The sequence below is a fragment of the Streptomyces sp. WAC03905 genome, from assembly GCF_057371075.1.
The window spans coordinates 1-110,794 of sequence record NZ_JBXYDZ010000003.1 but is presented as its reverse complement, the minus strand read 5'-3'; the positions used below and the strand labels follow the sequence as shown (position 1 = coordinate 110,794).

The window sequence follows — 110,794 nt, the reverse complement described above, 5'->3', positions numbered from 1 at the left end:
CTTTACCCCAGACGCTCCGCCGACACGCTCATCTGTTCCGTTTGCCAAAAGTCCGCCCATCCGTGCGCACTTCCGCTACGAAGAATCCGCGGAGACACCTCACGGCCCCGCTCCACGTACGAGGACAAGGACAAGGACCACCATGCGATGGACACCCCGCACCCGGCAGGCCGGTACCGGCTGCCCCCTCGCCTCGTCACCGCAGCCGCGGCAGGAGTCGGAGCCGCAGCCGCAGCCGGAGCCCGGACCGTGAACCAACCACTCCCGTTCGGTCCAGGTCGCACCGGTCGTGCGAGTCACGCGGGCCGCAGCGACCTCTCCGAGGTCATGGACGAGGTCGCCCACGGTGACAAACGAGCCTTCTCCACCCTCTACGACGCGCTCGCGCCCATGGTCTTCGGGATCGTGGTCAGAGTCGTTCGCGACCGGGCCCAGTCGGAGGAGGTCGCGCAGGAGGTCATGATCGACCTGTGGCGGCAGGCCGCCCGCTACCGGCCCGACCAGGGCAGCGTCACCGCGTGGGCGGCGACCATCGCCCACCGGCGGGCCGTGGACCGGGTCCGCTCCGCCCAGGCCGCCGCCGACCGGGAACAGGCCCAGGCGGCGCGCGAGCACCAGACGGCGTTCGACGATGTCTCCGAGCAGGTCGAGACCCGCCTGGAGAGCGAACAGGTACGCCGCTGCATGCGCGGCCTGACCGAACTGCAGCGCCAGGCCGTGACCCTGGCCTACTACCGTGGCCTGACCTACCGTGAGGTCGCCGAAGCCCTTCGCACACCGCTGCCGACCATCAAGACACGCATGCGCGACGGGCTGATCCGGCTCCGCGACTGCATGGGGGTGACCACATGAAGCAACACCACTCCGACGTCCACACCCTCGCCGCCGCCTACGCCCTCAACGCACTGGACCCCGCCGAGCGCAAGGCGTTCACCGACCACCTGCCGCACTGCCAGGCGTGCCGTGAGGAGGTGGCCGAGTTCGAGGCCACTGCCGCGCGCCTGGCGGACGCCGCCGCCGAGTATCCGCCGAACGCGATGAAGCACCACGTCATGAACGCCGTCGACGGCGTACGCCAACTGCCGCCGCGCGTCCCCGACATCGTGCCCTCGGCCGGCGTCGGCAGCACGCTGCGCCGCCGGGCCGTACCCCTGGCGCTCGCCGCCAGCGTGGTCGCGGCCGCCTCGTTCGCCGGCCTGGCGGCCTGGCAGAACCAGCAGAGCGCCCAGTACCAGCAGCGTGCCGACCGGGCCGAGCAGCGGCTCGACGCCGTCAGCACGGTCCTGGCCGCCCCCGACGCCCGTACCGTCCACGGCCGTGCCAGCAACGGAGCGCTCACCACGGTCGTCTCCTCCCAGCGGCAGAACCGGGCCGTCTTCAGCGCGTCCGGACTGCCCGCGCCCGCCGACGGCACCACCTACCAGCTGTGGCTCGACCACGACGGCACCATGCGCCCGGCCGGATTCATCCACCAGGACGGCACGGTCCTCGTCGACGGGGACACCGCCGACGCCGGCGCCCTCGGACTCACCGTCGAACCGGCCGGAGGATCCCGTCGGCCCACCTCGGCGCCCCTGCTCCTGATGGCCCTGCCCACCTGACGACCGACCCCGCCACCGACCCCACCACCCGTCCGGCGGCGCCGCGTTCGTACCGGCCGGGCCCGCCGCCGGGCGATCCCCACCAATCCACCCGCCGCTCCGCCGCGAAGCACGGATGAGCGACCGCACCCGGCGGCGCGGTGAGTGGCGGGAGTGCTGAGGTGGAACACCGGAAAGCAGCGGTGATCGGCGCCGGGGTCGCGGGCCTGACGGCCGCCCACGTCCTGGCCCGTTCGTACGAGGTCACCCTCTACGAGGCCGAAGGACGCCTCGGCGGCCACGCCCACACCCATGAGGTCGCCGGCCCGGACGGGCGGCCCCTGGGCGTGGACTCGGGGTTCATCGTGCACAACGAGCGCACCTATCCGACCCTGCTACGGCTCTTCCGCGAGCTGGGGATCTCCACCCAGGACGCCGAGATGAGCATGTCGGTACGGTGCGAGGGCTGCGGTCTGGAGTACGCGGGCGCTCGCGGCCCGGCCGGTCTGCTCACCGGCCGGGCGGCGCTGCGCGGCCGCTACCTGCGGCTGCTCGCGCAGGTCCCCGTCTTCCACCGCCGGGCCCGCCGGCTGCTCGCCGACCCGCCCTCCCACCACGTCACCCTGGGCGACTTCCTCCGCGAAGGGCGCTTCTCCCCGTACTTCGTCAGCCACTTCGCCCTCCCCCTGGTCTCCGCGGTGTGGTCGTGCCCCGCACGTACGGCGCTGTCCTACCCCGCCGCCCACCTCTTCACCTTCCTCCGCCACCACGGCCTCCTGTCGGTCACCGGCTCCCTGCAGTGGAAGACCGTCACCGGCGGGTCCGCCTCCTACGTCGAGGCCGTGGCCAAGAGCGTCCACCGCGTCCGCACCTCCAGCCCCGTGCAGGCCGTCCACCGGGCCGCACGGGGCTCGGGCGCCTGGATAACCACCGAGAACGGCGCCACCGACGGCTACGACGCCGTCGTGATCGCCACCCACCCCGACCAGGCCCTGCGCCTCCTCGCCGACCCCACCCCGGACGAGCTGCGGCTCCTCGGCGCCTTCACGTACGAGGCCAACCCGACGCTCCTGCACACCGACACCGGCCTCCTGCCCCGCTCGCCCCGGGCCCGGGCCTCCTGGAACTACCACCTGCCCGCCTGCGAGCCCTCCGCCGAGTCCGTTCGCGTCAGCTACGACATGCGGCGCCTGCAGAACCTGCCCGACGGCGCCGACTACGTGGTCACCCTCGGCGCCGACGACCGCGTCGACGCCGGCCGGGTGGTGCGCCGGATGCTCTACGAACACCCCGTCCACACGCCCGCATCGGTAGCCGCGCAGAAGGAACTGCCGCGGCTGAACACCGGCGTGACCGCGTACGCCGGAGCGTGGCACGGCTGGGGCTTCCACGAGGACGGCTGCCGTTCCGGCGTGGAAGCCGCCCGCGCCCTGGGGGTGCGCTGGTGACCCGGGACGCGGCGCCCCCCGCCGCGCTGTACGAGTGCGTGGTCGTCCACACCCGGACCGCCCCCCTGCGGCACGACGTCCGGCACCGCACGTACCTGTGGTGCGTGGACCTCGACCGGCTGCCGGCCCTGCCCCGCCCGCTGCGCCCGCTCGCCCGGTTCGACCCGCGCGACCACTTCGCGGGCCGGGCCCCCACCATCCGGGCCGGCCTGGAGGAGTTCCTCGCCTCCCGCGACATCGACATAGCCGGCGGGCGCGTGGTCATGCTCGCCCACGCCCGCGTCTTCGGCTTCGTCTTCAACCCGCTCAGCGTCTACTGGTGCCACGACGCCTCCGGGTCACTGGTGTGCGTGGTCGCGGAGGTCCACAACACGTACGGGCAGCGCCACTGCTATCTGCTGCACCCGGACGCGGGCGGCCGGGCGAGGGCGGAGAAGCGGTTCTACGTCTCCCCGTTCTTCCCCGTCGAGGGCCACTACCGGATGCGGCTGCCGCTCCCCGAGGAACGCCTCGACCTGACCGTGCACCTCGACACCGAGGCCGGCCCGTTCACCGCCACCGTGCGCGGACGCGCCCGCCCCGCCACCGCCCGCGCCCTCCTGCGGGCCGCCGCCCGCCGCCCCTGGTCGACCGCCGCAGCGCGGGCGGGCATCCAGCTCCACGGCATCCGCCTCCTCCTGCGCGGCCTGCCCGTGCAGCCCCGTCCCCGGCACGCCCCGCAGAAGGGAATGGTCCCGTGACCCGCCCGGCCACCTCGCCCGACCACCCGGCACGCCCGTCCGCTCCGCGGCCCCGCCCGTCCGGCCCCGACGAGGCCGTCCCCCGGCAGACGGCCGCCGCACCCCGTCCGGACGTGGCCCGGCCGCCGGGCGCCCGGACGGCCCGCACCGCCATCGCCGCACATCTGGTCGGCCGGGCCCTGAAACGGCTCCCGGTGGACGTCAACGCGGGCCCCACCCGTGGCCCCGGCGCCTCCCACCGCCCGGACCTCACCCTCCACGACCCGGGCGCCTTCTTCTCGCGCGTCGGACGCGACGGCCTGATCGGCTTCGGCGAGTCCTACATGGCCGGGGAGTGGGACAGCGACGACCTGACCGGCCTGCTGACCGTCCTCGCCGCGCACGTCGACCACCTCGTCCCGGCGCCACTGCGCGCACTCCGCCCCCTCTGGGTGTCCGCCCGCCCCCGCCGCGACCGCAACACCCGCCACGGCGCGCGCGAGAACGCCCACCGTCACTACGACCTGTCCAACGACCTGTTCGCGTCCTTCCTCGATCCGACGCTCTCGTACTCCTCCGCCGTCTTCACCACCTTCCCCGCCCGGCACGAAGACCTTCCCGCCGCCCAGCACCGCAAGATCGACCGCCTGCTGGACCTCGCGCACGTCACGGACGGCACCGAACTGCTGGAGATCGGTACCGGCTGGGGAGAGCTCGCGCTGCGCGCCGCCGCCCGCGGTGCCCGCGTCACCACCCTCACCCTCTCCGCCGAACAGGCAGGACTCGCCCGCGCCCGCATCCACGCCGCGGGACTCGCTGACCGCGTCGACGTCCAGCTGCGCGACTACCGTGACGCCGAAGGCCGGTACGACGCCGTCGTCAGCGTCGAGATGATCGAGGCCGTCGGCGCCGAGTACTGGCCCGCGTACTTCGCCGCCCTGCGGCGTGCGCTCCGCCCCGACGGCCGCATCGCCCTCCAGTCGATCACCATGGGCCACCGTCGGATGCGCCACACGGCCGCCACCCACACCTGGATCAGCAAGTACGTCTTCCCCGGCGGACTGATCCCCTCCCGCCGCGCCATCACCGACCACGCGGCGGCGGCCGGCCTGCGCACCGTCTCCGACGAGGGGTTCGCCGAGCACTACGCGCAGACCCTGCGCCTGTGGCGGGAGCGGTTCACCGCGAACCGCCAGACCGTCACCGACCTCGGTTTCGACACCGTCTTCCAACGGCTCTGGGAGTTCTACCTGGCCTACTCGGAGGCCGGATTCCGCTCCCGCTACCTCGACGTCCGCCAGATCGTCCTCACGGCGAAGCCACCGGCCCGGGAGCGGTCGTGACCGGCGGTACGGCCTGGGGCGCCCTCGGGACCAACCTCGCGGCCGGCGCGGCCGTCGCGACGGCCGTCCTGCTCGCCGCGTTCGCCGTCGGCACGCGCCTGCGCCTGCACCGCGTCGTCGACATCGCCTGGGGTCTGGCCTTCAGTGCCGTGGCCACCGCCACCTACCTGCTGTCCGCCGGCCACGGGGACCCCGAGAGACGGCTCCTGGTCGCCGCCGCGACCGTCGTGTGGGGGCTGCGCCTGTCCGCGCACATCGCCCGGCGCTCCCGCGGCCACGGGGAGGACCCGCGCTACACGGCGCTCCTCGACAAGGCGCGCGGGAACCGCACCCGGTACGCGCTGCGCACCGTCTACCTCCTCCAGGCCGTGCTGGTCTGGCTGATCTCCCTGCCCGTCCAGGTGGCCTCGTACACGGCCGTCCCCGTGGGCGTCCTCGGGGTGCTCGGGCTGGTCGTGTGGGCCGCCGGCCTCGGCTTCGAAGCGGTGGGCGACCACCAGTTGGCCCGGTTCAAGGAGGATCCGGCCCACCGGGGCCGCATCATGGACCGGGGCCTGTGGGGCTGGACCCGCCATCCCAACTACTTCGGCGAAAGCCTCGTCTGGTGGGGCCTGTACCTGCTCGCCTGCACCGGCCCGCTCCCGGCGGCGCTGAGTCTGGTCTCGCCGCTCGTCATGACCTTGCTGCTGACCGTCGGCAGCGGGAAACGCCTGCTGGAGAAGCACATGGCGGACCGCCCCGGCTATGCCGAGTACGCCGCCCGCACGAGCGGGTTCCTGCCCCTGCCACCCCGCCGCAACCCGTCGGGGCGCCGGAGGTGATGCGGTGCACCCGGCACCGGTCACAGCCGGAGCCACCGCGGAGCTCCGTACGGCGACGCAGCCGCCGTGCGGGTGAATGACCCGGGGCACGGCTCCCGCGTGGCCTTTGATGGGCCCGTACAGGGAAGGACCGACCACCAGCTCCCGGAGACCGGTATGAGGAAGATCAAGGCTCAGCTGTTCATCTCGCTCGACGGCGTCGTCGAGGCACCCGACCAGTGGCACTTCCCCTACTTCAACGAGGAGATGGGCGCCGCCGTCGACGCCACCCTCGGCCGGGCCGACACCCTGCTGCTGGGGCGCAGGACCTACGACAGCTTCGCGGGCGCCTGGCCGGAGCGGGAAGCGGCGGGCGGGGAGGACGCACCGTTCGCCAAGGTGCTGGGCGACGCCCGCAAGATCGTGGTGTCGAACGGCCCGCTCGACTTCACATGGCGCAACTCCGAACAGCTCGCCGGCGATCTCACCCCGGCGGCCGCAGCCCTCAAGGACGAGCCCGGCGCGGGCACACCGATCTGGATCAGCGGCTCGGTCTCCGTCGTCCGGCAGCTGCTGGCCGCCGGGTTGCTCGACGAACTGAACCTCCTGCTGCACCCGATCGCCGTCCGTACCGGCATGCGCCTGTTCGAACAGGAAGCGCCCCCCGTCCCGCTGGACCTGGTGTCCGCCGAGACCTTCCGCACCGGAGTGCTGAACCTGTTCTACGCGCCGGCCGCCGCGCCCGGCGGCGCGACGTACGACGACGCCAAGTCCCACCTGCCCCAGCACTGACCGGTGACTGCCGGAGGCCGGGGGAGGGGTGGTCGCGCCTTCGTGGTCGCTGCCCTCGCGGGATGTCTGGTCGGGCTGGTCGGAGGCGGCTTCCGCTGGTGCCTGGAGCACGCGGACGTGCTGCGCGCGTCGCTGCTGGGAGCGACCGCCGGACCGGGCGGAGCGGGCCGGCTGCTTCCCGTCGCCCTCACCGCGGCGGGCGCCGCACTGGCGTGCGCCGTCGCCATGCGCGTCCCGCACGCGCCGGGCAGCGGGATCCAGCACGTGGAGGCGGTGTGGCGGCAGGAGGCGGCGGCCGGTCCGGCCCGGCTGCTGCCGGTGAAGTTCGTGGGCGGACTCATCGCGATCGGCTCGGGTCTGGTCCTGGGCAGGGAGGGACCGATCGTCCACATGGGCGCCTCGATCGGGTCCGGTGCGGGCCGCCGAGGCCGGCTGCCGGCCGAAGACGCCCGCATGCTGCACACCGCGCTCGGTGGGGCCGGCCTGGCGGTGGCGTTCACCGCCCCGCTGGGCGGGCTGGTCTTCGTCTGCGAGGAGATCACCGGCACGGTGCGCCCCCGGCTGGTGCTGCTGACGCTCGTCGGCACCCTCACCGCCGTCGCCGCCGCCCAGCCCCTCGTGGGTGACGGGCTCGTCCTCCCGATGGCCGGCGTCCCCTTCCCGCCGCTGTGGATGCTGCCGGTCTTCCTGCTGTGCGGGGTGACCGCCGGGGCGCTCGGCGCCGGGTACGGCGCGCTGGTCGTGGGAACCCTGGAGGCGTGCGACCGGCTCACCCGGGTACCGCTCGTCGCCCGGGCGGCCGTGATCGGAGCCGTGGTCGGCGCGCTGATGGCCTTCGATCCGCTCCTCACGGGCGGCGGCGACCAGCTGACCGAGCGCCTGCTGGCGGGCGGCGGCCTCTCGGCAGCGGCGCTGGCGGTCTGCCTTGCCGTACGGTTCCTGGCCGGCCCCCTCAGCTACGCCGCCGCGACGCCCGGCGGCCTGTTCGCGCCCCTGCTGGCCCTCGGCGCCCTGTGGGGGACGCTCACCCACACCCTCGTCTCCCCGCTGCTCCCGGCCGGCGCGGCGGGTCCGGCCGCGTTCGCGGTGGTGGGGATGGCCGCCGTGTTCACCGGGGTGGTGCGGGCACCGCTCACCGCCATTGTCCTGGTGACCGAGATGACGGGTGCCGGCGCGCTCCTGCTGCCCCTGCTGACCGCCTGTTTCGCCGCCGCCGTGACGGCAGACCGGCTGGGGAGCGAACCCGTCTACGACACGCTGCGCCGCCGGATGCTGGAAAGGAGCTGACGGCGGCCGGACCGGGCCGACCGGACCGGGCCGACCGGGCCGGGTCCGCGATGCCGGGGGCGCCGGTTCCGGGCGGGACGACGACCGCTACCGTCGTGCTCCGAGGAGGGAGCCACATGCCAGGGAGCCCCATGCCAGAGAGCCCCGTGCAAGGGAGTCAGATGCCCCGTACGTTCAGCGTCCGTGACTCCGTCATCGTCGGGGCCGACCCGTCCACGGTCTACCGGCACGTCTCCGACCCGACCCTCATGGGCCGTTGGAGCCCGGAGAACCTGGGCGCGACCCCGGCCGGGGGCCCGGGCACCGCGACCCGCGTCGGGATGGTCTTCGACGGCCACAACAAGCGCGGCCCGTTCCGCTGGACGACCCGCTGCACGGTCACGGCCGCCGACCCGGACGAGGTCTTCCGCTTCCGGGTCCACGCCATCGGCCTGCGCCGCCCGTGGCTGCGCGGCCCGATCGCCACCTGGGAGTATCGTTTCGCCGCCGTGCCCGGCGGCACCGAGGTGACGGAGACGTGGACCGACGACCGGCGCGGCTGGCCCGACCCGGTGGCCAACACCTTCGACAGGATCGCGACGAAGGGGCACACCTTCGCGGAGTTCCAGCGCAAGAACATCCGGGCGACCCTGCGCAAGCTGAAGTCGGAACTGGAGGCCCGCCCTTCAGGGTGAGGGGCGGCGCCGTCCGTCAACTGCCCAGGGCGGGGAGCAGCTTGTCGCGGGCGGCGGCGAAGAACGCCTCCTGGTCCGGTCCGATCTGCCCGATGTACACCTCGTCGAATCCGGCGTCGACATAGCCGCGGACGGCCTCCAGGTGCTCCTCGACGTCGTCTCCGCACGGCACTGCGGCGGACACCTCCTCGCGGGAGACGAGCCGGGCCGCCTGCTCGAAGTGGGCGGGAGTGGGGAGGATCTGCGCCAGCTCGCCGGGAAGGTGCTCGCTGGGCCACAGCCGGTGCGCGGTGTCGACCGCCCGGTCCCGGTCCTGGCCCCAGCACACCTTCAGGCCGCCGATCACGGGCTTTCCGCGGCCGCCCGCCTCGCGGAAGCGGGCGATGGCCTCCTCGTCCGGAGTCATGGTCACCAGGCCGTCGCCGATCCGGCCGGCGAGCTCCGCCGCCTTCGGCCCGAAGCCGGAGACGTACACGGGCAGCCGCCCGTGCGGCGCGGTGTAGAGACGGGCGTTGTCCACGGTGTAGTGCCTGCCCCGGTGGCTGACCTGGCGACCGGTGAACAGGGCGCGCATCACCTCCACGGCTTCCTCCAGCATGTCGGCGCGCTCGTCGAAGGAAGGCCACCGGTCCCCGAGGACGTGCTCGTTCAGCGCCTCACCCGTTCCCACACCCAGGGCGAACCGCCCGTCCAGCAGCCGGCTGGAGGTGGCCGCGGCCTGGGCGGTCACCGCGGGGTGCAGGCGTACGGTGGGGCAGGTGACCAAGGTGGTCACGGGCAGGTCGACGGTCTGCGACAGGGCGCCGATCATCGACCAGACCAGCGGGCTGTTGCCCTGCGCGTCGTTCCACGGGTGGAAGTGGTCGGAGATCGCCAGGCGGGTGAAGCCCGCGTCGGCGGCCCGGCGGGCCTGGTCCAGGAGCTGGGCAGGAGTGAATTCCTCGCAGGAGAGGAAGTATCCGAAGGACGTCATGGGTCTCGTGCCTCCAGGGGTGGCAGAGGTGGCGTTCAAGGCCGTCGGTTCGCGCGTGCCCGTACCCCCGAGGGGCAAACTTCCCCGGCCGGCACCACCCACCCGGGCCACCGGCTCACGAGCCCCCGGGCGGGTGGTAGGCGTGCCAGTCGGCGAGGCCACCGGCTCCCAGGACGGTGGCGTCGGCCGTCAGCTCGCCGCGCGCGGGGGTACGCAGCTCGCGCCGTGCGATGTGGGCGACGATCGGCGGGAAGAGCGGCCGCAGCGGCTGGCACCAGCGCAGCCAGGGCGGTGCGTAGACGGAGGGGGAGCGGCGCGTGATCCCCTGCGCGAGCCAGTCGGCGACCTGCTCCGGACTGCGGACCCGACGGGCGAACTTCGGCTGGTGGCGGCGCAGGGCGCGCAGTACGGGGGGCTCGTCGACACCGCTGATCATGTCCGTGCCGGTCCAGTGGACGTAGGCGATGCCGACGGCGACACCGTCGGGCTCCACCTCGCTGCGCAGCGCCAGGGCGAAGGACTCGACGCCGGCCTTGGAGGCGCAGTAGGCGCTCATCATGGGGGAGGAGCCCAGCGCGGCGGTCGAGGCGACTTGGAGGAAGTATCCGCGCGTGCGGGTCAGCTGGGGCAGGAAGGCCCTCGCGGTGTTGGCGGATCCGGTGAGGTTGACGTCGATGACCCGCTGCCACAGGTCGGCCGCCGTACGGTCGAAGGGTCCGCCGACGGCGATCCCGGCGTTCGCGGCGACCACACTGGCCGGCCCCAGCTCCGCCTCCACCTGCAGGGCGGCGGCCTGGAGGGCCGAGTTGTCGGTGACGTCGGCCTCGACGCAGACGCTCCGGTTCGGCAGGGTCCGAGCCGTCGCGCGCAACGACGCCTCCTCGCGGCCCAGCAGCGCGACGGACATCCCCGCTGCGGACAGGTTCCGTGCCAGGGCCGCCCCGATGCCGCGTGCGGCGCCGGTCACGACCGCGACCCTTCCCCGCAGCGGGGTTCCGGGGTGGCGGTGTCGGCCGTGCGTGGACATGTCGCTGTCGCGCATTTGCGCCCCTCGTTCCTCGTGCGGGCAGAGCCCGTTGGCCGGCCTCCGGCATCGCGCGGGCCGCACGGCCTCTTTAACAGCCCGTGGCTCCCCATCCGCCGCACCCCCGCGCCAGGACACCCGAGTCACTCCGGGTGGCGTACACGCGGCCCGGCGTCCGAGGCGTCGTACCGGCCGGCGCTCGGCCGGTGTCCGCACGGCGCAGGAGCCGAGCGAACCGGCCACGACGTCCAGGAGCGGGGGCAGTTGACCGGGTCTTGCCACCGCCCCTCCCCGAACGGCACGCCTGGTGGCGCACGTTCGGTGCGCCGCGCCGCGGCAGACGGGTCCTCCCCACCTTCGACGGGGAGCACATCCGTGCGGCGGCCCCCTTGTCCCACCGGTCGTCGCCCGTCCGCGAAGGTGCTGGGCGGGCGCGGCCAGCCGGGTGACTTCTGCCCGCAGCGCGGCCCGGTGCCGCCGCACCGCACAGGCGTGGGCACGAGGATGCACGGGCCGGTTCACCGTTCCTCCACGGCTGGAGTTGTCCAAGTGCTCGAACGCAAGAAGCTCAAGGGCCGCACGCAGGTCACGTTCGTCCTCCCCGCGGAAACCCCGGACGGCCCGGTCAGCGTCGTCGGGGACTTCAACCACTGGAACCCCGCCGCCCACCCGCTCGAGCCCCGCGGCGACGGCACCCGCGCCGCGACCGTCGCCCTGCCCGCCCACAGCGCCCACTCCTTCCGCTACCTCGCGGCCGGTGACTACTGGTTCGACGAGGAGCACGCCGACGCCCACGACGGCACCAACAGCCGCATCCACACCTGAGGGCGGCCGCTCGCTCCCGTTCACCTGCCGTCCGCCTGCCGCCCGCACCGACCAGCACCGAGGTGAGACCCAGTGAGCAGCCCGACCGGTCTGTCGGAAGGCAGCGTCGCTGCCGTCCAACACCTCAGGGAGCTGCGGGAGATCAACACCGTGGTCCTCCGGTACGCGGCGCCGCCGGAGGACCTGGTCCCGGAACTGGAAGCCAACCTCACCCACGATGAGCTGGTGCAGGGACTGCCGTCGGACCAGCCCCGGCTGGTCCTCCACGAGCTGTCCTTCGCCAGCCCCGAAGGCACGCGGCGCAACGAGCTCCTGCTGATCCTCTGGATGCCGCCGGCGGCAGCTGAGCAGGAGGAGACGTACACGGCCGGGTACTCCGCCCTGAAGGAGTACCTGGGCGATGTCCACGTCCACCTCACCGCCCGGCGGGCGGACCAATTGGCCTACCGGAGGCTGGTCGCCCTCGCCGGCTGATCCACCCGTACGGTGGGGACGCCCCGACCGAGACCAGTGGCTGGTGTTCCCGGTGGCGGCGACCTCGGCGGGCTACCTGGCGTGGGCGGTGCGCGAGACCACCCCGCGGTAGTGTCGTGGCTCGTGGCCGAACTCCGCGAACTCCCCGAACCCCGTGCGCACCTCCGCGTGACGTCCGACGCCTACGACGCCGTCGTCGTCCCCTACGCCGACCTCGCCCGGGACTACCTCGACGGCGTCCCGCTGGACCGCTCGGTCCTCGCCGCCTTCGCCGAGCTCGCGCGGACCGCCGACACCGGTCCCGTGGCCGAACTCGGGTGCGGCCCCGGGTACGTGACCGCCCATCTGCGCGGACTGGAACTGGACGTCTTCGGCGTCGACCTCTCACCCGCCATGATCGAATTCGCCCGCGCGGCCCACCCGGGTCTGCGGTTCGACCTCGGTTCGATGGACGCCCTGGACCTGGCCGACGGCGCGCTGGGGGGCATCGTGTCCTGGTATTCGGTGATCCACACCCCACCCCGGGAACTCCCCGCCCACTTCGCCGAGTTCCACCGCGTGCTCGCTCCGGGCGCACCCCTCCTGCTCGCCTTCTTCGAGGCCGGAGGCGGTCCGGTCGCGGCGTTCGACCACAAGGTGACGACCGCCTACCGGTGGCCGGTCGACGACCTGGCCGCGATGGCTCGCGAGGCCGGTTTCGTCGAGGTCGGGCGGATGCTGCGCGAGCCCGGCGCCGAGGAGCGCTTCCGCCGCGGCCACCTCCTCATGCGGGCGGAGGACCGTCGCGGTGACGAACCGCGGTGATCGTCATTGCGACGCGGGGGCGTGCGAAAACCCCGTGCCCGGCGGGCACGGGCGCGCTACCGTTGCCCGCATGAACGTCAACGGCCCCGGCACCACCGCGACCGCGCGAGCGACCAGCTCGCCGGTTGCCGCCGCCTGACCTTCCCCCTCTCCCCGGCGACCGGAAACGGTCCGCCGGCCATGCCGTGGCGTCCCCGCCACCGCGAAAGACCCCGGTCCGTTCTCCGGTGCCCCTCCCGCTGTGACGCGAAGGAGCCCCCCATGAACACCGAACGCCTGGTCGACACGTTCGTCGAGTACTTCGAGGAGCGCCGGCACCGCAGGATCGTCGGCTCGACGCTTCTGCCACCCCCCGGCGACCCCGTCCTCTTCACCACCTCCGGCATGCACCCCCTCACCCCGTACCTGGAGGGCCGCCCCCATCCCCGGGGCGGGCGGCTGGTCAACGTACAGCGCTGTCTGCGCACCACGGACCTGGAGGAGGTCGGTGACGACACGCACCTGACGGTCTTCCAGATGCTCGGCACCTGGTCGCTGGGCGACTACGACGGGCCGCAGAGCCTCGACTGGGGCCACGGGCTCCTCACCGAGGGACTCGGCGTGGATCCCCGCCTGCTGCACGCCACCGTCCACGCCGGCGACGAGCAGACCGGCCCCGACACCGCCTCCCTCCGGCTGTGGCAGGACCGGGGCGTCCCTGTCGAACTCACCACCGGAGAGAACTGGTGGTCCAACGGCCCCGTCGGTCCCTGCGGCCCCGACTCGGAGATCTTCCTGTGGAGCGGCGACGGTCCGCCCCGGTCGACACCCACCCGCGACGACCGCTGGGTGGAGGTGTGGAACCACGTCACGATGAGCCACCGCCGGCTCGACGACGGCTCCCTCGTCCCCCTGCCACGGCGCAACGTCGACACCGGACTCGGCCTGGAACGGCTGGCCTCCCTGCTGCAGGGCAAGTCGTCCGTGTTCGAGTGCGACGTCTTCGACCCGTGGCGCCGGCTCGTCCCGCCCCTGTGGCACCTGGACGACACGTCCCTCAGGGTGGTCTGCGACCACCTGCGTTCGGCCGTCGTGGTGCTCGGCGACGGCGTGCGCCCGGCCCACACCGGACGCGGATACGTGCTGCGGCGGCTGGTGCGACGGGTCCTCACCGTCCTGTGGCGGGAGGACCCCTCCCGCGGACTCGGGGACCTGCCGCAGGAACTGGTGCGCCACACCCTCGACCACTTCCGGCAGGACATGCCGCCGGGGGATGTGCTCCGGCTGCTCCGGGAGGAGGAACAGCGGTTCCGCAGCCTCCTGGAGCGCGGCAGGCGGGTGCTCGCCCGCCCTCGGTTCCACGGCCCGTTGGGCGAGGACGACTTCCGCTACCTCCACGACACCCACGGCCTGCCGCGGGACCTGGTCACGACCCTGCGGGAGGAATGACGGCACGCCGCAGCGAAGGAGGGGGCCGACGCGGCGGGTTCACTTCGGCGCGACGGCCCCCGAGTCGGGCGACCGCTGCAGTCCGGACGCGTCGACCGCCTCGAAGTCGGACCCCTTGAAGGCCTTGAGGCCGGCGAGCTGGGCGTCGTCCCAGCCGGAGTTCTCCTCACCGGAGATGAACCAGGCCGAGCCGTTGTCCGCGACGATGGCGCCGTACTTCTTCAGAGCCTCGGCGACCGCCTTGGCCTGCGGAGCCAGGTTCGAGGTGTCGACGGAATCCTTGAGCCGCAGCCTCAGCCCCATGGGCGGCAGCGCCGGGTCCGCGGCCGCGCCCGCCTGGTGCCGCGCGGGCCAGAGGTAGCTCCGGTCCGAGCGCGGCACCGTGATCCGGATCGCGTGATCGATATGCCCGGACGCCGCCTCGTCGTAGCGCACCAGACCGGGCAGGATGGCGAGGCCGGCGGCGTCGGCGGACGTCCAGCCGTCGGGCCGCAGCCGGTTGCTGCGCAGGTCGAAGACCGCGCCACCGCCGGCGTGCCAGGCGTTGCCGCCGAGCGGCCGGGCGTTCCAGAAGCTCGTAGGACTTGCACCGGTCACGGTCCCAGACGACGACGTGCCGGTCGCCGTCGCTCGCCGGACCGTTCTCGATCCTGGCGTTCTGCGGGATCCGGTACCCGGACGGGTCGCTCTCCTCGGCGATGTCGAAGGTGACCTTCGATTCCGGCACCGCCGCGTCCGAGACCGTGATGGGAATGCCGATCGGCTGCCCGTCGACGACACCCGAGCCGAAGTCCGGGTGCAGGGGCGCAGCGGCACCGATCGAGGAGACGTACCGGGCGGAGTCCGGGTGGACGGGAAGCGTGTCGACGGGCGCCCGCCAGAAGCTGTCCGGCGCCGCGGTCTCGCAGGCCGCCGCCCGGCCCGCGGCCGGGTGCCCGGACAGCGACACCAGAGCGGCGCCGGTCATGGTCACGGCCAATGCGGTGGCGACGGCCCGGATCCGGCGGGCCGCGCGCGGTGCCGCTGTGCGCTGCGCTGTCATGGCTTCACCCCGTCGCTTCACCCCGTCCGCCCGGGTCAGGTGCCCCGGGGCCCCGGCGCCTGGTGTCCTTCCAGCGTAGGCGCGCCACCGCCCCGGCGCCCTGCCGCGCGTACGGGCGCTGGTGCGGGTCCCGCCCGGCGGCAGGAGACTGGTGTCCGGGGCCCCGGGCCCCGACCCGTCCACGCCGAACGGCCCGCGGGAGGACGCATGAGCGCACTCGGTGACCGGATCCGGATCGACGCCAGGACCGTGCTGGTCGTCGGCCGGGAACTGGACCTGGAGCACGGTCGGCCGGACGTCGCCAACGCCCTGGTGCACCGGGCCGGCGACACCCTGGTCCTCGTCGACACCGGCGTCACCCGGCCCTTCCGCGCGGCGCTGCGGGCGGCGGCCGACGGGCTCGGGCGCTGGTCCCGGGTGCTGGTGCTCACCACCCACGGCCATCCCGACCACGTCGGCAACAACGACCTGGCCGACGAACTGGCCGACGGGCCGCCCGGCGCGCCGGGGGTGCCCGCCGAGCACTTCGTTCCCGCCCGCGACGTCGACCAGATGCGGGATCCCACGTCCTACTGGGTGCGGTCCTTCGAGCGCATCGCCGGAGCGCTACCGCTGCCCGCGGCCGCCCGGGCCGCCGAGGTGGTGTCGCTGTTCGCGCCGATGCGGCCCTTCGCCACCTCGACCCGCACCTACGAGGAGCGGCCCCTGGAGCGGATCCGGATCGGCCCGCACCGGTTCACCGGCTGGACCTTCGCCGACGGCGCGGTCCGGGTGCTGCGCAGCCAGGGCCATTGCGCCGGGCACGTGATCGTCCACCTCAGGGACAGCGGTGTCCTCCACCTCTCCGACGAGGGCAACGGTGCCTGCGGCGCGATGTACGACGCCGACCAGCTCAAGATCCAGACCGTGCTCGGTGCCATCGCCGGCCTCTTCGAGCAGGGGGAGGCGGAGACCCTCACCGACGGGCACACCTTCGCCGTGCGCCGCGGTGCGGAGGCGGTGTCCCACCTGGACGGCCTGCTGGAACGGGCCGTCGCCCTCCAGGCGGCGGCGCTGGAGCTGACCGGCGCAGACGCCCGGATCCGGCCGAGCACGTTCACCAGCCTGTACGGCCCCGCGATCGCCGGCCTCGGTGGGGGCGGCGCCAACCCCAACCCGATGTTCACGGCGATGACGGCGCTCAACCAACTCGCGGAACTCGGCTTCCGCCCGGACCCGGACGACGCCGACCCCGACGCGCCCTTGTCCCGGTCCCGGCTCCCGGACGGAGCCCGCCCCGATCCCCAAGACGGGCCTTAGGCGTGCCCGGACTGTCCGACCTTGATCCGCCGGACACCCCCTATCCCGCGCTGATCGCCGTCACGTGGGTGCTGCCGTCGCGGAGGGCGGTGATGCGGACCTGGCCGGCGGGGAAGGGGTCCCTGCCGTTCGGTCCGGGGACCCGGCCGAACGGCGTCCAGGAGCCGTCCGGCCTCCGGACGTTGTGCCAGACCCGCCCGTCGGGCCCGACCGCCACCACCTGGGCCGAGCCGTCCGGCGTGCCCGCGATGCCGATGGCGCTGGCCCCCATGGTGGGCGTGGAGACGCCCCGCGGGGGCCGGAAACCGGTCCAGGAGCCATCGGGCCGCCGCACTTGGTGGTACACGATCCCGTCCGTCCCGATGGCCAGGACCTGCGAGGACCCGTCGGGCATGCCCGCGATCGCCAGGGCGGGGCCGGAGAACGCCGGGGCGCCGCCCGATCCGGGCGGCCGGCCCCAGGGCGTCCAGGTACCCGTACGCCCGTGGACGCAGTGGTACAGGGCACCGTCGGTGCCGTAACTCAGCACCTGGGCCGACCCGTCGGGCAGGGCGGTGATCGCCACCTTCGTCGCACCCCACCGGCTCGTCGCGGTCGGACCCGGCACCGGGCGGAAGCCGGGCAGCCCGCCGTCGGCCCGCCGCAGCTGGTGGTACAAGGTGCCGTCCATGGCCGTCGCCACGATCCGGCAGGTGCCGTCGGGAAAAGCCGCGACGTCCGCCTCCCGGACGGTGAAGTCCGCCGAGCCGTCGGGGCCCGGTACCCGCTGCCAGGGCCGGAGCGTGGCCGCACCCCGTACGACGGTCAGCCACAGACCCGTTGTCGGGTGCGACGCCCAGGATCAGCACCGAGCCCTCCGCCACGCCCGCCACGGCGCTCTGCACCCCGGCGAACGAGGCGGCGTTGACGGCACCCGGCAGCGGACGCATGCCGCTCCACGACCCGTCCGGACGGCGCTCGGTGTGGAAGAGCACGCGCCGCTCGACGTCGTACGGCGGCAGTCGGGCGGCGGAGAACCACACCGGGTTGGTGAGGGCGACCAGTTGGTCCAGCGTGGTCGACGCGGGCTTGGGCCGGCGCACCTCCGCCCGGGCGAACATCGACGCCTTCCCCCAGCCGCGCCACCGCAGCTGCCCGCGGCCACTGCCGTCGATGCAGGTGGCGGCCATGATGCCCCACTCGGTGTACAGCGTGGCGATGCAGTCGGGGGCGCCCGTCACCTCCAGGGTCACGTCGACGGCGTCGAAGAACGACAGGGGCAGCTCCTCACCCGGCCCCGCGACCGCCCCGCCGGCGCGGGCCGTGAAATCCAGGGTCACGGCCGCGGATTCGACGGCGTACGAGCGTCCCCCGCGCAGCGCGTCCAGGACCGCGGCCGTCGAGAGGCTGTCGGCGCGGACCACGTTGTGCGGCCGGCCGACGGCGTCGGCCGGGCTGTGGGCGTCGCTGTTGCCGACGGCGGCGACCCGCTGGCCGAGGCAGAGCATGACGTGCCAGGCGGCGATGTTCGCGGCGTCGTCCAGCGTCCACGGTCCGTTCCACACCTCCAGCGCGTCCACGCGGTCGAGGCCGAACTCCCAGAAGGATCCCGGAGCCGGGGTGAGCGGATGGGCGGCGATCGCCAGGCCGCCCAGACTGTGCACGCGCCGCGCGTGACCGTCGAACGCCCCCTCGTCCGCGGGACCGTAGCGCCAGTCCACCCACTCGCCCTGCGGCAGGCCGACGGCCAGCCAGTGGCCGTGCCGGGTGGTGACCTCCTCGGCGTTGATCACCAGCAGGTCGGTCGGTACGTTCCCGTTCCACGTCACGCCGGTCGAGCTGGTGTTGTGGTCGGAGGTGGCGATGAAGTCGAGCCCCTCCTGGCGGGCGGCCGCCACGATCTCGTCCACCGTGCGCTGCCCGTCGGAGTGCACGCTGTGCAGGTGCAGATCGCCCCGGTACCAGCCCGGGCCCCGCCCGGGCACGACGGCGGGCAGGATGTCGTACGGGGCACCTGGCAGCGGGGGGCCCTGGTGGAGGGTGACGTCGACCTGCCAGGCCATGCCGCCGGGGCTGCGCACCATGGGACCCAGGATGACGGACCAGCGGCCCGCCTCCACGGGCCCGGGGACGTACCCGGGGGTGGCGTCCGACGCGGCGAGGGTGAAGCCGGAGCGCGCGCCGCCCGACCAGCCGCGGAAGCCGGTCGGGCCGAAGATCCCGAGGTCCAGGATGCCGGCTGCGCCGTCGTGGGTGCTGGAGACCGAGATCCGCTGCACTCCGGCGGGGACGTCGAAGGGGACGTACGCCCACTGGTCGTCGCCGTAGGGGGCGCGGCCGGTGTAGGTGGTGGTCACCTCACCCGTTCCCCGGCCCTTCGTCGCGGCGTGCGCGACCGGTGCCGGAACCAGTGCGGCGGCCCCGCCCGCGGCCAGCAGGGCCCCCAAGCGCAGCAGCGACCTGCGCTCGACCGTCGGGCCCGCACCGGGCCCGTCACTCGACAGGTGTTCACTCTGCACAGCCGTGCTCTCCGTTCACATGGGTGGCATGGAAGGTCTGCAGGTGCGAGGTGCGAGGTGCGAGGTGCGAGGCGAGGAGCGCGGGTGCGGAACGCCGTGGGTCGCGTCCGACACCGCCTAGCGGCGTGAGCGCTGGGCGTCGACGATCTGCCGCACCGAGCCGTCGACGTCCGTACGGGCCTGGATCCGCTCCGCGAAGCCGGGGAACTGCCCGGCGATGGCGCTGAGCAGCCGCAGCTCCAGCGGCGCGACGTTGACCTCGCACAGGTCGCGGTGCACGGCCCGTACGACGCCGTCGGCGACCTGGCCCGGGGTGACGGTCCGGATGCCGTTCGGGGTGGCGGCACCGGTGGCCGCGAACATCCCGGCGTCGCGCACGAAACCGGGCTGGACCAGGGACACCCCCACCCCCGTGCCCCGGAGCTCCTGGCGCAGGGCGAGGGCGAAACCGCGCAGCCCGAACTTCGTCGCGTTGTAGAGGGAGGTCGACTTGGTCGCCGCCTTGCCCGAGATGGAACCGACCAGCACGATGTGGCCGCGGCCGCGCGCCACCATGTGTTCCGCGAGCAGCCGCGACAACAGCACGGGCGCCCGCAGGTTGACGTCGAGGGCGCGGTCGAGCTGCTCCTCGGTGTAGTCGAGGAGGTCGCCGCTGGCGGGCAGGGCGGCGTTGGCGACGAGCACGTCCGTCTCGGCGCAGCTCTCGGCGAGGCGCACGACGTCCGACCGGACGGCGAGGTCGGCGAGCACGGTCCGGGCCCCGCAGGAGTCCGCGGCGGCCTTCAGCGCGGCCTCCTGCCGGCCGGTGACGGTGAGCCGGGCCCCTTCCACGGTCAGCCGCCCCGCCAGGGCGGCCCCGATGCCTCCGGTGGCCCCGGTGAGCAGAACGTTGGATCCGGACATCTTCACGGCGACTCCCGTACGGCGTTGCGGCGTTCTCCATTGTTCGTTCGAACGAACAGTATGGACCGCGTGGTTGCTTGTCCACACCCGCCCGACCCCGGCACCCCGGCCCCGCAGGGCCGTCACGTCGGCCGATGGGGCAGAATGCGGACATGCCCCACGCTTCCGCCACCCGCCAGAGCATCATCGACGCCGTACTGCGGATCATCGGGCAGGACGGCATCGCGGCCGTCACCAACCGGCGGATCGCCAAGGAGGCGGCGGTCTCCCTGGGTTCGGTCACCTATCACTTCGCCACCCAGCACGAGCTGCTGCGCGAGAGCCTGCTGCACTTCGTCGCCGAGGAGACCCGGCACTTCACCGCGCTCGCGGACGAATGCTCCGACGAGCACTTCGACATCGGCCGGGCGGCCGAGGTGGTGGCGCAGGTCGCGGGCGGCAACGCCTTCGACAGCCGCCACATCGCGCCCTTCGAGCTGTACGTCCAGGCCGGTCGTGACGAACGGCTGCGTGCCGCCGCGGCCGAGTGCTTCGCCGCCTACGACCTGCTGGCCGCGCGGATCCTGACCCAGCTCGGAGTGCCGGACCCCGAACGGCTGGCCGGCGCGGCCGTGGCCCTGGTGTTCGGGCAGCAGCTGCGCCGACTGGCCACGGGGGCCCCGGCCGAGGACCTGGTCGACACGCTGCTGATCCTCACGAACTTCGCCCCGGCACAGACCCCGTAGGGCGTGACGGGGCGTGCGTCAGTAGGCGAGCCCCACGTGGGCCAGGGCCTGCTTGAGCAGCACCGCGTGACCGCCGGGCATCTCACCCTGCAACGCCTGCGAGGCCGCCTCCTGGGGCGTGAACCAGACCAGGTCCAGGGCGTCCTGCCGGGGCCGGCAGTCGCCCGTCACCGGCACGACGTAGGCCAGGGACACCGCGTGCTGGCGCGGGTCGTGGAACGGGGTGATGCCGGCCGTGGGAAAGTACTCGGCCACCGTGAAGGGCTGCAGGGACGCCGGCACCAGGGGCAGGGCCACCGGGCCCAGATCCTTCTCCAGATGGCGCAGCAGCGCGTCACGGATCCGCTCGTGGTGCATGACACGGCCGGACACCAGCGTCCGGCTGATCGTTCCCTCCGCTCCGATCCGCAGGAGGAGTCCGATGCTGGTGACCTCGCCGGTGTCGTTCACGCGCACGGGAACGGCCTCGACGTACAGGATCGGCATCTGAGCCCTGGCCATGTCCAGCTCGTCACTGGTCAGCCAACCGGGCGTGGTTTCGGTCATGTCAGCCATTTCTTGATCATACTTTCCGCAGTGGGCCTTGGCCCAGATCACGCGTCACCGCAAATCGACCGACCGTCAGTTCGCCCCCGGCGGCGGCCGTTGACGGGCCGTCGTGACGCTTGCGACGGCTCGTCCGCCATGACCGAAAAGCTGCATTCATGGAGACTCGGGCGCATATCCTCACTTCCCATGGAGAGGGCGACCTATTCCGGGAGGCAGCATGAGTGAACAGCCGGTCCTACTTCCCTACGCCGACCAGGACTTCCTCGCCGACCCCTTCCCGCTCTACGGGAAACTGCGCGAGGACGGCCCCGTACGCCGCGTCGTCGCCGCGGGCGGCCTGGACGTCTATCTCGTCACGCGCTACGAGGACGGGCTCGAGGCCCTGTCCGACCCCCGCCTCAGCAGCGACGCCCGCGACGCCTCGGACCCCCGGCTCCTGGCCCAGCTGCCCGTGACCGAACGCGAGTCGATGCTGAGCAACATGCTCCGCAGCGACCCGCCCGACCACACCCGCCTGCGCCGCCTGGTCTCCAAGGCGTTCACCGCCCGCCGGGTCGCGGAGATGCGGCCCCGGATCCAGGCCGTCACCGACCGCCTGCTGGACGGGATCGTCCCGGCCGGCCGCGCCGACCTCGTCGCGGACTTCGCCCTGCCCCTCCCCGTCACCGTCATCGGCGAACTCCTCGGGGTACCGGACGACGACCAGCACGACTTCCAGCGGTGGACCGACCGCATGATCATGCGGGGTGCGGAGCCGCCGGACCCGGCCGTCGTGGACGAGGCCTGGCAGCACATGCGCGCCTACGTCACCGACCTCATCCGGGCCAAACGGGCCCGCCCCGGCGACGACCTGCTCAGCGGCCTGATCACCGCCCGGGACGAGGAACAGCGCCTCAGCGAGGACGAACTCATCGCCATGGTGTTCCTGCTGCTGGCCGCCGGCTACATCACCACCGTCAACCTGATCAGCGGCGGCATCGCGATGCTGCTCGCCCACCCCGGCCAGCTCGACCTCCTGCGCTCCGACCCCGAACTCCTGGGAAGCGCCGTCGAGGAGTTCCTCCGCTACGACGGCCCCGTCAGCCCCGGTATCGCCCGCTTCGCCCGCGAGGACATCGAGATCGCCGGCGTGACCGTCCCACGCGGCGCGACCGTCCTGATCGCCTCGGCCATCGCCGACCGCGACCCGGCGCGCTTCCCGGACCCCGACCGCCTCGACATCACGAGGCAGGACAACGCCCACCTCGCCTTCGGCCACGGCCTCCACTACTGTCTGGGCGCCCCGCTGGCCCGGCTGGAGGGCCGGATCGCGATCGGCACCGCCCTGCGCCGGCTCCCCGGACTCGCCCTCGCCGTGCCGCCCGAGGAGATCCGCTGGCGCCCCGGCGGCCTGCGCGGCCCCCTCGGCCTCCCGGTCACCTTCCGCACCGGTGGCTAGGGGGTGTCCGGCGGATCAAGGCCGGACGGTCCGGGCGGGCCGGGCCCGGCCTTGATCCGCCGGACACCCCCTGGCCACCCTGCCACGGCATACTGGAGGCTCCTGCCGCCAGCAGGTCGTGCCGAACGTCGGCGAGGGAGAGCCCGATGACCAACCTCTTCTTCGAGAGCGGGAACCTGGAGGACACCGAGGCGTTCCTGTCCGCCGCGTACACCCCCATGCAGATCGGCGGGCGTCCCGCGGACACCCGGGCGCGGATCTCCCGCACCGAGGTCGGCGGGCTGAGCGTCGACCGCCTCTCCTTCGGCTACACGATGGGCTACGACGCCGGTTGCCTGGGCAAGGTCTGCCTGGTCACCATGCACGACGGGACCATCGTGGACACCACCGGCGGCCGCGAAGAGGTCTTCGGCCCCGGCGAGACCTTCCTGCTGGCCCCCCACGACCGGCCGTACGCGGGCCTGGTGCGCGAAGCCCGGTACACCATCACGATGTTCGACCCCGGCCTGCTGAGCCGGATCGCCGCCGTGCCCGGCGGGGAAGAGGTCCGCATCACCGGTGCCCGGGCCGTCGGCCCCGCCGAGAACCGGCGGCTCGGCGCGGCCGTCGCCTACCTCCGCGACCACGTGCTCGACGACGACGCCGCGGGTGCCGAGCCCGACGGACTGCTCGTCTCGACCGCCGCCCAGCACCTCGCGGCCACGGTGCTGGGGTCCCTGCCGAACACCGCCCGCAGTGCCGGGGCCGCCCCGCGCGACACGCGCGACGCCCACAGCGACACCCTGCGCCGCGCCCTCGCGTTCATCGAGGCCAACGCCGACCGCGACATCACCCTCGCCGACATCGCCGCCTCGATCCCGGTCACCCCGCGCGCGGTGCAGTACGCCTTCACCCGCCACGCCGGCACGACACCGCTCGCTCACCTCCGCCGGGTCCGGCTGGCCCGCGCCCATGCCGAGCTGCAGTCGGCCGCCCCGGAGGGCTCCACCACCGTGGCCGGCGTCGCCGGACGGTGGGGCTTCGCGCACCAGGGCCGCTTCGCCGCCGCCTACCGCAGGGAGTACGGCGTGCCGCCCTCCGTCACGCTGCGGTCGGGCTGAGAGGCCGCGGGCCGCCCTGCGCTCAGCCGTTCGCGCCGGGCGAACCCTCCGGGGTCCCGGGGGAGGAGAGCTCGAACAGGGCGTCGGCGCCCGTGATGCGCAGCAGCCGGGAGAACTGCGGGCCGGGGTGGGTGAGGGTCAGGGTCCGCCGGTTCTCCTCGCACAGCAACCGGGCGTGGAGCAGGGCGTTGAGTCCGGCGGAGTCGCAGAAGTCGAGGTGCGAAAGGTCGACGACGACCCGCGCGGGAGCGGTCGGAGCCGCACAGGCCTCCTGGAGCGCCGTGTGCAGGGGGCCGACGTGGTCGAGGTCCATCTCGCCCGTGAGGGTGATGATGCTGCAGTCGGCGCGGGTGGCGAGCGTGACACTGTGTGGACCGCGGGCGGCCAGGGGGTTCATCTCGGTCCTGCCTTCGGGTGCGCGGGCGGGCCTCGGCAGCGGCCGCCCGCCCCGACGCTACCGGGGCGGGCGGGCACCTACAGCCCCTCAGGCGAAAGCCGGAAGGTCTTCGTTTGGTGGACAGGCCGTCCGTGCGCGACCCCTGCTCCGGCTGGTCGCCGACGGACTGAGTACCGAGAACTGCATCCGACGTCGAGTCGAGTCGAGTCGGGTCAGGGCGTGGGCGCCGGGTCAGGGCAGGAGGCCCGCCGGCAGGTACTCCCCGATCGTGGCGGGCGGGCGTCCGGTGGCCTGGCGCACCAGGTCCCACACCGGATCCGCCTCCGGGTCCGACAGGGGCGTGCCGAGGCGGGCGGCGACGTCCTTGCGGAGGTTCGGCAGCAGGGCGTACAGCCGATCGCCCGGGCAGGACGTGGCGTTGAAGTCCCGGTGCCCGTAGATCTCCGACGCGGGCAGGCCGTACTGGTCGCAGATGTGGGCGCACAGCTCGGCCAGCGCCGCGAACTGCGCGGCGGGCGGTGCTTCCGACGTGTAGGTGCCCTCGTTCTCGATCCCGATCGACACCGTGTTCTGCCCGACGCAGTGCGCCGCGCGCACCTGGCGCCTGCCGGTGCGCAGTTCCGCGAGGCTGTTGTGGCGGCCTTCCATCACGAACGCCCCGCGGCTGACGGTGAAGTGCTGACCGGTGTCGATCCAGCCCTGCGCGTCCATGTGGTACGTCTGGATCGCCTTGGCCAGCGCGAAGGCGCGCTGCTTGGAGTAGTCCGTCACGTTCGCCGTCGCCGTGTGGTGGACGACGATCCGCTCCGGACGGTTGGCGAGGACCACGACGGGCTCGGACGCCGCCCGCGCACCCCAGGTTGCGCAGGCGATGATGTCCGGCCCGGCGGCGGCGTACGCGCGCCCGGCCGCGCCGGCGGGCAGTGCCGCCGCCGTGGCCAGGGCGAACGCGCCCGTGAGGACGGACCGGCGGGTGAACCGGCCCGCGGCGGGTGCCGACTGGGGGAGTGGTGCGCGGAGGGTCATACGGTGCCCGTTTCCGTAGGAGGCTGCCCATTCAAGGCAGCCCCGCCGCACCGGTCGCGCAGACACACCGAGCGGCAACGGGAGTCGCCCCGACCGGCCGTGGCGCCGACACGGTGCACGGCGCGGAGCGCGTGCGGCGCGTGCGGGCCCGTACGACGGGGGTGCGGCGTGTCCGGCGCCGGCCGGCGGCAGGGTCGGGGTCAGGCTGTCTACCGTGCTCCCATGACTCCGATGAGCAGCCGTCCCGCCATGGCGTTGGCCGGGTACGGAATCCGGCACGCCCGGCCCTCCGAGGCCGGGGCGGTCGCCGCGCTCCTGGCCCGTGCCTTCGCCGACGACCCGGTCATGGCGTGGATGGTCCCCGCTCCCGGCCGGGAACACCGGGCCGCCCGCTACTTCCGCCTGTCGCAGCGCCTGCAGCGTCCGCGCGAGGGCGGCGTCCGGGTCGCCGCGACGGCCGACGGGAGGCTGCTGGGCGCCGCGCTGTGGTCGGGGCCCGGATGCTGGAAGACCTCCGCGACGGGAGAGTTGGCGGCGCTGCCCCACTACGTCAGGATCTTCGGATTCCGCGGGTTGCCACGGGCAGGGGAAGTCCAGAACGCCATGCACGAGGCCCATCCCGAGGAGCCGCACTGGTACCTGCCGTCGGTGGGGACGGACCGGGGACTCCAGGGGATGGGCGTCGGCTCGGCGCTGCTGCGCCAGCAGCTGGACCAGTGCGACCGGCTCGGGCAGCCCGTCTACCTGGAATCCAGCAACATCACCAACATCCCTTTCTACGAAGGGCTGGGCTTCCGCGTCACCGGCGAGATCCGGCTGCCGGACGGCGGGCCGACCCTGTGGCCGATGTGGCGCGACGCCGTCCGCGCGGACGCCCCGGGCGCCGGCTGACGCTCAGGTCTGGCACTGCCTCGTCGCGGCCGGGGACCAGCCGCTCCACGCGGCGCCGTCGGCCCGGGCGTGGACGCGGATCTCGACCTTCACGGGTCCGCACACCCGGGTGCTGCTCCCCACTTCGAGGGGGCCGACGGACTCACCCGCGCGCACGTGGGTGCGGCCACTGCCCAGCTTCTCCCAGTGGCCGCCGTCGACGACGCGGAAGAAGGCCTCGTAGGCGACGTTCACCCCCTTGCCCCCCGTGTTGCGCGCCTTGATGTACGCCGTGATCTCGCGGGTGGGGAACCGGCCGGCGGATCCCCGCTGGGCACTGATGCACCCGTTCACGGCCACCCGGCCGGTCGACGTCCCGCCGCCGCAGGCGACGGCGGCCGCCTCGGCGGTGGCCGGGACCGCCAGTACGGTCAGTGCCGTCGCGGTCAAGATCGTTCCGATGCGCCTCAGATGCAACGTTCCATGCCCTTCGTCGAGTCCGCCGGGTCCGCTGTCTCGGAACAGACGATGGCCCGGGTCGGGCCCGAGGGGCAGGGGCTCACTGGATCTTTCGCCCGAACGGAGTCGTAGGAGCCGCGCGGGCGACGCGCCGCAGCTCGACGCCCCCGTCCCGCCAGCCGGGCGAGCCGGTCCAGTGCGGGTGGGCGCACAGCAGGCCGGACAGTGCGATCAGCCGCCGCCGCAAGGGAGTCGTCCCGCCCCCGGCGGGCTCCAGCGCGAGCTCGTCGTAGGTGCGCAACCACGCCACCTGCAGCGCGACCAGATCATCGGGAAACCGGAATGATGCCGTCACCCCACCATTGCAACACATGTTCGATTGTGAGGGCGAGCGCCGCCTCCGGAGGTGCTACGGGGTTTCTACGCCTCGTCCGGCGCGGCGTCGCCAGGGGACGGGGCCGGAGCCCTTCTCCTGCGGTACAGGGCCACCCCGCACGCCGCCAGGAGCAGGGCGGCCACGGCGGACACGCCGATGGCCGGCTGGCGGGCGAAGAGCCGTCCCAGGACTTCGAGCACGCCGAGGCCCGCTGTCGCGTAGATCAGCGCCCAGGCCGCCCCGCCGACGAACAGGGCGGGGAGGTAGCGCGGCAGCGGCATGCGCATGCTGCCCGCGAGGAAGTTGGCGGCGGTCTGGAAGCCGACGGTGAGGAAGGAGACGGCCACCACGGGCGCTCCCCACCGCTGGATCGCCCGCTCCGCACGCTGGAACCGCGCCGTGCTGATGCGTCCGGCGAGCCTGCTGCGCCGGGCTCCGGCGCCGGCGAGCCACCCGACGGCGAACGTCCCTCCGGCGCGGAGCAGGACGATGACGTACAGGGCCCCGGCCGTCAGTGCGATCTTATCCACGGGGCACCGTCCCGATGGCGGCGCCGGCCCCCGGCACGCCCGTCACCCGCATGGCCGACCCGCCCCGGTGGGCGTACGACGCGCCCAAGCCCGGTCACCACCTCTCACCTGCGCCTGCCTCTGCGCGTTCCGCTCTACGGGCTGCCACCCGCGGCACCGGACCCTATCCGGTACGCCTGCACGTCAAACGAGGTTAGCCTAACCGAACACGCATACGGCATGCCGGGCTGCCGGCGGCCCCGGGGCGCGGCTCCCCGGGACGGCGGCGGGCGGTAGGTGTAGGGGGTGTCCGGCGGATCAAGGTCGGACAGTCCGGGCTGTCCGGTGCCGTGGATTGCAAGGCGGAGGAGGGAGTCGACGCGGAGCGTCGGCGACCGACGACAACGCGGCAAGGCGCGGCGCCGGGCGGGCTGGGCCCGGCCATGATCCGCCGGACACCCCCTAGTGGCTGAGGGACCTGAGCGCAGCCGCGTCGTAGGGCTTCAGCTCGTCGAAGCGGTGGGCGAGGACCTTCGCCGCCCACTGCGGGTCCTGGAGCAGGGCGCGGCCGACGGCGACCATGTCGAACTCCTCGCGCTCCATGCGGTCCAGCAGGTTGTCGATGTCGCCGAGCGCCGCGCCCTCGCCGGCGAAGGCGCGGAGGAAGTCGCCGTCGAGGCCGACCGAGCCGACGGTGATGGCCGGCAGGCCGGTGAGCTTCTTGGTCCAGCCCGCCAGGTTCAGGTCCGAGCCCTCGAATTCCGGGATCCAGTAGCGCCGGGTCGAGGCGTGGAACGCGTCGACGCCCGCCGCCGCCAGCGGGGTCAGGATCGCCTCCAGTTCCTCCGGGGTCTGCGCGAGCCGGGCGTCGTAGGCCTCCTGCTTCCACTGCGAGTAGCGGAAGATCACCGGGAAGTCGGCCGAGACGCGCTCGCGGACCGCCGCGACGATCTCCGCCGCGAACTTCGTACGGGACACCGCGTCGCCGCCGTAGGCGTCGGTGCGGCGGTTGGTCCGCTCCCACAGGAACTGGTCGAGCAGGTAGCCGTGTGCGCCGTGCAGCTCGATGCCGTCGAAGCCGATCCGCTCGGCGTCCGCGGCGGCGTCGGCGAACGCGCCGATGACGTCGTCGAGGTCGGCGCGGGTCATCGCCCTGCCGGTGCCCTCGGTGCCGTCGACACGGATCCCGGAGGGGCCGACGGCGGGCGCCTCGGCGTACGGTGCCTCGCCCTGCTTGCGCACCATGCCTATGTGCCACAGCTGCGGGACGATCGTGCCGCCCGCCTCGTGCACGGCGGCGGCGACCTCCGCCCACCCGGCCAGCTGCTCCTCGCCGTGGAACCGCGGCACCCGGTCGCTCTGCCCCGCGGAGTCGTGACCCACGTAGGTGCCCTCGGTGACGATGAGGCCCACACCTGCCGCGGCCCGGCTGGCGTAGTACGCCCGCACGTCCTCACCGGGCACGCCGCCGGGGGAGAACATCCGCGTCATCGGCGCCATCGCGATGCGGTTGGGGACGGTCAGGCCGTTCAGGGTGACGGGCCGGGAGAGGATCTCGGCCGCGCGGGAGGCGGTCGACGTGGTGACGGACATGCGGGTCCTCCGGTGTGAGGCGGTGACTCATCGGTTCACGACGAGAAGTGCATAGTACACACGCTATGTATCATGCATATTGCGCCCCTGCCGGGCCGCGGGCCGGGTCCGCGATAATGGAGCGCCGGAAAGGAGCGGGAGGCGCAGTGCTGGAAAAACTGGAGCGGGAACTGATGCTGCTCTCGCGGCACCAGGTACTGGCTCGGCGCGAGCGCGACGCCGAACGCCTGGAGCGGTCGGCCTACCTGCTGCTCAGCCGGATCGACACCCAAGGCCCCATGTCCATCGGGCAGTTGGCGGAGGCGTTCGGCCTCGACACCTCCACCGTGAACCGCCAGACGGCCGCACTGCTGCGCTGCGGACTGGCGGAGCGCGTGGCGGATCCGGACGGCGGCATGGCCCGCAAGCTGCGGATCACCGCCGAGGGCGGGCGCCGCCTGGAAGAGGACCGCGAGGTCAACCGGTCCTGCCTGGCCCGTGTGGTCGCCGACTGGTCGGCCGAGGAGGTGCGTGAGCTGGAGGACGTCCTGGTCCGGCTCAACCGCAGCGCGGAGGCCCTCGAAGGGCGGCACTGGCCGCGTACGGAGGAAGCCGCCGACGGGTCCCCGCGCCGACGGCCGGCCTCCCAGGAACGGTCGCCCGCGCCTCCCGCGCCGTAGACCGGGGCGCGGGCTGTCGGTCGCCGCGCTCGCGTCGGCCCGGCTCCGGTACGTCGCCCGGCACCTGCGCCCCACCCCGGCCGCTGCTCCCTGGGCGTGTCGTGTCAGGTGCCGAGGGTGGCCACCGGCTCCACGCCGTAGGTACGGGCGTAACCGTTCTCGGTGCCCACGAGCAGGTCCACGACGTGGAAGTAGCGGTCCCAGAAGGGCGTTTCGCGCAGTGCGTCGATCAGCAGCCGGTAGGCGTCATGGTCGTCCGCCTCCCACACCCAGACGTCGGTGACCCGTGCCGAGTAGAACTCGGTGTCGTAGAAGCGGGAGCGGACACCACGGGTGCGGGCCTCGATCACCGGGACGACATGGGTGGTGAAGGCCCGGACGCGTTCGCACACGCTCATCGCCAGCCACTCCGGTGTGGTTTTGACCAGCATGAACGCCGTCACCGCGGGCTCGGTCCGGTCAGCGGGCATCGGTGGCCTCCGCAGGGGCGAGGACGACCGGCCTGAGGGTCTGCGCGCACCACTGGGCGAAGCCGGTGGCCGGGCCCGCCTGCGGCGAGCGCGCCTCGCCCGCTGCCGCACCGGCGTGCGCACCCGCGTCCAGGCCCTCGTCCTTGGCGCGCTTCATCTCGACCATGGCCTCGACGAACGCCTCGCCCAGGCCGTGGCCCAACAGGTCGGACCGCAACCGGTCGAGGGTCTGGCGTTCGTAGCGGACCGGCCGGCCCAGCTCCGCGGTCATGATGCGGGCCATGTCGTCGGGCGACAGCTCCTGCGGACCCAGCACCGGAACGCTGCCGGCTCCGCTCCATGAGCGGTCCAGCAACAGCCCGGCCGCCGTCGCGGCGATGTCGGCCACGGCCACCATCGGAGCGGGCCGGTCCGCGGCGACGGTGTCGGTGAAGACGCCGTTCGCGCGGATCGAATCGGCCTCTTCCAGCAGGTTCTCGTAGAACGACGGGTTGGCGAGGGCGCGGTAGGACACGCCGGAGCCGGCGATCAGGTCGTCCATGGCCAGGGAGGCGGTGACCAGCCCGGCCCGGCCGGCCTGCGGGGTGCCACGGCCGAGCGCCGAGACACCGACGACATGGCCGACGCCGTGGGCGGCGAACGCCCGCGCGGCCGGGCGGGTGAAGCCGCTGTACGCCTCCTCCGGCGGGACCGCGACGTCCGGAGGCACCAGCCAGAAGACGGCGTCGGCCCCGGCGAAGGCCCGTTCGACGGTCGCGGCGTCGCCGTGCGAGCCGGTGACCACCTCGACCCGTTCCCGTACGGCCCCGGGGAGCCGGGCGGGATCGCGGACCACGACCCGCAACTCCTCCCCGTGGGTGGGCGCTGCCTCGATCAGAAGCGACAGCAGCCGGCTGCCGATGTTCCCGGTGGGGGCGGTGATGACGATCATGAAAAACCTCACGGTCTGAGCCAGTCGGATCGATGACGCCCTCGTCGGGCGCCCCCTCATCGTCCGAATCCGCACCGCGTTGCCACAATGGGAACTTGAGCAAGAAATCATTGCCCAGAGCGGAAAGACGCAGGTGAACAGGGTGAACGGTCCGACACCCCATCTCGACGCCAACCTCGCCGTCGCCCTCGACGCGCTCCTCGCCGAGCAGAGCGTCACCCGTGCCGCCGCGCGCCTGCGGACCTCGCCGGCGGCGATGAGCCGTACGCTGGCCCGCCTGCGCCGGGTACTCCAGGACCCCCTCCTGGTACGGGCGGGGCAGGCGATGGTCCCCACGCCCCGCGCCGAGGAACTGCGGGACGAGGCCGCCGCGGTGGTGCGCCGCCTGGAGGCGCTGCTCACCCCGAGCGGCGGGATCGATCCCGCAGCGCTGCGGCGCACCTTCACCGTGCAGGCCGCCGACCTGGTCGGCGCGGCCCTGGCGCCGGGACTGCTCGGGCTGGCCCGGCGCCGCGCCCCGGGCGTCTCGCTGCGGGTGCTGGCGGAGGAGTGGGAGGCGGGCCCCGCGCTGCGCGAGGGCCGTATCGACCTGGAGATCGGGTCCATCGACCACGTCGACCCGGAGACCCGCGTGGAGGAGCTGGCCACCCTGCGGATGGCGGCCGGCGTCAGGGCCGGTCACCCGCTGGCCGAACGCCCCCTGACCGCCGCCGCACTGGCCGCGGCGGAGCACGTGGCCGTCAGTCGCCGCGGCCGCTTCACCGGCCCGCTCGACACGGCCCTGGCCGCCCAGGGGCTCAGCAGGCAGGTCGGCGCGGTCCTGCCCGGTCACCTGGCGGCGATGGCGTTGGCCGCGGCGGGCGACGTCGTCTGCCTCGTGCCGACCGCCCTGCCGGGCGAGCCCCCATCGCCCCTCAGTGACGCCGCCCACGCGATGGGGCTGCGCCTGCTCGACATCCCGCTGCCCCTGCCGCCCGTGACGATCGGCATGGCCTGGCACCCGCGCCACACCGCCGACGGCGCCCACCAATGGCTGCGCGCCGCCGTCCGCCACGTCCTGCGCCCACCCCGGACGGCCTGACCCCCTCACCGTCCACGCGCTGGGAACCCGAAGCGGTCCTGAGTCGGGGAGGGGCGGCTTTCTATCTCCAATCCTTGTTGTTTCTAGAATGGCGGGGTGAAGGACATCGACGTGATCGCGGTGCTGCAGGACCCGGTGCGCCGCCGGCTGTACGAGTACGTGGCCGCCCAGGGGCGTGAGGTCGGACGGAACGAGGCGGCCGAAGCGACAGGGGTGGCGCGGACGCTCGCCGCCCACCATCTGGACCGGCTGACCGAGGCGGGACTGCTGGACAGCGGCAGTCGTCGCCTGACCGGGCGTTCGGGGCCGGGAGCCGGCCGTCCGGCCAAGGTGTACACGAGGGCGCGCGTCGAGCGGTCCGTGTCGTTGCCCGCCCGCGACTACCGCACCGCCGCCGAGCTGCTCGCCGAGGCCGCGGAGGAGGCCGGACTGGACGCCGGGCTCGCGGCGGCCGCGCGCCGGCGGGGCGAGGCCCTCCGGGGCGGGACGGAGCCCTGCGGCGACCTCGAAGAGGCCCTGGAGGCGCTGGCCGCCCGCGGCTACGAGCCGCACCTGGAGGGAGGTGGCGCGGGAGGGGGCGGCCCGGAGGTCGTCGTCCGCATGCGCAACTGCCCGTTCCACTCGGTTGCGGAACGCTTTCCCCCGCTCGTCTGCGGCATGAACCTCGCGCTGCTGGAAGGGCTGCTGGGCGCCGACGGTCCGCTCCGCGCCCGCATGGACGCCCGGCCGGGGGAGTGCTGCGTCGTGGTCGAAGCTTCTAAAAACAATGAACATTGACATAGAAATGTGCCGCGTGCTGGGATGAGGCCATGACCGAACCCGCGCACGGCTTCCACCTCGCCCAGCTCAACGTCGCCACGCTCCTCCACCCCATCGACGACCCGCGCATCGCCCCGTTCGTCGAACTCCTCGATCCGGTCAACTCGGCCGCCGACGGTGCGCCCGGCTTCGTATGGCGGCTCGTGGAGGAGGGCGAGGCCGACGCCACCGGACTGCGCCCGGCGGGTGAGGGCGTCATCGTCAACCTGTCGGTGTGGCAGACCCAGGACGCCCTGTGGGACTTCGCCTACCGCAGCGGGCACCTGGAGGCGATGCGGCGGCGCCGTGACTGGTTCGCGCGGCACGTCCAGGCGCACCTGGTGCTCTGGTGGGTCCCCGCCGGTCACCTGCCGACCGTCGGTGAGGCGCTGGAGCGGCTGGGCGACCTGCGGGCGCACGGCCCCTCGCCGCGCGCGTTCACCTTCGCCTCCTCCTACACCGCCGCCGAGGCGGCGGCGGAAGGGACGGGAAACGTGGCCGGGACGGCGGCGGTCCGAGGCGGCCACCCGCGCCCCCGAGCCACCCTGCCCTCACACCCCCCAGCCGGCCCGCTCCTCTCGGGTCGCCCCGCGCCCCACCGGAAAGCACGATGGGAAGGGTGATGACGGTGTTGGTGGTCGGCGTGCCCGAGGGCGAGCAATTGGAGCTGCTCCGCTCGGGCATCCAGCGCAACCCGCACTTTCAGGTCGTCTCGCACGCCCACGACCCCGCCGTCGCCCTCGCCCACGCCCGGGTCCTGCTGCCCGACATCACCGTCCTGTCCCTGCCGGCCGGGGTGGACAGCATCGACTCGGACCCCGAAGTGCTGCGGGTGTTCCGCGGAGTGCGCGGGCTGGACCCGCCCAGCGGGGTGGTGCTGCGGACGCCCACCGCGCGCGTGCCCCGTGCGGTGTCGGGCCTCGCGGTCGAGGGAGCCGTCCACGTCGTGCGCGAGGGGGACTCCGAGGCCCTGATGCGGGCCCTCCGCACGATCGGGCTGCGCCGGGCCAGCTGTGACCCCGACGAGATGCCCTGAACTGCGTCCCTCGGGCCCCCGGGCCCGCGGCCCCAGGCCCCCGGCCCCAGGCTCCCCGGCCCCCCGGCCGGAGGCGACGCGCGGGGGCCGGGCGCAAGCGGAGTAGCCCGTACCGATTGATTCGATGATCATCCTCTGCGTACTGTCCCGAGGAACCCGGCAGGAGCCGCGCCACCCGCGGCCCGCCGGCATCCCGGCGATTCCTCATGTCCGACAGAGAGTGGGCGATCAGACAGATGCAGCAGACCCCGACGTTCGTGCTGGTGCACGGCGCCTTCGCGAACTCCTTCTCCTTCGCCCCGCTCCAGGCCGAACTCGGCCTGCTCGGGCACCGGTCCGTGGCCGTCGACCTGCCCGGCCACGGCTTCGAGGCCGGCTACCTCCACGCCTACCAGGTGCCGCAGGACGCCGAAGGCCTCGCGACGGCGCCCGGCCCGATCCGGGGCGTCACCCTCGCCGACAACGCCAAGCACCTGATCGGCGTCCTGGAGCGGGCCCGGCAGAACGGCCCCGTCATCCTCGTCGCCCACAGCCGGGGCGGGGCGACCGCCACCGCCGCCGCGAACGCCCGGCCGGACCTCATCGACCGCATCGTCTACGTCGCCGCCTGGGCCCCCGTCGACCTGGAGGTCGGGGCCTACTACGCCGAACCGGAGATGGCCACGGTCGACGCGGCCTCCCTGAGCCTGGCGCTGGCCGGGAACCCCGCCGAACTCGGCCTGCTGCGCGTCAACTTCCGCACGGCCGATCCCGCGGCCCTCGCCGCGTTCAAGGCTGCCTTCCTCGCCGACGGCACCGACGGGGAGTTCCTGACCTTCCTGAACACCTTCCAGCCCGACGAGAACCTCGACGCCGGCACCGAGGCCGACCGCGCCCAGGCCGCGACCTGGGGCACGATCCCGAAGACGTACGTACGCCTGGCCGACGACGCGAGCCTGCCGCTCGCCATGCAGGACCGGCTGATCCGCGAGGGCGACACCCTTACGCCCGACAACCCCTACGACGTGCGCACGCTGCCAGGCAGCCACCTGAAGTGGCTGATCGACCCGGCTCCGGCGGCTCGCACCCTCGGGGAACTCGCCGCGCTCACGGTGCCGTCCGCCACCTGAGGCGGTGACGCCCGTGCGCCCGCCCGGACAGGGGATTCCCGTCCGGGCGGCCGCTCAGGCAGGCGATCGTGAGGCGGTGGGCCCGGGCGGTGGCTCAGGCGACGGGCCCCGACGGTGGGCTCAGGCGGCGGCCAGGGCCTCCAGTGCGGGGACGGTCTCGGCCGGGCTCGGCAGGGCGGCGTTCTCCGCGCGGAGCCGTTCGGCGGCCCCGCGCAGGGCCGGGTCGACGATGAGCCGCGTCAGGAGCTCCGCGTCCACCTCGTCGGAGGCGGAACGCAGGGCCGCGCCCGTCGCGGTGAGGGCGTCGGTGTTGGTGAAGTGGTCGGCGCCCTGGGGGAGCAGGAGCTGCGGCAGACCGGCCTGGAGGGCGGTCAGCAGGGTTCCCGAGCCGCCGTGGTGGATCAACGCGTCGGAGGAGGTCAGCAGCTCGGCCAGCGGAACCCACGGCAGCGGGCGGACGTTGTCCGGGAGGGTGCCCAGCGGCGCGAGGTCGGCGTCGCCCACCGCGAGCAGGAACTCCGCGTCCACCGACGCCGCGGCCTCGATCAGGCGGACGATGGCCCGTACGCCGTCCATCTCCGTGAGCACCGTGCCCAGGGTGACGGCCACGCGCGGACGGGTGCCCCGGCGGAGCAGTTCCAGGGGCACGAAACCGCCGCCGTTGTAGGGCAGGTAGCGCATCCGCAGGCCGTCCGGGTCGCCTCCGAGGGAGGCGGGGACGATGTCCAGCGCGGTGGACTCGGCCGGGCCGGACACCCCGTACGTCTCGTACGCCTCGGTGAAGTGGGCGGCGAGCCGGCGGACCATGTCCCGGCCGGAGGTGACGCCGAAGTTCTGGATCACCGACGGGATCTTGAGCTTGGCCGCGACCAGCGGGGCCGACGCCTGGAAGGAGTCGTAGACCAGCAGGTCGGCGCGCCAGCTCTCGGCGGCTTCGAGGAGACCGGCCACGGTGGAGCGCGAGATGAGCGCGAAGCCCCGGGCCGCCCGGTCGAGGATCTGGTCGGTGGTCAGGTCGGGTGCGACGTACCGCACCTCCTCGTCCGTGGACTGTTCGAACACCTCGCGGATGCTGCGGCCGTCGCCTATCTCGACGAGCGGGAATCCCGCCTGGCGCAACTGGTGCAGCGGCTGCGAGCCGGCGAACAGCACGTCGTGGCCGGCCGCGCGTAAGGCCTGAGCCGTCGGGATCATCGGAAAGAGGTGCCCGGCCGAGGCCGGGCCGGTGAAGAGGATGCGCACTGCTTCTCCTTGCCCATGGTGTGCCGGTCGGGGACGGGCCGTGCGGACCCGCCCCCGGTTCCACCTCCTTGAACTGCCGCGACGGCACACGGTGTTCCCCGGCGGAGATCGAAAACAAGACGTTCTGGGAGGACCTGGGCGGTCCTGGCGGCCGAGGGAGACCGAGGAGACCGTCCAGGTCCGCCGGCCGGCCCGGAAGACGAACCCGGCCGTGATCCGCAGGACCCCCTAGCATGTGGGCATGGAGGTCCGCGCGGGTCAGGTGCTGGTCCATTGCGTGGAGCACGGCACCGGCCGGCCCGTGCTGGTGCTCCACGGCGGCGGCGTCGACCACCACGAGGCGGAAGCGTGCTTCGAGCCGGCCCTCGAAGGGGCCGCGGGACTGCGGCGCATCTACCCCGACCTCCCCGCCATGGGCCGGACGGCCGCACCCGAGTCGCTGCGCAGCGCCGACGACGTCGTCGACACCCTGCTCCGCTTCGCCGACGAGGTCACGGGCGGTGCTCCGTACCTCCTGATCGGCCATTCCGCCGGTGCGTACTTCGCGCGGGCGATGGCCGACCGGCGGCCGGCGCGGGTCGCCGGTCTGGCGCTCGTGTGCCCGTTGCTGCCCGACGTGCGCGACGTTCCCGACCCCCGGGTCGTCGCGGGATCGGGCGAGATCGGGGACGAGGTCTTCCGGGGCTACTTCGTGATCCGGACGCCGGAGATGCTCGAACGGTACCGACGCCACGTCGAACCGGCCGCGGCTCTCGTCGACGAGGCGGCCCTCGAACGCATCGGCGAACGCTGGGCGCTCACCCCCGCCCCCGGGCCCGCCTACCCGGGCCCGACGCTGGTCGTGGCCGCTCGGCTGGACTCCACGGTCGGCTACGCCGCCGCGGCCGACCTCGTCCACCACTACCCCCGCGCCTCGCTCGCCGTGGTCGACGACGCGGGGCACGCCCTGCCGCACGAGCGGCCGGAACTGCTGCGCGCCCTCCTCACCGACTGGCTCACCCGCGTCGAGCGCTGAGTCGTCTCGTGCCGATCATGCCGGGGCCGCGGGCCGGGCGCCCTGATCCGGCCTGATCGACAAGACACCCCCGGGCGGTGTCGGACAGCGGCGTTTTCCGGACGTTCGCGGGGGAGGGGCCCCGCCGTGTGACAGCGGCCCCCGGTTCGGGGCATGCGCGGCAGTGGCTGCGATGCGCAGACCGCGTGCCACACCAGCGAACAGGAAGGAACGGCCATGCTGATCACGGTCACCCGCTCCGGAGGCTTCGCCGGCCAGGAGAAGCTCAGCGCACTCGACACCTCAGGCCGTACGGACGCCGCGGACCTCGAGGAGCTCGCCAAGCGGGCCGTCACGCCCGTCGCCGACGGCTACCGCTACCGGATCACCGTCGACGACGAGGTGCTCGACCTCCAGGACCCCTGCTTGTCCGACGCCCAGCGCACACTCATCCGTACCGTCCTCGGCGTCGGCGCCTGACCGGCCCGCGACGTGCCGGGCGCGCCGCCCCGCGCCGACCGGCGGGGCGCGCCCGGCACGGCTCCACCCGGACGGGTCGCCCGCCGTGCCGGGGCACGACCGCCGCCCTACGCTCGGGGCATGCCACGCCGCCCGATGCGCATGTCCGATGCGGCCAAGGCCGCGCTCGCCACCGCGCTGAAGAAGCTCCGGACCGATCTGCAGGCCCGCTCGGCCTTCCCCGATCCCGTGCTCGCGGCGGCCGAGGCGGCCGCCCGCGCGCCCCGGCTGCCGGACAAGGACGCCACCGACCTGCCGCTGTTCACCATCGACCCGCCCGGGTCCAAGGACCTGGACCAGGCCATGTACCTGGAGCGGCGGCCCGGCGGCGGGTTCCGCGTGTACTACGCCATCGCCGACGTGGCCGCCTTCGTCACTGCCGGAGACGCACTGGACGCCGAGGCGCACCGGCGGATCGTGACCCTGTACTTCCCCGACGGCAAGGTACCGCTCCACCCGCCCGTCCTCTCCGAGGGCGCGGCCAGCCTGCTGCCGAACCAGCAGGTCCCCGCCCTGCTGTGGGAGCACGACCTCGACGCCCACGGCGAGGTGACCAGGTCGTCCGTCGGCCGGGCCCTGGTCCGCAGCCGGGCCAGGCTCGACTACGCGGGCGTCCAGCAGGCCATTGACGCCGGCACGGCCGAGGAGTCCCTCGCGCTGCTGCGCGAGATCGGCGCACTCCGCGAAGCCGTCGAGGCCGAGCGCGGCGGCATCTCCCTCAACCTGCCGGACCAGGAGGTCACGTTCGAGGACGGATCGTTCCGGCTGAGCTACCGCGCCCCGCTGCCCGTGGACGGCTGGAACGAGCAGATCTCCCTCATGACCGGCATGGCGGCGGCGACGATGATGCTGGCCGGCGGCCCCGGCATCCTGCGCACCCAGGAGCAGGCCCCGACGCACGAGGTCACGCGCCTGCGCCACATCGCCCGGGGCCTCGGTATCGACTGGCCGCACCACGTGTCGTACGCCGAGCTGATCCGCTCGCTGGATCCGCACGACCACAAGCACGCGGCGTTCCTCCACGAGGCGGCCGGCGCCTTGCTGCTGAAGTCGGTCTACCGGTCCTTCCCCGACCACGACCACCTCCCGGCGCAGACCGTCCACGCGGCGATCGCGGCGCCGTACACGCACTGCACGGCGCCGCTGCGGCGCTTGGTCGACCGGTACGCGGGCGAGGTGTGCGTGGCAGCCAGTGCGGACCGGGGGGCGCCGGAGTGGGTGCTCGCGGCCCTGGACGAGCTGCCGGAGACGATGGCGAAGGGGAAGGGGAGCGCGGCGGACCGGCAGTCCGTGGACCTGGTGGAAGCGGCGCTGCTCATGGACAGGGTGGGGGCCACCTTCGACGCGGTGGTCATCGACACCGACGCCGAGGGCTCCCGGCCGCACCCGCGGGAGGGTCAGGTGCAGCTCGCCGAGCCCGCCGTGCTGGGCAGCGTCACCTCCGCCACGGCAGACCTCGAACTGGGCGCGGGCGTCCGGGTCGAGCTCCTGCGGGCCGATCCCGCCTTCGCCGACAAGAACAAGCGGGTTCTCTTCGGTCTGGTGGAGAGCTGAGCCAGCAGGCCTCCCGCAGGTGACGCCGTTTCACCTCACCCCCGTAGCCTGCCGATTCAGCCGTGATGGCACTGCTTCTGAGCTGCGGATCCATGGGGTAAGAGCAGATGTGGCGTCAAATGTGGCTCGACGTGGCGCCATTGATGCGCCATCATGGCGTCATGGATGGCGCGCCCGTCGGCCGCGAGGTCGACGCAAGGGTGCGCGGGTGGCGTCGTCGAAGGGCTGGGGACATGGGGACAGTGCAGAGCGGGCAGTCGGCGACGCGGCCCGGCGCCGTCACCGCCTTCGTCCGCTTCGTGCTCTGCGGCGGCGGGGTGGGCGTCGCCTCCAGCTTCGCCGTGGGAGCCCTCGCCTCCCGGATCCCCTGGGCCCTGGCCAACGCCCTGGTCACTGCGGTCTCCACGCTCCTCGCCACCGAACTCCACGCCCGCTTCACCTTCGGCGCGGGCGGGCGTGCGAGTCGCCGCCAGCACGCGCAGTCGGCCGGGTCCGCAGTGGCCGCGTACGCGGTGACCTGCGCCGCGATGCTGGCCCTGCGGCAGCTGGTGGCGGTGCCCGATCCGATGCTGGAGCAGGCGGTCTACCTGTCGGCCTCCGCGCTCGCCGGCGTCGCGCGGTTCGCGCTGCTCCGCCTGGTCGTGTTCGCACAGAACCGTGCGCGGGCCGTGGGCGGCCGTCCCGTCGCCCGCACCCTGCCTGCGGCTCTGGTGCGCGCCTCCGCCCCGGCGGGTCCTGCGGAACTCTGCCGCGCCGCCTGATCCGATCGGGACCGCGGGTGTGCGTCCGGGTTCGGTTCCGTGCGGGGGCGCTGCCGGGTGCGGCTCTAAACGATCGCAGAGTTATGCCCAAAAGCTGACTTTCCGCAGTTTGAGCCGGTCGGATAGCAATGGTGCGGCGCCTGGCGCGGCCCGCCGACGGTCGGCGGCGACCCCAGTGCGCCGAGGAGGAAACACCTCGTGATCCGCACCCGCTTCGCCGTCACACTGGCCACCATGGCCGTCACCGCCCTGGCCGTCACCGCGAGTCCCGCCTCGGCGGCCCCCGGTGACACGGTCAACATGTGCGCCAGCGCCCTCACCCCGGACGGCTGGGTCGACGTCCAGTGGTGGAACAGCGCCGGGTGCGGCTCCGGCTTCACGCCCAACATGAAGCAGATCAAGGACCTCAGAGGCTATCCGGTGGGTACGCAGGTCAACGCCTGCGCCTCCACCTGGCCGCAGGCAGGCTGGACCATCACCAGCACCTACTACTCCAGCGGTTGTCGCTACTCCGCCGTCCCGAGCCTCAGCCCCAACACCTGGACGCTGAAGCGCACTTCCTGACCCACGTCGAAGCCGAGGCCGAAGCCGCAGCCACCCCCCGGGGGGTGGCTGCGGCTTCGCCGTTCTCCGCCCCGCGGCGCCGGTTGCGGCTTGCGAAACGGACCGCCGGTCCGTACGCTCAAGATCATACGGACCGACAGTCCGTTTATCCGGCGGCGTGCGCCGCGCCCCCACTGCGAGCAGATCGGAACCCCCGACCATGACGATCCCCAGGACGGCAGCGGAGCTCTACCGCCACGGCCTGCAACTGCTGTTGGAGAAGGACATCCCCGCCTGGGTCGACCTGTGGGACACCGACGGCGTCCTCGAATTCCCCTTCGCCCCCGACGGCTGGCCCGCACGCATCGAGGGCAAGGCCGCGGTCGGCGCCTACATGCGGCACTATCCCGACCACGTGGACCTGCACGCCTTCCCCGAAGTGACGATCCACCAGACCACCGCCCCCGGAACCATCGTGGCCGAGATGCGCGGAGTCGGCCGCCTGGTGCGGACCGACACCCCCTACGACATGACCTACATCGCCGTGGTCACCGTCGAGAACGGCCTCATCACCGCCTACCGCGACTACTGGAACCCCCTCGCCGCGTCCCTGCCCGGCGCCGACTTCACCGGAGCGAACCGATGAATCCCGCCTCCACCCCCGCTCCCGCCACCCTGGTCATCGGGGCCACCGGCACCACCGGACGCCGCGTCACCGCCGGACTGATCGCCGAGGGCCGGCCCGTCAGGGCGGCCGGCCGGACCGCCCCCGCACATGCCGCGCACCCCGGCACGCATGCCGTCCGCTTCGACTGGAACGAGCCCGGGACCTGGGAAGACGCCCTGGACGGGGTGGACCGCGCCTACCTGATCCCGCCCACCGGCTCGCCGGACCCGGCAGCCGTCATGCTGCCCTTCCTGCGCCGGGCCCACGCGGCGGGCGTACGCCGCGCAGTGCTGCTCAGCTCCTCGGCGATCCCGGCGGGCGGGCCCGCGGTGGGCCGGGTCCACGCACAACTGCCCGGCCTGTTCGAGGAGTGGGCGGTGCTGCGACCCTCCTGGTTCATGCAGAACTTCGCCGGCACCGCCCCCCACGCACGCACCATCCGTGAGGACGGCGCCATCCTCACGGCCACGGGCGACGGACGCGTGGGATTCGTCGACGCCGAGGACATCGCCGCCGTCGCCGTACGCGCCCTGACCGACGAACGGGCCCCCGACGCCGACCTCATCCTCACCGGGCCGCAAGCGATGAGCTACGCCGACGTCGCCGCGACCATCAGCGAGGTCACCGGGCGCCGCGTCGTGCACCGGCAGCTGACCTTCGAGGAACTGCGCGACCGCTGGGCGGCCGAGATACCGCTGGAATTCGCCACCATGCTGGCCCGGATGGACCGGGCCATCGCCGACGGGGCGGAGGACCGCACCTCGGACACCGTGGAACGCCTCACCGGCCGCCCTGCGGGCACCCTCAAGGCATTCGTCGAACGGGAGCTGGGCGGCGCATATCATTCCCCGGGGCCGGAGCGGTCCTAGACCGAGGAGGACCCGTGGCCCGACGATCGGAGCGTACCGAGCGCACGGAGCGCGCCGACGGTACCGCACGCACGGAACGGCCGGAACGCGCCGATGCCCAGCGCAACCGGGAAGCCGTCCTGGCAGCCGCCGACGCGCTCTTCGCCGCCGGCGGCAGCCCCCACGGCGTGTCGATGGACGACATCGCCGCGGCCGCGGGCGTCGGCAAGGGCACCCTCTTCCGCCGCTTCGGCGACCGCGCCGGGCTGATCGCCGCCGTGATCACCTCCCGCCTCGAACCGCTGCAGCGCACCGTGCGCGAGGTGCAGGAGGCGACCGGTTCCGCACCGCGGGAGCGGGTGCTGGCCCTCCTGGACACCTCGCTGACCTTCAAGATCGAGAACCGGAACCTGATGGCGGCCGCCGAGGACGCGGGCCTCAGCAGCCCGTACCACGCCCAGCATTACGGCTGGTGGCACGAAACGCTGCGGGCGGCGCTCGACCTGGTACCCGGCGTCCCCGACGCGGACTTCACCGCCCACGCACTGCTGGCGGCCATCCGCGCCGACCTCGTCGCGTACCTGATCGACGAACAGAAGATGTCCCCGGACGGCCTGCGCTCCGCGCTCGCCGCCCACGTCGACAGCATCCTCGGCGCAGAGGCCGACCAGGTCGTGTCGTCGAAGTAGCGTCGGTCCTCCCGCCCCTAGGCGGGCCTCCGGGCGGAGGTGCCCCCGGGCCGCACGCGCCGGGGGCACCCCGTCCGCTCCCGCCGCTACGGCGACGCCGCCACCGGCATCACGTGGCCGAGCAGGCCCTCGCGCACGTACGGGCCCTCGCAGTCGGCGCGGGTGGAGACGAAGTGGTCGAAGACGGACGGCACGTAGCACCGGTAGAGGGGTACCGAGCCCGGCACCGCCTTCGTGTACGCGTATCCGACCGCGCCGAGGGGCTGCCGGCCCTCGCACCCCGGATCGTGGGTCAGCAGCGAGTGGCCGGCCACCTTGCACTCGTAGAGCCGGACCGTGCCCGGCGCCGGGTCCCGCAGCACCCTCCAGACTCCTTCGTGGGTGAATCCGGCGGGCAGCGGCCGTGAGGAGGCCAGGTGCCCGGCGTGCGGGCGGTAGCCGCGCACCAGGGGCACGTACGGGGTGGTGTGACCGTGGGCGCGCCCCCACGTGCGCAGGTAGCCCTCGGCGCCCTGCATCAGCTCGTCCACCACGTCCTGGCCGCCGGTGACCCGGATGTCCTCGATCCAGTCCGGCACGAGGCCGTAGTGGGTGCCCCCGCCGTCCGTGTTGACGTCCCACACGCGAGAACCGGTGACCTGCCGGTCGAGGACGGAGCCGCCGTCGGGGCTGCGGAAGGGATAGCGGACCTGATCGCCGGCCGCGGCCCGGGGACCGGGCAGCCAGGCGAAGCCGTTCATGTCGGTGCCGATGCCGTACCCGGCGCCGTACCGGGCACGCAGGGCGGCGTGTTCACGCGCCTCGGCGGCGAAGGCGGGCGCCTCGAACATGTGGCCCGCGATGAAGCCGCCCAGACGGTACACCCGCTCGGTCCAGTTCTCGTCCATCCAGCCGTGCGTGGACAGGACGCCGGAGTAGCGCTCGGCTTCGAGCACGCGCAGTGCCTGGTTCGCCGCCTTGACGCTCATGTGGTCGATCTCCAGCATCATGCCGCGCTTCGTCATGCCCAGCACCGCGTACTCGCCCAGCGCGGTGAGGCCCCGGCGGTTGCACTGCGCCGCCTGCAGGGAGGCGCCGCCGTACTGCGGCAGTTCGACGCCTTCGGGCAGGGCGGCCCGGATCCGGGCCGCCGCCTCGGCATCGGTCCCGGCCTGCGGGGGGCCGGCGCTCGCCGCACTCGCGGCGTGACCGTCGTGCCCGGCCGCCGCCCCGGCGGTCAGCCCGAACCCGATCGGGTTGTCGTGCTCGGGGCCGGTACAGGTCTCCGTGCTCCAGAAGGTGCCCGTCGAGAGGAACTGCCCGGCGTTGATGGCCATGCCCTGGGTGCCGGTGTCGAACCGTACGCCGCACAGGGCGTTGTCGAACTTGTGGCACAGGAACATGCTGCGCACGCCAAGCCGGTGCAGTTCGTCCAGTCCGCGGTCGATGTCCTCCATGGTGCACCGGGCACTGTCCAGCACCTGCTTGCAGCCGAACGGCTCGGAGGTCTCCACCCCGAGGACCACGGCGAGCTTGCCCTCCTGGATGACCTGGCGCGCCTGGCCGGGGTCGGTGACGACCCGGAACCAGCCCTTGCCCGCGCCGCCGTACATGGCGTCCACGTAGGCCTGGAGTTCGTACGTCTTCTGGATCTGGAGCCGGATCGCGGTCATCTCGTCGCAGCCGCGGTCCTTGAAGAAGTACAGCGAGCAGATGACCCCGTTGGTGACCATGTCGTTCACCAGGATCCGCTGCCCGCCCCGCCAGGCCCGCTCCACCCACGCGTAGTACGTCTGCTGGTGGGTGGCGGAGTCATGGGCCGGCCAGTCGCGGAACGTCGGCCAGCCGTTCGGGTCGTGCCGGCCGTCACCGCCCTTGGTGATCATGTCGAAGAGGGCGAGGACGCCGTTCGGATAGTGCTCGGGACAGTCCTTCAGCGCGTCCGCAACCCCTGCCGGGGAGAAGACCTTTCCGCAGACCAGCCGTCCTCCGAAGCCCTCGTCGGACATCAGGTGGACGTGCGCGTCCACGTAGCCGCGGACGCGGCCCTGTGCGTCGGTACCGGTGAACGGCTCGCCGGTGACGTTGACCTGCGAGTCCGGGGCCGGTCGCGCCACGGGCTCCCACCACTGCGGCCCGGCCGGCGCGCCGGCGGCCGCGGGCCCGAGGGCCAGCGTCACCAACGCGAGGACCAGGCCGATCAGGAGGTATTGGCGGCGCCGTCCTGAGGCTCTTCGTCGATTCATCCCCATCCCTTCCACGAAGCGTGCACGACCCTGCGGAGATGGTCTTCTTCGGCCCCGGACACCGCCGCCCGCGCGGACGGGGGATCACACGGGGCGGTCCACCGCTCCCGCCGCACGGGCACGGACCAGGGCCAGGTAGTCGGCCGCGAGGCGGTGGCAGTCACCGGGCCACCGCGCCGAGACGTAATTGCCGTCCGTCACGGTGAAGCCGCGACCGGGCCGGGCGGCCGTGTCGCGAACGGGCAGCGGCGGGCCGGCGAGGAAGTGGCGCGGATCGGCGAGCGCCGCCGTGACCTCCTGCTGCACGGTGGTGCGGTACGTGCGGTAGTAGCGCCCCAGCCAGAACCGGGTGAGGTTCCACCCGGTCAGCTCCAGCAGGGCCGTCAGTGCCGTCGTCCGCCGCCCGTACAGGACCGAGCGTCCGGTCGCGGGGTCCTGGGCGCGGGCGGCCAGCAGCACACCGTGGCAGACGGCCCCGACCGGCAGGCCCCGGGTGAAGATCCGGGCGAACAGCCGCTGGGCGGTGGCGTTCTCGAGCAGGGTCCGCATGCGGGGGGCGTGGCCGCCCGGCACGAACAGGCCCGCGATGTCGGCCGGATCGACCTCCGCGTCCACGTCCGCGTAGGAGAAGGGGGCGAGGAAGGACGGGTCCTCGGTGAGGCGCCGGTAGGCGGCCAGTTCGGCACGGCGGGTCATCAGCCAGGGCGACAGCCAGGAGAAGCCGAGGTCGGTGAGCCGGGGATCGGCGAGCGCGACCTTCCCGTCGGGCGTCGCGAACCGCACCTCGAAGCCGGCGTCCCGCAGCGCCGCCCAGGGCACCGCCGCTTCGGTGGGGTCGTAGTCGCCTGCCGGGAGCAGGAAGAGAATCACGGCGTACTCCTCTGAGCGGTGGTAATCAGGGCAGCACGTACGCTTCCGCGGCCCAGGGGCCCGACCCCCTGATCCTCGGTGTCCGAAGGACGACCCTAGGAGCCGCCCGCCGGGCCGTCATTGACTCCGACGGCCAAGGCGTTGACTCTCCGGACCCGGCGCCCCGCGCGCGGGCGTCCCGCGGACGCCCTTGACGGGGGTGGTGCGCCCGCATTGACTGACGGCCGTGTCCACCTCCGTCCCCGGCCCGTCCGTCAACGCGTCCTACGCCCTCGCCGTCCTCAGCGCGACGACCGAGGCGGGGGGCGGCGGTCCCGGTTCCCGGACCGTGCCCACGGACCGGCTGGAGTACGACGAGATGCGCGCCCTGTGGGACGAGGTGCTCGCCGCCGGCGATGCCGGCCCGCACACCGGCCTCCTCGTGGGCGACCGGATCCGTCCCGACGCCCTGCACATCCTCGGCCACCTGATCCTCACCAGCGCCGGCCTCGCCGACGCCGCACGGGCGGCCGAGCGCTACCACCCCCTGGTGAGCCAGGCGGGCACGGTGACCCTGCACCGCCGGGGCGGCGTCGGCCGCGTCTGCTACCGGCCGACCGTCGGCCCGAGCGCCATGCACCCCCAGCAGGTGGAGGCGGTCGTCAGCAGCATGGTGCGGGCCGCGCGTTGGATCGCCGGCGACGACTGGGCGCCCCTGGCGGTGTCGTTCGCCCACCCGCGGGCGGGCTCGGCCGAGCCGTACGCCCGGGTCTTCGGCTGCCCCGTCACCTTCGACGCCGCGGAGAACGGGATCACGGTCGCCGGCGAGGACCTCGACAGGCGCCGCCCCCTCTACGATCCGGTGCTCAACGGCCTCCACCGGGCCTACGCCGACCGCCTCCTGCGCCAACTGTCCGCGGCCGCCCCGTCCGTCGCCGAGCGCGTCCGGCAGTGGCTGGACCACGCCGCGCTGGAGGACGCGGGCCCCGAGGGCCCCGCCCGGCAGCTCAACCTCAGCGTCCGCACCCTGCGCCGGGCCCTGCACGCGGAGGGCACGTCGTGGCGCGCGCTCCTCGACACCGCCCGCCACGGCCGCGCCCGGCGGCTGCTGGAGACCACGGCCCTGCCCCTGGACCGGATCGCGCCGCTCGTGGGCCTGAGCGGGGCGACGGCCCTGGTCCGTGCCTTCACCCGGTGGGAGGGCATCCCGCCCGGCGCGTACCGCAGCCGGTGCCGGCCCGCCGCCCCGGCCGTCGAAGCGACCGGGACCGCGGACGGGACCGGGGACGGGACCGGGACCGTGGACGGGGCCGGGGCCGGGGCCGGGGTCGGCGACGGGACCGGGGGCCGGACTTCGGACGGGTGAGGAACAGCACCCGGGGCGTCCTGCCGATCCCGCCGGAACCGCTGCTAGATTGTCCGGCGGCCCGGTCCCCGGCCCCGGACGAGATGCGCCGTACCCGGTTACGCACGACGACGCGCGAGGTGCCGCACGCGCGGCACCGCCCGCTGTCCGCTCCCGGGCAGCGTCCTCGTCGAGCAGGATGGGCCGAACGTCATGACCGTGCCACTCACCAGCAGCCTCTACCGGACGACCGCGCACGCCGTCGGAGGCCGCAGCGGATCCGTCCGCACGGACGACGGCCGCCTGGACGTCCGCCTCGCGCCGCCGCGCAAGAAGGTGCCGGGCACCACCAACCCCGAGCAGCTCTTCGCGGCCGGCTTCGCGGCCTGTTTCACCTCCGCGTTCGCGGAAGTGGCCGCCGAGTTCGGGGCGGACGCCTCCGCCGCGCGGGTGGCCTGTGCGGTGGAACTCGGTACGACGGACACGCCCGCGGGCTATGGCCTCGCGGTCACCCTCACCGTCAGCCTGCCCGGCTGGCCCGCGGCGGACCTCCAGCCGCTGCTGCACCGGGCCGACGAGGTCTGCCCGTACGCGCAGGCGGTACGCGGCAACGTACCGCTGACACTCCTGGCGGTGGACCACGCCCCGGCCGCCGACGACCGTGCCTGAGCCGGGAACGTCCGGCGGGTCCGGCGGGTCCGGCGGGTCCGGCGGGATCCCGGTACCCGAGCGCGGCGCCTGGTTGCGGCGCGGCATCAGCCGCAACGGCGGACCGCTCGTCGAGGAGGGGGACGCCGCAGTGATCTGGCTGCAGGCCGGGCCGTACTACGCCGACAGCCGCGGCTTCGCCGGCACGACCTCCTACGACGGCTCCCGGGTGCGCTTCCACCACCTCACGGGCGAGCCCGGCGACGACACCGGCACCCTCCGCCGGGACGGCGAGAACCTCGTCGAGTCGGGCACCAACCCGGACGGCAGCACCTTCCTGGAGGTCTGGACCCCGCTGCCCGACACGGACGGCGCCACGGGCTCCTGGTCCGGCCCCGACCACCACGTGGTCCGCGTCGGCGGGCACGTGGTGCACGTGGACTCCCGAGCGGGTGCGCACTGGCGGCTGTGACGTCGGGGCCGCGCGGCCGCCCCCGGCTCACCGGCGGGCGGCCGCGTTCCCGTCGCCGTCCAGCATGAGGGTCAGGCGGGCCGCGAAGAACATGGCGGCGCCCGCCGCGACGATGCTCAGGACCGCCGCCACCATGCCCAGGGTCACCGCGTCCAGGTACGGGCCGAGGTCGTCGACCCGCCGGGCGCGCGCGTTCGCGTACCGGCCGAGCAGGAGCGAGCCGACGAACGACGCCCACCAGAGGTTCAGCGGCCAGTAGGGGCCCTTCGCCCCCCGAAGGCCGACCGTCCAGGCCTCGTTGGCGATCCGGTACGGCATCCAGAGGCAGGCCACGGGAACGAACCAGCCGCCGATCGCCCACCCCGGACCACGGCGGAACGCGGTGGGTGCCAGCATGCCGGCCCGCAACCGGATGCGGTGGAACCACATGATGAACACGGCCGCGCACACGAGCACCGTCAGCAGCCGGAACGACTCGACGCGGGCGAGCATCGTGTTCAGGGTCACCCACCGGTCCTCGGCGATGAAGGCGAACCCGCCGTCCCCCTCCACCGCGGCGCGCACCCGGAACCCGGAGTACAGGGACACGAGATCGCCTGCCGCGGCGGCCGTCAGCGTGGCGTGCAGCACCCCGAGCAGAGCACGAGTGGGGCTGGAGGCCGGGTGGGCCAGCGGCGGACGGGGCCGGAGAACGTCGGGACGGGCCGAGGACATGACGCGGTGGAACTCCCCACGGGCGCGGTGCGCAGACGCCCGGGTTGAGCGCGCACAGGGAAACTACGGCACGCAGAAGCCAACCGTCCACCAAGAAACCCCAGGTGACGGCCCTGAGGGTTGGGTACGGGGCCTTGGGCGCCGATGCCTTGACGGGGCGTGGGACCATCTGACGACGCATGGACTCGCGGGTTCCGGTGATACGGGGGGAACAGGCGGTCACCACGGGCCGCCCCTGCCGGAAGGAAGCCGGGCGTGACCGACAACTCCCGTACGGACGTACTCCTCCACCCCCGACACGACGCGCCGCTCGACGGACCGTGCCGCTCCGGGGAACGGGCGGTCTTCGAGCGGGGCGCGAACGAGCGGGCCGAAGCCGTCCGTGCGCGCGAGGAGGCCGCGAAGGCCGTGTGCGGACGCTGCCCGGTCCGCCTTCCGTGCCGCCGCCGCGCCCTCGCCGAGCGGATTCCGTACGGTGTGCGCGGTGGCCTCACCTCCGACGAGCGCCACCGCCTGCTGGCGAACACCTGAGAGCCCGGCCGAGCGACCCCGCCGGCGGGCTCCGGGCCGAATGCGCCGTCGTCAGCGGTGCCGGCCCCGCCGACGGTGCCGCCGCGATCCTGCTCGCTCGCCGCGGTTCAGGTGTAGTTCTGCTGGAACGGCGCTCGGACTCCGAGGGGTTGCCGGTCGTCATGCCCTGACCTGCTGGTCCTGCCGTACGCGAGTCGGCCCGACACGCTCCGCGGTGTCCGATATGTCAATATCTGCACCAAATCCCGTTGGGGCAACGGACAGTGACTCCCGTCACTTCCAGTGACGGATGGGACATGTCTGCGGCGGACCGGGGCAAGCGCGCCCGAGCAGCACCACCGCGGGTACGCCGCGGTGGCGGAATCGGAGGTGCAGCGCGTCGTGTCCGAGCAGACGACCATCCACATCGCCGGGACATGGCGTTCCGCGATCTCAGGAGCGACCCGAGAGGTCCTCGACCCGGCGGACGCCACGGTCCTCGCGGTCGTCGCCGAGGGCGGCGCCGCGGACACCGACGCGGCCGTCAGCGCCGCCCGCGCGGCCTTCGACGGCGGGGAGTGGCCCCGGACCCCCGTTCTGGAGCGCGCGGCGCTGCTGCGCCGCGCCGCCGTCCTGCTCCACCGCGACCGCGAACGCCTCGCCCTGCTGGAGAGCCGCGACGCGGGCAAGACGGTGGAGGAGGGCCGCGTCGACGTGGACTGCGTCGCCGACGCCTTCCTGTACTTCGCCGACCTCGTCTCCGGCGAGAGCGCGGGCCGCGTCGTCGACGCCGGCACCCCCGACGTCCACAGCGTCGTCGTCCACGAACCGGTCGGGGTCTGCGCCCTGATCACCCCCTGGAACTACCCGCTCCTCCAGGCCTCGTGGAAGATCGCCCCCGCCCTCGCCGCCGGCAACACCTTCGTGATCAAGCCCAGTGAGATCACCCCGCTGTCCACGGCCGCCCTCATCGGCATTCTGGTCGAGGCGGGCCTCCCGGCCGGCGTCGCGAACCTGGTCACCGGCCCCGGCGACCCCGTCGGCGCCCGGCTCGCCGCCCACCCCGACGTCGACCTGGTCTCCTTCACCGGCGGTCTCACCAGCGGTACGAAGGTGATGCGCGCCGCCGCCGACACCGTCAAGAAGGTCGCCCTCGAACTCGGCGGCAAGAACCCCAACGTCGTCTTCGCCGACGCCTGCGCCACCCAGGAAGGCTTCGACACCGCCGTCGACCAGGCGCTCAACGCCGCCTTCATGCACAGCGGCCAGGTCTGCTCCGCGGGCTCCCGGCTCATCGTCGAGGAGAGCGTCGCCGAGCGCTTCGTCTCCGAACTCGCCCGCCGCGCCGACCGGATCCGCCTCGGCCGCGGCACCGACCCGGGCGTGGAGTGCGGCCCGATGGTCTCGGCCGCCCAGCGCGACCGCACCGAGGAGTACGTCGCCTCCGCCCTCGCCGAGGGAGCCGTACTGCGCTCCGGCGGCGTACGGCCCGACGAGCCCGGCTACTTCTACCGCCCGACCGTGCTCGACCGCTGCCACCGGGGGATGCGCGTCGTCCGGGAAGAGGTCTTCGGGCCCGTCCTGACCGTCGAGACCTTCCGCACCGAGGCCGAGGCCGTCGCGCTCGCCAACGACACCGAGTACGGCCTCGCCGGCGCCGTGTGGACCTCCGACGCCGGACGCGGCCGCCGGGTGGCGGGCCGGCTGCGCCACGGCACCGTCTGGATCAACGACTTCCACCCGTACCTGCCGCAGGCGGAGTGGGGCGGCTTCGGCAAGTCCGGCATCGGGCGCGAACTGGGCCCGTCCGGACTGGCCGAGTACCGCGAGACCAAGCACGTGTACCAGAACCTCGCCCCGCGCCCCGTGCGCTGGTTCGCGGGCTGAAGGAGGAGCAGAGCATGACCACCCCCACGCACGTCCCCACGCCCCACGACCAGCCCCGGCCCGCCGGCACGGACGAGTCCGTGCACGAGTACCGGTACGACTACGTCGTGGTCGGCGGCGGCACCGCCGGCTCGGTGATCGCCTCCCGCCTGACCGAGGACCCCGACGTCACCGTCGCCGTCATCGAGGGCGGCCCCAGCGACGTCGACCGCCCCGACGTACTCACCCTGCGCCGCTGGATGGGCCTGCTCGGCGGCGAACTCGACTACGACTACCCCACGACGGAGCAGCCGCGCGGCAACTCCCACATCCGCCACAGCCGCGCCCGCGTGCTCGGCGGCTGCTCCTCGCACAACACCCTGATCTCCTTCAAGCCGCTCCCGTCCGACTGGGACGAGTGGGAGGAGGCGGGGGCCGAGGGCTGGCATGCGGCCGCCATGGACCCGTACTTCGACAAGCTGCTCAACAACATCGTCCCGGTGGCCGAGAAGGACCGCAACGCCATCGCCCGCGACTTCGTCGACTCCGCGCAGAAGGCCCTGGGCGTCCCGCGCGTCGAGGGCTTCAACCGCAAGCCCTTCCACGAGGGCGCCGGCTTCTTCGACCTCGCCTACCACCCCGAGGACAACAAGCGCTCCTCCGCGTCGGTGGCCTACCTGCACCCCGTCATGGACGAACGACCCAACCTCCGGATCTTCCTGGAGACCTGGGCCCACCACCTCGAACTCGACGGCACCCGGGCCCGCGGGGTGCGCGTACGCGCCGCGGACGGCACCGAGTCCCTGATCACCGCACGCCGCGAGGTGCTCGTGTGCGCCGGCGCCGTGGACACCCCGCGGCTCCTGTTGCACTCGGGCATCGGCCCGCGCGCGGACCTGGAAGCCCTCGGCATCCCGCCGGTCCACGACCTGCCCGGGGTGGGGGAGAACCTGCTCGACCACCCCGAGTCGGTGATCGTCTGGGAGACCGACGGTCCGATACCGGACAACTCCGCGATGGACAGCGACGCCGGCCTGTTCGTCCGGCGCGACCCCGAATCCGCGGGACCCGACCTGATGTTCCACTTCTACCAGGTCCCCTTCACCGACAATCCCGAGCGCCTCGGCTACGAACGCCCCGCGCACGGAGTGTCGATGACCCCCAACATCCCCAAGCCGCGCAGCCGCGGCCGCCTCTACCTGACCAGCGCGGACCCCGAGGTCAAGCCCGCTCTGGACTTCCGCTACTTCACGGACGAGGACGACTACGACGGCCGGACCCTCGTCGACGGCATCAAGCTCGCCCGCAAGATCGCCGCCACGGAGCCGCTCGCCGGCTGGCTCGGGCGCGAGGTCTGCCCCGGCCCCGAGATCACCGGCGACGAGGAGCTGAGCGCCTACGCCCGTTCCGTCGCGCACACCGTCTACCACCCCGCCGGCACCTGCCGGATGGGTGCCGCCGACGACCCCGGAGCCGTCGTCGGCCCGGACCTGAGGATCCGCGGCCTGGAAGGCATCCGCATCGCGGACGCCTCCGTCTTCCCGACGATGCCCGCGGTCAACCCGATGATCGGAGTACTCATGGTCGGCGAAAAGGCAGCCGAACTCCTCGCCCGGGACGGTGGTACCCGATGAACACCACCACCGCCCCCACCGCGGCGCCCGCCGGCGCCGACGCGCCCTCCGTCTTCTCCGTGGACGGCCTGTGGAAGGTCTTCGGCCCCGCCAAGGCCGCCGCGAAGGTCCCCGGCTCCGCCGACGCCGACCTGTCCGCCGCCGAACTGCGCGAGCGCACCGGCTGCACCGCCGCCGTCCGCGACGTCACCTTCGACGTCCGCAAGGGCGAGGTCTTCGTCGTGATGGGCCTGTCGGGATCCGGCAAGTCCACCCTCGTGCGCTGCCTCACCCGGCTGATCGAGCCGACCGCCGGAAGCCTGGCCATCGACGGCGAGGACGTCCTCGCCATGGACGCCACCCGGCTGCGCGCCCTGCGCCGCCACCGCGCCGCCATGGTCTTCCAGCACTTCGGACTGCTCCCGCACCGCACCGTCCTCGACAACGTGGCGTACGGACTGGAGATCCAGGGCGTCGGCCGCGGCGACCGCCGGGACAAGGCGGCCGAACTCGTCGCCAAGGTCGGCCTCGACGGACTGGAACACCGGCGCCCCGGCCAGCTCTCGGGCGGCCAGCAGCAGCGCGTCGGCCTGGCCCGCGCGCTCGCGGCCGACCCCGAAGTGCTCCTCTTCGACGAGCCGTTCAGCGCCCTCGACCCCCTCATCCGGCGCGAGATGCAGGAGGAGGTCGCACGCCTCCACCACGAGGAGGGCCGCACCATGGTCTTCATCACCCACGACCTCTCCGAGGCCCTGCGCCTGGGCGACCGGATCGCGCTGATGCGCGACGGCCGCATCGTCCAGCTCGGCACGCCCGAGGAGATCGTCGGCTCGCCCGCCGACGACTACGTACGGGACTTCGTCCGCGACGTCCCGCGCGAACAGGTGCTCACCGTCCGCACCGCCATGCGCCCCGCCACCGCCGGCGAAGCCGAACAGGGACCCGCACTGGCCCCCGCCACCACCGTCGTCGAGGCCATCCAGGCCGTCGCCGTCAGCGGCGGCCCGGCCCGCGTCGTCGACGGCGGCCGCTGCCTGGGCGTCGTCGACGACGCCGGTCTGCTCGCCGTCGTGGCCGGTCTCCCGGCCCCGACCGGACGGGGGGTGGCGGCGTGACCTGCCCCGCCCGTCCCGCGGTCCCCGTCCCCCACACCCGGAGGTGGTGCGCGTGACCGCGACCCCGACCCACGCCAAAGCCCGTACCCCGGCCCGGATACCGGGCTCCCGCACCGCCGCCTCGGCCTCCGGTGCCGCCCGGTCCGCCGGACGCGCCGGCGACCCGGCGCGCTCCCGCACCGCCGCCGCACAGGACCGCCCCCGCAGAGGGGTGCGCGGCCTCGCCGCGGGCCGCGCCTTCCTCGTCCCGATGGCCGTCGCCGTCGCCCTGCTGATCCCGCTCGCCCTGGCCTTCCCCGGCGCCGGCAGCTGGCCCACCGCACTGGCCGTGGACCTCTCCGGCCCGCTCGGCCGCGCCGGCGACTGGATCATCGACCACCGCGACAGCCACCCGCTGTTCCTGTACTTCTTCGGCCACGTCAGCAACGCCGTCGTGGTGTGCGTCCGCGCCGTCTACGTGCTCCTGCTGGCCGCCGGCTGGACCGGAGTCACCGCCCTGGCCGCCCTGGTCGCCTGGCGCCTCGCCGGCATCCGGCTCGCCGTGACCTGCGCCGCCGCCTTCGCCGCCTGCGGACTGCTCGGCATGTGGGTGCCGACCATGCAGACCCTCGCGCTGATGGTCGTCGCCGTCGCCGCCTCCGTCGTACTCGGCGCCCTCCTCGGCCTCGCCGCGGGCCTGTCCCGCCGCGCCGACCGCGTCCTGCGCCCCGTGCTCGACACCATGCAGATCCTCCCCGCCTTCGCGTACCTGCTGCCGATGGTGCTGGTCTTCGGCATCGGCGTGCCCGCCGCCGTCCTCGCCACCGTGGTCTACGCCGCCCCGCCCATGGCCCGCCTCACCGCCCTCGGGCTGCGCGAGGCCGACGCCGGCGTGATGGAAGCCTCCGCCTCGCTCGGCGCCACCGGCCGCCAGCGCCTGCTCACCGCCCGGCTCCCGCTCGCGCGCCGCCAGCTCCTGCTCGGCGTCAACCAGGCCATCATGACCGGCCTGTCCATGGCCGTCATCGCCTCCGTCATCGGGGCCGGCGGCCTCGGCGACCGCGTCTACCAGGCCCTCGCCTCCGTCGACGTCGGCGCCGCACTCGCCGCAGGCATCCCGATCGTCCTGCTCGCCGTGGTACTGGACCGCACCGCCGACGCCGCCGGCCGCCGACTCGGCGCCGACCCCGTACCCCTCGGCGAACAGCACCTGCTGCGGCGGGTGTTCTCCGGCTGGTACGGCCGCCTGCTGACCCTCCTCGCGGCGGTCGCCGTCGCCGTCCTCGGCCGCATGGCCGGCACCTCCGTATGGCCCGAGTCCTGGACCGTCTCCGTGGCCGAACCGGTGAACTCCGCCGTCGCCTGGATGACCGACCACCTCTACTCCGGCGTACCCGTCGTCGGCGGCACCGCCGACTGGGCCGCCCGCTTCACCGGCTGGGTCCTCGACCCGCTGCGCAGCGGTCTCCAGGCCGCCCCCTGGTGGCTGCTCCTGCTCGTCGCCTGCGCGCTCGCCCTGCTCGCCGGCACCTGGCGCACCGCCGTCACCGCGGTCCTGGCCCTCGGCGCCGTCGGAGTCCTCGGCGTGTGGGAAGCCTCCCTGGACACCCTGTCCCAGGTCCTCGCCGCCGTGGCCGTCACCCTCGTAATCGGCTTCGCGATCGCCGTGGGAGCCGCCCGCAGCGCCCGGGCCGAGCGGATGCTGCGGCCCGTCCTCGACCTCTGCCAGACCCTGCCGCAGTTCGTCTACCTCATCCCCGTCGTCGCCCTCTTCGGCGTCGGCCGTGCCCCGGCCGCGGCGGCCGCCATCGTGTACGCGCTGCCCGCCGTCGTCCGGATCACCGTCCAGGGCCTGCGCGAGGTGGACCCGACCGTCGTGGAGTCCGCCCGCTCGCTCGGCGCGACCCGCGCCCAGCTGCTGCGCCAGGTCCAGCTGCCGCTCGCCCGGCCCGCGCTGCTGCTCGCCGTCAACCAGGCCGTCGTCCTGGTCCTGGCCGTCGTCATCATCGGCGGTCTCGTCGGCGGCGGGGCGCTCGGCTACGACGTCGTCCTCGGCCTCGCGCAGGGCGACCTCGCGACCGGCCTGGTGGCCGGCGCCGCGATCGTCTGCCTCGGCCTGCTCCTCGACCGTGTCACCCAGCCCGCGAAGGAGGCCTGACAGACATGCGCGACACACACCACCGGCGCCCCCTGCGCCGCCGCCGGGGCGCGGCCGTCCTCGCCGCCGCCACCGGACTCGCCGTCCTCACCGGATGCGGGGCCGCCGACATGACCCGGCAGGCATCCCCGTACGCGGCCGCCCAGGGTGCGAAGACCGTCACCCTCTCCGTCCAGTCGTGGGTCGGAGCCCAGGCGAACACCGCCGTCGCCGCCTACCTCCTCGAACACGAGCTGGGCTACCGCGTGGACACCGTCCAGGTCGACGAGGTCCCCGCCTGGGACGCCCTCAGCCAGGGGCGCGTCGACGCGATCCTGGAGGACTGGGGCCATCCGGAGCAGGAGGAGCGGTACGTCGCGGGCAAGAAGACCATCACCCGCGGCGGGGACCTGGGCGTGACGGGCCACATCGGCTGGTTCGTGCCCACGTACTTCGCCGAGGAGCATCCGGACGTCACCGACTGGAAGAACCTCGACAAGTACGCCGACCAGCTGCGCACCCCGGAGAGCCGGGGCAAGGGCCAGCTGCTCGACGGCTCCCCGTCCTACGTCACGAACGACAAGGCGCTGGTGAAGAACCTGGGCCTGGACTACGAGGTGGTCTTCGCCGGCTCCGAGGCCGCCCAGATCACGCAGATCAAGCAGTTCGCCAAGGAGCGCAAGCCGTTCCTGACGTACTGGTACGAACCGCAGTGGCTCTTCGAGCGCGTCCCGATGACCGAGGTGAAGCTGCCCGAGTACAAGGAGGGCTGCGCGGACGACCCGGAGAAGGTGGCCTGCGCCTACCCGCACACGCCGCTGCAGAAGTACCTCAACACGCGCTTCGCCGAGTCGGGCGGGGAAGCGGCCGGGTTCCTGAAGAAGTTCCACTGGACGAAGGCGCAGCAGAACGAGGTCTCGCTCATGATCGCCGAGGAGAAGCTGTCCCCGGAGCAGGCGGCGAAGAAGTGGGTGGAACGCAACGAGGCCGTCTGGAAGCCCTGGCTCCAGTAACCTCCGCGGGCCCTCCCCCCCTCCCCCCCCCCGGGAGGGCCCGCCCCTCCGCCCGGCCGCGCGCCGCCCCGTGACAGGATGTCGAACGGGCAGACGGCGGGTACGCGTACCCGCCGGCCGGCGCATCGTACGAGGTGGAGGTCCGCCTCGCCCGCTCGGCCGGCGGCGACGAACTCTCCGTGACCGTCCACGGAGTCCTGCCGCCCGAACTCCACCTCAGGACGGACACCCTCCTGGCCGCCCACGCCATGGGCTGACCACACGGCGGGCCGGGAGCGCCGGCCGACCGTACGCATCCCGGGCCGGGCTCAGGCGGGGCCGGTCGGGGTGGTCAGCCAGCGGGCTGCCTCGCGCGGGCTGCGCAGGCGGACCACGTGCAGCGGTGCGAACCGGGGGTCCGCCGCGCGGTGTTCGAGTTCGGCACGCCGCTCCGCGAAGCGGGACCAGGCCCAGCGGACCGGGTGGTCCGCCCCGAGCCATTCGCGCCAGGCCTCCCGATTGCCGCCGAACAGCCGCTCGCGCCGCAGGCTGCGCCACAGCGAGCGTCGCAGGACGCGCCGCATCACCACGCGTCGCGGGAGGTCGAGCCACACCACGGTGTCGGCCCGCTGCCACATCAGGTCGCGAACCGCGGCGGGTCCCTGTCCGTCCAGTACCCACCGGTCCCCGGTCACGATGCGGGCCGTGTCCTCGGCGAAGGTGGGGCTGACCTGCCACTGCGGTCCGCAGAAGTGCAGGGCGTCGACCTCGTGGTACGGCAGGCCGCGGTCCCGCCCCAGCGCTCTGGCCAGGGTGGACTTTCCCGCTCCGCTGATCCCGAGGACGAGCACCCGTTCCACCGGGGGATCATAGGCCGCGTCCGCGGCTGCTTCCGCTGCTTCCGCCGCCCCCGGCGTCCTAGTGTTCCGGCTCCCAGGCGCGGAGCAGGTCGAGCAGGCCCGCATCCCCTTCGACGTGCAGGGACTCGGCGGGGACACGGTCGTAGAGGTAGAGGACCAACTCACCGGCCGTGCCGCGAACGGCGACGCCGGCCGGATCCGCGAGGCCCGCCGCGGGGATGCGGGTGGAACGGGCGCCGTCGCCGTCGACCGTGAGGCGCCACGAGCGCCCCTCGGCGGCATGGAAGTCGAAGGCCGCGGCGGCGTGCGGCCAGGCGCTCGGCGTCGCGACGCAGGTGAACAGGAACTCCTCGACACCATCGAGCGCGACATCCGCCGGCAGCGGGTCCGGCGCGCCCGCGGCGAGCTGGACGTCGTACGTGTGCACCGTGGTCTCCTGGACCCGGTGCCGTGCGACTCCGCCGGAGGTCCGCGGAGTCTGCAGGGCGCTCCACCACGCCCAGCAGCCGGCGTCCGGTCCTGCCGCGCGCAGGGCGCCCAGCAGCAGTTGCGTCGACGCGGCCAGCCAGGCCAGCAGAGCCTCACGCTCCTGCGGGACTTCCAGGGCGGCGCGCGCGGCGGCGGCCTCGGCCGGGGGAGCGTCTGCAGGCCCCGCGGCGACGATGGCGGCCCAGAAACGATCTCCCCCGCCGAGGTGCTTCACCAGATCGGACAGCGTCCACCCGGGGCAGGACGGCACCGGTGCGTCGAGACCGGGCGCGGCGGCGACGGCGTCACGGAAGGCGGTCGACCGTTCGTCGATCAGTCGCAGCAGGTCCGTGAACTCAAGATTCTTTTCCACGCGGGATGTCTATCACCGTGCTCCGATGATCGGACAGTGCTTTTTCGTGACCGCCGCCCGGCGGCGTCCGCCCGCAGGGGAGGTCAGCGTCCGGCTGCGTCACGCGGGCCGAGGGTCGTGCGGGCGGCGGTGAGGTCGTCCTCGGGGTTCGGGGTCGCAGGAGGCGGCGGCCGGCCCGCGCGCGGCAGCGGCGATGAACACGCTGACGCCCGCGATGAACCAGGTGGCCGACGACCTCGCCGAGTGCCTGGGCCCGCGAGGTGGCGTGGCCTCATTGCGGCCCGCGCCTATCACCGTACGCACGACGACCGGGAGCCGCCCCCGCCTGCGCGACCGAACGCCGAACCCGACAGCCGCCCCCGGCGACCCCACGGCCGGAGGCGGGGCGCTGCGCCAACCCGGCACCGTCTCGCGGACCCGGGCCCGGGGACGCCCGGGGGAGGACCGTACCCGGGCTACGGTCGGGCGACCGGCCGGGCCCGTCACCCGCCGGGCCGGGTCTCCTCGACGCCACGACCGGAACAGGAGCAGTCGTTGCTTCTCTACGCCCAGACCCCCGCGCGGCGGAACCGCCAGATCCTCGCCGACCTGATCGCGGTGCTCCTGATCGCCGCCGCGGTGACGTTCGCCCTGGCCGTGCACGACGCGATCATGCTGCTGGCCGAGCCGGGACGGAAGGTGGAGAAGCTCCGGCGACAGCCTCGCCGCGGCCCTCGATGACGCCGGGGAGACGGCCTCCCGGGTTCCGCTCGTCGGGGACCTCCTGAGGACCCCGTTCCGCTCGGCCGCCGACGCCGGCACGGGGCTCGCCGACGCCGGCCAGTCCCTCCAGGACGTCGTCGGCCAGGTCGCCTTCCTGGTGGCCCTCGCCCTGATCGTGGTCCCCGTGGCCTGTGTGCTCCTGCTGTGGCTGCCCCTCCGCCTGCGCTGGATCCGTCGCAGCGCCACCCTCCGGAGCCTGCTCACCGCGCCCGGCGGCGCGGACCTGCTCGCTCTGCGCGCCCTCACCGGACCGCCGGGCGACCTCTCCGCGGTCCCCGCCCCGCCCGGGGGTCTCGCCGACGCCTGGCGCCGCGGGGACCCGCAGGCGATCTCCGCCCTGTCGGAGATCGCCCTCCGGCGAGCCGGCCTGCGGCCCTGACGGCGGGAGCCGGCCCGCGCGGGGGCGGGCCGCCCGCACACCGTTCGGCGGTGACGGCGGCGGTCTGGAAGGATCAAGGCCTACGGTGCCCTTGATCGCTGTGATGAGGAGGATCTGATGAGCGTGGCCGACGGGGGGCGGCAGTGGCCGGACGAGGTCAGCGTCGAGAACGCGAGGGCGACCCTGCTGCAGCTCCTTGCCCGGGCGGGGGTCCCGTCCGATGACGCGCGGCAGCTGATCGGCCTCCTGGAGGCGGGCGCACTGGCGCTCGCGCACGAGGAGCTGAGCGCGGACACCGCCCCGCCCGGGGACGCGCCGGGCGACGGGGGCGCGCCGGGGGACAAGGGTGAGCCCTACGCGTCCGGCCGGCTCGACGGCGCCCGGGACGTGCTGGAGGCGCTCGGTGCCGTCGCCGAGCGGACCCTGGTACGGGCCGTCGGCGCGGAGGGCGAGCAGGGCGCGGCGGGGGAGCGGTCCCGGGCCAGGCGTATGGAGGTGGAACGGGCACGAGTGGCGGTCACCCCCCTGTACCTGTCGTTCACCGCGGTCTCCGAGCTGGACCCGGAGGTGACGGACGAGGTCCTCGGCGCCGTCCTCGGCACCATGACCCCCCGGCAGCGGGCGGGGTACGCGGGGCGGCTGACGGAGTTCGCCGCGGACCACCGGGCCCGGCTGGAGCGGATGTTCGCCGGGTACGGCCCGGACAGCGCCATCACGATGCACGGCCGCTACTCGCTCCTGCACTCCGCCACGAGCATCGCCGTGCTGGAACGGCTCGCCGCCGCACCGCGGGAGCTGCGCGAGGAGTGGGATGCCGTGGAGCTGCCGCCCGCGTGGCTGGACGGGCTCACCACCGCCTGGAACGCTCCCGCCTGACCGCCGCCCGCCCGGTCACCGCCGCCCGGTCCGTCCACCACCGGGCGCGGCCGGCATGCCCGCACCCTTTCGGGAATACCGCGGTCGCACCCCTCGTTCCCGGGTATAGTTGAATCGTAAACAACCTTGGGAAGGGGAGTCATGCAGTTCGGAATCTTCACCGTCGGTGACGTCACGGCCGATCCGACGACCGGACGCGTGCCCAGCGAGCACGAGCGCATCAAGGCGATGCTCGCCATCGCGCAGAAGGCCGAAGAGGTGGGCCTCGACGTCTTCGCCACCGGCGAGCATCACAACCCGCCGTTCGTCCCCTCCTCGCCGACGACCATGCTGGGCTACGTCGCCGCACGCACCGAGAAACTGATCCTGTCGACCTCGACCACGCTGATCACCACGAACGACCCGGTGAAGATCGCCGAGGACTTCGCGATGCTCCAGCACGTGGCGGACGGCCGCGTCGACGTGATGATGGGCCGCGGCAACACCGGACCGGTCTACCCCTGGTTCGGCAAGGACATCCGCGACGGCATAGACCTGGCCGTCGAGAACTACGCGCTCCTGCGCCGCCTCTGGGACGAGGACGTCGTCACCTGGAAGGGCAAGTTCCGCACGCCGCTGCAGTCCTTCACCTCCACCCCCCGCCCCCTCGACGGCGTCGCCCCCTTCGTCTGGCACGGCTCCATCCGCTCGCCCGAGATCGCCGAACAGGCCGCGTACTACGGCGACGGCTTCTTCCACAACAACATCTTCTGGCCCGCCTCCCACACCGAGCAGATGGTGAACCTCTACCGCCGGCGGTACGCCCACTACGGACACGGCACCCCCGAGCAGGCCATCGTCGGCCTCGGCGGTCAGGTGTTCATGCGCAAGAACTCCCAGGACGCGGTGCGGGAGTTCCGCCCGTACTTCGACAACGCGCCCGTCTACGGCCACGGCCCGTCCCTGGAGGAGTTCACCTCCCAGACGCCGCTGACCGTCGGCTCGCCCCAGCAGGTCATCGAGCGGACCCTGTCCTTCCGGGACTACGTGGGCGACTACCAGCGCCAGCTGTTCCTGATGGACCACGCGGGCCTTCCCCTGAAGACCGTCCTGGAACAGCTCGACCTGCTCGGCGAAGAGGTCGTACCGGTGCTGCGCAAGGAGTTCGCGAACCTGCGCGCGGCCGGTGTGCCCGACGCACCGACGCACTCCGCGCGTGTGTCGGCGGCGGCGGAACAGGATGCGGCCAAGGACCAGGAGCAGGTGACGCAGGCATGAAGATCGTCGTCGTATCGGCCGGGCTGAGCTCGCCCTCCTCCACGCGGCTGCTCGCCGACCGGCTCGCCGCCGCGACCCTGGAGCGCCTCCCTGCCGAGACCGAAGTCATCGAACTGAGGGACCTGGCGACGGAGATCGCCCAGCACTTCGTCACCGGGTTCCCCTCCGCCCGCCTGGCCGCCGCGCTCGACGCCGTGGCGGCCGCGGACGGCCTGATCGCCGTGACGCCGGTGTTCGCGGCGTCGTACAGCGGCCTGTTCAAGTCCTTCTTCGACGTCATCGACAAGGACGCCCTCACCGGAAAGCCGGTGCTCCTGGGCGCGACCGGCGGCACGGCCCGGCACTCCCTGGTCACCGAACACGCCCTGCGCCCCCTCTTCACCCACCTGCGCGCGCTCGTCCTGCCGACCGCCGTGTACGCGGCCTCCGAGGACTGGGGCGAGGCAGGACTGGCGCAGCGGATCGCACGCGCGGGCGGTGAGCTGGCGCGCTTCGTGACCGCCGCCGTCCCGGACACCGCAGCCACCGGCCGGGGAACCGCCGCCGTCGACACCGACACCGCCGCGGCGATCGCCCCCCGTTCGCCGACCGGCGCGATCACGTCGGTGGACCCGGCGGACGGCTTCGTGACGGTGCCCTTCGAACAGCGGCTGGCCGCGCTGCGCGTCCCGTAACCCCAGCGCTCCACGCCCGGCGCCCACCGCCGCGCGGAAGCCGATCCCGCCTCCGCGCCGCGAACACGCGCGAGCAGGTGCGGACAGGACTGGACAGTCAACGCCCCCGCCGGGCATGGAAAGTGGACACCGCCCGGCGTGAGGCTGTCCGCCATGAACCTTGGACGTACGAAGGACGGCCCGCTCGCTCCGGCCACCCCGGCCACCCCGGCCATCCCACCCCGCACGGGGCCCGCGCTCGCGGCGCTCGCCGCGGCGCAGTTCACCGTGATGCTGGCCACCTCCATCGTGAACGTGGCGCTGCCGCAGATCCGCGCCGGGGTGGGCCTGTCGGACGGCGGGACCACCTGGGTCGTGAACGCCTACGGACTGGCGTTCGGAGCGCTGCTCCTCGCCGGAGGCCGCGCGGCCGACCTCCTCGGCCGTCGCCCCGTGCTGATCGCGGGCCTGGCCGTGTTCGCGGGCGCATCCCTGGCCGCGGGACTGGCCGCCACCCCCGGCGTGATGATCACCGCCCGCGCAGTGCAGGGACTCGGCGCCGCCGTCATCGCCCCGGCCGCCCTCGCCCTGGCCATGGACCTCTTCCCGCCCGGCCCCGGGCGCGGCAGAGCACTCGGGGTGTGGGGAGCGGTGTCCGGCGCGGGCGGCGCGGTGGGCGTCCTGCTGGGCGGCGTCCTCACCCAGGCGTGGGGCTGGCCCTGGGTGTTCCACGTCGCGGCCCTCGGGGCACTGCTTGTCCTCGCCGCCGTGGCGGCGTTCGTACCCCGCGCCGCCGGCCGGCGGCCCGGGCGTTTCGACCTGCTGGGCACCGCCACCGTCACCCTCGCCCTGACCTGCCTGGTCTGGGCCCTGACCAGTGCGCGCACGCTCGGCTGGACGAACGCGGCGGTCCTCGGTGCCCTCCTCGCCGCAGGCGTGCTGTGCGTGGCCTTCGCCCTCATCGAACGCAGCCGGCCCGACGCGCTCATGCCACCACGGCTGTTCACCACGGGCCGGGTCGCCGCGGGCAACGTCCTGATGGCGCTGCTGGGTTCCGTATGGATCGCACTGTTCTTCTTCCTGCCGCTCTACCAGCAACAGGTCCTCGGAATGAGCCCCTTGGCCACCGGCGCGGGCCAACTCCCGCTCGCCGTCGCCAACATGCTCGGAGCCGTGGCGGCACCCCCGATCTCCCGGCGCGTCGGGGCCACCGCCACCGTGATCGGAGCCCTGCTCACCGAGGCCGCCGGCATGCTGTGGCTGTCACGCATGAGCCCCGACGGGAGCTACCTCGGGGACGTCCTCGGCCCGAGCGTCCTGGTCGGCCTCGGTCTGAGCATCGCCTTCGTGCAGCTCACCGCACTCGCCGTGGACGGCGTGCCCCGGCATGACACGGGCCTGGCGGGCGGCCTGGTGAACACCACCCGGCAGGTCGGCGGCGCGATCGGTCTCGCCGCCCTCGCCACCCTGGCCGGCTCCGTCACCGCCCACGCGTCCGGCCACCAGCCCCACCTCGAAGCGCTCACCGCCGGCTACCGCACCGCGTTCGCCGTCTCCGCCGTGATCCTGGCCGCGTCCGCGCTGCTCGCCCTGCCGCTGACCCGCCCGGCCCGCCGCACCCCCTGACCCGGACCCCACCCCCGACCCGTTCCCGCAACCGCACCGCACCGCACCGCACCGAATCAAACCGAACCGAACAGGACGCCTCATGCACACCATCGACACCACCGCCCCGGTCGTCGTCGGCCTCACCACGCAGATCGACGCCCCTCTCGCCGCCGTCTGGTCGCTGCACACCGACGTCGACGCCTGGTCGGCCTGGAACACCGGCGTCGACCAGGCCCGCGCCGACGGCCCGATGGCCGTCGGTACCAGCTTCACCTGGCTGACCCACGGGATGAGCATCACCTCCACCGTCCGCGAACTCGTCCCCGGCAAGCGGATCGTCTGGGACGGGACCGTCCAGGGCATCGTCGGCATCCACGCCTGGACCTTCGACCGGACCGACGCCGGAGTCGTCGTCCACACCGAGGAGTCCTGGAGCGGAGAACCGGTCGACGCCGCCGTCGACGAACTCACCGCAGCCCTGCGCACCTCCCTCCAGAGCTGGCTCGACTGCCTCAAGGCCCGCGCCGAGCAGCCCGTCTGACCCCCACCGGGCTCCCCCCGCCCGCGGCACCCCCCTCACCCCTCCCGGAGGCCTCCACCGTGACCAGTACCGCCACCCTCGCGCCCGCCGAGACCGGCGCCCCCGCCACCACCCGCAGACAGCGCGAAGTCGACAACCGTGCGGCGTACGCCAGCTTCGGACTCGCCTACGTGCTGGGCCACGGCGCAGCCGCGGCGTCCCACGGCGAAACGCCCGTGCTCGGCCTGCCCGGCTGGCTCCCCACGGCGCTCCTCGGCGCCGGACTCGTGACCGGCATCGCCCTGGCCACCACGGCGGCGTTGCGGTCCCAACGCGGCGCCACCGCACCGGAGGTCCTCTCCGGCAAGCTGCTCGGCACCGCATGGATCGCCGCCTTCACCGCCCTGGCCCTCGCCATCACCGGCCTGACCGCCGTACTCGACGCACCGGAACTCCAGTCCGTCCTGTGGCCCGCCGGATCCGGCGTCATCGTCGGCCTGCTCTACCTCGCCGAAGGCGCCGTACGCGGCAACGTGCTGCACTACGGCCTCGGCGTCTGGCTCGCCCTGACCTCCGCCGCGGCCCTCTCGTTCGACGCCCCCGGCCTCTACTGGGTCCTCACCGTCGCGGGCGGCGGAGCCTACGCCCTCGCCACCGCCCTCGAAGCCCGCCGCCTGCGCACCTTCGAAGACGCCCCGCCCGCCTGACCGCGCCCCGGGGCGTGCCCCTGACCCCGAGGCCCCTCCACCCCCCGGGAGGGGCCTCGGACCGTCCCCTCCGACGCGCCGGGAGCCGTACGCCGCCGTGGCGGAGGGGACGCGCGGCACCATGGGCAGCAGACCCGTACGCCCCTACGTACGTAAGGAGGCACCGTGCACGCCGATCCGCCGGCCGGCGACGCCCCCGCCGCCTTCCAGGGGCTGCTCGCCGACGCACGCGCCGCCCTGCCCGGCCTCGTGGCCCTGCGCCGCACTGTCCACCGCCACCCCGAAACGGGCACGCACCTGCCCCGCACCCAGCAGTCCGTCCTTGCCGCACTCGACGGGCTCGGACTGGACATCGCCACCGGCACCCGCCTGAGTTCCGTCACCGCCCGCCTCGACGGCACCGGGCACGGCCCCACGATCCTGCTGCGCGCCGACATGGACGCGCTGCCCCTGACCGAAGCGACCGGTCTCGACTTCGCCTCCACCGTGCCCGGCACCATGCACGCCTGCGGGCACGACCTCCACACCGCCATGCTCGTCGGAGCGGCCCGGCTGCTCGCGGCCCGCCGCTCACAGCTGGCCGGCGACGTCGTCCTGATGTTCCAGCCCGCGGAGGAATCCGGCGGCGGCGCCCGGCACATGATCGACGAAGGGGTACTGGAGACCCGCGGCGGCGGCCGTGTCGCGGCCGCCTTCGCCCTGCACGTCACCACCCGTTTCGCCGCCGGCACCCTCCATCTGCGGCCCGGCCCCACCTTCGCCGCCTCCGACGGGCTGCACGTGACCGTACGCGGCCGCGGCGGTCACGCCTCCGCCCCGCACCGGGCACTGGATCCCGTCCCCGTCGCCTGCGAGATCGTCCAAGCCCTCCAGACCATGGTCACGCGCACCCTCGACGTCTTCGATCCGGCCGTGGTCACCGTCGCCTCGATCCACGCCGGCACCACGACCAACGTCATCCCCGAAACCGCCGAGATCCACGGCACCTTCCGCACCCTCACCCCCGCCACCCGGCAACGGGTCCGCGAGGGCATCACCCGTGTCGCCCGGCACGTCGCCGCCGCCCACGGCGCACACGCCGAGGTCTCGCTGACCGAGGGCTACCCGCCCGTCGTCAACGACCCCGCCCGCACGACGGCCCTCCACGACACCGCGGCCGCGCTCCTCGGTCCCGGCCGGGTCCACCACCTGCCCGAACCGATCATGGGCGCGGAGGACTTCTCGTACGTCCTGCGCCGAGTGCCCGGCGCGATGGCCTTCCTCGGCGCGTGCCCGCCCGGCATCCCGCCGGCCCAGGCCCCCGACATCCACTCCGACCGCGTCGTCTTCGAGGAGGACGCCATGGCCACCGGAGCCGCCGTCCTCGCTGCCGCGGCCCTGCACACCGGTCCCTTCCCCGACACCCCCTGACCCCAGGGCCGCAGTGATGGCCCGCCCCGGCGCAGGGCTGGCAGGATGGCCTCATGGAACGCGTGCTGGGAATCGGCGGATACTTCCTGCGGGCCACCGACCCCGCGGCCCTGACCGCCTGGTACCGCGACTGCCTGGGCCTCGACTCCGACGAGCACGGCCTGTGGCACCCGCAGTCCGGACCGACGGTCTTCGCCGCCTTCGAGTCCGGGACCGACTACTTCGGCGCCCGCACCCAGCGGACCATGCTCAACTTCCGGGTGCGCGACCTGGACGCGATGCTCGCCCAACTGCGCGCCAAGGGCGCCGACGTCGCCGCGGAGACCCAGGACATGGACGGCGTCGGCCGCTTCGGCTGGGTCACCGACCCCGAGGGCAACCGCATCGAACTGTGGCAGCCCGCCTGACCGGCCCCCCGGCCCCCGGCGCCCTCAGTCCTGCCAGTAGAACAGCAGCGTGCTGACGTCGAGCGGCTCGCGCGCCCCGAAGTAGTAGACGCCGAGCCCCGTCACCCGGACCGCCCCCGTGGCCCCGTCGATCCAGCGGAAGCCGGCCGCCTCCAGGGCGGCGCGCGCGGCCGGGTCGTCCTCGTGGTCGCCCGCGAACGGCCCCAGCGTGCTGATGAACACCTCGCTCCGGCCGCCCTCGCCGTAACCGATCACGTGGTACGTCCCGTCGCCCTGACGGTGGGCCCGCCCGCACGAGAGCGGGGGACGCGGCATCAGCCCCGCCGCGGTCAGCGCCGCTGTCGCCAGCGCCAGTTGCCGCTCCTCGTCCGGCGGCTGCGGCGGCTCCGTGCACAGGGCCTCGATCCGCCAGCGCGGATCGCTCTGCTTCTCGCACTCGTGCCCGTACGCGTGGACGATCGCCCGGCGCAGCTCCTCGTCCAGGCCCTCCACCTCCAAGCGCGGGCGCCCCAGCGCCTCGTACACGGCACGGGTCCGCGCCCCGTCACCGGTCAGCCGGTGCAGCGCGTACGCCGCCCACAGCGCCGCGTCGGGAGTGGGGGCCCCGGCGAGGTAGGCACCGATCCGGTCCGGGCAGGTCAGCAGCGACTGCGCGAGGTGCGCCACCGCCGGGTCCGGGTCGGCGAGCGCGTCGACGACGTCCCCGCCGGCCCGGTCCCGGATGCGCACGGCCGCCGCCCGGTCCTCCGGCCGCCCGTCCGCGAGGCCGGCGAGCACCGCCTCCGCCCCGTACCGGGCCACGAGCGCCTCCAGCCCGGCGTCACCCACTTCCCGCCGGGTCCACCAATGGCTGAACGCGAGCGTCGCCAACTCGGGCGCCGCCGTGAGGTCCCCCAGAGCCCCTCGCGCCCCGAGGACCGCCTCCCGCATGCCGTACGCCTCCTCACCGCGCCGGTCCTCGTGCCGCAGCCAGGGCAGCAGCTCGGCCCGGTCCGACAGCACGCCCAGCAGCGCCTTGCGGACCGTCCCGCTGTCCCCGGTGTCGCGCAGGCACGCGAGCAGCTCACCCAGCCGCCCCTGCGGCACCCGGCCCGCCAGCGCCTCCAGGCAGGCTCTCCGGCGCCACCACGGTTCCGCACGGTCGACGGCGCAGCGCGCCAGCCGGTCGGCGTCGTACGCCCGCAGCCCGACCGCGTCGATCCGGCCGGCCTCGGGCGTGAGGGTCTTGATGTTCGGCATCCCGGGATGCTACTTCGCGGCCCGCCGCACCCGGCAGCGGATTACGGAGTACCACGAACGGAGCATCCCGCCGCACGCCTCCGGGCGGCGGCCGACGCGCCTCCTGCACCCCGGGGGGCGGGCCGGCGCCCGCGATCGGCCGCGCACCGGACTGCACCCGCCCCGGGCACGGGTTATCAAGGAGCGTGACGGTGAGCGTGAGGCCCCGGCGGTCACCACCCCACGACTGAGGAGTACGTCTCGTGGAGTTCGAGGTCAATGGCGCCCGCCGCACGGTCGACGTGGACGGCGACCCGGCCGCCGTGGAAGTGGTGCGCGACCGGCTGGGACTGACCGGCACCAAGCTGGTCTGCGCGGGCGGAGTCTGCGGAGCCTGCACGATCCAGGTCGACGGCGAGCCCCGGGTGTCCTGCCTGACCCCCGCCGCCCGGCTGGCCGGACGGCGGGTGACGACCGTGGAGGGCCTGGCCGGCCACCCCGTGACACGCGCCTTCGCGGGCGAGGACGCCCTCCAGTGCGGCTACTGCACCCCGGGGTTCGTGGTCGAGGCCGCCGCCTTCGTCGACCGGTGGCGCGCCGAACACGGCCCCACCCGGCCCGGCCGCGAGCAGATCGCGGAAGCCCTGTCCGGCCACCTCTGCCGCTGCGGCGCCTACGAGGGGATCCACCGGGCCGTGGCCGCGGCCTGCGCCGGCGACTACGACACCACCCCGACCGGACGCGACGCGCCGGCCGTCCCGCGCGCCGAAGCGCCGGAGAAGGCCGCCGGAGCGGCCCGTTACACCACGGACCTGCGCCCCGAAGGCCTGCTGGAGGGCGTGATCATCCGCTCCCCGCACGCCCACGCGCGCGTCCGCTCCCTCGAAGCCGGCGACCTGCCCTTCGTCCCCCTGCTTCCCCCCGACGGCATCGTCCGGTACGTCGGGCAGCCCGTCGCCGCCGTCGCCGCGACCGACCGCGCCGCCGCCCGGGCCGCCGCCGAACGCGTCACCGTGGACTACGAGGTGCTCCCGGCCGCCCTGGACCCCGGCCGGGCCCGCACCGGCGAAGGGCCCCTGGTCCACGAGGACAAGGCGGCACGCAAGCGCGCCCCCGGCTCCGGCGAGACCCCCCAGCTGGTGCCCGCCCGATGGCGCGGGAACCTGCGCGGCCCGTCCGCCATGAGCAAACGCCCCGCCGCGGCCGTACGCCGCATCCAGGAAGCCCGCGCCACCTCCCCGGAACGGGTCGTGGAAGGGGTGTTCACCACCGCCGCCCAGACCCACACCCCCCTCGAACCGCACGCCTGCCTCGCCCACTGGGCCGGGGACACCCTCCACATCCAGGTGTCCACGCAGTCGGTCAAACGCGTGGCCGAACTCGCCGCCGAACGCTTCGGCGTACCCCCCGAACGGGTCGTGGCGCGGGCCGTCCACGTGGGCGGCGGCTTCGGCTGCAAGATGGGCCTGACCTCCGACGTCGTCGCCGCCGTCGAGCTGGCCCGGCTGCACGCCGCCCCGGTCCGCGTCGTCCTGGACCGCGACGAGGAACTCACCGACGGCGGCTACCGGCCCGGCACCCGGGTCCGCCTGGCGATGGCCGCGGACGCCTCCGGAGACCTGAGCGCGCTGGCCATCGACGCGGACCACGACGGCGGGATCTCGGTGGGCGGCTCCGTGGCCGCACTCGCCCGGTTCATGTACGGCAAAGCCCCCCGCCGGCTCCGCGACTTCGACACCCTCACCCACCGGCCGCCCGGCGCCCCGTTCCGCGGCCCCGGCGGACCCACCCTGTGCTGGGCCCTGGAACAGGCCGTCGACGAGATGGCCCACCGCCTCGGCCAGGACCCCGTCGCCCTGCGCCGCCGCTGGGACGGCAACCCCAAACGGCAGGCCCTGTACGAGCGGGCCGCCGCCCTGCCGGTCTGGTCGGGCCGGCGCGGCGGCACCGGCCGCTTCCGCCGGGGCGTCGGCGTGGCGGCCGCCAACTGGCTGTACTTCCTCGACCCCGTCACCGAAGTCGAACTCGCCGTCGAGGACGGCACCGTCGTCGCCCGCTGCGCCGTCCAGGACATGGGCACCGGCTCGCGCACCGTGCTGCGCCGCGCCGTCGCCGAGGCCCTCGGCCTGCCCGAGGCGAGGGTGCGCGCCGACATCGGCCGCAGCGACACCGTCCACGGCCCCGTCTCCGGCGGCAGCCGCACCACCCCCTCCCTCGTGCCCGCCGCCGTGGACGCCGCCGCCCGGCTGCGCGACGCGCTCGGCGGATCCGACGTCGCCGCCCGCCTCGACGCGGCACACGGCGTACGGGTGACCGGCCGCCGCCCCCGCGACCGACGGGGCTTCGTCACCCCCTTCACCCTGGGCGGCATCGCCGTCGGCCGCGGCTTCACCGGGTCGGTGCAGGTCGCCGAGGTCGAGGTCGACACCCGGCTCGGCCGGATCCGCCCGCTCAGCGTCTGGAGCGGCATCGCCGCCGGACGCATCCACGAGGACCGGCTGGCCCGCGGCCAGTGCGAGGGGGCCGTCGTCCAGGGCATCGGCTACGCACTCTTCGAGGAACGCCGCGCCGACCCCGTCACCGGCCGGGTGCTGACCGAGAACCTGGAGGACTACCGCATCCCGGGCATCGGCGACACCCCCGAGATCACCGTCCACTTCCACCAGGAGGGCTTCGAGCACGTCCCCGGCGGCGGAGTAGGACTCGGCGAGATCGCCACCCTGCCCACCGCGGCGTGCCTGGCCAACGCCGTCCACGACGCCACCGGCTGGCGCCCGTACGACATGCCCATCCGCCCCGACCGGCTCCTGGAAGGACTGCGTACGTGAGCACCGAGCCCGACCTCACCGATCTCTCGGCCGCCGTACGCGCCCGCGGCGGCGAACTGCGCGCCGGTGGCACCGACACCGGCGCCCGGCAGCGCAGCGGCGTGTCCACCGGACCGTTCACCGACCTCGACGGCAGCGCCGACCTGCACGGCAGCAGGCCGCTGCCCGGCGGTGGGCTGCGGATCGGCGCCCTGACCACCCTCGCCGCGCTGGCCGCCGATCCACGGGTACGGGCGGGCTGGCCGGCCCTCGCCGTGTCCGCCGGAAGCGCGGCCACCCCGCAGATCCGCGCCGCCGGCACCCTCGGCGGCAACCTGCTCCAGCGCAACCGCTGCTGGTACTACCGCAACCCGCACGTCAGCTGCCTGCAGAAGGGCGGAGCCGGCTGCCCCGCGCGGGAGGGCGACCACCACTTCGGCGTGGTCGGCGGAGGCGGCCCCTGCATCGCCCCGCACCCGTCCACCCTGGCGATGGCCCTGCTCACCTACGACGCCGAGGCCGAGATCCACGGCGAATCGCCGCGCCCCGTGGCCGACTTGTACGGCGACGGGGACCGGCTCCACCATGCCGACCACCTGCTGGCGCCCGACCGGATCCTCACCGCGGTCCGGCTGCCCGCACCGCTGCCCGGCGAACGCGCCGCCTACCACCGGGCCACCAGCCGGGCCCACGCCGAGTGGCCCCTGGTCGAGGCCACGGCCCGGCTCTCGCTCGACGGGGCCACCGTCACGCACGCCGCCGTGGCCGCGGGAGGCGTGGCGCGCGTCCCGCTGCGGCTGCCCGAGGTGGAGGCGGAGCTGATCGGCCGCGAGGCCACCCCCGGGACCCTGGCCGCGGCCGCCGCGACCGTACTGGACCGCTGCCGGCCGCTGCCGCAGACCGGCTACAAGACCACGCTGTTCCGCGACACCGTCCTGGACGTCCTCGAACGGGCGGCCGGGACGGCCGCCGCCGGACCGGCGCGCTGACCACATCCCACCCGCCCCGGCCGGGCGCTGATTTCTTAGCAACAGAGGCCAACTATTGGTCCGTTCACCGCCGGGCGGACTACAAAGGTCGAGACCGAACCGAAACCGAAACCGGCGATGGGGACCACGTCACCCGCCGGTGATCGGAAAGATGTCGAAGGCGGTGGATGCGCGTGCGTGAGTACAGCGAGGTCGAACCGATTCCGTACAGATTACTGACGAGGAGTCCGGGTCCCGGCTCCTCCACCTGATGCAGGCGGCCATGCTGAAACCCGTGTCGTTTTCCTCGGCGTACGCATCGGTGGACGAGTATCGGCTCCTGACGTCGGCCATCCGGTCGAGAGCGGCAGATGCTCACGGTCTTTTCAGCATGGCCGGCCCGGGGGGAGCGGAGGAAACCCACCTCCCCCTCCGCATTCAACTGCGAGGCCTGTTCATCGAGCTCTACATCGAGCTCCGCCCGCACGCCGCGGGCCCCCGCATCACCGGATTCCGCAACACCTTCGAGAACGGGCAGGCGCCGCCCGAGGCCTACGTCCGCCACGTGCGGGACGCGGCCCCGCCACCCGGCATCCGCCGCACCCAGGAACTGCCGTTCGGCGGCCGGCGCCGCGACCTGGAGACGGCCGCGGGCGTGCGGAGTCCGGAAATTGCGCTGGGACGCCGCCCGCTGGGCGACGCGGTCATGCGGCTGCACCGGAACCGTGACCCGAAATCCACCGCGCACGGAATGCTCGTGCTCTCGGTGATGCTCTGCGACGCCGCCCGATTCCCCGCCCTGGCCGATGCCATGTCACGCATCTGGATGACCGGGGGAAGGCTGCCGGACGCTGTGGGCGCCGGAAAATCCTCAGAATCTCCAAACAGACACCAATCCAAAGGCGTTGGGGCGCCGAAGAAGGAACGAGGCCCTCTCCGGGGGCTCGTTTCGACCCCGTACGATCTGCGATTCCCTTCCCGGGGATCAACGGAACAGGAGCGAATGTGATAGTCAAGCGTGCCGGTCGCAACGTGGTTCTCGCCGCCGTACCCGCCGCCGTGTTCCTGACCCTCGGTCTTTCCGGACCAGCTCTCGCGGAGGGCGCCAAGGCGTACCAGATCGACCTGGCGCAGCTGAACGACTCGGGCTCCCGCGGCACGGTCATGCTCAGCCTCAAGGGGAACCAGCTGACCGTGCAGATCGAGGCGGAGGGCATGGTGCCCGGATCGCCGTCGGCGCAGCACCTGCACGGCTCGACGAAGGGACACGACTTCAAGTGCCCGGACGCGACCGACGACACCAACCGCGACGGAGTCCTCAGCAACACCGAGGCCACCCACGACTACGGTGACATCAACATCTCGCTCACCACGGCGGGCGACACCAAGGCCACCAGTGGTCTCGCCGTGGACCGCATGCCCGTCGCCGACAAGAAGGGCAAGATCTCCTACAAGCGGACCATCACCGTCGGCCAGGACGTCGTCGACCACATCAAGGACCTGCACGTCGTCCAGCACGGCATCGACCGCAACAAGAACGGCAAGTACGACTTCGAAGGCGCCGGCAAGAGCGAACTCGACCCCAAGCTGCCCCAGGAGGCCACGGCCCCGACCAACTGCGGAGAGGTCAAGGGCGCGGCCGTGGGATCCATCCCGGTCGGAGCCATCGAGACCGGCGGCGGCTCCCTCGAGAACGCCTCCGTACAGGTGACGATGCGCGACGGCGTGGCGATCACCGTGCTCGCCGTCGCGGCCGGCGCGGTCGCCCTCACGCGCAAGCGGGCCTCCGCCGTCCCCGTCCGCCAGAACAACACCGGGGGCGGCGCGTGACACGGACACCCGCACCCGTCACGGCCACCCCGTCCGCCGGGACCCCCCGCCGCACCGCACGCCGCACCGTACGCCCGGTGGCCGCCGCGGCCCTCGCCGCGCTGCTCCTCGCCGGCTGCGCGGGCCAGGACGCGGCGAAGCCCGCCGCCCCACCGGGGCAGGCCGGGCAGGCCGGGGCGGGCGCCGCCGCCCCCGCCGGGCAGCCCGCCGGCGGCGACCCCGCGGCCCCCGCGGACGGAACGCAGAGCGGTACGGCAGGGAGCACCGGTGGTACCGGCGCCGGAGCGGGCCGGGCCGAACAGGCCCTCGCCCGGTCGGAGCCGCAGAAGATCACCATCCCGTCCCTGAACCTGACCAGCACGCTGGAGACGCTGCGGCAGAACGCCGACGGCACCATGCAGACCCCGAAGGACCCCGCGCTCGCGGGCTGGTACGAGCCGGGACCGACGCCCGGCTCCCAGGGACCGGCCGTGATCGCAGGACACGTCACGTGGAACGGAGCATCCGCGGTGTTCGAGAAGCTCAAGACGATGAAGGGCGGTGACACCATCAAGGTGACCCGCAAGGACGGCAAGACGGTCACCTTCACGGTGGACCGGGTCAGCGAGTACCCGAAGGCGCAATTCCCCACACTGGAGGTCTACAAGAACCTCGACCACGCGGGCCTGCGCCTGGTGACCTGCGGCGGCGACTTCGACCCCAAGAAGCACTACTACGACAGCAACGTGGTGGTCTTCGCCCGCATGACGGGCGCCGCGTAGCAGCGCGCCGCGCAGCGTCGCCGGGCGGGCGACGCCGAGAGACGTCCGTCGGCCGCACACCCCCCACTGCGGCCGGCGGACCCCGTTCGGGGACGGACCGGGACGCACGTTTCATCCGCCGGATCGTGAGCAGGCGAGCCATCGTCATCACCATCCCACGGAAGGAGCAAGCAATGTCCGACGTGTCGCGACTCCCGGGCCTGGCCGAGCACCACTGGGCGTGGCAGGCGGAAGCGGCCTGCCGGGGCCTGGGTTCGCGCAAGTTCTTCCACCCGGCGGGGGAGCGCGGTGACGACCGCGCCGCCCGCGACCGGGCGGCCAAGGAGATATGCGCCGGCTGCCCGGTGCGGGCCGAGTGCCTGCGGCACGCGCTGAACACCGGGGAGGCGTACGGAGTGTGGGGCGGGCTCACCACGGAGGAACGCCGCGCCCACGCGGCCCGCAGCACCGTGGGCGCGGTGGCCTGACGGCGGACCTCAGGGAAGGCCGGCGCTCAGGGGCAGGCGTGCGCCGGCGCGCACGGAGTTGATCACCGCCTCGTGCAGGGAGCGGCTCGCCTCCTCACTGGGGCACGGGACGGGGCTCCCCGCGAGCGGGAGCCAGTCGGACGCCCCGCTGTACTGCACCGTGACGTACGCCAGGTGTTCGATCTCGGTCCACGTGGTGTGGATGTCGAGCTCACCGGTGAGGACGGGGCCCGACTCGCCGGTCATGACTCCGTCCCGGCCGGCGAAGATCCCGCAGGTGGTCCACGATGCCCAGCTCATCCGGCCTCCTCGCCGCACTGCGGACTGCACGCAGCGCACTGAACGCTGCCTCGTCGTCCTGCCAGTGTGAACGCCCCGGGCCTTCCGCGCCCTGCGGAGCGGGATGTTTCGCCGCGGCGGCGACCGAACCCGCAGGTAAACCGGGTGCGAGGGCCCTGACGGGGCACGTAGTGTCGGCCCGCCCCCCGCTGGGGGCGACGGCCAGAACGCGACTCCGGACGGACCCGACGGGTATGCACCTTCTTCCCTTTTCCGCAGCTCACGCCGCCCTGGTGGCCGACTGGCCCACCTCGGCCGACGAGGTCGCCCAGTGGTGCGGCCGCCAGGACTTCCCCCTGCCCGCACAGACGGTCACCGACTGGCAGCGCGACACCGACGTCCAGGCCCACGTCCTCGTCGACGGCGAGCAGGTCCTCGGTTACGGAGAGCTGTGGTTCGACGCCGACGAGGACGAGGTCGAGCTGGCCCGGCTCATCGTGGCGCCCGACGCCCGGGGCGAGGGCCGCGGCCGGATACTGGTACGGGAGCTGCTGGCCCGCGCCGTCGCGGCGGGCCACGCCGACGTCTTCCTGCGCGTGCACCCGGACAACGCGAGGGCCTTGCGCTGCTACCGCGGCGCCGGCTTCGCGCCCGTGGACCCGGCCCTCGCACAGGTCTGGAACGAACCGCAGCCGGTCGCCTACGTATGGCTCCAGGCGTCACCTGACGACCAGACGACGTCTCCGTGACCACGCGCCTGCCAGCGGGCGAGCGGACGGCGTCCCTCACCGCAGAGCACCGGCACCGCGTCGCGAACGGCTCCCGCTGACGACGCGCCGGACGCACGGCGGAGCGCCGGTGGGAGAGCGCCGGTGGCCGAGCGCCGCACGGACCGCGCACGCGCTGCTCCGCTGGGCGGTCGCCCTTTCGGCGGACCTGCCCGCGGCCACGGGGTCACCACCGCCCCGGCGGGGGACGGATGTCGTCGCCGTGCACGACCGCGGGCCACTGCCTCCAGGGAGACTTCGATGAGCTGCATCAACCGACGCGACCTCGCGCTACTGGCGCTCCGGGCCGGAACCGGAGCGGTGCTCATGGCGCACGGCACCCAGAAACTCTTCGGGTGGTTCGGCGGCGCCGGCCTCGACAAGACGGCGGCCGCGATGGAACACATGGGCTACACCCCCGGCCGGCGGAGCGCCCTGGCCGCGGGACTCGGCGAGACCGGGGGAGGGGCGTTGCTCGTCCTGGGCCTGGCCACCCCGGCGGCGGGCGCCGCGGCCGCCGGAGCCATGGCCGGCGCCGTGGCCGTCCACGCCCCCGCCGGCTTCTTCGCCCAGGGCGGCGGGTTCGAGTACCCGGCCTTCCTCGGATTCACCGCCGCCGCCATCGGCCTCGCCGGGGCCGGCCGCTACTCGCTGGACCACGCCACCGGCCACACCTTCGACCAGCGGTGGACGCTCGCCCTGGCCTTCGCCGCCAGTGCCGCTGCGGCGGCAGCCGTCGTCGCGAAGCGCGCACAGGGCCGGGCGGACGACGACCAGCATGAGGAGTGAACGACCGTCGTCGCCCGGCCGGCGGACGACCGGGCGCACACCCCCCATCGCCCGGAGGAGCCGCAGATGACCGGTAGGACGATGTTGGACCTCGGAGCACAGACCCGGGCCGTGGCCCGTATCGCGGCAGGCGTCCCGGACGCCCGCCTGGACGACCCGACGCCCTGCCCCGACTACACGGTCCGGGTCCTCCTCGTCCACCTGACCGGCCTGGCCGTCGCCTTCCGCGACGCCGCACGCAAGGACCTGGGCCCCACCACGGACACCGCCCCGGACCCGGAAGCGACCCCGCTGCCCGCCGACTGGCGCGAGGAACTGCCCAGGGTCCTCGACGAACTGGCCGGGGCCTGGCGGGACCCGGCCGCCTGGACGGGCATGACCCGCGCGGGCAGCGTCGACCTGCCCGGCGACGTCGCGGGAGCCGTCGCCGTCGACGAACTGGTCGTCCACGGCTGGGACCTGGCCCGGGCCACCGGCCAGGAGTACGCACCCGACCAGCCCGCGCTCCGCGCCGCGTACGACTTCCTGCTGGCCGCCGCCGAGGACGAGACCCGCGGCGGCGGCATCTTCGGCCCGATCGTGCCCGTACCGGACGACGCCCCGCTCCTGGACCGCGCCATCGGGCTGAGCGGACGCGACCCGGCCTGGACCCCGCCCGCGTCCCCGTGACGCGGGCCGGCGGCCGCCGCGTGCCGTGCACGGGTACGCCCGCCCTGCGGGGGTACGTTCCGCCGCATGCGAACCCATGATCTCGTGATCGTCGGGGCGGGCTCCGGCAACGCCGTCGTCGACGAGCGCTTCTCGCACCTGGACGTGGCCGTCATCGACGAGGGGCCGTTCGGCGGCACCTGCCTCAACCGCGGGTGCATCCCCAGCAAGATGCTCGTGCACGTCGCGGACCTCGCCGACACGGTCCGCGACGCCGACCGGTTCGGCGTGCAGGCCCGGCCGGGCCGGGTGGACTGGCCCGCCGTCCGAGAACGGGTCTTCGGACGACTGGACCGGGAAGCCGCCGAGGGGGAGCAGGGACGCCGCAGCTCCCCGAACATCGACGTCTACAAAGGGCGCGCCCGCTTCACCGCAGACCGGACCCTGACCGTCGGCACGGGCGCCGACAGCGTCACGGTGCGCGGTGAGCAGATCGTCGTGGCCGTCGGCAGCCGCCCGGCCGTACCGCCGCCCGTCCGGGACAGCGGACTGCCCTACGAAACCTCCGACACGGTGATGCGACTGGACCGCCCACCGCGGCACCTCGCGGTGCTCGGCGGCGGCTACATCGCCGCCGAACTCGCCCACGTCCTGCACGCGGCGGGCAGCCGCATCACGATCGTCGAGCAGGAGGACACGCTGCTCTCCGCCCAGGACGAGACGGTCGCCGCCGCGTACACCGCCCTCGCCGCGGAGCGCTACGACGTGCGCACGGGCACGGCGCTCACCGGCGTCGAGGGCGAACCGGGACGGCTGCGCCTGATCCTCGACGACGGCCCGGCCGTCGAGGCGGACACCCTGCTCGTGGCGGTCGGACGCACCCCGAACAGCGACCGGATCGACGCCGGCCGGGCCGGGATCGACCTGCACGACGACGGCCGGATCGTCGTGGACGCCACCCAGCGAACCAGCGCGGACGGGGTGTTCGCCCTCGGAGACGTGTGCACGCCCTTCCCCCTCAAGCACGTGGCGAACCGCGAGGCCCAGGTCGTCGCGCACAACCTGCTCCACCCCGGTACCCCCGTCGAAACCTCTCACGAGGCCGTCCCCGCAGCGGTGTTCACCCGCCCCCAGATCGCACAGGTCGGCAGGACCGAGCAGCAGTGCCGGCAGGAAGGACTCGACTACGCCGTCTCCGTACGCCGCTTCGCCGACACCGCCTACGGATGGGCCCTGGAGGACACCACGGGCTTCTGCAAGGTACTGGCGGACCGCCGCACCGGGCTGCTGCTCGGCGCCCACGTCCTGGGCCCGCAGGCCGCGAGCCTCATCCAGCCGCTGGTGGTCGCCATGAGCCTCGGCATCAAGGCCGCCGACCTCGCCCGTACCCCCCTGTGGATCCACCCCGCGCCCACCGAGGTGGTCTCCAACGCCCTCCGCGACCTCGACCTCGGCGAACCCGAGGAGTAGGAGCGGCGACACTCCCGGGCGTCGAAACCGCGACACCGGCTCCGTCCCTGGGATACCCCTACCGGGACACGCACTGCGAGACGCAGAAGGAGCACCCCGTGACGATCCAGCGGATGGACAACGTGGCCGTCGTCGTCGACGACCTGGAGGCCGCCATCGCCTTCTTCACCGACCTCGGCATGGAACTGGAAGGCGAGGCGGAGATCGAAGGGGTCTGGGCGGACCGGACGGTCGGCCTCGACGGGGTCCGCAGCGCCATCGCGATGATGCGCACCCCCGACGGCCACGGCAAACTGGAGCTGACCAAGTTCCACACCCCGGCCGCGATCACCACCGGCCCGCTCGCCCCGCCCCCCAACACCCTGGGCCTGCACCGCGTCATGTTCGCGGTCGACGACATCGACGACACCATCGCCCGCCTGCGCCCCCACGGCGCGGAACTCCTCGGAGAGGTGGCGCAGTACGAGGACGTCTACCGCCTCTGCAACCTCCGCGGCCCGGCGGGCATCATCGTCGCCCTGGCCGAACGCATCGGCTAGCGCACGTCCCGCACGGAGAGTGGCTTCCGCGAGTTCGGACGGCTTGCCGGCACCGTTCGCCGAGTTCCCTGCTGCCCTCCACGACGAACGGTCTCAGCGGTCGGCGTCGACGGAGTCCGGCGCCTTCTGGATCGGATGCACGACGACCTGCTGCTTTTCCGCCGTCCACTCGGCCTCCCGGCCGAGTTCCACCGCGGCGGCGACGAGCCGATCCGCATCGAGGCGGCGAGAGCCGTCATCGGCCGGGTCCTCCTCCATCACCGCCTCGGTGACGGGAACGGACACGTAGGCCTCCTCCACCGTCGTGCGCTGCAAACGAACCTAGATCGAGTAACTCGCCATGGTCTCCCCCTGCATGATCGCTACGGATTGCCGGCCGGCAGAGGCAAACTACCGGCCGGGTCATGCCGTCGGCCACGACAGCGATGCCTCCAGCGGACGGCCGTCGCACGGTGCCCGCGCGTCAGCGGGCGGTGGTCGACCCGTTCCGGGCCGGTGACCAGCTGCCGCCGCTGACCGTGTACACGGTCAGCCGGCGGTTGACGGTGTCACCGTTCGCGTCGAAGGCGACCCGCCCCGTGACACCGTCGAACGCCAGTCCCGCCACCGCCTGCGGCAGCTTCGCCCGGGCATCGTCGGGGACGGTGCCGCCGTTGGCCGCCGCCACGGCCTTCACCGCCTCGATGAGCGACCACGTAGCGTCGTACGCGTAGGGGCCGTACCAGCCGGCCGCCTCCGGGTAGCCCGCCTTCTGGTACCGGGCGAGGAAGTCCCGCCCCGCGGCCGATTCCTCGGCCGGTCCGCCGATGCTGGTCGCGAGGTCCCCCTCGGCCTTCGGGTTCGACGCGGGGTACTGCTGGTCGAAGATGCCGTCGCCGCCCATCAGGGGGACGTTCACCCCGGCCTGCTTGAGCTGCTGCGAGATCGGCGCTGCGGTGTCGTAGTAGCCGCCGAAGTACACGGCGTCGGCTCCGGACGACTTCACCCTCAGGGCGAGCCCCTCGAAGGCCCGTTCCGCGGGATCGACCTGCTCGGTACCGACGACGGTCCCGCCGAGCTTCGTGAACTCGGCCGCGAAACGGGAGCTGAGCGCCGTGCCGTGGGCGCCCGCGTCGTCCACCACGTACAGCTTGGTCTTCTTCGCCTCGCCGTGCAGGTAGCGGGCGGCGTACGGCCCCTGGTCCACGTCCGTGGCGACGGTGCGGAAGTAGGTGGAGTACGGGCGCGACGTGCTGCCCGCGGCCCAGCCGGTCCCGAGGCTCAGCACGGGATCGGTGTTGCCCGGCGAGACGACGGCCATGTCCGCCTGCGCGAGCGGTGGCACCAAGGTCTTGGCGACACCGGAGTTGAGGGGCCCGACGACCCCCAGGACCTTCTCGTCGGACACGAACCGGGCGGCGTTCGAGGCACCCTTGGCCGGATCGGCCGCGTCGTCCAGCGCCTTGATCTCGAAGGTCACGCCGGGGACGTGCCCGGATGCGTTGGCGGTCCTGGCGGCCAGGTCGGCGGCGTTCTTGATGCCGACGCCCATCGAGGACATCCCGCCGCTGAGCGGTGCGTCCACGCCGATCACCACCGTGACGGAGGAGGCGGGCGCACCGCCGCCGGACGCCTTGCCACCGCCGCCGGTGTCATCGCCCTGGGTGAGGGTCCAGGTCAGGACGGAGCCCGTGGCGAGGGTGGCCAGCACCGCGCCCAGGACCACCGAGCGGCGGCTGATGCCACGACCACGGCCGGGGGCCGTTCCCCGCGTCCCGTGTACGACCGGGGGCTCGGCGGGGGCCTCCGGCACGGGCCGCCGGGTCGGCCGGTCCGGTACCGGGCGCGGCGGCGTGCCGGCACCACCGGGCCCGGAGTCGAGGACCGTGGGCGTGGGTGCGGGCGTAGGTGCGGGCGTCGACGGCGTCGTCGACGGAGCCCGGTCCGGTACGCGCTCCGGCGCCTGCTCCGGCTCCGGGTCCTTCACCGTCACCGGCTCCGGCTCCGGCTCCGATGCCTGTTCGCCCGCCGGAACCGACGGCGTCCTCGGGTCGGGCGGGGGCGTGCGACCGGAATCGGGTCCGGCATCCGGTCCTGTATTCGGCCCGCGCTCCTGCCCGGTGGGCGCGTCCGGCAGGGCCGGGGAGGAGGACCGCAGCACCGACGCCAGCATGTCGGCCGCTTCCGCGGCCTCCACGCGCTGTTCCGGGTCCTTGGTCAGCAGCGCGTCCAGCACGGATGCCAACGGGCCGGCGTGGACCGGCTGCCGGTGCGGGCGCGTGAACACGGCCACGGCCAGGGCGTGCAGACCCTCCGCGTCGAACGGCGGCCGCCCTTCGACGGCGTGGTAGAGGGTGGCACCGAGCGCCCACAGGTCGTTCGCAGGGGTCGGACGCTTGCCCTCCAACTGCTCCGGCGACATGTACTGGGGCGTGCCGATGACGGTGCCGCTGTGGCTGAGCCTGGTCGTGGCGTCCGCGAGGTGGGCGATGCCGAAGTCCGTGAGGACGACACGGTCCTTGGTCAGGAGCACGTTGTCCGGCTTGAGGTCGCGGTGGACGATCCGCGCCGCGTGCGCCTCGGCCAGCGCGTCGAGCAGGGCGGCGCCGATCTCCGCCACCCGCTGGACGGGCAGCCGGCCCCGGGCGCGGATGGCGGCGGCCAGCGACTGCCCGCGGACCAACTCCATGACGATGACGGGGGCGCCGTCGTGCTCGACGACGTCGTGGATGGTGATGATGCCGGGGTGGCTGAGCGTGACCGCCGCCCGGGCCTCGCCGATGAACCGCCGCAGCAGCGCGGCACGGTCGTCGTCGTCCAGCCCTGGCGGAAAGAGGATCTCCTTCACGGCGACCTCGCGCCCGAAGAGGTGCTGGTCGACGCCACGCCACACCCGGCCCATACCGCCCTGGCCGATGCGTTCGACCAGCTGGTACCGGCCGGCGATGAGTGCGGGATTCTGCTCGGTCACGCGCACACTCTAGATCCTGTTGAGCCGATCAGGTGACGGAAGTCTGGCTTGATCGGGCCGACGGCGAGGGAGGTGCGACGAGCCCCCCGGGGGATGCGGCCGAACTCCCTTCGCACGGACCGTGATCGCCCGTTCCCCGTACGTCTGCGCGTGGCGCCGGTGGCCCGGCGCGCGCTCCGGAGCCGCCGGGTCGGATTTCGCGTGTTGGTGTGCTGTTCTCCGGGTTTGGTGCGGATGGGGAGGGCGATGTGGATAGCGTCGGCCCCATGGGTTTCGGTGGTGTGGGCGACGGCGGCGGCCGGGGGCGGGCCTCGCGCGGGCACGTGCTGTTGGTGGCGGCGGATGCAGCGGTACGGCGCGGTGGGGTGCTGCTGTCGCCCGGCGCGAACGTCGCCGCGCTCGCGATGGTCCCGGCGGACGAGCTGCTGGGGTGCGAGGTGCCGGCGGACACGGTGTGTCTGGAGGGGGTACGCGACCCCAACACGGTGCTGGCGCGGTTGCAGGTGGCGGTGGCGGCCACGGGCCCGTTGTTCGTGTACGTCTCGGGGCGGTTGACGGCGGACCGCCGGGGCCGGCGGCTGTACGTGGCACTGGCCGGGACGACGGCCGGCAGCGTCCGGTACACGTCGCTCGCGTGGGAGTGGCTGGTGGGGGAGTTGCGTTCGCGTTCGGGCGGTGCGGGCGCGGGTGCTGGTGCAGGCGTCGGGGGGACCACGGTGGTGCTCGACCTGGTGGCGGACAGGGAGGCGTGGCCCCTCCTGGGGGAACCGGAGTCGTTGCCGGGTCTCGCGGAACTCGCGGGCGTGGAGCTCTTCGGGGTCGTGCGCGGGCCGGACGTGCCGGCAGGGGGCGGGGGCGTCAGCGGGTACACCCGGCAGTGGATCGAGCAGCTCCGGCGTGCTCCGGCCCGGCCGTCCGACGTGGAAGTACACGTGCTGGCGGCGGGCTCGGCCGGGCTGCCGCCCGGCACGCTGGTCGTCCCGTCGGCGCGGGAGCTGCAACTGCGCTCCGCGCAGCCTCCTGCCCAGGTAGCCCAGGTAGCCCAGGTAGCCCACGCAGCCCCGGACACCGGACGCCCGCGCTGCGAGTCCACGCCCGAGCCGGTCGCCGAGGACGACCCACGGGCACGCCTGCACGCGTTGGCGGTGGAGGGCCGGCACGGCGAGGCGGACGCACTGGCGAGGGCGTGGGAGCGGGACGTGGCGGCGCGGTGGGGCGGGGCGTCCCTGGAAGCGGTGCGGTGTACGGAGATCCGCGCGGACCTGGCGCGGATGGCGGGTGACTACGTACGCGCGACCCGGTTGTGGGTGCACGCGGGGCGGGCGCGGCTGGAACGGCAGGGTGCGAGTGCGGCCGAGGTGCGGGACGCGGCAGCCGGGGCCCTGTACTGCTGGACCCAGGTGAAGAACCGGGCCGGGGCGCTGGAGGCGGGACCCGACCTGGTGGATCTGCTCCGGGTGCTGCCGCTGCCCGACCCCGGCCATCTGGAGCTGGCGGAACGCCGCCTGGAGGCGCTGCGCGCCCCGGACCGCTCCGGCGCCCTTCCGGCGCCCTGAACCCCTGCTCGCCCCCGCGGGACACTCCCGCCCGGGGCGGCAGTGTCGGTGTAGCGGTCGTACCGGCCGTTCCTCCGGGCGGAGCCGGCGCGCACCGGTCCGGGGAGTGCCTGGGGCGGGGGCAGGTGTGCATTGCATACTGCTGAACATGAGGTATTCGCCGGTCGCCCGCATCCACCTGATGATCACCTTCGTGCTGGTGATGTGCGGGGTGGCCGGAGGGGCCTGTTTCGGGTGGCTGCTCGGCGGGCGGGTGACCGGAGTGCTGGCAGCCGTGGCGGCCGGTCTGGGGGCCGGGATCGGCGCGTTCCTCTCGCGCGGACACGTGGCCGACTTCCTCCGCCCGGCACCGGTGGCCACCGTGCGTCCCGCCCCGGTGCCCGGCCCCGATGTGGTGGGAGGGTACGCCGAGGGCGTCGCCGACGCGGTACTGGTGAGCGTCGCGACCTACCAGGCGGCCGCCTTCCCGCTGACCGGCTTCGGGGTCACCGAGGAGGAACGGGACGCACGCCGCGGCGTCGCCTACCGCGTGTGCGCCCACGAGGGCCTGCCGCAGTCGGTCCGGGTGTCCGCGGCCGCCGCGCTGGAGGCCGTCGACCAGGGCGTGGACGCCGGCCGTGCGCATGCCGCGATGAAGGCGCTGTCACTGGCCGTCTACGACCACCGCAGCACCCGCTGACACCCCCTAGGGTGGCCTCACCAGGCGACCCGTATCGGGCGGGACGGCAACAGGCGTTGTGGGCGGGTGGTGTTGGTGGAGGCTTTGCGGCCCGGTGATCCGCCGGAGATCGGTGGCTATCGGCTCCTCGCGCGTCTGGGCGAGGGCGGGATGGGCGAGGTGTTCCTGGCCCGCACCGCTTCCGGCCGGCCGCTCGCGCTCAAGACAGTGCACCGTGACCTGAGCCTCCAGGCGGACTTCGCCGAGCGCTTCGACCGGGAGATACGTACCAGCGACCGCGTCCGGGGGTCATGGACCGTGTCGGTGGTCGACTTCAGCCCGCCCGGCGCCGCGCCGCAGTGGCTGGCGACAGAGTACGTCGCCGCGCCGTCCCTGGCCGACTGGATCCACCGGCACGGGCCGCTGCCGCGCCCCGCCCTGTACTGCCTGGCACGGGAACTGTCCGCGGCCCTGGTCACGGTCGACACGGCCGGGGTCGTCCACCGGGACATCAAGCCCGCCAACGTGCTGCTGGGCCGAGAGCGTCCCTTCCTCATCGATTTCGGTATCGCCCGCGCCACCCGCGACGCCCGCTACACGCAGACCGGTACGGTGATCGGCACCCCCGGCTACCTCGCCCCGGAACAGGCCACGGGCGCCGACGTCTCGGCCGCCGCCGACGTGTTCTCGCTCGCGGCGGTCCTCGTGTACGCGGCCACCGGCCACGGTCCCTTCCTGGCCGAGGGGGAGGAGCTGCAGCTCCCGGCGCTCCTGTACCGGATCGTCCACGACGAGCCGCGCCTGACCGGCCTTCCGGGGGACCTTCTCCCGCTGGTGGGGGACTGCCTGGCCAAGGACCCGTCGCAGCGGCCCACCGCCCGGGAACTCCACCGGCGCCTCACCGCCCTCGCCGATGCCGCCGGACCGGGCGCGGGGGAGTGGGAGGGCGTGGTGCCGCCGGCGCTGGGCGAGGACATCGCCCGCCGCGAGAGCGAACTGTCCCGATTCCTCGCCCCGCCGCCTCCGCCGCCACCCGTACCTGCGGGTCCCCCGTACGTGCCGCCGGTTCCCACGGCGCCCACGGCTCCGGCAGCGGGCACCGGTGGGCCCGCGCCCGGCCGGGGCCGCGTCCTCGCCCTGGCGGGAGCGGCCGTCGTGGTGGCCGTACTGGCGGCGTTCCCGGTACGGCTCCTCATGGACGGTGATCGCGACGGCGACGGCGGCCGTGACGGGGCCGGCAGCAGGTCCTCCTCGCCCGCCCCGACGCCGACCGCGTCCGCCCCGGGCCAGACACCGGGACGGGCCGTCCTGCCCGCCGCCTGGGTGGGGACCTGGTCGGGCACCGGGCCCGGTACCCCGGACGCGGACGGGATCACCCGGGCCAGGACGGGCGCGTTCTCCGTGACGGTCACCCTGAACGGCGGGGCGGTGGGCGAGCTCGTCGGCCGGCAGGTCAGTGACGTCAAGGAGCTCTCCACCGGGCGCAACCTGGGCTGCACCGAGGCCCTGGAGCTGCGGCAGCTCCGCCAGGACTCCGCCGTCTTCGCGGCGGTGACCAGCCACCCCACCGACCGTTCGGCCACCTTCGAGTGCCCCCGGGGCAACCTCTACGTGCTCACCATGACGCAGCCCGACCGGCTCACCCTGGAGTCCGAAGGAGCCCAGTCGGCCGGCGCACCGGACGCCCTCAGCCGCCACGGCTGACCCGCGCCGGTCCCGGCCGGAGTGTGGGCGCGGGCGGGTGGCGTCACGCTGGAGGTGGAAGTCGTCTCTGCGGTGGAGAGGAGCGTCATGGTCCGCATAGTGAAGGGGTTCGCGGCCCGCCGCCGGGCCGGTACGGCCTGGAGCGCGACACTCGTGACAGCGGCTCTGCTGGCCACGGCCGCCCCGGCCTCCGCCGTGGCCGCCCCCGCGGCGGCGCCGGCGCCCCCGTGCCGCGGCGGTCAGCTGGCGGCGGGCGGCGCCGAGCGCGTGGGGGCGGACGCGTTCCGGATCACCGTCGTGAACGAGGGGCCCGGCCCGTGCGTGCTGCGCGGCCACCCCACCATCGCCGTGGCCGGCCAGGGCGCGCCCTCCCGCGCCACGTCGCTCACCGTGATCCGCCAGGGTCCCGCGCGCCCGGTGCAGCTGGCGGTCGGCGCCGCGGCCCAGACCCGCATCTCGTTCGTACCCGTCCTCGGCGAGGCGGACGGCTACTGTGCCTCCGGCGCCGAGCCCTTCGCGGCGCCGTCCATGGTGATCGGCGCCGCGGGTGCACGTCTGCAGCTGGCGCCCGACGACGGCGGCAACTTCGCCCTCTGCGGCACGACGGTCCGCGCCTCGGCCTTCCGCCCGGCTTCCTGACAGGTGAGCCCGCTCAGAGTCCGAGGGCGATGGCGACGCGGGTCATCTCGGCGGTGGTGTTGACGTTGAGCTTGACGCGGATGCGGCGCAGGTAGGCGTCGACGGTGTGCTTGGAGAGGCCCATGTGGCGGGCGGTCTGCAGGTAGGTGCGTCCGGCGGCGATGTGACGGAGGGCTTCCTGTTCACGGGGGGCGAGTTCGGCTGCGGGGACCGTGGCGGGGGCGGTGAGTGTGGCGGTCATGGGATTTCCTTTGCCGGGGTGGCTCGGTCATCGCTGCTCGCGTCCTCGGAAGCAGTCGGGACACCCGATCGAATGTCCCTTTTGTCCTGTCGTTAGAGCGTGGCTGCCGCACTTCACGCCCCTGTCCGCCGTCTGTCACAGCCGTGTGACAGCCCCCGCCCCTGCCGGCGGCCACCGTGATCCGGCCATGCGTGCTCGCGACCGGCGGGCGCCCAGGCCCTGCGCCGCCGGAACGTGCGCCCGCGCCCAACGCCCACCCCGCGAGGCCGCGGCTTCCCCCAGAGCGGCGGCGTCCGTGCGGACCTTCCCGGCCGCGCAAGGCGCCACCGCCATCGGCACGGAGGCGTTCGCCGGGCACGTGGTGGACCGCGTGGACCGCCGACGGCTCATGATCGTCTGCGACGTGGCGCGGGCCGCCCTGCTCGGCGCGGTCCCGCTCGTCTGGTGGCTCGCAAGGCCGCAGATCTGGCTGCTTCAGGTGCTGACCGCGTCGGTCGCCGTACTGAAGACGCTGTTCGACGTCGCCTACGTAACGGCCATCCCCAACCTGGTGCGTACGCATGACCTCACCGGCGCCAACGGGCGGCTGATGGGCACCTTCGCCCTCGGGAGCCTGCTCGGCCCCGTCGTGGCCGGCTTCCTGACGGCCGGAGTGGGCGCCGCCTGGGCACTGGCCCTGGACGGGGCCACGTTGCTGCTGACCCCGCTGCGCGGCCGCCGCGCGGACGCCGTGGCCGCCGTTGACCCGGAACCGGAGCTGTTCCTCCGCAGTGATGGGAGTGAGCGGAGCGCGAAGGGGCACCTGAGAGGCGCGCCGTGCCGCCGATCCGAGAGGCCCTCCTCATGTCCTGCGTGTCCAGCCTGATCGCTGTCCGTCTCGATACGAGTGAGGGCGCTGTGCCGCTCCTCGCACGCTTCCTGTACTCCGCGGACCATCCGTACACGGTCCAGGCGGACTTCTTCGACGGGCCGGCGGTCCTGGCCTCCTGGCAGTTCGACCGGCAGATGCTGGCCGAGGGACTGCACCGCCCGGTCGGCGAGGGCGACGTGACGTTCCGCCCCCACCTCGGGATGAGCGGTCACGAAGTCCGGATCGGGCTGCGCAATTCCGCTGAGGGCCGAGAGGAACAGGCAGTGCTCTTTGCGGACGTCGGAGCACTGGAGGGTTTCCTGGAGCGGACGTACGACATCGTGGCCGAGGGAGGGGAGTTCATCGATCTCGACAAACTCCTCGACGAGTTCTTGGCCCGCTGAAGCAGAGGAGCACCGGCATGGCGAACGACCCGTGGAGCTTCGCCCCGTCATGCGGCGAACTGGCCGGCATCGACCTGACCGGCTGGCGGGTCCAGGCCGCCGACGGGCACGTCGGCGAAGTGGACGAGCACTCCGACGAGGCCGGCGACGCCTTCCTGGTCGTGGATGCGGGCGGATGGATCTTCGGCAAGCTGCTGATTCCGGCGGGCGCGGTGCGGCGCATCGACCACGACGGGCGCACGCTCCATCTGTCCCTGAGCCGAGGGCAGATCGAGGACGCCCCGCAGTTCCTGCCCGACGAGCACCTCGCCGACCGGGAGTACCGGGAGGAGATCGTGGAGTACTACTGGAAGGCCGGGCCCTGCTGAGCGCTGTTCCGCAAGCTGGCGCAGGTCAGACCAGACGTGACAGATCTTTGCTCGGGGTGGCGCCGACCCTCCAGCGGCCAGCGGCCATGCCGGCGGGACGGCCTGAGTGACAACCGGTCGGTCAGCGGCGCATGAGACGTCCAGGAGAGGAAAGCCGCTGGTTATGACACGCATCCAGAAGGCAGAACACCGTAAAGCCCGCGAGCCCACGCCGGAGACTCCTGACAGCGTGGGACCCGATGAACAGGTCGAGGAGCGGGCCCCGGACCGGCTGTCGGAGCTGCCGAAACGGTCATGGTGGGCAGTGCTGCGCGGCACCTTGAAGGAATTCAAGGACGACGAGCTCGCCGACCGGGCCGCCGCGCTGACCTACTACGGCGTGCTGGCTCTCTTCCCCGCCCTCCTGGTGTTGGTCTCCCTGCTGGGTATCGCCGGAAAGTCGGCCACCGAGCAGGTCCTGGCCAACCTGCAGAAACTGACCCCCGGCTCCGCACGCGATGTGATCACCAATGCCGTCCAACAGCTCCAGGGCAACGCCGGGATCGGATCGCTGGTGGCGATCGTCGGTCTGGTCGTCGCGATCTGGTCCGCATCGGGCTACGTCGCCGCGTTCATCCGGACCTCCAACGCCGTGTACGACATGCCCGAAGGGCGCCCGGTGTGGAAGGTCCTGCCGCTGCGCCTGGCGCTGACGGTCACGCTGATGGTCCTGGCCGTCCTCAGCGCCCTCATCGTGGTCTTCACCGGTGGTCTGGCGCGGCAGGCGGGTGCCGCCCTCGGCGTCGGCGGCACGGCGATGACGGTGTGGTCGATCGCGAAGTGGCCGGTCCTCGTTCTGCTCGTCACGATCATGATCGCGATCCTGTACTGGGCGGCACCCAACGCCAAGGGCCGCGGTTTCAAGTGGGTCACCCCCGGCAGCTTCCTGGCGCTGCTGATCTGGCTGATCGCCTCGGCCGGCTTCGCCTTCTACGTGGCGAACTTCGGCTCCTACAACAAGACGTACGGCACTCTCGCCGGCGTGATCGTCTTCCTGATCTGGCTCTGGATCACCAACCTGGCCATCCTGCTCGGCCTGGAGTTCGACGCCGAGATGATCCGCCAGCGCGCCATCGCCGGGGGCCATCCCGAGGACGAGGAGCCGTACGTCGAACCCCGCGACACCCGGGCGTGGAGTGACGAGGACCGCCGCCGCCTGGGGTGAACCCGGCGCGCGGTGACGTAGGCGAGGAGGTGAGTGGGTGGACGTCCTGACCGCGCTGCACAGCCGTGACCACCGCCTCGCCCGGCGGATGGCCGCATCGGACTCCGCCTGGGCCCGGAAACTCCTCCCACCGGTCGAGGACGCCGCCGAGCACACCAAGCTGTGGTGGGCGGCCGCAGTGCTCATGACCGCCGGAGGAGGGCGACGCGGCCGCAGGGCGGCCGCCGCCGGGGTCATGGCCATGGCGGTTGCCGAACTACTGGCCAATGGCGTGGTGAAACCGCTCGCCGAGCGACGCCGACCGCCCGAGGAGTGGGTTCCTCACCACGATGTCCACGACCGCCCCGACAGCTCCTCCTTCCCCTCCGGCCACACCGCAGCCGCCGTGGCGTTCACGGCGGCCGTCGCGCCCAGGTGGCCGTGGGTGGGCGCCGCGTGCGGCGTACCGGCGGTGATGGTGGCGATCGAGCGGGTCCACAGCGGTGCCCACTACCCCACCGATGTCGCAGGCGGCGCAGCGATCGGCCTGGCCGCCGCCGCGCTGGTCCGGGCTGCGCCCCGGCTCCTCCTCCACTGCCTGCGATGAACTCGCGCGCGGGCGGGTGACCGGCTGCTCGGGGGGTATGCGCGCCGATGCGAGAGCGGGAAGCAAGAACGAGAAGCCAGAAGAAGCAAGAAGAAGCAAGAACAAGAAGAAGAGCCATGAAGGCCGTTCCCGACTGCCGCCGTTGCCGCCCACGCGGAAGCCGACAGCCAGGACGGCCCACCCATCCGCACCGGAGCGGGCCATCGACAGGGACACGGCCCGCGCGGTCGAGAGCCAGGAGGCAGCATCCCGATGAACACCCCTCAGGGCGACCATCAGCCCTCGCCCACACCCGAGGAAATGCGCAAGCAGGTCGAGCACACGCGTGAGGAACTCGGCCGGACCGTCGAGGCATTGGCGGACAAGGCCGACGTGAAGGCCCAGGCGAAGGAGACGGCGGCGAAGATCCAGGAACAGGCCGCGGAGAAGGCCTCCCAGGTCACCGACCAGCTCCGGGAGAAGGCGGCCCAGGCCACCCAGGCGGTGAAGGACCACACGCCCGACCCGATCCTCGACACCGCGGCGCACACCGCGGCCCAAGCACGCGACGCCGCGGCCCGGGCCGGACAGCTCGCCGCCGAGAAGGCTCCGGATGCGGTGCGCGAGAAGGCCGACCAAGCCGTCACGGTGGCACGCGCCAACCGCGTTCCGCTGATCGCCGCGGCCGCCGGGTTCGTCGTCCTGCTGCTCGTGCGCCGCAGCCGGAGGCGGCGCCGATGAAAGCGTCCAAGATCGCCTACAAGCCCGTCGGGCTGGTACTCGGCGCCACCAGCGGCATGATCGCCGGCGCGGCCTTCAAACAGGCCTGGAAGCTGATCAGTCACGACGGCGACGCGCCCGACGCCACCGACGAGCAGCGCACGTGGCGCGAAATCCTGATCGCAGCAGCCCTGCAAGGAGCGATCTTCGCCGTCGTCAAGGCGTCCGTCGACCGCGCAGGAGCCGTCACCACCCGGCGCATCACCGGCACCTGGCCCGGTTGAGCCTTTCCCCGGGCCGGCGCCGACCCACACTCTCGGGTCGGCGCCGCCCGCCCCCTCTCCCGGTCTGGTCCGTGAGAGGGCCCCGCCCCAAGGAGGAAAGCGTGGCCGCACGCCTTCGGCACCCCGCCATGGCCGCCGCTGCCGCCGTCACCATCGCTGCGTTCCTCACCACCCGCCGACGGGCCGCCCGCGCGGCCCGCGGCGAACCCGACACCGACAGGGCCGGAGCACCTTGGCCACGGACCGACCGCGTGGCCGAGCTGCACGCCGCCTACCGGGAACCGGCGCGAGTCACCCGGTTCCCCTACGAGGGCTCGCCCGGCCCACTCCCGGCCGAGCCCCGGCCGGGTCCCGCCCCATCGTCCGCGGCCCCAGGGGCCAGCGCCGGGGCCGGGAACGCGGAGCCGGGCCTCGGCGCCTGACCGCCACACGCCGACGGCGAAGACGGCAGCGGCCTCAGCAGCGGGGCACGACCGAGCCCGCCGCACGGCGCCCCCTCGAAGGCCTGGCCGGTCCGCGGTCCGTACGTTGTCGAGGCACACCCCGAACGCGCCGTGGACCGGCCCACCACAAGGCCGCCCGGGGCGGGCGCCCGCGATGAGCCGGGCGGCGCGCGATGCCGCCTCAATGTCCCGACCGCCTACCCGAACGCGATGACCTGCGCGTACCCGGGCCGCACCGAGGGCCGTGTCCATGGCTTCCGTAACGCGACATCCGAGGTGCGCGAGCTGCGACGTCTCGCGAACCGCTGGGACAGCGTGATCGTCCACACCCTCGGCGAGAGCGGCCCCATGAGGCCCCCGAGGCAGGCCTCGCGTTGCGGGGCCGATCCGCACGACGGGCGCCTGGACGGCACGTAGCCGGGGCATTTCAGGCTCAAGATGACGAGGGCAGCCTCCACCTCATGCGCCGATGCACGAAACTCGCCGGCCCCGCTCCGCTGTCGACCTGCTACACGTGCCGGATGACGTCGTAGAAGGTGTGGGAGGTGGGTGCCGGGTGCTGGGACTCGTTCCACCCGATCGCCGCAGCCCGCTGCTCAATGGCCTCGCGCGCCGCTCGTGCCGCTGTCTCGTCCTCGAAGAAGGCGATCGACAGCCCGTTGCCGCTCGCAGGATCGACGAGATGGTAGGCGCCGAGCACTCCGGGCACCGAGGCCGTGGCCTGCAGCACCCAGTCCCGATCATCGAGCGGCATCGGTTCCCACACCGCCACCCTCGCGATCATCGCCGTTCCCTTCCGCAGGCCTGTACGGCTTCCCCAACCTAGCGGCAGACCCTGTCCGTCACGTGCGTTCCCGCGCGCGTCAGCGTCGCGCCCGGGACGCGTTCACCTTCACGGCCCAGGAGACGCGAAGGCCCGGTGCAGAGCAGGGCGCCGACGGAATTCCTGCTTCGCCCGCCGGCTCTGGCCTGGTGGCCGTCGGGCCCGGCGGGCGGGCGACGGTCACGCGGGGGCGCCGAGCGGCGGGTGTTCGAGCACGCGGGGCTTGTATTCGACCAGCTGGATGCGGCCGTCGAAAGTACGGTGCTCGATCATGTCGAGGGCAACGTCCGGGTAGCCGTCGTAGATCCGTTCCTGGCCCGTGGCACCGGTGATCACCGGGAACATCACGACCCGGAAGCGGTCGACGAGTCCGGCACGCAGCAGGGCCCGGCACAGGCTGAGGCTGCCGATCGTGCTCAGAAGCCCCGAGCCGCTGGCTTTCATGGCGCGGACCGCCTCGACGGCGTCCCCGCGGACGAGCCTGGAATTGCCCCACGTCAGCGGCTCCTCAAGGGTGGAGGAGAACACGACCTTGGACGCCTGCGTCAGCTCGTCGACGGAGGCCTCCTCCTCGGGCCTGAACTCGTCCTGGCCCCCCGGGATCTCGCCTGCGGCGAAGCCCGACATCAGGCGGTAGGTGTTCGCTCCCATCAGGTAGGTGACCTCGGGCTGCTCGCCCAGCCATGCGAGGTACTCCGGGCCCTCCAGGCCCCAGAACCCGGGCCAGCCCTCTCCCGATGCGTAGCCGTCCAGGGAAGTGATGAAGTCGACGAGAAGCTCCGACATGGCGGTGTCCTTTCGGTGGTGTCACCAGCGTCACCAGCTTGGACCGGTCGAGAGCCACAAACTCATCGGCCGCGCTGTGCGGCGACGAGAAAACCCGTGACGCCCCGGGGACACGCCGCGCCGGTCGTCGCGGGGGTGGGGGCCAGACCGGTCCGAGTGCGACGGCGTTGGCGCGGATGCCGCGTTCGGTGAGCATCTGGGCGAGGGTCTGGGTCGTCGGCGCCTCCCCGGGCGAAGGTCAGGCAGACGGCGCGGCCGATCCCGGAGTCGCCACTGGTGACCAGCGCCTTGCGGCCGCCCAGCCGGCCATGCCCCTGGTAGGTGTCCGGCCTCGCCGTGGTCGGGGCGAGGCCGGGCGTGCATCGTCACAGCGTCGACGAGCGGTGCGTCCTGCCGGATGCGCGTGCGCGGGTGCGTGGGCTGGATCCTGTACGTGGGGCGTCGACGTAGGTGTGAAGGCGGGCGTCGCGCGTGGGCACGGGATGTGGGCCGGGCGCCTCGGATCCGGCTCGCGCTACGTCCGGCTGTCGCTGGCCGTCCAGCCCGCGGGCTGCTCGAAGTTGCTCCCGGCGCAAAGAGGAGCGCCGCTCGGCCTTTCCCCCTGCGATGAGATCGCGCAGAGCGCGGTCGTACCGCTTGACCGGAGCCTGGCCGGCCCTCACCTGGGTCCTCGGAGAGGACACCCCGACGACGCCGGGACTTGCCAGTGGAGCGGACGGCATCGATGAGGCCGTTCATGGCGAGCCGACGCATGCGCAGCCGTCGTCGGCGCCGAGCCCCAGCGGCCTCCTTGACGACTTCTCCCGGCCCCTGCTCGGCGGTGTTGATGAGAATGGCGCCTGTTCGGCCAGCCGCAGCCGGTCGCTCTGGTCGGCGACCCACACCCGGCCGGCACCCCTGAGCGATGCCGAGTAGCCGGCCATCAGGCCCACTGGCCCGGCTCCGCGGAGCAGGTCGCCCCCTGATGGCTCGCGCCTGCCCGTGCGGACCGTACGGAAACGTCGCTCTCCGTCCGAAGGCTGAGCGCACGCCTCGGCACGCGGCCGAGGGCCGGTCGACGCCTGTGTCCTGCGGGTTCCCTGGGCGTGGCTGCCCGAGGCGGTGCCCCCGTGGCGGCGAGGGTGCATGAGGAGGCCCGGAGTGGACAGCCGCCGGGTAGGGCGTACGCCCGGAAGGCAGGCGAGTGTCATGACCAAGGAACCGCAGTCCCACCCGAAGCACGGTGAAGGCGCCGGCCGGCACAAGGGGTCCGCACAGCACGGCTGGTCTCCCGACGTCGATGCGACTCCTACGCAGGACAACCCGAGCGCGCGCCGCTCGTTCCACCCGGACGAGCACGCTCCGCAGAAGGGTTCCGGGCGCCGGATTGCTACGGAAGAGGCCGGAAACCCGCACGGGGAGCCCGTCAAGACCTCCGACCGCCGCCGCGGCGAACGGCAGTCCAAGGCCGGGGGAGGCGACGAGGGCATGCACGACACCGGCCCCAAGGGGCGCAGCCGACGGCCCAGCGGGACCAGGGACGCGACCGCCGTCACCGGAGTCGACGCCAAGGACCCTGCACACGGCGGCAATGCGCACTGATGCTGCGAGCCGTGCCAACCGCACCTCCACGAGGCGCTCGAGCCCTCGACTCGGACCTTCGGGATCAGGCGTCTCGGGCGTCTCGGCCGTCCCAGGACCTTCATGACGCATGTGGCCCGTCGACGCGCGGGTCGTCGCGCCGTCACCGGCGCTGATCGAGGAACCGGCCGCTGTACTGCAGTTCCTCGATCAGCCGCCCGGCATCCGTCAGCAAAGTGCCCTGCAGGGCGGCCGTTTCCGCCCTGCCGTCATCGGTGCCCCATGCCTGACGGGCGTTGTCGAGTTCCTGGACGGCCTGGGCGAGGGTCTGGCCCAGCAGCTGCGGGTCGGTGCGCTCCAGCCCGCCGATCTGGTGGACCGCCGCCGACACTGCGCGCAGCAGCTCGGCGTAGGCCGAGCGGAACGCCGCGGGCAGAACGACGAGTTCCCTGCTGGAAACGGCGTAGTCAAGACTGCGGCCGGCGGAGCGGAGATGATCCAGGCAGCGCTGGCAGACGTCCAGCGCCTCGCGGGCCCGCACGAGGGCGTCCGCGGACCCGGCAATGGTGGGCCGCGGGTTGAGGCGGCTGTTCTCCACCTCCGCGTCCACAGCCTGCCGGACCCGGTCCGCGTCGACGGACAGCTCCCGCCACTCGCCGCGCAGCCGGTGGATGCGCTCACCGTCAGGGGTCTCGCTCTCGAAGGCGTCGACGAGTTCACCCATACGGTCCTGCACGCGGCGGAAGAGCTCGGCGACCGCTTCCTGGCGGTGCAGGGTGTGCCGGGCGGGGGCCAGCACCACGTGCGCCAGCATCCCGCAGGTCGCGCCGAGGGCGACGGACGCGACGAGATGGCCGATGTAGTCGATCCGGCCCAGCCCGGAGGAGTAGGCGAAGAAGCCGATGATGGCGACCTGTGCGCCCTGCGCGCCCAGCGGCCGGAACCGGCCCACGGCGAGCGCGACGAGCGTCAGCAGGGCGAAGGGCCAGCCGTGGATCCCGGCAAGGGCCGCGAGAGATGCGGCGAGCGCTGCTCCCACGGCCATCGCGGCCAGGTACTGAGCGCAGTCCCGCAACGAGCGGTACACCGTCGCCTGGAGCGCCACCAGAGCGGTGAAGGGGGCGAAGGTGGAAACCGTCGGCGGAAGCAAATGGCGGGCCAGCACCCAGGCGACGGTCGCCGCCACCACGCTCTTGACGACGAGAACCAGGTCGTCGCGCTCACTGCCCGGGGACCGGACCCCACGCCGGACGAATCCGACGGCATCCCGTCCCGCTGCCCGGGCGGACGTACGCAAGCGGTTCCACATCGGCATTCCCACCTCCGGTCAGGCGCTTGCCCCGGGGCGATACCCGCACGCCCGCACACCCGTGCGCGGCGCGCGGCGCCGGCCGGGGCGTCCTGCCCGAACGACGACAAGCGCGCGTCAACGTGTCATCCCATGGACGACGTACAGCTTGTCATCGTTTGGATGACGTGCTACAACAGAAGCACGTTGAAGCGCATGGGCAGTTCCTGCCTGAACCATCTGGAGGTGTTTTCGCGATGCTGATGCGCACCGACCCGTTCCGTGAGATGGACCGGATCGTCCAGCAGCTGTCGGGTGCGTCGGGGACCTGGTCGAAGCCGTCGGTCATGCCGATGGACGCCTATCGTGACGGCGACGAGTACGTGATCGCCTTCGACCTTCCCGGGGTGAGCACCGAGGCGATCGACATCGACGTCGAGCGGAACATGCTGACCGTGAAGGCGGAGCGCCGGCCGGCCGCCAGGGGCGACGGCGCGCAGATGGAACTCTCCGAGCGGCCCCTGGGGGTCTTCTCCCGGCAGGTCATGCTGGCCGACACCCTCGACACCGAGCGCATCGCGGCCGACTACGACGCGGGTGTCCTGACCCTGCGGATCCCGATCGCCGAGCGCGCCAAGCCGCGCAAGATCAGCATCGGTGGCGAGTCCGGCCGCAAGGAGATCTCCGGCTGAGACCGCCGCGCGGGGAAGACCGCCCGCGGAAGACCACCGCGCGGGCCGCGGCCACGGAGGGCGGGGAGACCATCCCCTCCGGCACCCGCCCTCCGGCACCCGCCCGCACCCTCCCGCCCCACACCCCCGTCCGCCCTCTCCCTCCCTTCTCGGAGGTGCTGTGATGTCGATGCGCAGGGAGTCGTTCCTGGCCCACGTCCAGGAACGAGGCGAGTACGAAACCGTGGACGAGGCCGATCGCGTCGCCCGCGTCGTCCTGGCCCTGCTGGGCGCCCACCTGGTCGGCAGCGTGCGCGCCGAACTCGCCGCCCGTCTCCCCGAGACGTACGCCCTGATCCTCCTCAACCCGCTGCAAGCCGCCGAGCCGCTCTCGCCGCAGCGGTTCGTCCGCGCGACCGCGGCCTGGATCGAGGGAGCCACGGAGGAGACGGCCCTGTGGGACATCGGCGCCGTCCTGTCCACCGCGGCCGCCGCCGCGGGAGACGTCCTGACCCGCGAGGTCCTCCTGCAGCTCCCACCCGGCTACGACCTCCTCTTCGGCCATCCCCAGCCCAGCTGAGCAGCCCGGACGGCCGTGACCCGCCCTTCCCTTCGGCGAGAAAGGTGACCGCACCGCCATGTACGACCAGCTCCGATCCGACCGGCCCGCCCCCGCCGCCGCGGCGTTCGACCAGATGCTGGAACGCGTCCGCTACGAGGGCGCCTACCCCACCCGTGAACGCGCCGAAGAAGCCACCCGTGCCGTTCTCGCCGCGCTCGGCCGCCGGATCACCGGCGACGAACGCGTCGACCTCGCCCAGGCCCTGCCCGTCGAAGCCGCCCTCACCCTGACCTCCCAGGTCCCCGACGTCGAGCAGCTCACCGGCTGGGCCTTTGTGAAGGACTTGGCGGAGCGAACCGGAGTCAGCCCGGCCATGGCCCGCTGGGACACCGGCGCGGTACTCGCCGCCGTGGCACGCCTGGCCGGGCCCGATCTCCTCGCCCGCATCCTCCGGCAGCTGCCCGACGACTACGCCCTCCTCTTCGGCCAAGTACAACTGCGCCGGCCCCAGCCCCAGCCCCGGCCCCAGCCCGTCGCCGCGGCCTGAACGGCGCTCGGCGAAGTACGGGAACGGCGGTAAGGGGACGGGACCGGACGGGAACACATCGGGACATGGGGGCTGGAGCGCCATCGCGCCTCCAGCCCCCGCTCTCGTGAGGCCGGGCACCTCCCAGCGGTAGCCGTCATCGGCGGCACAGGCGAGGCCGCCCGCGCGGGGAGTCGTCGTTGGAAGCACGGCCAGGCCCGGGCGGGTGACGAGCGGAGGAACGGAACGGATGGTCGTCCGTGCCGGGCGCCGCCCACGCCCATCGCGGGTATGAACGCCCGACGTACCGCAGCAGCGCCCGTCCGGTGTGGCCGCTGCCCGCTCACCCGGGGGCGGGGGAGCCGTCGAAGGTGATGTCGTGGCTCAGGCGGATGTCCGCCGACATGTTGCGTTCCATCATGCGCAGGGCCGCCTCGGCCAGGCCGGGGTCGATGTGGGCGACGGCGTCGGCCGCCACCACGACGTCGAGGTGGCGGATGTAGGCGTCCAGGGCCGAGTAGAGCACGCACTGCTCGGTCACCTGGCCGCACAGGACGACGCGCTCGGCGCCGAGTTGTCCCAGCAGGTAGGCCAGGGGGGTCTCGAAGAACGCCGAGTGGCGGGCTTTGACAACGAAGAGCGAGTCCTCGTCGGGCGCGATGGGCTCGACCAGCTCGGAGTGCTTGCCGGTGAGTGCCGCCTGCAGGATCTCGCCGTGGTGAGACCGCCATCGGCCGAAGTTGTCGTTCACGTAGATCACGGGCGAGTCGCCCGCCCTGGCCCGACGCAGGACCGCTTCCACACCCGGCAGGCACGTGCGCACGGAGTCGACGAGCGCGTCCGCGTCCTCGTGCTCGTAGGTGTTGAGCATGTCGATCACGATGAGAGCCGTACAGCCCATGTCGATCGCCTCTCCCTCCACCGGGGCGGCTGCCCGGGCCAGGGCGCCCCAACCGTGTGGCCCCGTGAGCTCCCGGCGCGGTCCCGGCGCGGCCGGGGCACGGCCCCGGTGAGAACCGGTGAGGTCACGCAGGGCCGGGGTGCGGCTCCGGGTGGCCTCCACACGCCCTCCCGCCCATGGCATCGACGAAGCAGCCGCCCGATTTTCGCCGTTTTTGTCGACATGGCAGTGTTTGGGCTTACTCGCATGGGGTCACACGTGTATCGCCCTGATCCCCTGCCCTGGAGCTGTGATGCCAGAGACGAATCCGTTGAAGGCCGTAACCGAAAAGATCGCCGACGTCGTGCAAGGGGGAGGGGCCCAGCGTCCTCCCGCGGAGGGGATCCCGGGTAAGCCGGCCTCGGCGTCTCCGCAGCTGATCGAGCCGGCCCAGCCGGTCGAGCCGTTGCCGCCCAAGGCGGACCAGAGGGGCCCGGAGACGGTGAGCCCGACCGGGCAGCCCACCGGCGACGAGCAGGCCCGGACGGCCCAGAGCGGTGCGTACCTCACGACCGCGCAGGGCACCCGGCTCTACGACACCGACCACTCGCTCAAGGCCGGCCCGCGGGGCCCGGTGCTGCTGCAGGACCACCACCTGCGCGAGAAGCTGATGCACTTCGACCACGAGCGGATCCCCGAGCGCGTGGTCCACGCCCGCGGCGCGGCCGCCCACGGCGTCTTCCAGTCCTACGGCACCGGGGCGGTCGTCTCGAAGGCCGCGTTCCTCGCAGCTGACGCCGAGACGCCCGTGTTCGTGCGGTTCTCCACCGTCCTCGGCTCCCGGGGTTCGGCGGACACGGTGCGCGACACCCGCGGCTTCGCCACGAAGTTCTACACCGAGGAGGGCGTCTTCGACCTGGTCGGCAACAACATCCCGGTGTTCTTCATCCAGGACGCCATCAAGTTCCCCGACGTCATCCACGCCGGCAAGCCGCACCCGGACCGGGAGATCCCGCAGGCACAGAGCGCGCACGACACGTTCTGGGACTTCGTCTCCCTGCACACCGAGGCCACGCACCACACCCTGTGGAACATGTCCGACCGCGGGATCCCCAGGTCGTACCGGATGATGGAGGGCTTCGGCGTCCACACCTTCCGCCTGGTGAACGCGCAGGGCGTCACCACGCTCGTCAAGTTCCACTGGAAGCCCAAGCTGGGCGTGCACTCCCTGGTGTGGGAGGAGGCCCAGATCCTGGGGGGCGTCGACCCCGACTTCCACCGGCGCGACCTGGCCGACGCGATCGAGGCGGGCGCCTTCCCGCAGTGGGAACTCGGGATCCAGACCTTCCCCGACACGCCGGAGCAGACCTTCGAGGGCATCGACCTCCTCGACCCGACGAAGATCGTTCCCGAGGAGCTGGCGCCGGTCAAACCGCTCGGCCTGCTGACCCTGAACGCCAACCCGTCGAACTACTTCGCCGAGACCGAGCAGGTCGCCTTCCACACCGGCCACCTCGTCCCGGGCATCGACCCGACCGACGACCCGCTGCTGGCCGGGCGCATGTTCTCCTACCTCGACACCCAGATCACCCGCCTCGGCGGCCCCAACTTCCCCCAACTGCCCATCAACCGCACCCACGCACCCGTCAACGACATGCTCCGCGACGGCATGCACCAGACCGCCGTGCACCGCGGCGTCGCGCCGTACCACCCCAACAGCCTCGACGGCGGCTGCCCCTTCTTCGCCGGCGCCGACACCGGCGCCTTCATCGAAGTGCCGGTCGAACTCCCCGCCGCGCGCAAGGTCCGCGAGGCGCCCGCCTCCTTCGACGACCACTTCTCCCAGCCGCGGTTGTTCTGGCTCAGCATGAGCGCCGTGGAACGCGAGCACATCATCGCCGCCTACACCTTCGAGCTGTCCAAGTGTTACGAGGAGGCCGTCAAGGAACGCGTCCTGCAGACGCTGGCCAACATCGACGGCCGGCTGTGCGCCGAAGTCGCCGCGGGGCTGGGACTGCCCGTACCGGCGGCCACCGAACCGCTCGGGGACGCCCGCCCCAGCCCGCGCCTGTCCCAGATCGGGCAGACCTGGCCGCTGGACGGACGGATCATCGGCATCGTCACCGACCCGGCCGGTGATCTGGCCGGCGTGGCCGAGGTCCGCCAGGCCGTCCTCGACGCCGGCATGGTGCCGCTGGTGATCGCCCCCGTCGGCGGGCGCCTGGCCGGCGACGGTGATCCCGTCACGGTGCAGCGCACCTACGCGGCCGCACGCTCCGTCGAGTTCGACGCGCTGCTGTTCGCCGGCCTGCCCGCGGCGGGAGCGGACGCCTACGGCGCCCGCGACGCCAAGGCCGGCGATCCCAGGCCCGCAGCCGGCGACCCCCGCGTCCTGGCACTGCTCGCCGAGGCGTACCGGCACGGCAAGGCGGTCGGAGGCTGGAACGGCGCCGAGCAGCTCTTCGAAGCCGCCGGCATCCACGACGGAGAGGCCGGCGTCGTCCTCGCGGGCGACGGACCGGCGGCTCTGCGCCGGCTCACCGAACTGATGGGCGCCCACCGCGTCTGGGCCCGCTTCCCGGCCCCGGCCGCACCCCCCGCCTGAGCACCGTGGCGCCGGCCGGCCATGCCCGGCCGGCGCCACGAGCCGGGAGACGCGCAGCCCGAGCCGTGAGAGGCGTAGGTGGCGGGAGGTCGGGCAGGGGCTCCGTAGAAGCTCGATTCCCGCGACGAGAGGGGTGGCAGTGATGACCACCGCGCGCGACATCATGACTCCGGAACCCGAATGCATCGACGCCGAGTCGACCGTCCTGGAGGCGGCCCAGAAGCTGGCCCGCCTCGACGTCGGCGCCCTGCCGATCTGCGGCACCGACCACAAGCTGAAGGGCATGCTCACCGACCGGGACATCGTCACGAAGGTCCTGGCCGCCGGGAAGGACCCCGCGACCTGCAAGGCGGGCGAACTCGCGCAGGGCGAGGCGGTCACGATCGGCGCCGACGACGACGCCTCCGAAATCCTCCACACCATGTCCGAGCACCACGTCCGCCGGCTGCCCGTGATCGACGGCCACGACCTCGTCGGCATCGTCGCCCAGGCCGACGTCGCCCGGGCCCTTCCCGACCCGCAGGTCGGCGACCTCCTGGAAGCGATCTCCAGCTGAACCCTGCCACCGGTGATTCCATATTGGTCGAAATGGGTACATTGAAGGCCCAATGCGGCGCAAGGTGTACGTCCTGTCGCTCGGCTGATCGGGTCAGTCGGTCGGTCGGCTGATCGGGTCAGTCGGTGGACGGTCGCTCGGCGGGTCGGTCGCTCGGCGGGTCGGTCGCTCGGCGGGTCGGTCGCTCGGCGGGTCGGTCGCTCGGCGGGTTGCCCCGCCGGCCGCACCGCATGGGGCACCGCACGGGAGGAGGGCCTTCGTGGAACCCTGGCTCATGTGGCTGATCGCGGCGGCCGTGCTGGCCATCGCGGAGGTGTTCACCCTCACCGCCGCGCTGGGGTTGCTCGCCGCAGCCGCTTCCGTCACCGCCGCGGCAGCCGCCCTGGGCCTCCCCGTGCCGTGGCAGTTCCTGCTGTTCGCCGCCGTCGAGACACTCAGCCTGCTCTTCGTGCGCCCCCTCGCGCTGCGCCGCCTCTCGCCGCGCCAGGAGGCGCGGTTCGGGGTGGAGGCGTTGGTGGGGAAACCCGCCTACGTGGTCAGCGAAGTGTCCGCGCTGGGCGGCAGGGTCCGCATCGGAGGCGAGGAGTGGACCGCCCGCCCCTACGACGACACGCTGGTGATCCCTCCGGGAACCACCGCCGACGTGGTGGAAATCAGCGGCAGCACCGCATTCGTCTACCCCCGGGAGTGACCATGGAAGCCTGGGTCGTCGTCGGCGTCATCGCCGCGGTCTTCGCTGTCTTCACCGTGGTACGGGCCGTCCGTATCGTGCCCCAGGCGCGTGCCCGCAACGTGGAACGGCTGGGCCGCTACCACCGTACGCTCAGACCCGGCCTCAACATCGTCATCCCCTACATCGACCGCGTCTATCCCGTGATCGACCTGCGGGAGCAGGTCGTCTCCTTCCAGCCCCAACCGGTCATCACCGAGGACAACCTCGTCGTCGAGATCGACACCGTCCTGTACTTCCAGGTCACCGACCCGCGGGCCGCGGCCTACGAGATCTCGAACTTCCTCCAGGCGGTCGAACAGCTCACGGTCACGACCCTGCGCAACGTCGTGGGATCGATGGACCTGGAGAAGACCCTCACCTCGCGCGACACGATCAACAGCCAACTCCGCGGCGTACTGGACGACGCCACCGGCAAATGGGGCCTGAGGGTCAACCGCGTGGAGATCAAAGCCGTCGATCCGCCCCAGTCCATCAAGGACGCGATGGAGAAGCAGATGCGGGCGGAACGGGACAAGCGCGCCGCCATCCTGGGGGCCGAGGGCCAGCGCCAGTCCCAGATCCTCACCGCCGAAGGCGACAAGCAGTCCGCCGTCCTGCGGGCCGAAGGTGAGCGAACGGCCGAGATCCTCCGGGCCGAGGGGCAGTCCCGCGCCATCGACGAGGTCTTCCAGGCGGTGCACCGCAACGACCCCGACCCCAAGCTACTGGCCTACCAGTACCTCCAGGCACTGCCGCAGCTCGCCCAGGGCCCTGGCAGCACCTTCTGGGTCATTCCCGGCGAGGTCACGTCCGCGCTCCAGTCCGTGAGCCGCGCCTTCAACGAAACGCTTCCCCCGTCCCAGGCCACCCACGCCCGGCCCGCGGAGGACCGGGCGACCCAGGCCGCCGACGACGCGGCCCGGGCGGCGGAAGCCGCCGCGCAGGCCCTCGCGGACGCGGCCGACGCCGACCCCACGTCCGGCCCGCTGCCGTAGCCGGTCCGGCCGCCATGGCGTCCTGGCGTCCCTGGTGCCATGGCGTCCTGGCGTCTCTGGTGCCATGGCGTCCCGCTGTCCTGGCGTCGTGGCGTCGTGGCGTCCCGCCGTCCTGGCGTGGTTGCGTCCCCCGTCCCGCCGTCGTGGCGTCGCGGCGTCCCCCGCCCCCGCCCCGCCGTCCTGCCGCCACCCGCCCCGCCGTCCTGCCGCCACCCGGCGCACCCTCCACCGGCCCCGGGACCCGGCGGAGGCGGAGCAGCAACCGTCACCGGGATTGTCAGTGGGCGCGGCGACCATGGGCACATGAGCGCCGGCATAGCGCCCGACAGCCCGTACGCGGGGACCGACGGGCTGTGTGAGCAGATCCGGGGCGCCCTCGCAGCCTGGGTGCCCCGGCTGCTCGGCGTCCACCTCCACAGGGCGGTGTCCGGCCCGGCCGAGCTGGCCCGGCTGCTCGCCTCCATCGCGGACGCCGCCGAACTCACCGAGCTCCCCGGTGACGGCCCGACCGCCCGGGCCGAGCTGCGCGTGGCAGCCCACAGGGCATCCGCGGCCGCCACCGGACAGCGGGGACCGGACGCACGCGCGGACCTCACCGCGGCCCGGGCGGCATGCCGCCGCGCGGCTGTCGCGATCGGCGAGCGCGTTGCCGTCAGAGTCTGACCCAGGCCGCCGGTACGAGCCCGGAGCCGTGCCCGTCCCGGCCCGCGCCATGCCATGCCACGCAACGCCGCGCCATGCCATGCCATGTCCTGGCGTTCCGGTTCGTCGAAATCGTTTGAGCTTCGACGCGGGGACCGACAGGATCGGGCGGGACCGATGAGTTCTGCCCGGCGTCGCAGTCTGTCAGTGTGACCTGCCAGGTACGGAGGACATTCACATGACGGAAGGCACCATGCCCGCACCACACGCAACCCCCACCCTCCCACCCGCCCGCGTCACCGCCGTGCTGCGGATCCTCGTACTGTCCACGTTCGTCGTGCTGCTCAACGAGACGATCATGGTCAACGCGATCCCGCGACTCATGCGCGACTTCGACGTCACCGCAGCCGCCGCGGGCTGGCTGTCCACGGCCTTCATGCTCACCATGGCCGTCGTCATCCCCGTGACGGGGTGGTTCCTCCAGCGCGTGACGACCCGAACCGCCTTCGGCCTCGCCATGGCACTGTTCCTCGCCGGTACGGCTCTGGCCGCGGCCGCGCCCGCCTTCCCCGTACTGCTGGCCGCCCGCGTCATCCAGGCCAGCGGCACCGCCGTGATGATGCCGCTGCTCATGACCACGCTGATGACCCTCGTACCCCCGCAGGACCGCGGCCGCGTCATGGGCAACATCACCCTCGTCATCTCCGTCGCACCCGCTCTCGGCCCGGCCGTCTCCGGTGTGCTGCTGCAGCTGGGGTCATGGCGCCTGCTGTTCCTGGCCGTGCTGCCCATCGCCGGAGCCATGGCCGTCTTCGGCCGACGCAACCTGATCAACATCGGCGAGCCGAAGGCCGCCCCCATCGACTGGATCTCCGTCGCCCTGGCGGCAGCGGGCTTCGGCGCCCTCGTCTACGGGCTCAGCGGCCTGGGAGCCGAGAACGCCGCCCAGGCCCCCGTTCCCCCGGAGGTCACCACCGCGGCCGGCGCCGTGCTCGTCGGGCTGTTCGTCTGGCGGCAACTGGCACTGCAGCGTTCCTCCACCCCGCTCCTGGACCTGCGCACTCTGACGTTCCGCCACTTCTCCGTTGCGCTGGGCCTGATGTGTCTGTCGTTCATGGCCCTCATGGGCGCCTTCATCCTGCTGCCGATCTACCTCCAGGAAGTGTGCGGCCTGACCTCCCTGCAGACCGGGCTGCTCCTCATCCCCGGCGGTATCACCATGGGCCTGCTCGGACCGCAGGTCGGCAAGCTCTACGACCGCTTCGGCGCACCACGCCTGGTCGTACCCGGAGCCGTCGTCACCGCGCTGTGCCTCGGTCTGTTCGCCCTCACGGCCGAGAACACCTCGCCGTGGCTGGTGCTCGCCCTGCACGTGGCCCTGAGCGCGGGCATGGCGTTCGTCTTCACGCCTGTCTTCACCTCTGGTCTGGCCGTTCTGCCGCCGCACCTCTACCCCCACGGCTCCGCCATCCTGGGCTCGCTCCAGCAGGTCGCGGCCGCCGCCGGCACCGCCCTGGTCATCAGCGTCATGTCGGGACGGGCCGCCGCGGCGGCGGCCGAGGGCGCCGACGCCGGCGGCGCCCTCGCCACGGGCATCCAGTGGGGATTCGGCGTCGGCGCCGCCCTCGGCGTCCTGGCCGTACTGGTCGCGCTGCTGATCCGCACCCCACCCGTTCCGCAACAGCCCGCGACGCCGGAGACCAAGGACGAAGACGGCACCACGGCGAACACCACCGTCCCCACGCCCTGAGCCCTCGGACACACGGAGGGCCGTGCGGTGGACGATCGTCCACCGCACGGCCCTCTCCGCCATTCCGGCCGACCCGTTAACCGGGCGCGACGTCGTTACGGAGCGCCCTCCACCCCGAGCGACCTATTGCGTGCTGTCGGGGGTGATGCGGTGAAGTACGTGTTCGTCGAGGACGATGGTGTTGCTGTTGCGGATGGTGCCGTGCAGGTCTGAGAGATTTCCGTCGAGGTGGATGGCCCTGCCCTCGGCCCGGTACGTGCCGGTGTTGACGCCGATTTTGAAAGCGGGGCAGTTGTCCAGATTGCAGATCACGTTGTTGATCTGCTCGAAACGGCCGTCCGCGGTGAGGGTCAGCTTTTCGATGTAGAAGGTGATGCCCGGACGGTTCTGGTCGACGGGCTCGGTCCACTGCCCGGCGACCCGAGCCGGGCGCGCGGCTGCTGCGTCCGCCCCCGTCGTATGGGCGGCAGCAGAGCCACTGCTGGCCGTCATGGCGGCCAGCAGCAGTGCGGCGGTGCCTAACGCTGACTGGATCGTCTTTTTCATCTCTGCGCTCATTTCCTTGTTCGCGGCCCGCGGAGAGTGGAGCAGGGGGCGGGGCGCACAGGAGGGAGACCAGCGCCTCGCCTCGATGCATGCCGCCGGACGACCTCCGCGCTGAGTGCCGGTGCCGGTGAATGCCATCGGCATCGATGAGCGCGACCATATCTGTCCAAACCGGATCGATTTCCACTCCGACAGGGCCCGACGTCTCGTTTCAGCTGCTCCCTGCAAGGGGCGAGCACCGCCCGTCCACCGCAGCGGCAGCGGGGCGCTGCTGCTCTTCCGGGCACCCGGCGCGAGGCACGTCAGCGGACACCGATTGGCCGAGAGTACCCGGCTGCTCCCTGTGCGTGAGCAGGCCGGCCGCGACACGCGGTTGTGCTGTGCCGGGGAAGCCGCAGTGGGCGCCGGGATCCGCTGCCGGCTAAGTGATCGCCACACGCGGGACGACCTGCATTCCTTTGCATTCCTTGCGTGCAATGTGATCTGCCGCGGGTCGTGTCCGTAATGACGATTCGTATTGCTTGTGCGCGCCCGCCCTTTGGCTACCGATGTCTGCTGCGGTCAGCCTTGGGCTGCCGCTGTCCTTGGGCGTCTAACGCCGCTGACGCAGATACGCCAGGGGCGGCGCGCTCTCAGCCCCCGTACGGCCTGCTTCAAGTGACCCTCGGTGTCACCCGGGTCCGACCGGGCGGCAATGCCCGGCATGTGTTGTCGGCGAGAATTCCACCGACGGGCCAGGCTGGCTTGCTCTTGCGTTCCCGGATGCCGGCAGCAGTCTGCTCAAAGGCAGCGATCACCTCGGCAGCAGACACCGGTCCACCCGTCGGTCACCTGGCTCCAACGCCAACGGCTCTCTCGTCACCTCAGCGATCCACGTCAACAGCAATGGACCGACATCCCCGCCCGGCAAGACGCAGGAAACACCATGAGAGGCGACGTCTCAGTTGAGTGTGGGCTGGGGGGTGGCGGGAGTGTCGTAGACGAGTTGATAGGTGACGTCCTTGGGGGTCGGGGCGGGGGTGTTGTGGGTGTAGAGGAGACGGATGGTGGTGTAGCGGTGGGTGTCGGGGTGGTTGGGCCAGGGCTGGGGGTTGGCGAGTGTGACGGTGACGGGGTACGGGCGGAACTGGCCTGCTGCACAGTAGGGGCGGCAGTCGTTGACCAGGTCGATTCCGGTGGCGGTGGCGGTTTCGTTGTTCCAGGTGTGCCAGCGGAGGTCGGTGAGGCGGTTGTTTCCGTCGCCGCAGGCGAGGAGGTATTCGGTGGGGCGGGTTTGGGGTTGGGAGTCGCAGTCGACGACGACGGGGGCGGGAGCTGGTGCGGGGGTGGGTGCTGCGGTTGCGGGGAGGGTGGTGGTTGCGAGCGTTGTTGCGGTGATGAGCAGGACTGCGGCCCAAATTCGCGTGCTGCGGTTTCGTGTGTTGCGGGTGTGGGGGCGGGGTGTGGTGTCCACGGGGCCTCCTCGCTGTTGCCTGGGCGCCGGGGGTGCTGGGGCCATGCTCAGCTTCTCTGATCCCGGAGTGGCTCGCACCTGGTGAGCGTGTTTGTGCCTGTCCTGGCGCGGGGCGGGCCCGTGTGGATGCGTTCCCGGTGAGGGCCGGGGAAGGGGGTCCGGGGGCGGCGGCGGTGGTTCGAGGTGGGGGAGTCAGCTGATGCCGATGGTGTAGGTGGCGTGGTAGCCGGTGGTGTCGGGGATGAGGGGGAGGGTCATGGTGGTGCCTGCGGCGCGGTAGCGGTCGTCGCGGGTGTTGGGGTGTGCGGGTGGAGTGCGGTGGGAGTAGGGCGGGCGGGTGTAGATGGCGGTGAGGAGGTGTTCGGGGAAGAAGAACTGTGAGGTGGTTGCGGTGTGGGGGTCGGGGCGGACCGTGAAGTGGATGTGGGGGGCGAGGCCTGCGTACCAGCCGGGCACGATGGTGTGGAAGACGCAGCGCCCGGTGCTGTCGGTGATCTGGGTGCCGCGCAGGTAAGTGTCTTTGCCGGTGGAGTACTTGCCGTCGGCGTCGGCGTGCCATACCTCGATGCGGGCGTTGGGTACGGGCCGGCAGCCCTCGGGGACGTGTACGAGTGTCAGGTCCAGGCGTAGAGGAGCGCCGTCGCGGTCCTGGGTGATGTCGGAGCGGATCAGGCCGAGGTCGAGGTAGTAGGGTCCAGCGCCGGCCTGTACGGCCAGGACGCAGGCCGGCGACGCCGAGGCCGGGCCGGGTGGGGTGGCGGGCGGGGTGGAGGGTTGTCCGGCCGCACCGCGGGCCCGGTTGGGCCCTGTGCAGGCGGCGCTGAGCAGAGCGGCGGCTCCGGCCGCCCCCGCGACCCGCAGGACGGCCCGCCGACTGGCCCCCAGTGCCCGCACCGTACCCGTACCCGTATCTGCCCGGGCGCCCGTGCCAGCCTTGGCGCCCGTGCCTGCTCCTGTAGCTCCTCCCATACCTGCTTCGGCGCCTGCGCCGGGTCCCGTATCCGCTCCGGTTCCCGTGCCCGCAACGGGGGTTGATGTGGGGGTGGGGGTGTGGTGCTTGGTCATGGAGGCCTTTCGGGTGTGGCGGGTGTTGGCGTTCACGGTGGCGGATGTTGTGGGTGGGCTTTGGTATTGACACGTTTCCTCCTGTGATGCCCGGCTTGGTGTTGGGTGTCGGCGGGGGTTGGTGGGGCCGGGGAGGTGGCCTCCCCGGCCACCGCTGGGCCCAAGCGCTCCAGCATCATCCGGTTCCCGCCGCCTCCGCCCGGTCCGCCGGTTGGTGCAGCGTGCGGTTGCGTGAGCCGTTCCGCCGGTACTCGCTGTGCCGCCGCCCGGGCCGGGGGCGGCCGCCGCTATCCGCCCGGGGTGGTGCTTGTGGGGGAGACCCGAGGTGCTGGCTTTCCGGGCGGTGCGCCTCGGCCTGTACCGGTGTTCCTGATGCCCCCGGTGGTTTCGGCGGTCTCGCCGGCGTTCGTGTTCGCCGGCGGGGGTCTGGGTCGGGGGAGAGCCATGAGGGGGTCCGGGGTGCTGCACCCGGCCCCGGCCCGGGGTGTCGTGCCGCCGGGAGGGGGCCGGGGGTGTCCCCGTCCCGGCGGCACCGCCGCCTATCACCGCCCGGCCCGCCGCCTCCGCCCGGCCCGCCGCCTCCGCCCGGCCCGCCGCCTCCGCCCGGCCCGTCGGTTCCCCGCGGCCGGGTCGGTCGGTTGCCC

At 73.3% G+C, this 110,794-nt stretch carries 117 protein-coding genes, 1 pseudogene and 1 riboswitch; of the genes and pseudogenes, 85 read left to right on the top strand and 33 right to left on the bottom strand.

Annotated features, from left to right (window positions below):
- Positions 1-249: 249 nt before the first annotated feature.
- The 9 genes from sigK (at position 250) to AC2RP6_RS03405 (ending at position 8,643) form a co-directional block, all read left to right on the top strand.
- Positions 250-852 carry an ECF RNA polymerase sigma factor SigK gene (gene sigK, locus AC2RP6_RS03445; RefSeq protein ID WP_486444747.1) on the top strand — a complete coding sequence of 201 codons (603 nt, stop codon included), beginning with the start codon at positions 250-252 and terminating at the stop codon, positions 850-852.
- A complete protein-coding gene (locus AC2RP6_RS03440; protein WP_486444746.1) occupies positions 849-1,601 on the top strand; it encodes an anti-sigma factor in 753 nt (250 codons plus the stop codon). Before sigK ends, AC2RP6_RS03440 begins: the two co-directional genes overlap by 4 nt.
- 161 nt (positions 1,602-1,762) lie before the next feature.
- Positions 1,763-3,028, top strand: coding sequence for an NAD(P)/FAD-dependent oxidoreductase (locus AC2RP6_RS03435; RefSeq protein WP_486444745.1), 1,266 nt, complete (start codon positions 1,763-1,765; stop codon positions 3,026-3,028).
- A complete protein-coding gene (locus AC2RP6_RS03430) occupies positions 3,025-3,768 on the top strand; it encodes a DUF1365 domain-containing protein (RefSeq protein WP_486444744.1) in 744 nt (247 codons plus the stop codon). Before AC2RP6_RS03435 ends, AC2RP6_RS03430 begins: the two co-directional genes overlap by 4 nt.
- Positions 3,765-5,090, top strand: coding sequence for a class I SAM-dependent methyltransferase (locus AC2RP6_RS03425; protein WP_486444743.1), 1,326 nt, complete (start codon positions 3,765-3,767; stop codon positions 5,088-5,090). The genes AC2RP6_RS03430 and AC2RP6_RS03425 overlap by 4 nt, the downstream gene beginning before the upstream one ends.
- On the top strand, positions 5,087-5,911 hold the full coding sequence (locus AC2RP6_RS03420; protein WP_486444742.1) for a DUF1295 domain-containing protein: 825 nt from the start codon (positions 5,087-5,089) through the stop codon (positions 5,909-5,911). The genes AC2RP6_RS03425 and AC2RP6_RS03420 overlap by 4 nt, the downstream gene beginning before the upstream one ends.
- A gap of 156 nt (positions 5,912-6,067) precedes the next feature.
- Positions 6,068-6,682 (top strand): dihydrofolate reductase family protein, encoded by a 615-nt coding sequence (locus tag AC2RP6_RS03415; RefSeq protein WP_486444741.1) that lies wholly within the window; start codon positions 6,068-6,070, stop codon positions 6,680-6,682.
- A 42-nt stretch (positions 6,683-6,724) separates the two neighbouring features.
- The gene (locus AC2RP6_RS03410) at positions 6,725-7,969 is read left to right on the top strand and encodes a chloride channel protein (protein ID WP_486444740.1); all 1,245 of its coding nucleotides are present in this window, start codon (positions 6,725-6,727) and stop codon (positions 7,967-7,969) included.
- A gap of 161 nt (positions 7,970-8,130) precedes the next feature.
- On the top strand, positions 8,131-8,643 hold the full coding sequence (locus tag AC2RP6_RS03405; protein ID WP_486444739.1) for an SRPBCC family protein: 513 nt from the start codon (positions 8,131-8,133) through the stop codon (positions 8,641-8,643).
- A gap of 16 nt (positions 8,644-8,659) precedes the next feature.
- Here AC2RP6_RS03405 and AC2RP6_RS03400 read toward each other — a convergent pair whose 3' ends face one another.
- Together AC2RP6_RS03400 and AC2RP6_RS03395 are read right to left on the bottom strand one after the other, a co-directional pair.
- Positions 8,660-9,616, bottom strand: coding sequence for a TIGR03557 family F420-dependent LLM class oxidoreductase (locus tag AC2RP6_RS03400; protein WP_486444738.1), 957 nt, complete (start codon positions 9,614-9,616; stop codon positions 8,660-8,662).
- Between the two features lie 115 nt (positions 9,617-9,731).
- The gene (locus AC2RP6_RS03395) at positions 9,732-10,658 is read right to left on the bottom strand and encodes an SDR family oxidoreductase (RefSeq protein ID WP_486444737.1); all 927 of its coding nucleotides are present in this window, start codon (positions 10,656-10,658) and stop codon (positions 9,732-9,734) included.
- A gap of 531 nt (positions 10,659-11,189) precedes the next feature.
- On the opposite strand from AC2RP6_RS03395, the gene AC2RP6_RS03390 reads away from it, so the two are divergent.
- The 4 genes from AC2RP6_RS03390 to AC2RP6_RS03375 all read left to right on the top strand — a co-directional run bounded on the left by AC2RP6_RS03390 (position 11,190) and on the right by AC2RP6_RS03375 (position 14,171).
- Positions 11,190-11,465, top strand: coding sequence for an isoamylase early set domain-containing protein (locus AC2RP6_RS03390; protein WP_486444736.1), 276 nt, complete (start codon positions 11,190-11,192; stop codon positions 11,463-11,465).
- 72 nt (positions 11,466-11,537) lie between these two features.
- Positions 11,538-11,939 (top strand): cofilin family protein, encoded by a 402-nt coding sequence (locus tag AC2RP6_RS03385; RefSeq protein WP_486444735.1) that lies wholly within the window; start codon positions 11,538-11,540, stop codon positions 11,937-11,939.
- Between the two features lie 111 nt (positions 11,940-12,050).
- Positions 12,051-12,743, top strand: a complete 693-nt coding sequence (locus AC2RP6_RS03380; protein ID WP_486444734.1) for a class I SAM-dependent methyltransferase — start codon at positions 12,051-12,053, stop codon at positions 12,741-12,743.
- 261 nt (positions 12,744-13,004) lie between these two features.
- Entirely contained in the window at positions 13,005-14,171 is a 1,167-nt protein-coding gene (locus tag AC2RP6_RS03375) for an alanine--tRNA ligase-related protein (RefSeq protein WP_486444733.1), read from the top strand.
- 39 nt (positions 14,172-14,210) lie between these two features.
- Here the strand turns inward: AC2RP6_RS03375 and AC2RP6_RS03370 are convergent, their stop codons facing one another.
- On the bottom strand, positions 14,211-14,768 hold the full coding sequence (locus tag AC2RP6_RS03370) for a hypothetical protein (RefSeq protein ID WP_486444732.1): 558 nt from the start codon (positions 14,766-14,768) through the stop codon (positions 14,211-14,213).
- Between the two features lie 652 nt (positions 14,769-15,420).
- Here AC2RP6_RS03370 and AC2RP6_RS03365 point away from each other — a divergent pair.
- A complete protein-coding gene (locus AC2RP6_RS03365) occupies positions 15,421-16,512 on the top strand; it encodes an MBL fold metallo-hydrolase (protein ID WP_486444731.1) in 1,092 nt (363 codons plus the stop codon).
- Here AC2RP6_RS03365 and AC2RP6_RS03360 read toward each other — a convergent pair.
- On the bottom strand, positions 16,509-19,010 hold the full coding sequence (locus AC2RP6_RS03360) for a CehA/McbA family metallohydrolase (RefSeq protein WP_486444730.1): 2,502 nt from the start codon (positions 19,008-19,010) through the stop codon (positions 16,509-16,511). The two genes, AC2RP6_RS03365 and AC2RP6_RS03360, sit on opposite strands and share 4 nt — an antisense overlap.
- 117 nt (positions 19,011-19,127) lie before the next feature.
- Positions 19,128-19,919: an SDR family NAD(P)-dependent oxidoreductase gene (locus AC2RP6_RS03355; protein ID WP_486444729.1), complete on the bottom strand. Its 792-nt coding sequence runs from the start codon at positions 19,917-19,919 to the stop codon at positions 19,128-19,130.
- Positions 19,920-20,065: 146 nt separating this feature from the next.
- Here AC2RP6_RS03355 and AC2RP6_RS03350 point away from each other — a divergent pair, with 146 nt between their 5' ends.
- Positions 20,066-20,638 (top strand): TetR/AcrR family transcriptional regulator, encoded by a 573-nt coding sequence (locus AC2RP6_RS03350; RefSeq protein WP_486444728.1) that lies wholly within the window; start codon positions 20,066-20,068, stop codon positions 20,636-20,638.
- Between the two features lie 18 nt (positions 20,639-20,656).
- Here AC2RP6_RS03350 and AC2RP6_RS03345 read toward each other — a convergent pair whose 3' ends face one another.
- A complete protein-coding gene (locus AC2RP6_RS03345; protein WP_486450215.1) occupies positions 20,657-21,184 on the bottom strand; it encodes an NUDIX hydrolase family protein in 528 nt (175 codons plus the stop codon).
- A 220-nt stretch (positions 21,185-21,404) separates the two neighbouring features.
- On the opposite strand from AC2RP6_RS03345, the gene AC2RP6_RS03340 reads away from it, so the two are divergent.
- Together AC2RP6_RS03340 and AC2RP6_RS03335 are read left to right on the top strand one after the other, a co-directional pair.
- Positions 21,405-22,625 (top strand): cytochrome P450 family protein, encoded by a 1,221-nt coding sequence (locus AC2RP6_RS03340; RefSeq protein WP_486444727.1) that lies wholly within the window; start codon positions 21,405-21,407, stop codon positions 22,623-22,625.
- A gap of 146 nt (positions 22,626-22,771) precedes the next feature.
- Positions 22,772-23,725 (top strand): helix-turn-helix transcriptional regulator, encoded by a 954-nt coding sequence (locus AC2RP6_RS03335; protein ID WP_486444726.1) that lies wholly within the window; start codon positions 22,772-22,774, stop codon positions 23,723-23,725.
- A 22-nt stretch (positions 23,726-23,747) separates the two neighbouring features.
- Here the strand turns inward: AC2RP6_RS03335 and AC2RP6_RS03330 are convergent, their stop codons facing one another.
- Together AC2RP6_RS03330 and AC2RP6_RS03325 are read right to left on the bottom strand one after the other, a co-directional pair.
- Positions 23,748-24,122: an STAS domain-containing protein gene (locus tag AC2RP6_RS03330; RefSeq protein ID WP_486444725.1), complete on the bottom strand. Its 375-nt coding sequence runs from the start codon at positions 24,120-24,122 to the stop codon at positions 23,748-23,750.
- Positions 24,123-24,353: 231 nt separating this feature from the next.
- A complete protein-coding gene (locus AC2RP6_RS03325) occupies positions 24,354-25,148 on the bottom strand; it encodes a peptidoglycan recognition protein family protein (protein WP_486444724.1) in 795 nt (264 codons plus the stop codon).
- A gap of 231 nt (positions 25,149-25,379) precedes the next feature.
- Here AC2RP6_RS03325 and AC2RP6_RS03320 point away from each other — a divergent pair, with 231 nt between their 5' ends.
- Positions 25,380-26,039, top strand: a complete 660-nt coding sequence (locus AC2RP6_RS03320) for a GNAT family N-acetyltransferase (RefSeq protein ID WP_486444723.1) — start codon at positions 25,380-25,382, stop codon at positions 26,037-26,039.
- Positions 26,040-26,042: 3 nt separating this feature from the next.
- On the opposite strand, the gene AC2RP6_RS03315 is transcribed toward AC2RP6_RS03320, so the two are convergent.
- The 4 genes from AC2RP6_RS03315 to AC2RP6_RS03300 all read right to left on the bottom strand — a co-directional run bounded on the left by AC2RP6_RS03315 (position 26,043) and on the right by AC2RP6_RS03300 (position 28,955).
- Complete coding sequence (locus AC2RP6_RS03315) at positions 26,043-26,468, bottom strand: hypothetical protein (RefSeq protein WP_486444722.1); 426 nt, start codon at positions 26,466-26,468, stop codon at positions 26,043-26,045.
- A gap of 109 nt (positions 26,469-26,577) precedes the next feature.
- Positions 26,578-26,832: a hypothetical protein gene (locus AC2RP6_RS03310; RefSeq protein ID WP_486444721.1), complete on the bottom strand. Its 255-nt coding sequence runs from the start codon at positions 26,830-26,832 to the stop codon at positions 26,578-26,580.
- Positions 26,833-26,897: 65 nt separating this feature from the next.
- Positions 26,898-27,383, bottom strand: coding sequence for a DedA family protein (locus AC2RP6_RS03305; protein WP_486444720.1), 486 nt, complete (start codon positions 27,381-27,383; stop codon positions 26,898-26,900).
- A 441-nt stretch (positions 27,384-27,824) separates the two neighbouring features.
- On the bottom strand, positions 27,825-28,955 hold the full coding sequence (locus AC2RP6_RS03300; protein ID WP_486444719.1) for an NADH:flavin oxidoreductase: 1,131 nt from the start codon (positions 28,953-28,955) through the stop codon (positions 27,825-27,827).
- 116 nt (positions 28,956-29,071) lie between these two features.
- On the opposite strand from AC2RP6_RS03300, the gene AC2RP6_RS03295 reads away from it, so the two are divergent.
- On the top strand, positions 29,072-29,614 hold the full coding sequence (locus tag AC2RP6_RS03295; RefSeq protein WP_486444718.1) for a MarR family winged helix-turn-helix transcriptional regulator: 543 nt from the start codon (positions 29,072-29,074) through the stop codon (positions 29,612-29,614).
- A gap of 104 nt (positions 29,615-29,718) precedes the next feature.
- Here AC2RP6_RS03295 and AC2RP6_RS03290 read toward each other — a convergent pair whose 3' ends face one another.
- Together AC2RP6_RS03290 and AC2RP6_RS03285 are read right to left on the bottom strand one after the other, a co-directional pair.
- Positions 29,719-30,084, bottom strand: coding sequence for a darcynin family protein (locus AC2RP6_RS03290; protein WP_486444717.1), 366 nt, complete (start codon positions 30,082-30,084; stop codon positions 29,719-29,721).
- Complete coding sequence (locus AC2RP6_RS03285) at positions 30,074-31,015, bottom strand: NAD(P)H-binding protein (protein ID WP_486444716.1); 942 nt, start codon at positions 31,013-31,015, stop codon at positions 30,074-30,076. Before AC2RP6_RS03285 ends, AC2RP6_RS03290 begins: the two co-directional genes overlap by 11 nt.
- Positions 31,016-31,157: 142 nt before the next feature.
- On the opposite strand from AC2RP6_RS03285, the gene AC2RP6_RS03280 reads away from it, so the two are divergent.
- The 5 genes from AC2RP6_RS03280 to AC2RP6_RS03260 all read left to right on the top strand — a co-directional run bounded on the left by AC2RP6_RS03280 (position 31,158) and on the right by AC2RP6_RS03260 (position 35,039).
- On the top strand, positions 31,158-32,096 hold the full coding sequence (locus AC2RP6_RS03280) for a LysR family transcriptional regulator (RefSeq protein WP_486444715.1): 939 nt from the start codon (positions 31,158-31,160) through the stop codon (positions 32,094-32,096).
- 96 nt (positions 32,097-32,192) lie between these two features.
- Positions 32,193-32,873, top strand: a complete 681-nt coding sequence (locus AC2RP6_RS03275; RefSeq protein WP_486444714.1) for a helix-turn-helix domain-containing protein — start codon at positions 32,193-32,195, stop codon at positions 32,871-32,873.
- Positions 32,874-32,905: 32 nt separating this feature from the next.
- Entirely contained in the window at positions 32,906-33,517 is a 612-nt protein-coding gene (locus AC2RP6_RS03270) for a DUF3291 domain-containing protein (RefSeq protein WP_486444713.1), read from the top strand.
- Complete coding sequence (locus AC2RP6_RS03265; RefSeq protein WP_486444712.1) at positions 33,514-33,930, top strand: response regulator; 417 nt, start codon at positions 33,514-33,516, stop codon at positions 33,928-33,930. Before AC2RP6_RS03270 ends, AC2RP6_RS03265 begins: the two co-directional genes overlap by 4 nt.
- A gap of 236 nt (positions 33,931-34,166) precedes the next feature.
- Entirely contained in the window at positions 34,167-35,039 is an 873-nt protein-coding gene (locus tag AC2RP6_RS03260; RefSeq protein WP_486444711.1) for an alpha/beta fold hydrolase, read from the top strand.
- A 120-nt stretch (positions 35,040-35,159) separates the two neighbouring features.
- Here AC2RP6_RS03260 and AC2RP6_RS03255 read toward each other — a convergent pair whose 3' ends face one another.
- Positions 35,160-36,281, bottom strand: a complete 1,122-nt coding sequence (locus AC2RP6_RS03255) for a nucleotide disphospho-sugar-binding domain-containing protein (protein WP_486444710.1) — start codon at positions 36,279-36,281, stop codon at positions 35,160-35,162.
- A 241-nt stretch (positions 36,282-36,522) separates the two neighbouring features.
- Between AC2RP6_RS03255 and AC2RP6_RS03250 the strand changes: the two genes are divergently transcribed.
- From AC2RP6_RS03250 to AC2RP6_RS03215, 8 genes are all read left to right on the top strand, one after another.
- Entirely contained in the window at positions 36,523-37,296 is a 774-nt protein-coding gene (locus tag AC2RP6_RS03250; RefSeq protein ID WP_486444709.1) for an alpha/beta fold hydrolase, read from the top strand.
- Positions 37,297-37,512: 216 nt separating this feature from the next.
- Positions 37,513-37,755, top strand: coding sequence for a protealysin inhibitor emfourin (locus tag AC2RP6_RS03245; RefSeq protein ID WP_486444708.1), 243 nt, complete (start codon positions 37,513-37,515; stop codon positions 37,753-37,755).
- Between the two features lie 120 nt (positions 37,756-37,875).
- Entirely contained in the window at positions 37,876-39,348 is a 1,473-nt protein-coding gene (locus AC2RP6_RS03240) for an RNB domain-containing ribonuclease (RefSeq protein WP_486444707.1), read from the top strand.
- Between the two features lie 233 nt (positions 39,349-39,581).
- Positions 39,582-40,109 carry a GtrA family protein gene (locus tag AC2RP6_RS03235; RefSeq protein WP_486444706.1) on the top strand — a complete coding sequence of 176 codons (528 nt, stop codon included), beginning with the start codon at positions 39,582-39,584 and terminating at the stop codon, positions 40,107-40,109.
- Between the two features lie 198 nt (positions 40,110-40,307).
- A complete protein-coding gene (locus AC2RP6_RS03230) occupies positions 40,308-40,673 on the top strand; it encodes a hypothetical protein (protein ID WP_486444705.1) in 366 nt (121 codons plus the stop codon).
- 199 nt (positions 40,674-40,872) lie between these two features.
- Entirely contained in the window at positions 40,873-41,298 is a 426-nt protein-coding gene (locus AC2RP6_RS03225) for a nuclear transport factor 2 family protein (protein WP_486444704.1), read from the top strand.
- Positions 41,295-42,188: an NmrA family NAD(P)-binding protein gene (locus AC2RP6_RS03220; RefSeq protein ID WP_486444703.1), complete on the top strand. Its 894-nt coding sequence runs from the start codon at positions 41,295-41,297 to the stop codon at positions 42,186-42,188. The genes AC2RP6_RS03225 and AC2RP6_RS03220 overlap by 4 nt, the downstream gene beginning before the upstream one ends.
- A gap of 14 nt (positions 42,189-42,202) precedes the next feature.
- A complete protein-coding gene (locus AC2RP6_RS03215; protein ID WP_486444702.1) occupies positions 42,203-42,856 on the top strand; it encodes a TetR/AcrR family transcriptional regulator in 654 nt (217 codons plus the stop codon).
- 86 nt (positions 42,857-42,942) lie between these two features.
- Here the strand turns inward: AC2RP6_RS03215 and AC2RP6_RS03210 are convergent, their stop codons facing one another.
- Positions 42,943-45,087, bottom strand: coding sequence for a discoidin domain-containing protein (locus tag AC2RP6_RS03210; RefSeq protein ID WP_486444701.1), 2,145 nt, complete (start codon positions 45,085-45,087; stop codon positions 42,943-42,945).
- Between the two features lie 78 nt (positions 45,088-45,165).
- Entirely contained in the window at positions 45,166-45,951 is a 786-nt protein-coding gene (locus AC2RP6_RS03205) for a type 1 glutamine amidotransferase domain-containing protein (protein ID WP_486444700.1), read from the bottom strand.
- 226 nt (positions 45,952-46,177) lie between these two features.
- Between AC2RP6_RS03205 and AC2RP6_RS03200 the strand changes: the two genes are divergently transcribed.
- From AC2RP6_RS03200 to AC2RP6_RS03190, 3 genes are all read left to right on the top strand, one after another.
- Complete coding sequence (locus AC2RP6_RS03200; protein ID WP_486444699.1) at positions 46,178-47,296, top strand: AraC family transcriptional regulator; 1,119 nt, start codon at positions 46,178-46,180, stop codon at positions 47,294-47,296.
- Between the two features lie 56 nt (positions 47,297-47,352).
- Positions 47,353-47,413: riboswitch (guanidine-III (ykkC-III) riboswitch) on the top strand.
- 75 nt (positions 47,414-47,488) lie between these two features.
- A complete protein-coding gene (locus tag AC2RP6_RS03195; RefSeq protein ID WP_486444698.1) occupies positions 47,489-47,944 on the top strand; it encodes an Ohr family peroxiredoxin in 456 nt (151 codons plus the stop codon).
- Positions 47,937-48,395, top strand: coding sequence for a hypothetical protein (locus AC2RP6_RS03190; protein ID WP_486444697.1), 459 nt, complete (start codon positions 47,937-47,939; stop codon positions 48,393-48,395). Before AC2RP6_RS03195 ends, AC2RP6_RS03190 begins: the two co-directional genes overlap by 8 nt.
- A 27-nt stretch (positions 48,396-48,422) precedes the next feature.
- Here AC2RP6_RS03190 and AC2RP6_RS03185 read toward each other — a convergent pair whose 3' ends face one another.
- Positions 48,423-49,109, bottom strand: coding sequence for a DUF4328 domain-containing protein (locus AC2RP6_RS03185; protein WP_486444696.1), 687 nt, complete (start codon positions 49,107-49,109; stop codon positions 48,423-48,425).
- A gap of 255 nt (positions 49,110-49,364) precedes the next feature.
- Here AC2RP6_RS03185 and AC2RP6_RS03180 point away from each other — a divergent pair, with 255 nt between their 5' ends.
- The 7 genes from AC2RP6_RS03180 to AC2RP6_RS03150 all read left to right on the top strand — a co-directional run bounded on the left by AC2RP6_RS03180 (position 49,365) and on the right by AC2RP6_RS03150 (position 57,599).
- The gene (locus AC2RP6_RS03180; protein WP_486444695.1) at positions 49,365-49,640 is read left to right on the top strand and encodes a WhiB family transcriptional regulator; all 276 of its coding nucleotides are present in this window, start codon (positions 49,365-49,367) and stop codon (positions 49,638-49,640) included.
- 381 nt (positions 49,641-50,021) lie between these two features.
- Positions 50,022-51,506 (top strand): aldehyde dehydrogenase family protein, encoded by a 1,485-nt coding sequence (locus AC2RP6_RS03175; RefSeq protein ID WP_486444694.1) that lies wholly within the window; start codon positions 50,022-50,024, stop codon positions 51,504-51,506.
- A gap of 14 nt (positions 51,507-51,520) precedes the next feature.
- Positions 51,521-53,119, top strand: a complete 1,599-nt coding sequence (locus tag AC2RP6_RS03170) for a GMC family oxidoreductase (protein WP_486444693.1) — start codon at positions 51,521-51,523, stop codon at positions 53,117-53,119.
- Positions 53,116-54,213, top strand: coding sequence for a quaternary amine ABC transporter ATP-binding protein (locus tag AC2RP6_RS03165; protein ID WP_486444692.1), 1,098 nt, complete (start codon positions 53,116-53,118; stop codon positions 54,211-54,213). The genes AC2RP6_RS03170 and AC2RP6_RS03165 overlap by 4 nt, the downstream gene beginning before the upstream one ends.
- 250 nt (positions 54,214-54,463) lie before the next feature.
- The gene (locus AC2RP6_RS03160) at positions 54,464-56,350 is read left to right on the top strand and encodes an ABC transporter permease (protein WP_486450214.1); all 1,887 of its coding nucleotides are present in this window, start codon (positions 54,464-54,466) and stop codon (positions 56,348-56,350) included.
- A 5-nt stretch (positions 56,351-56,355) separates the two neighbouring features.
- Positions 56,356-57,342 (top strand): ABC transporter substrate-binding protein, encoded by a 987-nt coding sequence (locus AC2RP6_RS03155; protein ID WP_486444691.1) that lies wholly within the window; start codon positions 56,356-56,358, stop codon positions 57,340-57,342.
- A gap of 134 nt (positions 57,343-57,476) precedes the next feature.
- Complete coding sequence (locus tag AC2RP6_RS03150) at positions 57,477-57,599, top strand: hypothetical protein (protein ID WP_486444690.1); 123 nt, start codon at positions 57,477-57,479, stop codon at positions 57,597-57,599.
- Between the two features lie 51 nt (positions 57,600-57,650).
- Here the strand turns inward: AC2RP6_RS03150 and AC2RP6_RS03145 are convergent, their stop codons facing one another.
- On the bottom strand, positions 57,651-58,181 hold the full coding sequence (locus AC2RP6_RS03145) for a P-loop NTPase family protein (protein ID WP_486444689.1): 531 nt from the start codon (positions 58,179-58,181) through the stop codon (positions 57,651-57,653).
- Positions 58,182-58,239: 58 nt separating this feature from the next.
- A complete protein-coding gene (locus tag AC2RP6_RS03140; RefSeq protein ID WP_486444688.1) occupies positions 58,240-59,022 on the bottom strand; it encodes a maleylpyruvate isomerase family mycothiol-dependent enzyme in 783 nt (260 codons plus the stop codon).
- Positions 59,023-59,556: 534 nt separating this feature from the next.
- On the opposite strand from AC2RP6_RS03140, the gene AC2RP6_RS03135 reads away from it, so the two are divergent.
- The 10 genes from AC2RP6_RS03135 to AC2RP6_RS03090 all read left to right on the top strand — a co-directional run bounded on the left by AC2RP6_RS03135 (position 59,557) and on the right by AC2RP6_RS03090 (position 67,601).
- Positions 59,557-59,742, top strand: a complete 186-nt coding sequence (locus AC2RP6_RS03135) for a hypothetical protein (protein ID WP_486444687.1) — start codon at positions 59,557-59,559, stop codon at positions 59,740-59,742.
- A 139-nt stretch (positions 59,743-59,881) separates the two neighbouring features.
- On the top strand, positions 59,882-60,163 hold the full coding sequence (locus tag AC2RP6_RS03130) for a hypothetical protein (protein WP_486444686.1): 282 nt from the start codon (positions 59,882-59,884) through the stop codon (positions 60,161-60,163).
- A gap of 117 nt (positions 60,164-60,280) precedes the next feature.
- Complete coding sequence (locus AC2RP6_RS03125; protein WP_486444685.1) at positions 60,281-61,039, top strand: hypothetical protein; 759 nt, start codon at positions 60,281-60,283, stop codon at positions 61,037-61,039.
- Positions 61,040-61,180: 141 nt separating this feature from the next.
- Entirely contained in the window at positions 61,181-62,296 is a 1,116-nt protein-coding gene (locus tag AC2RP6_RS03120; RefSeq protein ID WP_486444684.1) for an LLM class flavin-dependent oxidoreductase, read from the top strand.
- A complete protein-coding gene (locus tag AC2RP6_RS03115; protein WP_486444683.1) occupies positions 62,293-62,970 on the top strand; it encodes a CE1759 family FMN reductase in 678 nt (225 codons plus the stop codon). Before AC2RP6_RS03120 ends, AC2RP6_RS03115 begins: the two co-directional genes overlap by 4 nt.
- Before the next feature lie 153 nt (positions 62,971-63,123).
- Positions 63,124-64,575, top strand: coding sequence for an MFS transporter (locus AC2RP6_RS03110; protein ID WP_486444682.1), 1,452 nt, complete (start codon positions 63,124-63,126; stop codon positions 64,573-64,575).
- 82 nt (positions 64,576-64,657) lie between these two features.
- Positions 64,658-65,098 carry an SRPBCC family protein gene (locus AC2RP6_RS03105; protein WP_486444681.1) on the top strand — a complete coding sequence of 147 codons (441 nt, stop codon included), beginning with the start codon at positions 64,658-64,660 and terminating at the stop codon, positions 65,096-65,098.
- Between the two features lie 59 nt (positions 65,099-65,157).
- Positions 65,158-65,784, top strand: coding sequence for an ABC transporter permease (locus AC2RP6_RS03100; RefSeq protein ID WP_486444680.1), 627 nt, complete (start codon positions 65,158-65,160; stop codon positions 65,782-65,784).
- A gap of 165 nt (positions 65,785-65,949) precedes the next feature.
- Complete coding sequence (locus tag AC2RP6_RS03095; protein ID WP_486444679.1) at positions 65,950-67,194, top strand: M20 metallopeptidase family protein; 1,245 nt, start codon at positions 65,950-65,952, stop codon at positions 67,192-67,194.
- Positions 67,195-67,247: 53 nt separating this feature from the next.
- Positions 67,248-67,601 (top strand): VOC family protein, encoded by a 354-nt coding sequence (locus AC2RP6_RS03090; protein WP_486444678.1) that lies wholly within the window; start codon positions 67,248-67,250, stop codon positions 67,599-67,601.
- A gap of 24 nt (positions 67,602-67,625) precedes the next feature.
- Here AC2RP6_RS03090 and AC2RP6_RS03085 read toward each other — a convergent pair whose 3' ends face one another.
- Positions 67,626-68,840 (bottom strand): hypothetical protein, encoded by a 1,215-nt coding sequence (locus tag AC2RP6_RS03085; protein WP_486444677.1) that lies wholly within the window; start codon positions 68,838-68,840, stop codon positions 67,626-67,628.
- A 242-nt stretch (positions 68,841-69,082) separates the two neighbouring features.
- On the opposite strand from AC2RP6_RS03085, the gene AC2RP6_RS03080 reads away from it, so the two are divergent.
- From AC2RP6_RS03080 to AC2RP6_RS03055, 6 genes are all read left to right on the top strand, one after another.
- On the top strand, positions 69,083-71,647 hold the full coding sequence (locus AC2RP6_RS03080) for a molybdopterin-dependent oxidoreductase (protein ID WP_486444676.1): 2,565 nt from the start codon (positions 69,083-69,085) through the stop codon (positions 71,645-71,647).
- A complete protein-coding gene (locus AC2RP6_RS03075; RefSeq protein ID WP_486444675.1) occupies positions 71,644-72,615 on the top strand; it encodes an FAD binding domain-containing protein in 972 nt (323 codons plus the stop codon). The genes AC2RP6_RS03080 and AC2RP6_RS03075 overlap by 4 nt, the downstream gene beginning before the upstream one ends.
- A gap of 262 nt (positions 72,616-72,877) precedes the next feature.
- Positions 72,878-73,603 (top strand): ribosome-inactivating family protein, encoded by a 726-nt coding sequence (locus AC2RP6_RS03070; RefSeq protein WP_486444674.1) that lies wholly within the window; start codon positions 72,878-72,880, stop codon positions 73,601-73,603.
- The gene (locus tag AC2RP6_RS03065; RefSeq protein ID WP_486444673.1) at positions 73,600-74,424 is read left to right on the top strand and encodes a hypothetical protein; all 825 of its coding nucleotides are present in this window, start codon (positions 73,600-73,602) and stop codon (positions 74,422-74,424) included. Before AC2RP6_RS03070 ends, AC2RP6_RS03065 begins: the two co-directional genes overlap by 4 nt.
- A complete protein-coding gene (locus tag AC2RP6_RS03060; RefSeq protein WP_486444672.1) occupies positions 74,421-75,185 on the top strand; it encodes a class F sortase in 765 nt (254 codons plus the stop codon). The genes AC2RP6_RS03065 and AC2RP6_RS03060 overlap by 4 nt, the downstream gene beginning before the upstream one ends.
- 173 nt (positions 75,186-75,358) lie before the next feature.
- A complete protein-coding gene (locus tag AC2RP6_RS03055) occupies positions 75,359-75,652 on the top strand; it encodes a WhiB family transcriptional regulator (protein WP_486444671.1) in 294 nt (97 codons plus the stop codon).
- Between the two features lie 9 nt (positions 75,653-75,661).
- Here AC2RP6_RS03055 and AC2RP6_RS03050 read toward each other — a convergent pair whose 3' ends face one another.
- A complete protein-coding gene (locus AC2RP6_RS03050) occupies positions 75,662-75,952 on the bottom strand; it encodes a hypothetical protein (protein ID WP_486444670.1) in 291 nt (96 codons plus the stop codon).
- Here AC2RP6_RS03050 and AC2RP6_RS03045 point away from each other — a divergent pair.
- From AC2RP6_RS03045 to AC2RP6_RS03025, 5 genes are all read left to right on the top strand, one after another.
- Positions 75,940-76,680 carry a GNAT family N-acetyltransferase gene (locus tag AC2RP6_RS03045; protein WP_486444669.1) on the top strand — a complete coding sequence of 247 codons (741 nt, stop codon included), beginning with the start codon at positions 75,940-75,942 and terminating at the stop codon, positions 76,678-76,680. The genes AC2RP6_RS03050 and AC2RP6_RS03045 overlap by 13 nt on opposite strands.
- Positions 76,681-76,959: 279 nt before the next feature.
- Complete coding sequence (locus AC2RP6_RS03040) at positions 76,960-77,487, top strand: DoxX family protein (RefSeq protein WP_486444668.1); 528 nt, start codon at positions 76,960-76,962, stop codon at positions 77,485-77,487.
- Between the two features lie 66 nt (positions 77,488-77,553).
- Entirely contained in the window at positions 77,554-78,156 is a 603-nt protein-coding gene (locus tag AC2RP6_RS03035; RefSeq protein WP_486444667.1) for a TIGR03086 family metal-binding protein, read from the top strand.
- 66 nt (positions 78,157-78,222) lie between these two features.
- Complete coding sequence (locus AC2RP6_RS03030) at positions 78,223-79,605, top strand: mycothione reductase (protein WP_486444666.1); 1,383 nt, start codon at positions 78,223-78,225, stop codon at positions 79,603-79,605.
- A 98-nt stretch (positions 79,606-79,703) separates the two neighbouring features.
- Complete coding sequence (locus AC2RP6_RS03025) at positions 79,704-80,144, top strand: VOC family protein (RefSeq protein ID WP_486444665.1); 441 nt, start codon at positions 79,704-79,706, stop codon at positions 80,142-80,144.
- A 93-nt stretch (positions 80,145-80,237) separates the two neighbouring features.
- Here the strand turns inward: AC2RP6_RS03025 and AC2RP6_RS03020 are convergent, their stop codons facing one another.
- Positions 80,238-80,429 carry a hypothetical protein gene (locus AC2RP6_RS03020; protein ID WP_486444664.1) on the bottom strand — a complete coding sequence of 64 codons (192 nt, stop codon included), beginning with the start codon at positions 80,427-80,429 and terminating at the stop codon, positions 80,238-80,240.
- A gap of 178 nt (positions 80,430-80,607) precedes the next feature.
- The gene (locus AC2RP6_RS03015) at positions 80,608-83,094 is read right to left on the bottom strand and encodes an ABC transporter substrate-binding protein (protein WP_486444663.1); all 2,487 of its coding nucleotides are present in this window, start codon (positions 83,092-83,094) and stop codon (positions 80,608-80,610) included.
- A 266-nt stretch (positions 83,095-83,360) separates the two neighbouring features.
- On the opposite strand from AC2RP6_RS03015, the gene AC2RP6_RS03010 reads away from it, so the two are divergent.
- From AC2RP6_RS03010 to AC2RP6_RS02995, 4 genes are all read left to right on the top strand, one after another.
- Positions 83,361-84,650 (top strand): hypothetical protein, encoded by a 1,290-nt coding sequence (locus AC2RP6_RS03010; RefSeq protein ID WP_486444662.1) that lies wholly within the window; start codon positions 83,361-83,363, stop codon positions 84,648-84,650.
- A 148-nt stretch (positions 84,651-84,798) separates the two neighbouring features.
- Entirely contained in the window at positions 84,799-85,329 is a 531-nt protein-coding gene (locus tag AC2RP6_RS03005; protein ID WP_486444661.1) for a hypothetical protein, read from the top strand.
- Positions 85,330-85,404: 75 nt separating this feature from the next.
- Complete coding sequence (locus tag AC2RP6_RS03000) at positions 85,405-87,012, top strand: serine/threonine-protein kinase (protein ID WP_486444660.1); 1,608 nt, start codon at positions 85,405-85,407, stop codon at positions 87,010-87,012.
- Positions 87,013-87,099: 87 nt separating this feature from the next.
- Entirely contained in the window at positions 87,100-87,651 is a 552-nt protein-coding gene (locus AC2RP6_RS02995) for a DUF4232 domain-containing protein (RefSeq protein WP_486444659.1), read from the top strand.
- Between the two features lie 13 nt (positions 87,652-87,664).
- On the opposite strand, the gene AC2RP6_RS02990 is transcribed toward AC2RP6_RS02995, so the two are convergent.
- Positions 87,665-87,892 carry a response regulator transcription factor gene (locus tag AC2RP6_RS02990; RefSeq protein WP_486444658.1) on the bottom strand — a complete coding sequence of 76 codons (228 nt, stop codon included), beginning with the start codon at positions 87,890-87,892 and terminating at the stop codon, positions 87,665-87,667.
- Positions 87,893-88,187: 295 nt separating this feature from the next.
- Here AC2RP6_RS02990 and AC2RP6_RS02985 point away from each other — a divergent pair, with 295 nt between their 5' ends.
- The 8 genes from AC2RP6_RS02985 (at position 88,188) to AC2RP6_RS02950 (ending at position 93,147) form a co-directional block, all read left to right on the top strand.
- The gene (locus tag AC2RP6_RS02985) at positions 88,188-88,757 is read left to right on the top strand and encodes an MFS transporter (RefSeq protein ID WP_486444657.1); all 570 of its coding nucleotides are present in this window, start codon (positions 88,188-88,190) and stop codon (positions 88,755-88,757) included.
- A gap of 32 nt (positions 88,758-88,789) precedes the next feature.
- Positions 88,790-89,146, top strand: a complete 357-nt coding sequence (locus tag AC2RP6_RS02980) for an SsgA family sporulation/cell division regulator (RefSeq protein ID WP_486444656.1) — start codon at positions 88,790-88,792, stop codon at positions 89,144-89,146.
- 17 nt (positions 89,147-89,163) lie between these two features.
- Positions 89,164-89,514, top strand: a complete 351-nt coding sequence (locus tag AC2RP6_RS02975) for a PRC-barrel domain containing protein (RefSeq protein WP_486444655.1) — start codon at positions 89,164-89,166, stop codon at positions 89,512-89,514.
- Between the two features lie 163 nt (positions 89,515-89,677).
- Positions 89,678-90,718 carry a YihY/virulence factor BrkB family protein gene (locus tag AC2RP6_RS02970; protein ID WP_486444654.1) on the top strand — a complete coding sequence of 347 codons (1,041 nt, stop codon included), beginning with the start codon at positions 89,678-89,680 and terminating at the stop codon, positions 90,716-90,718.
- Positions 90,719-90,755: 37 nt separating this feature from the next.
- The gene (locus AC2RP6_RS02965; protein ID WP_486444653.1) at positions 90,756-91,304 is read left to right on the top strand and encodes a phosphatase PAP2 family protein; all 549 of its coding nucleotides are present in this window, start codon (positions 90,756-90,758) and stop codon (positions 91,302-91,304) included.
- Positions 91,305-91,556: 252 nt separating this feature from the next.
- Entirely contained in the window at positions 91,557-92,024 is a 468-nt protein-coding gene (locus AC2RP6_RS02960; protein ID WP_486444652.1) for a DUF3618 domain-containing protein, read from the top strand.
- Positions 92,021-92,287: a DUF4235 domain-containing protein gene (locus tag AC2RP6_RS02955; RefSeq protein ID WP_486444651.1), complete on the top strand. Its 267-nt coding sequence runs from the start codon at positions 92,021-92,023 to the stop codon at positions 92,285-92,287. The genes AC2RP6_RS02960 and AC2RP6_RS02955 overlap by 4 nt, the downstream gene beginning before the upstream one ends.
- Before the next feature lie 653 nt (positions 92,288-92,940).
- On the top strand, positions 92,941-93,147 hold the full coding sequence (locus tag AC2RP6_RS02950) for a hypothetical protein (protein ID WP_486444650.1): 207 nt from the start codon (positions 92,941-92,943) through the stop codon (positions 93,145-93,147).
- A 91-nt stretch (positions 93,148-93,238) separates the two neighbouring features.
- Here AC2RP6_RS02950 and AC2RP6_RS02945 read toward each other — a convergent pair whose 3' ends face one another.
- The 3 genes and pseudogenes from AC2RP6_RS02945 to AC2RP6_RS02935 form a co-directional block, all read right to left on the bottom strand.
- Positions 93,239-93,514, bottom strand: a complete 276-nt coding sequence (locus AC2RP6_RS02945) for a hypothetical protein (RefSeq protein WP_486444649.1) — start codon at positions 93,512-93,514, stop codon at positions 93,239-93,241.
- Between the two features lie 219 nt (positions 93,515-93,733).
- On the bottom strand, positions 93,734-94,339 hold the full coding sequence (locus tag AC2RP6_RS02940) for a dihydrofolate reductase family protein (protein WP_486444648.1): 606 nt from the start codon (positions 94,337-94,339) through the stop codon (positions 93,734-93,736).
- A 680-nt stretch (positions 94,340-95,019) separates the two neighbouring features.
- A pseudogene (locus tag AC2RP6_RS02935) lies at positions 95,020-95,286 on the bottom strand (aldehyde dehydrogenase); the annotation flags it as partial.
- A gap of 241 nt (positions 95,287-95,527) precedes the next feature.
- Between AC2RP6_RS02935 and AC2RP6_RS02930 the strand changes: the two are divergent.
- Positions 95,528-95,920, top strand: a complete 393-nt coding sequence (locus AC2RP6_RS02930) for a hypothetical protein (protein WP_486444647.1) — start codon at positions 95,528-95,530, stop codon at positions 95,918-95,920.
- 142 nt (positions 95,921-96,062) lie between these two features.
- Here the strand turns inward: AC2RP6_RS02930 and AC2RP6_RS02925 are convergent, their stop codons facing one another.
- The gene (locus tag AC2RP6_RS02925; RefSeq protein WP_486444646.1) at positions 96,063-97,208 is read right to left on the bottom strand and encodes an aromatic acid exporter family protein; all 1,146 of its coding nucleotides are present in this window, start codon (positions 97,206-97,208) and stop codon (positions 96,063-96,065) included.
- A gap of 236 nt (positions 97,209-97,444) precedes the next feature.
- Between AC2RP6_RS02925 and AC2RP6_RS02920 the strand changes: the two genes are divergently transcribed.
- The 3 genes from AC2RP6_RS02920 to AC2RP6_RS02910 all read left to right on the top strand — a co-directional run bounded on the left by AC2RP6_RS02920 (position 97,445) and on the right by AC2RP6_RS02910 (position 98,967).
- Entirely contained in the window at positions 97,445-97,879 is a 435-nt protein-coding gene (locus AC2RP6_RS02920; RefSeq protein WP_486444322.1) for an Hsp20/alpha crystallin family protein, read from the top strand.
- Positions 97,880-98,042: 163 nt separating this feature from the next.
- Complete coding sequence (locus tag AC2RP6_RS02915; RefSeq protein ID WP_486444645.1) at positions 98,043-98,438, top strand: DUF2267 domain-containing protein; 396 nt, start codon at positions 98,043-98,045, stop codon at positions 98,436-98,438.
- Positions 98,439-98,496: 58 nt separating this feature from the next.
- Positions 98,497-98,967 carry a DUF2267 domain-containing protein gene (locus AC2RP6_RS02910; RefSeq protein WP_486444644.1) on the top strand — a complete coding sequence of 157 codons (471 nt, stop codon included), beginning with the start codon at positions 98,497-98,499 and terminating at the stop codon, positions 98,965-98,967.
- Positions 98,968-99,289: 322 nt separating this feature from the next.
- On the opposite strand, the gene AC2RP6_RS02905 is transcribed toward AC2RP6_RS02910, so the two are convergent.
- Complete coding sequence (locus tag AC2RP6_RS02905) at positions 99,290-99,847, bottom strand: cysteine hydrolase family protein (RefSeq protein WP_486444643.1); 558 nt, start codon at positions 99,845-99,847, stop codon at positions 99,290-99,292.
- Between the two features lie 292 nt (positions 99,848-100,139).
- Between AC2RP6_RS02905 and AC2RP6_RS02900 the strand changes: the two genes are divergently transcribed.
- The 6 genes from AC2RP6_RS02900 to AC2RP6_RS02875 all read left to right on the top strand — a co-directional run bounded on the left by AC2RP6_RS02900 (position 100,140) and on the right by AC2RP6_RS02875 (position 107,086).
- Complete coding sequence (locus AC2RP6_RS02900) at positions 100,140-102,431, top strand: catalase (RefSeq protein ID WP_486444642.1); 2,292 nt, start codon at positions 100,140-100,142, stop codon at positions 102,429-102,431.
- 142 nt (positions 102,432-102,573) lie between these two features.
- The gene (locus AC2RP6_RS02895) at positions 102,574-102,987 is read left to right on the top strand and encodes a CBS domain-containing protein (RefSeq protein WP_486444641.1); all 414 of its coding nucleotides are present in this window, start codon (positions 102,574-102,576) and stop codon (positions 102,985-102,987) included.
- Positions 102,988-103,246: 259 nt separating this feature from the next.
- A complete protein-coding gene (locus tag AC2RP6_RS02890) occupies positions 103,247-103,678 on the top strand; it encodes an NfeD family protein (protein ID WP_486444640.1) in 432 nt (143 codons plus the stop codon).
- A gap of 2 nt (positions 103,679-103,680) precedes the next feature.
- Positions 103,681-104,694 carry an SPFH domain-containing protein gene (locus AC2RP6_RS02885; RefSeq protein WP_486444639.1) on the top strand — a complete coding sequence of 338 codons (1,014 nt, stop codon included), beginning with the start codon at positions 103,681-103,683 and terminating at the stop codon, positions 104,692-104,694.
- Between the two features lie 303 nt (positions 104,695-104,997).
- Positions 104,998-105,357, top strand: a complete 360-nt coding sequence (locus AC2RP6_RS02880) for a hypothetical protein (RefSeq protein ID WP_486444638.1) — start codon at positions 104,998-105,000, stop codon at positions 105,355-105,357.
- A gap of 217 nt (positions 105,358-105,574) precedes the next feature.
- Positions 105,575-107,086, top strand: coding sequence for a DHA2 family efflux MFS transporter permease subunit (locus AC2RP6_RS02875; RefSeq protein WP_486444637.1), 1,512 nt, complete (start codon positions 105,575-105,577; stop codon positions 107,084-107,086).
- A gap of 123 nt (positions 107,087-107,209) precedes the next feature.
- On the opposite strand, the gene AC2RP6_RS02870 is transcribed toward AC2RP6_RS02875, so the two are convergent.
- From AC2RP6_RS02870 to AC2RP6_RS02860, 3 genes are all read right to left on the bottom strand, one after another.
- Complete coding sequence (locus AC2RP6_RS02870) at positions 107,210-107,632, bottom strand: hypothetical protein (RefSeq protein WP_486444636.1); 423 nt, start codon at positions 107,630-107,632, stop codon at positions 107,210-107,212.
- A 940-nt stretch (positions 107,633-108,572) separates the two neighbouring features.
- On the bottom strand, positions 108,573-109,085 hold the full coding sequence (locus tag AC2RP6_RS02865) for a hypothetical protein (protein WP_486444635.1): 513 nt from the start codon (positions 109,083-109,085) through the stop codon (positions 108,573-108,575).
- Between the two features lie 192 nt (positions 109,086-109,277).
- Entirely contained in the window at positions 109,278-109,979 is a 702-nt protein-coding gene (locus AC2RP6_RS02860; RefSeq protein ID WP_486444634.1) for a dioxygenase family protein, read from the bottom strand.
- Positions 109,980-110,794 lie beyond the last annotated feature (815 nt).

Coding starts and splice junctions, on each gene's coding strand:
- AC2RP6_RS03005 (WP_486444661.1), top strand. CDS start 84,799: ATGAGGTATTCGCCGGTCGCCCGCATCCACCTGATGATCACCTTCGTG.
- AC2RP6_RS03030 (WP_486444666.1), top strand. CDS start 78,223: ATGCGAACCCATGATCTCGTGATCGTCGGGGCGGGCTCCGGCAACGCC.
- AC2RP6_RS03035 (WP_486444667.1), top strand. CDS start 77,554: ATGACCGGTAGGACGATGTTGGACCTCGGAGCACAGACCCGGGCCGTG.
- AC2RP6_RS03195 (WP_486444698.1), top strand. CDS start 47,489: ATGACCGTGCCACTCACCAGCAGCCTCTACCGGACGACCGCGCACGCC.
- AC2RP6_RS03115 (WP_486444683.1), top strand. CDS start 62,293: ATGAAGATCGTCGTCGTATCGGCCGGGCTGAGCTCGCCCTCCTCCACG.
- AC2RP6_RS03125 (WP_486444685.1), top strand. CDS start 60,281: ATGAGCGTGGCCGACGGGGGGCGGCAGTGGCCGGACGAGGTCAGCGTC.
- AC2RP6_RS03440 (WP_486444746.1), top strand. CDS start 849: ATGAAGCAACACCACTCCGACGTCCACACCCTCGCCGCCGCCTACGCC.
- AC2RP6_RS03165 (WP_486444692.1), top strand. CDS start 53,116: ATGAACACCACCACCGCCCCCACCGCGGCGCCCGCCGGCGCCGACGCG.
- AC2RP6_RS03040 (WP_486444668.1), top strand. CDS start 76,960: ATGAGCTGCATCAACCGACGCGACCTCGCGCTACTGGCGCTCCGGGCC.
- AC2RP6_RS02930 (WP_486444647.1), top strand. CDS start 95,528: ATGACCAAGGAACCGCAGTCCCACCCGAAGCACGGTGAAGGCGCCGGC.
- AC2RP6_RS03285 (WP_486444716.1), bottom strand. CDS start 31,015: ATGATCGTCATCACCGCCCCCACCGGGAACATCGGCAGCCGGCTGCTG.
- AC2RP6_RS03270 (WP_486444713.1), top strand. CDS start 32,906: ATGACCGAACCCGCGCACGGCTTCCACCTCGCCCAGCTCAACGTCGCC.
- AC2RP6_RS03170 (WP_486444693.1), top strand. CDS start 51,521: ATGACCACCCCCACGCACGTCCCCACGCCCCACGACCAGCCCCGGCCC.
- AC2RP6_RS03335 (WP_486444726.1), top strand. CDS start 22,772: ATGACCAACCTCTTCTTCGAGAGCGGGAACCTGGAGGACACCGAGGCG.
- AC2RP6_RS02950 (WP_486444650.1), top strand. CDS start 92,941: ATGACCTGCGCGTACCCGGGCCGCACCGAGGGCCGTGTCCATGGCTTC.
- AC2RP6_RS03245 (WP_486444708.1), top strand. CDS start 37,513: ATGCTGATCACGGTCACCCGCTCCGGAGGCTTCGCCGGCCAGGAGAAG.
- AC2RP6_RS02990 (WP_486444658.1), bottom strand. CDS start 87,892: ATGACCGCCACACTCACCGCCCCCGCCACGGTCCCCGCAGCCGAACTC.
- AC2RP6_RS02955 (WP_486444651.1), top strand. CDS start 92,021: ATGAAAGCGTCCAAGATCGCCTACAAGCCCGTCGGGCTGGTACTCGGC.
- AC2RP6_RS02910 (WP_486444644.1), top strand. CDS start 98,497: ATGTACGACCAGCTCCGATCCGACCGGCCCGCCCCCGCCGCCGCGGCG.
- AC2RP6_RS03290 (WP_486444717.1), bottom strand. CDS start 30,084: ATGCCCGCTGACCGGACCGAGCCCGCGGTGACGGCGTTCATGCTGGTC.
- AC2RP6_RS02895 (WP_486444641.1), top strand. CDS start 102,574: ATGACCACCGCGCGCGACATCATGACTCCGGAACCCGAATGCATCGAC.
- AC2RP6_RS03160 (WP_486450214.1), top strand. CDS start 54,464: ATGGCCGTCGCCGTCGCCCTGCTGATCCCGCTCGCCCTGGCCTTCCCC.
- AC2RP6_RS03400 (WP_486444738.1), bottom strand. CDS start 9,616: ATGACGTCCTTCGGATACTTCCTCTCCTGCGAGGAATTCACTCCTGCC.
- AC2RP6_RS03185 (WP_486444696.1), bottom strand. CDS start 49,109: ATGTCCTCGGCCCGTCCCGACGTTCTCCGGCCCCGTCCGCCGCTGGCC.
- AC2RP6_RS03220 (WP_486444703.1), top strand. CDS start 41,295: ATGAATCCCGCCTCCACCCCCGCTCCCGCCACCCTGGTCATCGGGGCC.
- AC2RP6_RS03300 (WP_486444719.1), bottom strand. CDS start 28,955: ATGTCCGTCACCACGTCGACCGCCTCCCGCGCGGCCGAGATCCTCTCC.
- AC2RP6_RS03155 (WP_486444691.1), top strand. CDS start 56,356: ATGCGCGACACACACCACCGGCGCCCCCTGCGCCGCCGCCGGGGCGCG.
- AC2RP6_RS03405 (WP_486444739.1), top strand. CDS start 8,131: ATGCCCCGTACGTTCAGCGTCCGTGACTCCGTCATCGTCGGGGCCGAC.
- AC2RP6_RS03340 (WP_486444727.1), top strand. CDS start 21,405: ATGAGTGAACAGCCGGTCCTACTTCCCTACGCCGACCAGGACTTCCTC.
- AC2RP6_RS03105 (WP_486444681.1), top strand. CDS start 64,658: ATGCACACCATCGACACCACCGCCCCGGTCGTCGTCGGCCTCACCACG.
- AC2RP6_RS03415 (WP_486444741.1), top strand. CDS start 6,068: ATGAGGAAGATCAAGGCTCAGCTGTTCATCTCGCTCGACGGCGTCGTC.
- AC2RP6_RS03235 (WP_486444706.1), top strand. CDS start 39,582: ATGGGGACAGTGCAGAGCGGGCAGTCGGCGACGCGGCCCGGCGCCGTC.
- AC2RP6_RS03090 (WP_486444678.1), top strand. CDS start 67,248: ATGGAACGCGTGCTGGGAATCGGCGGATACTTCCTGCGGGCCACCGAC.
- AC2RP6_RS03240 (WP_486444707.1), top strand. CDS start 37,876: ATGCCACGCCGCCCGATGCGCATGTCCGATGCGGCCAAGGCCGCGCTC.
- AC2RP6_RS03010 (WP_486444662.1), top strand. CDS start 83,361: ATGGGTTTCGGTGGTGTGGGCGACGGCGGCGGCCGGGGGCGGGCCTCG.
- AC2RP6_RS03365 (WP_486444731.1), top strand. CDS start 15,421: ATGAGCGCACTCGGTGACCGGATCCGGATCGACGCCAGGACCGTGCTG.
- AC2RP6_RS03295 (WP_486444718.1), top strand. CDS start 29,072: ATGGAGCGCCGGAAAGGAGCGGGAGGCGCAGTGCTGGAAAAACTGGAG.
- AC2RP6_RS03120 (WP_486444684.1), top strand. CDS start 61,181: ATGCAGTTCGGAATCTTCACCGTCGGTGACGTCACGGCCGATCCGACG.
- AC2RP6_RS03085 (WP_486444677.1), bottom strand. CDS start 68,840: ATGCCGAACATCAAGACCCTCACGCCCGAGGCCGGCCGGATCGACGCG.
- AC2RP6_RS02900 (WP_486444642.1), top strand. CDS start 100,140: ATGCCAGAGACGAATCCGTTGAAGGCCGTAACCGAAAAGATCGCCGAC.
- AC2RP6_RS02920 (WP_486444322.1), top strand. CDS start 97,445: ATGCTGATGCGCACCGACCCGTTCCGTGAGATGGACCGGATCGTCCAG.
- AC2RP6_RS02880 (WP_486444638.1), top strand. CDS start 104,998: ATGAGCGCCGGCATAGCGCCCGACAGCCCGTACGCGGGGACCGACGGG.
- AC2RP6_RS02960 (WP_486444652.1), top strand. CDS start 91,557: ATGAACACCCCTCAGGGCGACCATCAGCCCTCGCCCACACCCGAGGAA.
- AC2RP6_RS03395 (WP_486444737.1), bottom strand. CDS start 10,658: ATGCGCGACAGCGACATGTCCACGCACGGCCGACACCGCCACCCCGGA.
- AC2RP6_RS03325 (WP_486444724.1), bottom strand. CDS start 25,148: ATGACCCTCCGCGCACCACTCCCCCAGTCGGCACCCGCCGCGGGCCGG.
- AC2RP6_RS02885 (WP_486444639.1), top strand. CDS start 103,681: ATGGAAGCCTGGGTCGTCGTCGGCGTCATCGCCGCGGTCTTCGCTGTC.
- AC2RP6_RS02875 (WP_486444637.1), top strand. CDS start 105,575: ATGACGGAAGGCACCATGCCCGCACCACACGCAACCCCCACCCTCCCA.
- AC2RP6_RS03070 (WP_486444674.1), top strand. CDS start 72,878: ATGCTGAAACCCGTGTCGTTTTCCTCGGCGTACGCATCGGTGGACGAG.
- AC2RP6_RS03050 (WP_486444670.1), bottom strand. CDS start 75,952: ATGAGCTGGGCATCGTGGACCACCTGCGGGATCTTCGCCGGCCGGGAC.
- AC2RP6_RS03055 (WP_486444671.1), top strand. CDS start 75,359: ATGTCCGACGTGTCGCGACTCCCGGGCCTGGCCGAGCACCACTGGGCG.
- AC2RP6_RS02870 (WP_486444636.1), bottom strand. CDS start 107,632: ATGAAAAAGACGATCCAGTCAGCGTTAGGCACCGCCGCACTGCTGCTG.
- AC2RP6_RS03345 (WP_486450215.1), bottom strand. CDS start 21,184: ATGACCGAAACCACGCCCGGTTGGCTGACCAGTGACGAGCTGGACATG.
- AC2RP6_RS02925 (WP_486444646.1), bottom strand. CDS start 97,208: ATGTGGAACCGCTTGCGTACGTCCGCCCGGGCAGCGGGACGGGATGCC.
- AC2RP6_RS02915 (WP_486444645.1), top strand. CDS start 98,043: ATGTCGATGCGCAGGGAGTCGTTCCTGGCCCACGTCCAGGAACGAGGC.
- AC2RP6_RS02945 (WP_486444649.1), bottom strand. CDS start 93,514: ATGATCGCGAGGGTGGCGGTGTGGGAACCGATGCCGCTCGATGATCGG.
- AC2RP6_RS03350 (WP_486444728.1), top strand. CDS start 20,066: ATGCCCCACGCTTCCGCCACCCGCCAGAGCATCATCGACGCCGTACTG.
- AC2RP6_RS03110 (WP_486444682.1), top strand. CDS start 63,124: ATGAACCTTGGACGTACGAAGGACGGCCCGCTCGCTCCGGCCACCCCG.
- AC2RP6_RS02995 (WP_486444659.1), top strand. CDS start 87,100: ATGGTCCGCATAGTGAAGGGGTTCGCGGCCCGCCGCCGGGCCGGTACG.
- AC2RP6_RS03225 (WP_486444704.1), top strand. CDS start 40,873: ATGACGATCCCCAGGACGGCAGCGGAGCTCTACCGCCACGGCCTGCAA.
- AC2RP6_RS03260 (WP_486444711.1), top strand. CDS start 34,167: ATGCAGCAGACCCCGACGTTCGTGCTGGTGCACGGCGCCTTCGCGAAC.
- AC2RP6_RS03250 (WP_486444709.1), top strand. CDS start 36,523: ATGGAGGTCCGCGCGGGTCAGGTGCTGGTCCATTGCGTGGAGCACGGC.
- AC2RP6_RS02905 (WP_486444643.1), bottom strand. CDS start 99,847: ATGGGCTGTACGGCTCTCATCGTGATCGACATGCTCAACACCTACGAG.
- AC2RP6_RS03045 (WP_486444669.1), top strand. CDS start 75,940: ATGCCCAGCTCATCCGGCCTCCTCGCCGCACTGCGGACTGCACGCAGC.
- AC2RP6_RS02975 (WP_486444655.1), top strand. CDS start 89,164: ATGGCGAACGACCCGTGGAGCTTCGCCCCGTCATGCGGCGAACTGGCC.
- AC2RP6_RS03320 (WP_486444723.1), top strand. CDS start 25,380: ATGAGCAGCCGTCCCGCCATGGCGTTGGCCGGGTACGGAATCCGGCAC.
- AC2RP6_RS03375 (WP_486444733.1), top strand. CDS start 13,005: ATGAACACCGAACGCCTGGTCGACACGTTCGTCGAGTACTTCGAGGAG.
- AC2RP6_RS02940 (WP_486444648.1), bottom strand. CDS start 94,339: ATGTCGGAGCTTCTCGTCGACTTCATCACTTCCCTGGACGGCTACGCA.
- AC2RP6_RS03330 (WP_486444725.1), bottom strand. CDS start 24,122: ATGAACCCCCTGGCCGCCCGCGGTCCACACAGTGTCACGCTCGCCACC.
- AC2RP6_RS03210 (WP_486444701.1), bottom strand. CDS start 45,087: ATGGGGATGAATCGACGAAGAGCCTCAGGACGGCGCCGCCAATACCTC.
- AC2RP6_RS02970 (WP_486444654.1), top strand. CDS start 89,678: ATGACACGCATCCAGAAGGCAGAACACCGTAAAGCCCGCGAGCCCACG.